Origin of the sequence: Novosphingobium pokkalii (assembly GCF_014652855.1) — a bacterium.
Classification (GTDB): domain Bacteria; phylum Pseudomonadota; class Alphaproteobacteria; order Sphingomonadales; family Sphingomonadaceae; genus Novosphingobium; species Novosphingobium pokkalii.
Genome location: NZ_BMZP01000002.1, coordinates 57672 through 169991, shown reverse-complemented (window position 1 = coordinate 169991; position 112320 = coordinate 57672). Strand labels below are relative to the sequence as shown.

Below are 112320 nucleotides of genomic sequence, written 5' to 3'. Positions count from 1 at the left end.
CCGGCGAGCTGCCCCGCGCGGCCCATGGTGATTCGCTCGCGAAAGTGCGGCTGATCGGCACGCTGGTGCTGACCTGGCTGTTCGCCAACACGGTCTATGGCCTGCACTACGCCCATCTTTACTATACCCGCGACAGTGCCAGTGGCCTCGATCACGGCGGGCTGGACTTTCCCGATACCCAGACCCCGGACTATTTCGATTTCGCCTATTTTTCCTTTACCTTGGGCATGACGTTCCAGACCTCGGACGTGGAGATCGGCTCGGGCCGGATCCGCCGGATCGTGACGCTGCATTCGTTTGCCGCGTTCGTTTTCAACATCGGGGTCATCGCTTTCACGATCAATGCGCTCGGGGCCGGTTAACCAAAGGTAGGTGAATCGTTCACAAGTATTGTTGCGGCGCAAAAGCCGGGGCGCTAGAGCCGGCAGCACTGCGAACGACAACCGGCCCCCAGGGGCCAGAACCAAGGCAAGACAGAACCGATGCGCATCGATCTTATCCCCACTGGGGACAATCCGCCCGAAAGCCTCAACGTCGTCATCGAAGTGCCCGTTGGCGGGGAACCGGTGAAGTACGAATTCGACAAGGAATCGGGCGCGCTGTTCGTCGATCGCATCCTGCACACGCCGATGCGCTATCCCGCCAACTACGGCTTCGTGCCGCACACCCTCTCGCCCGATGGTGACCCGCTCGATGCGCTGGTGATCGCCCGCTCGCCGTTCATCCCCGGCTGCGTGGTGCGCGCGCGCCCGATCGCCGTGCTGAACCTGGAAGACGAACAGGGCGGTGACGAGAAGCTGGTCTGCGTGCCGGTGGATTCGACCTTCCCGTACTACACCGAAGTGCTGGAAAAGGATCACCTGCCCGAGATCGTGCTCAAGCAGATCGAGCACTTCTTCACCCACTACAAGGACCTGGAAAAGGAAAAGTGGGTGCGCGTGGGCACCTGGGGTGGCGCCGACGATGCGCGCCGCATCACCGTGGAAGCGATCGAGCGCTACAAGGAAGCCAAGGCGGCCAAGGAAGCGGCGGAGTAATCCGCTCCTACCAAGGTGCTTTCAAAAAAGGGGGCCGGGGTCACAGGACTCCGGCCCCCTTTTTGTGGCCTGGATTTACAGCCCGTTTGGAAAATGCGCCAAAACGCATTTTCAGCGCGGCACCGGCCCGCTCCCGTCCCGACCTCCCAACGATAGTACCCTATGGGAGGTCGGCCCCCTCAGCGAAAACGTCCCTCGGACGTTTTCGGTGCCTTCGGGACGGGAGCGGGCTGGTGCCGCACATCCGGCGGAGCCGGATTCTTAAAGCATGTCCTTGAGCGGCACGGTGGCATCGGCCAGCCGCTCGGGCGCGATCGGCGCGCGGGCTTCGACCAGCTTCTTGCCCTGGACATAGTCCTTGACCATGTTCACGCAGTCGAGCGCGATCACCCTGCCCTGCTTGCAATAGACCACCGAGAAGCTGCGCGTGGCGGGATCGCCGCGCAGCACCGCGAGGTCGTGGCCGGTCGAAAGCCCCACGGTTTGCAGGCGCAGGTCATACTGGTTGGACCAGAACCACGGTGTCGCCTTGTAGGGCACCGGGGCGCCGCAGATCGCCTTGGCCGCCGTTGTCGCCTGGTCATTGGCGTTCTGTACCGATTCCAGGCGGATCACCGCACCCTCGGCAAAGTCGTTGGCATGGGCCGCGCAATCGCCGATCGCATAGACATGGGGCAGCGAGGTGCGGCAGAATTCATCCACGTCCACGCCGTTGCCACCGGCGGCGCCAGCGGCGAGCAGCGGGCCGACCTGGGGAATGATGCCGATGCCCACGATCACCAGGTCGGCGGGCAGCACGCTGCCATCGGCCAGGCGCACGCCGGTCACCTTGGTGCCGTCGCCTTCCAGGCAATCGACCGCAACCTCGGTGCGCAAGTCCACGCCATGGGCGCGGTGCTCGTCCTGGTAGAAGGTGGAGAGCGCTTCCCCGGCCACGCGCGCCAGCACGCGCGGCAGCGCTTCGAGCAGAGTGACGTGGCAGCCGAACTTGGTCAGCACCGCGGCTGCTTCCAGCCCGATATAGCCGCCGCCGATCACCACGGCGCGGCGTGCCCCGGCGTCCAGCTCGGCCATCAGGCGATCGGCGTCGGCACGGGTGCGTACGCCGTGAACCCCGGCCAGGTCGTGACCGGCGCAGGACAGGCGCCGCGCATCGCCGCCGGTGGCCCAGATCAGATCGCCATAGCTGAGCGTCGCGCCATCGGCGGTGCGCAGGCTGCGCGCTTGCGGATCGACCGCGACCACTTCGTGGCCCAGCGCCATTTCGACGCCCTTGTCGTCCCAGAAGCTGGCCGGGCGGATCATGATCCGCTCGAACGTCTTGTCGCGCGCCAGGTATTCCTTGGACAGCGGCGGACGCTCATAGGGCAGTTCGGGCTCGCGTCCGATCACCAGGATCGAGCCGCCAAAGCCGTTCTGGCGCAGCGCGATGGCCGCTTGCGCGCCGCCGTGCCCTGCGCCGACGATCACCGCGTCGGCAAAACCCGCCTCGAATGCACCCATGGAACTTTCCTCCTCTCACGCGGGAGGAGGGTTGTGGGCAAATGGCGCGGCGCGTCAAGCGCGCACGCGCCATAATTTTTGCTCATCGGGGTATTGCGACGCAGTTGCAGTGCTGCGCCGCGCTACCATCCAGGCCCGCCGATCAGCGCAGCAGCAGGCTGCGCGCCTGGCTGGCGATCTGCGCCAGCATCGCCGGGGTGACCGTGGCCGTGGCCTGGGCACGGGCGATCAGGCTGCGCAACTGGCGCACCGGATCGGCCTTGGCCTTGAGCCACTGATGCGCGCTGGCATCGGGATTGCTGCCCCCCATGCGGCGCAGGAATTCCATGCGCATCTGCTGGAAATCGCGGGCGAGGCCCGCCACCAGCAGCCGTTCCCACGGATCGGAGGGGTTCATCCGCGCGGCGGTCTGCTGCGCCCAGTCGATGCCGAGCTGGGCGCCCAGATCGGCAAAGGCGCCGGTCAGCACCACCGCGTCCACGTCCAGCTCGTCGGCCAGGTGGGCGAGGCCGATCGCGCCATCCAGATCGAACAGGTGGACCACCCGCTCCGCCACGCTGGCCGGGGTGCCGGCATCGGTCAGTTCCTGGCCCAGGCGGCGCGCCTGCGCCTGCGCTTCGCCGCGCAGCAGTTCGGCCGTGGTGTGCGACAGGCGGCCCACCCCGCCGCACAGATCCTCGATCAGGGCATCGGGCTTGAGCGTGCCGTGGCACGAGCGCAGCACGTCGGCGATATGGCCGCGCAGGGCCTGCGCGGTGCGCTCGAACAGCGACAGGCGCAGGGCCTCGGGCATGGCGGCAGTATCGAGCATGGCCCAGGTTTCCGCCAGGCCGAGCAGGCGTTCGGCCGCGACGAAGGCGGCCGCCACTTGCGCCAGCGTCATGCCTTCTTCCTCGGCCAGCTCGAACGGATGGACCGGGCCAAGGCGGTTGACGATGCGGTTGGCCAGCTTGGTCGCGATGATCTCGCGGCGCAGGCGATGGTGCACGATGTCGCTTTCAAACGTCTCGCGCATCGCGGCGGGGAAGGCGGCCAGCAGCTCTTCCTCCAGCACCGGATCGTCCACCACCGGGCTGTCTTCCAGCGCGCGCTGCAAGACCAGCTTGGTGGACGAGACCAGCACGGCCAGTTCCGGCCGGGTCAGCCCGGTGCCGCCGGCGGCGCGGCGGGCATAGTCGTCAGACGGAGCGAGGCCTTCGGTCTTGCGGTCGAGATCGCCGCTTTCCTCCAGCACGTCGATCAGCCGGGTCAGCGCCGGCACGGCCTGCGCCCCGCCGCGTTCGGCGATCGACAGGCCCAGCGCCTGGAGGCGGTTGTCCTCCAGCACCAGGTGCGCCACGGCATCGGTCATGCTGGACAGCAGGGCGACGCGCGCGTCCTCGCTCAGGCGCCCGGCGCGCTTGGCGCTGGCCAGTGCGATCTTGATGTTGACCTCGTTGTCCGAACAATCGACGCCGGCCGAATTGTCGATGAAGTCGGTGTTCACGCGGCCGCCGTGCAGGGCATATTCGATGCGTCCGGCCTGGGTCATCCCCAGGTTGGCGCCTTCGCCGATCACCCGCGCCCGCACTTCGTTGGCGGAAATGCGGAAAGCATCGTTGGCCGGATCGCCGACATTGACGTTGGCCTCGCTCGACGCCTTCACATACGTGCCGATGCCGCCGAACCACAGCAGGTCCACCGGCGCCTGGAGGACCAGCGCGATCAGCGTGTCGGGATCGAGTTCGTCGATCGCCACGCCCAGCATGGCCTGGACCTGCGGGCTGAGCGGAATGGCCTTGAGGCTGCGCGGGAACACCCCGCCACCTTCCGAGATCAGGCTCTTGTCGTAATCGTCCCAGCTCGACCGGGGCAGCGCGAACAGGCGCGCGCGTTCGTCCCAGCTTGCCGCCGGATCGGGATCGGGATCGAGGAAGACGTGGCGATGGTCGAACGCGGCGACGATCTTGAGCGATTTCGACAGCAGCATGCCATTGCCGAACACGTCGCCCGACATGTCGCCCACGCCGATCACGCGCACCGGATCGGCCTGCACGTCCACGCCCAGTTCCAGGAAGTGGCGCTGCACCGAAAGCCAGGCACCCTTGGCGGTGATGCCCATGGCCTTGTGGTCATAGCCTTTCGATCCGCCGCTGGCGAAGGCATCGTCCAGCCAGAAATCGCGTTCGGCGGCGATGGCATTGGCCACGTCGGAGAAAGTGGCCGTGCCCTTGTCGGCGGCGACCACGAAATAGGGGTCTTCGCCATCGCGGATCACCACGGCATCGGGGTGGACCACGGCGCCATCGACGATGTTGTCGGTGATCGACAGCAGCGTGCGGATGAACACCTGGTAGCTGGCCTTGCCCTCGGCCAGCCAGGCCTCGCGCTCGCGCACCGGATCGGGCAACTGCTTGGGATAGAACCCGCCCTTGGCGCCGGTCGGCACGATCACCGCGTTCTTCACGCGCTGCGCTTTCATCAGGCCGAGGATTTCGGTGCGGAAGTCGTCGCGCCGATCAGACCAGCGCAGGCCGCCGCGCGCCACCGGCCCGGCGCGCAGGTGGATGCCTTCCACGCGCGGGGAATAGACGAAGATCTCGCGCCACGGCACCGGCTTGGGCAGGCCGGGGACCAGCGCGGAATCGATCTTGAAGGCCAGCGCTTCGGCCGCGGCCGGGGCAAAGGCGTTGGTGCGCAGGATCGCCTCGACCAGCGCGCGGAAACTGCGCAGCAGGCGATCGTCGTTGATCGCCGCCACTTGCGCCAGGCCGGCGCGGATCTGCTCGGCCGCGGCATCCCCGGCGCGCTTGCGATCGCCCACGAAGGCGGGATCGTGGCGGGCGCGGAACACACCGATCAGGCCGCGCGCCACATCGGGCGCGTTCTTGAGTGCATCGACCACCGTGGCGATGCCGAAAGTCATCCCCGCCTGGCGCAGATAGCGATACCAGGCGCGCAGCCAGTTGGCCTCGGTCGCGGTCAGGCCCACGGCCACGATCAGGCGGTTGAAGGCATCATCCTCGGCCGCGCCGTTGAGCACGGCGGCGAGCGATTCCTCGATCGCGGTGGCGCGCGCCAGCAGCGCCTCGGGCGTGGTATCGGCGGGGTGGGCCACCAGGAAATCGTGGATGAAGCCCAGCTTGCCGTGGTCGAGCGCGGTGGGCACTTCCTCCAGCGCGCGGAAGCCGAAGTTTTCCAGCACGGGCACCGCGTCTGACAGCACGATCGCGCCTTCGCGCTGATAGAGCTTCAGGCGCAGCGCGGATTCGCCGGCCAGGCGATGCAGCCGCACCGCGCGGCGCGGCGCATCGTCGGCGGTCAGCGCGCGCAGCACGCGGATGTCACCGGCGGCTTCTGCCGCGCCATAGCTGGCGCGATAGCCCACCGGGAAGGCCGGCGCATAGCGCCCGGCAATCGCGGCGGCGCGAGTCGCGTCCTCGGTCTTGGCCAGTTCGGCTTCCACCGCCGCGTCCCAGCCGCGCACCAGGGTCTGGAACGCGCTGTCGAGCGCGGCTTCGTCCACCCCCTCGCCACCGTCGGTCAGCGTGTCGTCCTCGCCGCGCATGTCAATGGCAAAGCGGGTGAGCGCCAGCGTGCTGCCTTCCACCTGCAAGGCCCAGTCGATCACCTGGCCGCCGGTGGCCTGTTCCAGCAGGCGCGTGACCTGCTCGCGCACCTGGGTGGACTGGCTGTCGCGCGGCTGCCACACGAAGGCATAGAGGTGCCGCTCCAGCGGGGCGCGGACCAGCGCCAGGCGCGGACGGGGGCGATCGACCAGCACCATCATCGTCGTGGCGATGCGTTCCAGGTCGGCATCGGAAAAGCTGATCAGCAGGTCGTGCGGCAACGCGGTAAGCGCGTGGACCAGCGCCTTGCCGGCGTGGCCCGCCGGATCGAAGCCCAGCTTGGACATCAGCGCTTCAAGCTGGCTGCGCATGCGCGGCACGCGATCGGGCGTGGCGGCCAGCGCCGCGCTGGTCCAGACCCCGGCGTGGACCGACAGCGCGGTGATCTGCCCGCCTTCGACCACCGGCACCAGGAACAGGTCCAGCGGCACCCGGCGATGGACCTGGGCAATGCGGTTGGCCTTGACGATCAAGGGAATGCGCACGGCTTCCTCGCCGCGCGTGCCGATCTTGTCGAACCAGGCAAAGGCGCGGGCATAAGAGGCATCGGACAGCAGCGGCGCGTCGGTGGCGCGGCAGATGCCCAGCGCTTCGGTCACGCTGCCGTCGCGGTGGCGGGTCACGTGGCCCAGTTGCGTCAGCATGCCGTCGGCCAGCCAGCGCAGCAGGGCGGCGCCTTCCTGGTCGGGCAGGGCGCGCGCGTCATGCTGCATCAGGCCCTGCATCTGCGGCCAATCGGCCACGGCGGCGTGGACATCGGCCAGCGTCGCGGCCAGCGCGGCGGCCAGTTCGCGCCGCGCCTTGGCATCGGCGCGCTCGGTTTCGAGGTAGATGATCGATTCGCGCAACTCGCCGATCGCCTCGCCCGCCGGCAGATCGACCAGCGCACCCAGCGGATCGCGCCGCACCGCCACCACCGGGTGGAGCAGGCGCTCGATCGTCAGGCCCTGGGCAGTGATCGTGGCCGCGATGGAATCGACCAGGAACGGCATGTCGTCGTTGATCACGGCGATGCGCAGCGCGCGCTGGCCGCCCATCGACTCGATCGCCACGGCCGCATCCGGCCCCTGGCGCAGCGCGGCGGTGGCCAGCGTGAAGCGCGCCGCCTCGATCAGCCGCTCCCCGGAAAAGTCCGCCTTGTCGCCGGGCAGCAGCGCCCCGGCCAGGCGCGCGGCCAGGGCCGAAACGAGGTGCTCGGCATCCGGCCCGCCCGCTTCGGGCGCAACTGGGGCGTTGGGATCAATCGTGGTCGCCATGGCGTTCGCTTCCTGCATTCCCGGGCGGGTCGGCTTGTCATGCCCGCCGTTTCGTTATCTTTGGTTGGTTGGTAACGAATGAAACCTGAATTGCAAACCGCCACCCGCTGGGAAAGGCAACGGAAAGGCAATGGTGATGACACGAAAGCCTCACCATCCCGCTCCCGTCCCCCTTAGGTGTTCGCCGCAGCGGGGGTGAGTGCATCCATCGTGAGCGCGAGCGAGCGGCGGCGCAAGGCCGGATCGAACGTGGCGCCGGCCACGATCAGCTCGTCCGCGCCGGTGCGATGGGCAAAGGCTTCCAGGCCGGCGCGGACGGTGGCGGGGCTGCCGATCGCGCTGACCTGGCGGAAATGGTCGAGCGTGGCGCGTTGTGGCGCGGCCAGGGTGTCGCGATAGCCGGCGATCGGCGGCGGCAGGCGACCGGGATCGCCGCTGCGCAGGCGCACGAACGACTGGTCCTGGCTGCTCGCCAGGAACTGCGCTTCCTCGTCGCTCGGCGCGCAGAGCACGTTGATCGCGGCCATGGCATAGGGGGCCTCCAGCGTGGCGGAAGGCTGGAACCGCTCGCGATAGAGCGTGAGCGCGGCGTCGAGGTGATCGGGGGCGAAGTGGCTGGCAAAGGCATAGGGCAGGCCAAGCATCGCCGCCAGTTGCGCGCCGAACAGGCTGGAGCCCAGGATCCACAGGTCCACCGCCGCGCCATGGCCGGGCGTGGCTTTGAGCGGCAGGCGCGGATCGCCGGCAAACTGCGCCTGCAATTCCACCACGTCGGCCGGGAAATCCTCGGCCGCGCGGTTCACGTCCTTGCGCAGCGCGCGCACGATGCGCTGGTCGGCGCCGGGGGCGCGGCCCAGGCCCAGGTCGATGCGGCCGGGATAGAGCGCGTCGAGCGCGCCGAACTGTTCGGCGATCACCAGCGGATTGTGGTTGGGCAGCATGATCCCGCCCGCGCCCAGGCGGATCGCGCGGGTGTGCTGGCCGACATGGGCGAGCACGACCGAGACGGCCGCCCCGGCAATGCCGGGCATGCCGTGGTGCTCGGCCACCCAATAGCGGTTGTAGCCGGCTTCTTCGGCCGCCTTGGCCAGCAGCGCGGCGTCGGCCATGGCCTGGGGCAGGGTGCCGCCCTCGATCACCGGCACCAGATCGAGAACGGACAGTTTCATCGGGTGATTTCCTCATCCTGGCCCGGATTGGGCGGAACGGACTGGGATGTGGGGGCCGCGCCGATCTGTTCAAGATAGCCGCGCGCCACGCGCGCCTCGTCACTGGCCGGGGCCATCGCTACCACCGACTGCCACGATTGCCGCGCGGCGTCCTCGCGGTTGTCGAGCATGGCGATCACTCCGGCTTCCACCCCCACGGCGGGATCGCGCGGGGCCAGGCGCCCGGCTTCCTCGATATCGTGCTGGGCGGCGGCCAGGTTCTTGTCGCGGCGATAGAGCGTGGCCGAAAGCAGCCAGCTTTCCGCGTTCTGCGGCGCCAGCTCGTGCGCCTTGGCCAGCGCGGCCATGGCATCGGCATTGCGGCCCAGCGCCACCAGCGCACGGGCGCGGTCGTTGTGGATCGCGGCCAGGGCCATGTTGTCGGCAAAGCCGTGGACGATCAGCGCGCGGTCCAGCCAGGTCAGGGCGTCCTGCGGCTTGCCGGCGGCCAGCGCGGCATTGCCGGCCATGGCCATCAGCGGCACCGCGCCGACCGCCTGCGCTTCGGGGATCAGGCCCACGGCATCGCCGAAAGCTGTCAGGGCGCCGTCGAAATCGCCCTGCTGGCTCAGCATCATGCCCAGGCACTGGTTGGCGCGCACGCGCTCGGCGGGCAGCTTCACTTCCTCCAGCCAGTGGCGCGCGAGGCTTGCTGCCAGTTCGGGATTGCTGCGCCCCACGGTGAGGCAATCGGCCAGGCGATCGTGCTTTTCGGGCGGAGGCGTGTCGCCACCCTGCAAGGTCTTGCGCCGGCCCGGGGTGGGCAGGGTGCCGAATTCCATCGGCCGGGGATTGGGGCCGATCTGGTGCCAGGCTTGTGGCATCAGGGGCGAAAGGAGAAGGGCAGCGGCCAGCAGCATGGGGGCTCTATTCGGTCAGCAGGCGGGTCAGCGTGGCCAGCAGCACGGCAATGTCCTGCGGCCGCGACAGGCGGTGGTCGCCGTCCTTGATCAGGTGCACCTGCACATCGGCTGAACGCAGCGCCGCCGCGAGGCGTAGCGCAATGTCCCACGGCACGTCGGCATCGGCCTGGCCATGGATCAGCCGCACCGGACCATCGAATGGAACGGTGCCGTTCAATTGCAGCAGGGCCTGCCCGTCGGCCCAGAACGTGGCGTGGGTCGGCGTGGGATCGGGGCCATAGGGATTGTCTTCCCACACCGTTTCGCCCGCAGCCAGCGCGGCTTTCTGGCTGGCGCTGTAACCCCAGGTGGTGAAATCGGGCGCGGCGGCCAGGCCCACCAGCGCGCGGACCGTTTGCCCCAGCTCCTGGGCCACCAGCAGCATCAGCCAGCCGCCCATGCTCGATCCGATCAGCACCACCTCATCAAGGCCGTGCGCCGCGATCAGCGCCACGACGTCGTCGCGCCAGCGCGAAAGGGTGCCCTGGGCAAAATCGCCTTCGGACAGGCCGCAGCCGGAATAATCGAGCAGCAGGCAGGCGCGCCCCTGCGCCATGGCCCAATCGAACACGGCCTGCGCCTTGCTGCCGGCCATGTCTGACATGTAGCCCGGCAGGAACACCAGTGCCGGGCCCGCTCCGGGCACGAAGCGGGTGGCCAGGCGCAGGCCGTGGGGGCCGGAAACGAAGCGGTGGGTGGTGGTCATGCCCCGTGCTACCGGCAGGGGGCGGCCGGTGTCCACAGGCTCTTGAGTGTCCACAGGCTCTTGAGCAAGGGGGGCGGCGCGCCTATCTGCCATGGCATGAGCCAGCCCCCGATCATCCTCGCCCCCTCGGCCGCCGCGCGCGTGGCCACGATTGCCGCCAAGCAGGCCAAGCCTGCGATCCTGCGGCTGGCGGTGGAGGGCGGCGGCTGCTCCGGCTTCCAGTATCGCTTCGGCCTGGCGGAGGGCGTGGAAGCGGACGACGTGGTGGTGGAAACCGATGGCGTGCGCCTGGTGGTCGATACCGTGAGCCTCGATCTGGTGGGCGGGGCCATGGTCGAATACGTCGAGTCGCTGGGCGGCGCGGCGTTTCGCGTGACCAATCCCAACGCTGCCTCGGGCTGCGGCTGCGGCGCGAGTTTCTCGGTGTGAGCGGCGCGGCCATCCCGTCTTCGCTCAAGCTGGCCAGCTTCAACATCAACGGCATCAAGGCGCGCCTGCCGCGCCTGCTCGAATGGCTGGAGGAAACCCGGCCGTCGGTGGCCTGTCTCCAGGAAATCAAGACGCAGGACGAAGGCTTTCCCGCCGCCGAGTTCGAGAAGATCGGCTATCACGCGATCTGGCACGGGCAGAAGGGCTTCAACGGCGTGGCCATCCTGGCCGACGGGGAAAAGCCGGTCGAAGTGCAGCGCGGCCTCGCCGGCGAGCCGGAAGACGAGCATTCCCGCTATCTCGAAGCCGATGTCTTCGGTCTGCGCGTGGTGTGCATCTACCTGCCCAACGGCAATCCCCAGCCAGGCCCCAAGTTCGATTACAAGCTGCGCTGGATGGAGCGGCTGCGCGCCCGCATGGCCGAGATCTGGGCACAGGAAGTGCCCGCCGCCGTGCTTGGCGACTACAACGTGATCCCGCGCGACAACGATATCTGGGACACGCGGGCGATGGCCAGCGATGCGCTGATGCAGCCTGCATCGCGCGATGCCTATGCCCGCCTGCTGGGCGCGGGCTGGACCGACGCGATCGGCCTGCACCATCCCCAGGGCGGGGCCTGGACGTTCTGGGACTATCAGGCCGGGGCCTGGCAGCGCGACCATGGCTTCCGCATCGATCACGCCCTGCTTTCGCCCGAACTGGCCGATCGGCTGGTCGCCTCGGGCGTCGACAAGGCCCATCGTGGCCGGGAAAAGGCCAGCGACCACGCGCCGGTCTGGGTCAGCCTGCGTGCCTGATCGCGGCCGTTCATCGAATTCTCACCATGGTTGGCCGACCAGAGGCGTCCCAGCTCCAATGGGCACTTGGGTTTACGCCGATTCCGTGCTAGGTAGCGATTTGAAACTGATTATTGCCGGACTATCTTCATGGGTTTGTTTCAGAAAGACTTCTTCCGTTCGCTCCTGGTCGGCTTCGCGATCGGCGCCGTGGCCGTGGGCGTGACGATGTTCAACGCAGCCCATGTCTTTGCACCCGTGGCAGAAGCATCGGCCGCGCCCAGCGTGGGTGCCGATCAGTGATCGCTCGCCGCTCCCTGCGCTGGCCGGGGGCGGCCATTCCTGCCCTTGCCCTGCTGGCGCTGTCGGCCTGCCTGGCCCCGGCCCATGCCGATGCGCCGGTGCAGGCGCCGGCGGCGGTGATTCCCGCACACGAGGCGCCCGGCCTCAAGACCGCCGTGTTCGCCGGCGGCTGCTATTGGGGCATGGAGGCGGTGTTCAGCCATCTCAAGGGCGTGACCAGCGTGGTTTCCGGCTTCGAAGGCGGCCGTGCTGCCGATGCCGATTACGAGACGGTCAGCACCGGCACGACCGGCCATGCCGAATCGATCCGCGTCACTTACGATCCGGCGCGGATTCGCTATGACCAGTTGCTCCAGGTCTTTTTCGGCGTGGCCAGCGATCCCACCCAGCTCAACCGGCAGGAGCCGGACGAAGGCCCGCAATATCGCAACGCGCTGGTGCCGATCGGCCCCGAGCAGGCCCGCGTGGCCCGCGCCTATCTGGCGCAGCTCAAGGCGCTCAAGCTGTGGAAACGGCCGATCGTGACGCGGATCGAGCCGTGGCGCGGGTTCTATCCCGGCCCGGCCGAGCACCAGGACTTTGCCTTTCGCAATCCGCGCCATCCCTATATCCTGCGCTGGGACGTGGCGCGGGTGGAAGCGTTGCAGCGCACGTTCCCGCAGTGGTGGAAACCCGATTTCACGCGCAACTGATTTGCAACCGCGGCCGGCAATGCCTATCTCTAGGGCATGGGTGGCCACCATCATCATCATCACTATGCCGGCGAAGGGCTGGTTTCCGCCGCGCGCGAGGCGCTGACCGTTTCGGGCGAGCAGTGGACCGACATGCGCGCCGATGTCTTTGCCGCGCTTGCCGCGCAGGAGCGGCCGGCTTCGGCCTATGACATTGCCGAAAGCGTGGGGCAGCGTCGGGGCAAGCGGGTGGCCGCCAACAGCGTCTATCGCATCCTCGACCTGTTCGTGCGCACCAACCTGGCGCGGCGGGTGGAAAGCGCCAATGCCTATGTCGCCAACAGTCACCCCGGCTGCCGCCACGACTGCATCTTCCTGATCTGCGACGCCTGTGGCCAGGTGACCCACATCGACGACGACCGCCTGACCGGCCACTTGCGCGAAGCCGCGCGCGAAGCCGGCTTTGCCGACGTGCGCCCGGTGGTGGAAATTCGCGGCCGCTGCCAGGCCTGCGCGGCCTAGGGCCTGTGGGGATTTAGGCCATGGCGGGCTGCGAACGGCCGCTTTTCGCGCTTCCGGTGCTCACGTACCAAAAGTACGCTGCGCTCCGGGTCGCGAAAATCAGCCATTCTCGCTCCGCCCTGACCTAAATCCCCACAGGCCCTAGGACCTGTTCAACTTTGACTGCGGCAAAGCTGACGCTCCAGCCTTTTGATTTGCGGCATTTTGCGAGTCGGCAAGCGATTCCACCTGCCTTGAAAATGCCCTACCCCCGGATGTGCAGCACGCAGATCAGGGTGAACAGGCGGCGGGCGGTGGCAAAGTCGGTTTCCACTTTGCCATCCAGCCGCTCCAGCAGCATTTCGGCCGCTTCGTTGTGGATGCCGCGCCGGGCCATGTCGATCGTCTCGATCTCTTGCGCGGTGGCGCGGCGGATCGCCTGGTAATAGCTGTCGCAGATCGCGAAGTATTCGCGGATCGGGCGGCGGAAGCGCCCCAAACCGAGCACGATGCTTTCGAGCAGGGCCCCGGCTTCGTCGGCAACGTCAAGCGTGAGGCGCCCGTCCGTCACCGAGAGGCGCAGGCGATAGGGGCCTTCGTGGCCGGCGGCGCAGGCGCGCAAGGGGCGGAACGTGTTTTCCTCGATCAGGTCGAAGATCGCCACGCGGCGCTCCTGCTCCACATCGGCGTTGCGCCAGACGATGGTCGCTTCGTCCAGCTCGATATGCGAGATGCGCGGGTCCGCCATAAGGCCTCGAGTGTTGCAACATGGCGCGCCGCGCAGCAAGCGCCTTGCCGGGCCTGGCCCCTCCTACCTTGGTGCCAGAGCGGGGCAAACCGTCCACAGGCTGTGGAAAACGCTCCGCCCGGCAACGCGCGTCGCCGCCTTGCCACACCCCCGGGCTTGGTTCATTTTGACCGGATGTCTGCCAGCGAAGCCATTCTCGCGCGTCCGGCCAGCGAGGTCCGTGCGCTTCCCGCCAATGTCGAGGCAGAGGCCGCCTTCCTGGGCGCCGTGCTGATCGACAACCGCATCCTCGAAGAAATGACCGTGCCGCTGCGGTCCGACCATTTCTTTGCCGCGGTGCATGGCCGCGTGTTCGAGCGCATCCTGGCGCTGATCGATCGCAAGGCGGTGGTCACCCCGGTGACGCTCAAGCCCTATTTCGAAAGCGACGAGGAACTCAAGGAGCTGGGCGGCACGGCCTATCTCGCGCGGCTGACCGCCGACGGGCAGGGCCTGCTGGCGCCGCGCGAACTCGCCCAGCAGATCTATGACCTGGCCCTGCTGCGCGAGTTGATCAGCGTGGGGCGCAACCTGGTCGAAGGCGCGATGGACACCAGCGAGACGGTGGAACCGTTGAAGCAGGTCGAGCAGGCCGAAGCGGCGCTGTTTGCCGTGGCCGAAGGCGCGCAGACCGGCAACGAGGCGCAGACGTTCGGCCAGGCGACCCGCGCCAGCCTGGAAATGATCGAGAAGGCACTGCTTTCGGGCGGCCACATCTCGGGCACCACCACCGGCCTGACCTCGGTCAACGAGAAGATCGGTGGCCTGCACGATTCCGACTTGATCATCCTCGCCGGCCGCCCCGGCATGGGCAAGACCTCGCTGGTCACCAACATCGCGTTCAACTGCGCCGACCGGCTGCGCGACGACATGTCGCGCGGCATTTCGGCCAAGGATTCGGTGGGCGCGGCGGTAGCCTTCTTCAGCCTGGAAATGAGCGCCGACCAGCTTGCCACCCGCATCCTGGCCGAACAATCCGGGATCAGTTCCGAATCGCTGCGCATGGGCCGTATCAGCCGCGAGGATTTCCAGCAGCTTTCGTTCGCCAGCCAGCGCCTGGCCGAACTGCCGCTCTACATCGACGATACGCCCGGCCTTTCCATCGGCGCACTGCGCACCCGCGCCCGCCGGCTCAAGCGCCGGCACGACATCGGCCTGATCGTGGTCGACTATCTCCAGTTGCTGTCAGGCTCGGGCCGGTCGGACAACCGCGTCAACGAAATCTCGGAAATCTCGCGCGGATTGAAGACCCTGGCCAAGGAACTCTCGGTTCCGGTGATCGCGCTCTCGCAGCTTTCGCGTGCGGTGGAGCAGCGCGACGACAAGCGCCCGATGCTGTCGGACCTGCGCGAATCGGGCTCGATCGAGCAGGACGCCGACATGGTCTGGTTCGTGTTCCGCGAGGACTACTACGTCGCCTCGCGCGAGCCGAAGCGCCCGATCGAAAGCGACGATGCCAAAGTCCACGAGGCGCACGCCGCCTGGGCCGCGGAAATGGAGCGCGTGTTCGGCCTGGCCGAACTGATCGTGGCCAAGCAGCGCCACGGCTCCACCGGCAAGGTGCGCCTGCGCTTCGAAGCGCGGATCACGCGATTCAGCGATCTCGCGCCCGACCAGATGATGCACGACATGGACGATTGAGGCGCGCGGTTTTACACTTGCGACGAAATGCAGCCCGCGTGCGCCGGGTGGCGGCGAATCAGGGAACCCACTGCCTTTGCGCCGGAGTCACAATGGCTTATCGTGACGCAACGAAATTATAAGGCGGGTTGGGTTAATCCTTCATAATGGTCGGGCTTCCATCAAAGCGTAAATTGCGCATTCTCGCGGCCGCACTGGCCGTGCTTCCGGCCCTGGCGGCCACCTCTCCGGCGGTGCAGAGCCGCCCGCCGGCCGCCGTGCAGAGCGCGCGCGACCTGGCGATCCAGCAGCGCGTCGCCTCGATCGTGGCCGCTGCGCGCGGTCGCGTGGGCGTGGCCGCGATGGATCTCGATGGCGGCGGGCAGGTGCTGATCAATGGCGACATGCCGTTCCCCATGGCCAGCACGGCCAAAGTCGCCGTGGCCGCCACGTTCCTCCAGATGGTGGAGCAGGGCAAGTTCCGGCTGGACCAGCCCCTGCCGATGATGATGCCCGTGCCCGAGCCGGCCGGGCGCCGCAACCTGGTGGCGATGGTCCGCCCCGGCCCGGTCTATACTGCCCAGACCCTGATCGAACGCTCGATCACGCGCAGCGACAACCATGCCACCGACGGCCTGATCGCCGCCGTGGGCGGGATCGGCGCAGTGAACCGCTTCCTGGTGCAGACCGGCATTTCCGGCCAGCATCTCGACCACACCATGGCCACGCTGGTGCGCGATGACGGGCGAATCAACCCGGCCCGTGCGATCGACACCGGCACGTCGAGCACGCCGCGCGCGATGATCGCGCTGCTCTCGGCGATCGACCGCGGCGGCGCGCTCAGCCCCCAGGCCCGCGCCGTGCTGCTCGACACCATGACCCGCACCAGCACCGGCAAGAACCGCATCCGCGCCGGCTTGCCCGAAGGCGTGCTGCTGGCCCACAAGACCGGCACGCTGGCCGGCGTCACCGACGATGTCGGCATCGTGCGCATGCCCGATGGCCGCCACGTGGCCATGGCGATCTTCGTGGCGGGCCCGGAGAATCACACGGCGCAAGCCGGCATGATCTCGCGCATCGCCGCCGCGCTCTATGAAGGGTTCCTGACGCCCTCGGATGGCCCCAACCTGACGGGTGAGGTTTCGCGGCGGCGCTGAGGCTGTCGGAGCCTGGTTTCCCGCGTTCCCGTTCGGGCTGAGCTTGTGTCGAAGCCTGCTAGGGGTCAGGCGCCGCGCTTGCGTCCTTCGACGGGCTCAGGACGAACGGGGAACGCTGGAGAATTCGAGAACGACAGCCGTTCGGGCTGAGCTTGTCGAAGCCCCTTGGCGCCAGGCTCAGCACCACCCCCAACCCCCTCCTCTGAAGAGGAGGGGGGTTTTTGTGTCTTGCTCCCCATCCTCTTTAGAGGAGGGGGTTGGGGGGTGGTGGACGCACAGCGCAAGATCGCTGCACCGCACATCGCCATCCCCGCGAATCGCGCTGCATCTGCGAAAGCGGGGCATGCGAAAAAGGGCGCAGCCGCGAGGCTACGCCCTTTTCTATCTGTAACCTGCCCTTGCGGGCGGGGATTACATCTTCGCGGCAGCGCTCGCGTCAGCGGCGGCTTCCGAAGCCGAAGCGCTGGCGTCAGCAGCAGCAGCCGAAGCGTCGGCCGAAGCGTCAGCGGCTTCGCTGGCAGCTTCAGTGGCGGTGTCAGCCGGCTTTTCCGAGCAGCCGGCGAGGGCGAAGGCGGTGCCGGCGACGGCGGCGAGGATGAGCTTGCGCATGCGTTACAATCCCTGGATTGAAGTGAACCGCGCCGGGCAAAAACCCGCCGCAAAGCCTACTCCCACGGTAGACTTCGACGTCCCAATTAATCGGCAATTCATCGGCTTGCAAGCACAAGACGACAGCATTGCGACGGGCCGTCGCTATCGCCCTTAGCGGCAAGGGTTTTTTGCGCGAGCGCTGCTGCGCCCAAGCGCCCTGTTGCAGCGATGAAGCGTTAAATCCCCATCCGGTTTCTTACGCAGGTGCACACATCGGGGCCTTGCAGCGGCGCGCGGGCCGCTCTTGCCAAGCAGCCTTTTCCAAAACGGCACAGACGCGCTAGGAGCTTGGCCCATGGATTCCCGCAACCACCTCTATCTCGTCGATGGCTCGGCCTACATCTTCCGCGCCTATCACCGCCTGCCGCCGCTGACCAACCCGCAAGGCGTGCCGGTAGGCGCGGTCTATGGCTATACCACGATGCTGTGGCGCCTGGCCGAAGACCTGCACCAGGCCGATGGGCCCACGCACCTGGCGGTAATCCTCGACAAGGGCTCGATCACGTTCCGCAACGATCTCTATGATCAGTACAAGGCCAATCGGCCGCCGCCGCCCGAAGACCTGAAGCCGCAGTTCCCGCTGATCCGCGATGCCACGCGCGCGTTCAGCCTGGCCTGCATCGAGGAAGAAGGCCTGGAAGCCGACGACCTGATCGCCAGCTATGCCCGCGCCGCCACGGCGCAGGGCTGGGACGTGACGATCGTTTCGTCGGACAAGGACCTGATGCAACTGGTCGGCCAGTGCGCGCAGGGCGGCGCGGGCTGCGTCGACATGCTCGACACGATGAAGAACCAGCGCATCGGCATTCCCGAAGTGGTGGAAAAGTTTGGCGTGCCGCCCGAACTGGTGGGCGACGTGCTGGCCCTGATGGGCGACGCGGTGGACAACGTGCCGGGGATTCGCGGCATCGGCCCCAAGACCGCGACCAAGCTGATCCAGGAGCACGGCGGGCTGGAGCAGGCCCTGGCCGCTGCGCCGGGAATGAAGGCCAGCAAGCTGCGCGAAAGCCTGATCGAGCAGGCCGACATGGCCCGCCTGTCGCGCCAACTGGTGGCGCTGAAGGAAGATTGCCCGCTGCCCGTGCCGCTGGAAGACTTTGCCCTCGGCCCGATTCCGCCCGAGCCGCTGGCCGCGTTCCTGACCACCCATGGCTTTACCAGCCTGTTGCGCAAGCTGGGCGCGCCGGCCCCGGTCACGGCGAGCGCAGGGGCAGGCACGGGCGAATCGGCCGCCTCGGCGCCCGCACCGGTCGAATCGACGCGCCAGGCGCTACCGACCTGGCCGGCGATCGACCGCGATGCCTACCCTTGCGTGCAGACGATGGAGGCCTTGCAGGACTGGATCGCGCGCGCCTTTGCCGCGCGGACCGTGGCGATCGACACCGAAACCTCCGCGCTCGATTCGATGCGCGCCGATCTGGTGGGCGTGAGCCTGGCGACGGGGGCGGGCGAGGCCTGCTACATTCCGCTGGGCCATCGCGGCGCCGACATGTTTGCCGAGGCGCCGGTGCAGATCCCGCGCGAGGCCGCGCTGGCCGCGCTCAAGCCGCTGCTGGAAAGCGATGCGGTGCTCAAGGTGGGGCAGAACATCAAGTATGACCTCACCGTGCTGGCGCGGCACGGCATTGCCGTGGCGCCGATCGACGATACCATGGTGATGAGCTTCTGCCTCGATGCCGGGCGCGGCGAGACCGGCGTGGCCGGGCATGGCATGGACGAGCTGGCCAGTCGGCACCTTGGGCACACCACGATGCTGTTCAAGGACGTGTGCGGCACCGGCAAGAAGCAGATCTCGTTTGCCGAAGTGCCGCTGGCCGATGCCACGCGCTATGCCGCCGAAGATGCCGAAGTGACCTGGCGCCTGCACCAGCTTTTTGCCCCGCGCCTGTCCGACGAAGGCGGCACGCGCGTCTACCAGCGGGTCGACCGCCCGCTGGTGCCGGTGGTGGCGCAGATGGAACGCCACGGCATCCGCGTCGATCGCGAGGTGCTGGCCGGGCTTTCGAGCACTTTCGCCACCGAGATCGCCCGGCTGGAAGCGGTGATCCACGAGAAGGCGGGCGGCCCTTTCACCATCGGCAGCCCCAAGCAACTGGGCGACGTGCTGTTCGACAAGCTGGGCTACAAGGGCGGCAAGAAAGGCAAGAGCGGGCAGTATTCCACCGACCAGTCGGTGCTGGAAACCCTGGCCGGGCAGGGCGCGGAAGTGGCGACGCTGGTGCTGGAATGGCGCCAGTTGTCCAAGCTGAAAAGCACCTATACCGATGCGCTCCAGGCCGCGATCAACCCCGATACCGGGCGGGTGCACACCAGTTACAGCCTGGTCGGCGCGCAGACCGGGCGGCTTTCGTCCAACGATCCCAACTTGCAGAACATCCCGATCCGCACCGAGATCGGGCGCCAGATCCGCGAGGCTTTCGTGGCTGAGCCGGGGCATGTGCTGCTGAGCGCGGACTACTCGCAGATCGAGTTGCGCCTGGCCGCGCATATCGCCGACGTGGCCCCGCTGCGCGAGGCGTTCGAGCAGGGCGAGGACATTCACGCCCGCACCGCGCGCGAGTTGTTCGGCGAAGTGAACCGCGACACGCGCGGCCGCGCCAAGACGATCAACTTCGCGATTCTCTATGGCATCAGCCGCTGGGGCCTGGCGACGCGGCTGGGCACCAGCGCCGATGAAGCGCAGGCGATGATCGACCGCTATTTCGAGCGGTTCCCCGGCATCCAGCGCTATATCCACGAGACGCTGGAGAGCGTGCGGGCGCAGGGCTATTCCGAAACCCTGTTCGGCCGCAAGACGTGGTTCCCGCGCATCAATTCCAAGACCCAGGCCGAACGCCAGGGCAGTGAGCGCGCCGCGATCAATGCCCCGATCCAGGGCACCAGCGCCGATATCATCAAGCGCGCCATGGCCCGCATGGGCCCGGCGCTGGCAGAGGCCGGCCTGTCGCGGGTGAAGATGCTGTTGCAGGTGCACGACGAACTGGTGTTCGAACTGCCCGAGGACGACGTGGCGAAGGCCAGCGAGATCATCCACGCCGTGATGGCGGGGGCGGCGGCGCCAGCGGTGCACCTGACCGTGCCCTTGGGCGTGGAGATCGGCGTGGGGCCGAGCTGGGGCGCGGCCCACTAGGCGCGGGTTAACATGCCCTCCCCCCGACCCCCTCCCGCCAGCGGGAGGGGGAGCAGAAAAGCTCCTCCCGCCTGCCGGAGGGGTTGGGGAGGGCATGTTACCAGCCAACAACTGCCACCGATATGGCAGCACCCCGCCCCGGCCCCTTGTGACGCGGCAACACCAGCGGCAACCCTCGCGCCATGGTTTCGCTGGTATCGACGGTGGCTTACTTGGGCCTGGAGGCCCGCGCGGTGGAAGTGCAGTGCCAGGTGGCGCCGGGGCTGCCCTCGTTCCGCGTGGTCGGCCTGCCGGACAAGGCCGTGGGCGAAAGCCGCGAGCGGGTGCATTCGGCGCTGGCTGCGCTGGGGCTGAGCCTGCCGCCCAAGCGGATCACCATCAACCTTTCCCCGGCCGACCTGCCCAAGGAAGGTTCGCACTATGACCTGCCGATTGCGCTGGCGCTGCTGGCGGCGATGGGCGTGGTCGACCGCGAGACCATCGGCGAATACGTCGCGGTGGGGGAACTGGCGCTCGATGGGCGAATCATTCCCAGCCCCGGCGTGCTGCTGGCCGCGCTGCATGCCAGCGGGGCGGAGAAGGGCCTGGTCTGCCCTGCCGCGCAGGGCACCGAGGCGCGCTGGGCCAGCGGCATCGACGTGATCGCCGCACCCGACCTGATTTCGCTGCTCAACCACTTGAAAGGCACGCAGCGCCTGGCCCCGCCCGAAGTGGGCGAGGCCCTGCCGCCGGTGCGGCTGGCCGACCTGAAACAGGTGAAAGGGCAGGAAACCGCCAAGCGCGCGCTGGAGATCGCCGCGGCGGGTGGGCACAACCTGCTGCTGGTGGGGCCGCCGGGCGCGGGCAAATCGCTGATGGCGTCATGCCTGCCGGGCATCCTGCCCGAGCTGACGCCATCCGAAGCGCTGGAAACCTCGCTCGTCGCCTCGGTGGCGGGCACGCTGGAGGAAGGGCGCATCAGCCGGGCGCGGCCGTTCCGCTCTCCGCACCATTCCGCCTCGATGGCGGCACTCACCGGCGGGGGCCTGCGGGTGCGGCCGGGCGAAGTGAGCCTGGCGCATCTGGGCGTGCTGTTTCTGGACGAACTGCCCGAATTCCAGCGCGCCGTGCTCGATTCGCTGCGCCAGCCGCTGGAAACCGGGGAAGTGACCGTGGCGCGCGCCAACGCGCACGTGACCTTTCCGGCGCGGGTGCAACTGATCGCGGCGATGAACCCGTGCCGCTGCGGGCATCTGGGCGATCCGGCGCTGGGGTGCAGCCGCGCGCCCAAGTGCGCCGCCGATTATCAGTCCAAGGTGTCTGGCCCGTTGCTCGATCGCATCGACCTGCACGTGGAAGTCGATCCCGTCTCGGCCGCCGATCTTGCTCTGCCACCCCCGGCGGAAGGATCGGAGCAGGTTGCCGCGCGCGTGGCCGCCGCACGAGCGCGCCAGACCGCCCGGCTGGAAGGGACGCGGCGGCGCAACAATGCCGAACTGGACGGCGACCTGCTGGAGCGCTTTGCCACACCCGACGAGGCCGGACGGCAATTGCTGTTCAAGGCGGCCGAGGCGATGCGGCTTTCGGCGCGCGGCTATACCCGCATCCTGCGCGTGGCGCGCACCATTGCCGACCTGGCGGGGGCGGAAAGCGTCGGCCGCGTGCACGTGGCCGAGGCGCTGAGCTATCGCCGCGTGGCGCCGCGCGCTTGAGTGATCTTTAGGGGCTTTGGGAATTTAGGCCAGGGTGGAGCGAGAATGGCTGATTTTCGTGACCCGGAGCGCAGCGTACTTTTATGTACGTGAGCACCGGAAGCGCGAAAAGCGGCCGTTCGCAGCCCGCCATGGCCTAAATTCCCAAAGGCCCTAGCGCCCCGCCATGGCCTTGGCCTTGGCGAGATAAGTCCGGCCGATGCGCAGCATGGTGCCGTCGGCCAGTTCGGCCGACCACACCCCCAGGCCATCGTGGCGCAGGCCCAGGATGCGGCTGCGGCGCACGATGGTGGAGCGGTGCAGGCGGATGAAGTGGGCCGGATCGAGGCGGTCTTCCAGCCGCTGGATGGTGTGCAGCATCAGATAGCTGCGCTGCCCCACGTGCAGGCGCACATAGTCGCGCTCGGCATCGATGCGGTCGATATCGGCGGCGGCCACGCGCACCAGTTCGCTGCGATGGGGCACCCAGAATTCCTCGATCCACGACGAAGGTGCCGGAGCCGGCGTGGCCGGAGCCGAGGCGACGGGGGCCGACGCCGCTGCGACCTCGCCCAGGGTGGCCTGGCGGGCGAGCGCGCGTTCCACCGCGCGCTCCAGCCGATCCTGCGCCACGGGCTTGAGCACGTAGTCCACGGCCTCGCAATCGAAGGCTTCCACCGCGAAGTGATCGTGCGCGGTGACGAAGATCACCATCGGCTTGGGATCCTGCTGCACCAGCGCGCGGGCCACGCCCAGCCCGTCGAGTTCGGGCATGGTCATGTCGAGCAGCACGAGCTGGGGCGACAGCGCCTCCACCAGGCGCAGCGCGGCGGCACCATCGGCGGCGGTGCCGACGATCTGCAACGCGGGAATGCGCGCGCACAGGATCTGCATGCGTTCGATGGCCAAGGGTTCGTCGTCCACGATCAGGGTGCGCATGGGGCCTCTACAGGTTGGAAATGATGGGAAGAGTCAGCACGGTGGCATAGCCGCCGGCGGGCAGCGGCGCGCTTTCCACCCGCGCCTGGGCGCCAAAGCGCGCGGCCAGGCGGCTGCGCACGTTGGCAAGGCCGATGCCGGTGCCGCCCGCAGGCACTGTGGCATGATCCGCACCCGCGCCATGCAGGCCCGGCCCGTCATCGGCCACGGTCAGCACCAGCAGGTCGCCGGACATCCGCGCGCGGATGCTGATCGTCACCGGGCGGGTGGTGGCCGAAACGGCATATTTGATCGAATTTTCCACCAGCGGTTGCAGGATCATGCCCGGCACGCAGGCCTGGGCAACGTCTTCGGGCACGTCGAATTCCACGCGCAGCCGCTCGGGAAAGCGCACGCCTTCGATCGCCAGGTAATGGCGTTGCAGTGCGATCTCGTCGGCCAGCGGCACGTCGGCGGTGGGATCGGCGGCCAGGCTGTGGCGATAGAAGCTGGAAATGGTCTGGATCATCCGCTCCGCTTCCTCGCTGCGGCCGACCATCACCAGGGCCGAGAGCGAATTGAGCGTATTGAACAGGAAGTGCGGATTGACCTGATAGCGCAACGAACGCAGTTCGGCGGCCTTGGCCGCGCGGCGATATTCGCCCTCGCGCCATTCGGCGGCGCGGCGCTGCTCGGCATTGCCCAGCGCCAGATAGAGCGCGGCCCAGGCGATCAGCAGGAAATAGCGGCCGAGCGCGATGTCGGTCAGTTCCTGCCAGCCTTCGTCCTGGTTGATCTGCTTGGCGACGGCTCCCGGCGCCGTGTTTTCCGGCGTGGCCGGCTCGCGCGTGATGATGTGGACGCCGGGCGCGGTGATTTCGGTGGTGCCATCGGCGTGATGGCGCACGCTGACCTTTCCGCCAGCGCCCCCGCTTCCGCCTGTGCCCGGTGTGGCTGGCGCGCCCGGCGGGGCGGGCGGGGCGGGCGGCGCAGGGGGCTCGGCCGGTGCGGAAGGCGCGGGTGGGGCCACGTCGATCAGCATGTTGCCGCCGGTGTTGCGCTGTGCCGCGTCGGCGCGGGCGGCGGCCTGGTCCTGCTGCTGCGCTTCCTTGTCCCAATGCGCTTCGAGCGGGGCGAAGGCCTGCTGGTTGACCACGGCCAGCAGCAGCGCGGCAGGCAGCATGATCACCAGCGCAAAGGCGACGCGCAGGCCCAGCCGGCAATGGTCGCAGCGGCGCAGCACCGGCCAGACCAGCACGGTGACGGCAATCCCCGCGATGGTCACCAGCCCGCGCCGCCAGAGCAGCTCGATCCAGATCGACAGATCGGTCTCGGGCGGCCCGACCAGCGCCCAGCGGATCGAGACGAGCACGAAATAGCACAGCCACAGCGCTGCGGCGGACAGCACCACCTGCCGTGCGCCGACATGCGCGGTGCCGGTGCCCGGTGTGGTCTCGTGCGAAAAATCGGTCAGGGAAGAAGGCGGGTCGATCCGCGCGGGTGTGGCCATGCCGCTTGGTAGGGCAGGCGGCCGCCCGGCGCCAGTGCGGCAGTCGAGCGCCATGCGCGGTTGATCGAGGGGAGTGAACCGGGGCCGCGATCGGGACAAGCCCGATGCCTTATCCCTCGCCAGGTCCGCCTTGCACGGCCAGCGCCGGGCTTTCGCCGTTGGGGCCGGGGGCGAGCAGATCGGTCGCGCCCAGGCCGGCTTCGTCGACATGGCCTTCGGGATCGGGATGGATCAGCACTTCCACGCCGGGAAATTCGCTCATCAGCTTTTCCTCGATCTCGTCCATCACGCGGTGGGCCTGGGCCACGCTCATCGTGCCGTCCACCCAGACGTGGAACTGCACGAAATCGCGATTGCCGCTGGTGCGCGTGCGCAAGTCGTGCAGGCCCCTGAGTTCGGGATGCTGGGCCACGACTTCGAGAAAGCGTTCGCGCTTCTCGATCGGCCATTCGTGATCCATCAACTGGTCCACCGCTTCCTGCGAGGCGCCCCACGCGCCCCAGGCCAGCCACAGCGCGATGCCGAAGGCAAAGACCGCGTCGGTGCCGGGCAGGTGCAGATAGTGCTCGATCACCAGCGCCACGATCACCGCCAGGTTGAGCGCCAGGTCCGACTTGTAGTGCACGTTGTCGGTGCTGATCGCCAGGCTGCCGGTGCGGGCGATCACCATGCGCTGGTAGGCGAGCAGGGCCAGCGTGGCGGCCATGGCGATGGCGGAGACGACAATGCCCGATTCGGCCTCGATCGCCGGGGCGCCGGCCAGGAACTGGGTCACCGCGCGCCAGGCCAAACCGAGCGCGGAAAACGAGATCAGGATGACCTGGAACAGCGCGGCCAGCGCCTCGGCCTTGCCATGGCCGAAGCGGTGGTTGTGATCATCGGGCATGGCCGCGATCCACACCCCGAGCAGGGTGGCGAGGCTCGCCACCAGATCGAGCGCGGTATCGGCGAGGCTGCCGAGCATGGCCAGCGAGCCCGATTGCACCACGGCCCAGCCCTTGAGCCCCAGCAGCAGCAGCGCCACCGCGCTGCTGGCCATGGCCGCGCGGCGGTTGAGATCGGCGTGGCTGGTGGTGGCAACAGTGGGGGAGGGGGCGGCGGTCTGGGTCATCCCCGCCCTTTACGGATAAAGCAGCGTGCTGGTCCAGCCGCCGTTTCCATCGGCCACGAAGCGGCGGCGCTCGTGCAGGCGATAGTCGCGATCCTGCCAGAATTCGATGGCGCGCGGCACCACGCGATAGCCTGACCAATGCGCCGGGCGCGGCACGTTGCCATCGGGATGGTCAGCACGGATCGCGGCGACGCGATCGAGATAGACCTGGCGCGAAGGCAGCGGGCGGGACTGGTCGGACGCGGCCGAGCCAAGCCGCGATTCGGGATGGCGGCTGGCGAAATAGGCATCGGCCGCCGCCGCGCTCACTTCCACCACCGGGCCTTCGATGCGGATCTGGCGGCGCAGGCTTTTCCAGTGGAACAGCAGCGCCACTTGCGGGTTGGCGGCCAGTTCCCCGCCCTTGCGGCTGTGGAAATTGGTGTAGAACACAAAGCCGCCGGCGCCATCGAACGCGGGGCCAAGATCGGCGCCATGGCCCTTGAGCAGCACCATGCGCAGCGACGGCGCGCCATCGGGCGTGGCCGTGGCCAGGGCCATGGCGTTGGGATCGTTGGGCTCGCTCTGCTGCGCCTGGGCGAACCAATCGTCGAAGATGGCATAGGGATCGCCGTGGGGAATGGCGTCCTGGCTCTGTTCGGTCACGGGCGGATGTCCTGTTGATGCATGATGGCGGGCAGGATGCGCCGTTTGCTGGCCTGGCCGCGATGACTTCGATCAAGGCGCTGTAACGCGGGTTCTATCATCGTGAAAGCGAGCCTTGCGGGCAAGCGCCCCTGTCCCTAGCTAGAGTGCCATGGCAGCAGACCCCTATTCCATCCTCGGTGTGGCGCGCAGTGCGAGCGAAAAGGACGTGAAATCGGCCTATCGCAAGCTCGCCAAGGAACTGCACCCCGATCACAACAAGGACAATCCCAAGGCGGCCGAACGCTTTGCCGAAGTGACGCGGGCCTATGACCTGCTCTCGGACAAGGACAAGCGCGCCAAGTTCGACCGTGGCGAGATCGATGCCGACGGCAACCCGGCGATGCCGTTCGGTGGCGGATTTGGCGGCGGTGGCGGTGGTTTTCGCGGCGGCCAGGGCGGCTTTCGCCACGATGGCGGCTTTGAAACCGGCGATGGGCCCGACTTGTCCGACCTGTTCGAGGGCCTGTTCGGCGGGCGCGGCGGCATGGGCGGCGGCGGCGGCGGTGCCGGCGGTGGCTTTGGCGGGTTCGGCGGCGGGCGTCGTCCCCCGCCGCCCAAGGGCGCCAATGTCGGCTATCGGTTGCAGGTGCCTTTCGTGGAAGCGGCCACGCGCGCGGCGCAGCGCATCACCCTGGCATCGGGCAGCACGATCGAGCTGAAGCTGCCGGCCGGGGTCGAGCAGGGCCAGCAGATGCGCCTGGCCGGCAAGGGCGAGCCGGGGCCGGGTGGCCCGGGCGATGCGCTGGTGACGATCGAGATCGCGCCGCATCCGTTCTTCGTGCGCGAGGGCGACAACATCCGCCTCGATCTGCCGATCACGCTGGAAGAGGCGGTGGGCGGCGCCAAGGTGAAAGTGCCGACCGTGGACGGCGCGGTGATGCTCACCGTGGCGCCCGGCAGCAGCAGTGGTCGCACCCTGCGTCTCAAGGGTAAGGGCTTTACCCGCAAGGATGGCGAGCGGGGGGACCAGTTGGTGACCCTGCAAATCGATCTGCCCGCCGATGATGCCGATCTCAAGGCCCGGCTGGCCGGCTGGCACGACACGCGCAACCCTCGCGCTCGCTTGGGCATGTAAGCCCAGGTGCGGCCGGACAGGACCGAAAGGGCGGGAGCCATCCGGCGCTCTCGTGCATTGCCCTGCTGATGGATGATGCAAGCGATCCCGATCTGGCCGCCGGTGTGCCCGGCGTGCCGGACGGCGCCAAGGCACTGGTGCCCGATCTTTCCCCCGAAGCGCGCCGCCGGGCCGCGCTGCACCGCCGCCTGCGCGCCGAAGTGGGCGAAGTGCTGGGCGATGCCCGCGCCGAACTGCGCCCCGGCGCGCGGGTCTATGAATTGCTCAAGCGCATCTGGACCGGGGTGATCAACGACGGCTTCATCCATGCCGGCAACTTTGCCTACATGGTGCTGATCGCGCTGTTTCCCTTCTTCATCACCGGCGCCGCGCTGTTTTCGCTGATCGGCGAGACCAGCCAGCGCACCGCCGCGATCAACACCGTGCTGATGGCCCTGCCGCGCGTGGTGGCCACCACGATCGAGCCGGTGGCGCGTGCCGCGGTGGAGGCCCGCACCGGGCACCTGCTGTGGATCGGCGGGCTGGTCGGGCTGTGGACCGTGAGCAGCCTGGTCGAGACCATTCGCGATATCCTGCGCCGCGCCTATGGCACGCAGTGGGAACATGCCTTCTGGCGCTATCGCCTGATGTCCACCGGGCTGATCATCGCGTCGGTCGTGCTGATTCTGGTCTCGATCCTGGCACAAGTGGCGATCGGCGCGGCGCAGGAAGTGATCACCGCGTGGATGCCGCAGTTCGGCGTCTGGGTGGATGGCCTGGCGGCGGGGCGCTTCCTGCCCACGCTGGTGCTGTTCGGCGCGCTGTGGCTGCTGTTCCTCTCGCTCACGCCCAGCGCCTATCGCGCGAATCGCTATCCCAAGTGGCCAGGCGCGCTGTTCGTCTCGCTGTGGTGGCTCACCGTGTCGATCCTGTTGCCCAAACTCCTCGCCACGGTTTTCTCGTACGATCTGACCTATGGCAGCCTGGCCGGGGTGATGATCGCCCTTTTCTTTTTCTGGCTGGTCGGCATAGGGATGGTAATAGGTGCCGAACTCAATGCCGCGCTCGCCGAAACGCCGGAGGAGCACGACATGCTGGGCCAGGCAGACAATCGCGCGCGGGCCATTCGCCAGGCTGGCGTGCGCAAACCAGAATGACAACCCGGCTGGCCACTCTGCGTTCAGGTTCCTTCCGCAAGGACCGCCGCGACGCAGGGCGGCCACACGGTGCAGGAGCGTACGAGGGCGCATGACCGGATTGATGAAGGGAAAGCGCGGCCTGATCATGGGCCTCGCCAATGACAAGTCGCTGGCCTGGGGCATTGCCCGCCAGTTGCACGAACAGGGGGCGGAACTGGCCTTCTCCTACCAGGGCGAGGCGCTGGCCAAGCGCGTGCGGCCCCTGGCGGCCAGCCTGGGCAGCGATTTCCTGATCGATTGCGACGTGTCCGACATGGACGCGCTCGACGCCGCCTTTGCCGAACTGAAGGCGCGCTGGGACACGATCGACTTCGTCGTTCACGCCATCGGCTATTCCGACAAGACCCAGTTGCGCGGGCGCTATTACGACACCACGCTCGACAACTTCCTGATGACCATGAACATTTCGGCCTACAGCCTGGTCGCGGTGACCAAGCGCGCGGTGGAGATGATGCCCAACGGTGGCTCGATCCTGACGCTGACCTATTACGGCGCGGAAAAGGTCGTGCCGCATTACAACGTGATGGGCGTGGCCAAGGCGGCGCTGGAAGCCAGCGTGCGCTACCTCGCCAACGACTGCGGCCCGCAGGGCGTGCGCGTCAACGCCATCTCGGCCGGTCCGATCAAGACCCTGGCCGCCAGCGGCATCGGCGATTTCCGCTACATCCTCAAGTGGAACGAGCTGAACGCCCCGCTGCGCCGCAATTCCACGATCGAGGACGTGGGCGGCTCTGGCCTCTATTTCCTCTCCGATCTCTCCGCTGGCGTCACCGGCGAAGTGCATCACGTGGACGCGGGCTATCACCTCGTCGGGATGAAGCAGGAAGACGCACCGGACATCGCGTTGAGCTGACCGGCCGGTCATCACGATCGAAACGAAAACACCCCGGGGAATACCCGGGGTGTTTTCGTTTGGCGTGTCCTGGAACGTCCCGCTCAGTTCTGCGGCGCAGGTGCCGGCGCGGTTTCGGTCGTGGTGCCGGCGTCGCGTTCGCGCGCGAGGCGGGCTTCGTATTCCTTTTCGAGCTGTTCGACGCGGGCCTGCTCTTCGGCGGCGTCCTTGTCGATGGTCGAGAGCCGACGCTCGCGCTCGGCCTCGATCAGCTTGCCGAACTGTACGTCGCTGCTCTGCTTCTTTTCGGCATAGGCATCGTGGATCAGGCGGGTGGTACAGCCCGACGCCCCGCCCGAACCGACCGGCGAGCACGAATTGATCCCGGCGGCGCCCACGGTTTCATAGGCCTTGACCTTGTCGGTCCAGGATTCGTTGCGCGGATCGTTGGGGTTGTCGCGCAACGGGGCGGGAATGCGGAAGCGTTCGGCCTCGTCCTTGCGGGCGCAGACGGTGATCTGCTCGGCGGTGGAAACCGGGCACGGATCATCACCGTAGATGATGAGCTGGTTGACCTTTTCGTCCCCCTGCACCGGGCCATCGTCGGCCGGCTGCGCTTCGGGCACGGGCGTGCGGCTGCGGGCGGCCTCGGCGGGCGTGGACCCGAGCAGCGCGGCCGGCACCAGCAGCAGGGCCGGGGCGAGCAGGCGGAAGGGGTGGGCAGCAAGGCGCATCGTCGGTTCGTCTCCAGCGCGGAAAGGCGCAGCGCTTGCCGGCCCCCGGTTCGCCCCACCATAAGGCGGCAGGGCGGTGAATGATAGATGAAGGGGCAACGCGCGGCGCCGGCAATCGGCTCCGCGCCTGCCGCATTCAGATGCGTTCCGACAGCTTGATCGCGGCGCGGCAGCCCAGGCGGATGGCGTTGAACAGCAAGGGATAGGCCGGGGTCTCTTCCGCCCCCGCTGCCAGCGCGGCATCGCGATGGGCGCGTTCGTCGTCGCGGAAGCGGCGGATGGTGTCGGCCAGATCCGGTTCGCTGTCGCCCAGTTCCTCCAGTTGCTCGGTATAGTGGCGGTCGATCTCGGTCTCGATCGCGGCGGTGCAGGCCATGGCCGCCTTGGGGCCAAGCAGCGCGGTGGCCGCGCCCAGGGCGAAGCCGGCAACCGACCACACCGGATGCAGCGCGGTGGGGCGCACGCCATGCTCCGCGATCATCGCATCGAACGTGGCGCGGTGATCCTCTTCCTGCCGGGCCATTTCCACGATTTCGGCCGAATCCGGGCCGCGATCGCCCATCACCGCCAGTTGCCCGGCATAGATGCGCGTGGCGCCGAATTCGCCGGCCTGGTCCACCCGGATCATCCGGGCGATTTCGGGGCGCAGTGTCTTGGCGGTGCGGGTCATCGCATCAGGCTCCCTTGCCGCGGCTCTTGGCCAGCAATCCCAGGATCGCCAGCGCGGCCGGTGTGGAAAACAGGAAATTGAAGCCGGCCATGCTCACGCCCCACAGGGTCCAGGCCGGCACGTCGCAGCGCACCAGCGGCGCGGCCATGATCGCGGCCAGCGGATCGCCATCGATGTGGCTGGACGAGCAGGTGGTGACGCCTTCCCACCAGTGATATTCGACCCCGGCGTGAAACGCGCCGATCAATCCGCTGGACAGGATGCCGAGCGCGGCCAGCAGCACCAGCCAGCGCCCTTCGGGCCGGCCCGCGCGCAGCAGCGCCAGCACGCCCAACGCAATCGCGGCAAGGTGGCCATAGCGCTGCCACCAGCACATTTCGCACGGCGGCAGGCCAAAGCCGTATTGCGCCACGAGCGCGGTGCCCATGGCAATCAGCGGAACACCCAGGGCCAGCGTGCGGGCCAGGGCGAGATCGGAAGAAGGACGCAGAGTGGTCATTGATGAAGATCCGCTGTCGGCTCAGCGCTTGCGCAGCGCGGCGAGGGCACCGGGCGCGGTGCGCTTGAGCGTCTGCACGGCATAGTAGAGCTGGAAATCGTCGATGCCCTTGGCCTTGAGTTCCTCGGGCGTCATCTTGAAACGCGGATCGTCGACCTTGTCCTTTTCCAGGTCCTTGTCTTCCTTGATCTCGTTGATCAGGTGGCGGCGCAGGTCGCTTTCGCGATAGGAGCGCAGCGCGCGCTTGCGCAAGTCGGGGTCGGAAATCTGCGGCACGGCGATGTCGGGCTCGATCCCGCCTTCCTGCACTGAGCGGCCCGAGGGCGTGTAATAGCGCGCGGTAGTCAGTTTGAGCGCGGCGTCCTTGCCAAGCTGGATCAGCGTCTGCACGCTGCCCTTGCCGAAGCTGCGCTGGCCCATGATCAGGGCGCGGTGCTGGTCTTGCAGCGCGCCGGCGACGATTTCGGAGGCCGAGGCCGAGCCTTCGTCGATCAGCACGATCATCGGCAGCCCGCGCGCCACGTCGCCGGGGTGGGCGTAATAGATGTCGTTGTCCTGCGGATCGCGCCCGCGCTGCGACACGATGGTGCCCTTGTCGAGGAAATCGTCACCCAGCGAGACCGCCTCGTTGAGCAGGCCGCCGGGGTTGCCGCGCAGATCGAGCACGATGCCGGCCAGGTTGTTGCCCAGTTGCGCGCGGATCGCGGCCACGGCCTGGGCCACTTCGCTGCCGACGTTCTCGCTGAAGCTCGACACCGAGATCACCCCGATGTTGTCCTTCACTTTCCATTCCACCGGGCGCAGCTTGATCACCTGGCGGGTGAGGGTGAAGTCCAGCGGCTCGTCGCGGCCGGGGCGATAGACGGTCAGCTTGATCTTGGTGCCGGGCGCGCCGCGCATCTGGTCCACCGCATCATCGAGCGAGCCGCCATAGATCAGCTTGCCGTCGAGGTGGGTGATATAGTCACCGGCCTTGATCCCGCCGAGATCGCCGGGGGTGCCCTTCATCGGCGCGATCACCTTGACCGCGCCATCATCGAGCGTGACCGAAAGGCCAAGGCCGCCATAGGCGCCTTCGGTCTGGGTGCGCAGGTTCTCGAAATCGCGCGCTTCCAGATAGGCGCTGTGCGGATCGAGCGTGGCCAGCATGCCGTCGATCGCGCCCTTGATCAGGGTGTCGTCGTCGACCGGCTCGACATAGTTCTCCTTGATCTTCTCATAGACCAGTTCGAGCTTCTGGAACTGCGGCCCGGTGCGGGAATCGACCGCTGCCAGCCCGGCCGTGGCCAAGGGCAGAACCGCAACGGCCGAAACCAGCGCCGTTGCGCGCAGCAGGGAAGCAAGCCGTTGTGCCATGTGTGCAATCGAACCTTCGATGAAAGACCAGCCGGCACATCACGCGCCATTCTGGCCGCTTGTATAGCCCCCCAAGCCTGAATGCCAGATGGAGCGAAGCGGATTCCCGTTTGCCCTATGGGCCGCCCGCAGACCTTGCCCGCGATCAATTCCTGAGCGCGGCGAGCGGGTTGACCGGAACGCCGTCCTTGCGCAGTTCCACGCTGACCAGCGGGCTGGCCGGGGCGGCGATCCCCAGCGGTGAGCCCTGCACCACGCGATCGCCCACGGCCGCGTCGATCCGGCCAAGCCCGGTGACTAGGGAGGTCCAGCCGCCGGGATGTTCCACGATCACGATCTGGCCATAGCCGCGATAGGTGCCGGCAAAGGCCACGCGCCCGGCCGCCGGGGCGACGATCTGGGCCGAAGGCGCGGGCGCGATGGTCAGCCCCTGCGCCGGGCCAGTGGCGCCCGCTTCGCCAAAGCCGGTGACGACGCGGCCCGAGACCGGCAGGATCCACATCAACTGGGCGCTGGTGCGCAGCAGCGGATCAACATCTTCCACCATCAGCACCGCGCCGGGGCGATCGGGGCGTTGCAGCGGGCCGGGCAGCCCGGCAAGGGCATCGCGCATCTGCCCGTCGCGGCCAAGCTGCTGCATCAGCGTGGCCAGGTCGCGGGTCTGTTCGGCCAGGGCCAGGGCATGGTCGGCCTCGCGGCTGGCGGTGCCGCTGGCGGCGCGGCTGGCAATGCGCTGGCGGCTTTCCAGCGCGGCAAGCTGCTGGCGGCGCTCGCCCAGCCCCGATTGGCTGGCGCGCAACCGCGCCGCTTCGCCCCGCGCCTGTTCCTGCAACAGCCGGCCGCGCACGATGGCGCTGCGCAGGGTGGCGGTGCGGCGGCGCACTTCGGGCACCATGGTTTCCAGCACGGCGCGCAGATAGACCGTGTCACGCAGGGATTCGGCGCGCAGCAGGCTGAAGGCCAGCGGGCGCCGGGCAAAGAGCTGGAGCGCGGCGGTCAGGCGCACCAGCGGTTCCTGCCGCGCGGCCATGCGCAGGCGCAGGTCGGCGCGCTCCTTGTCGATCAGCGCGATCCTGGCTTCGCTGATGCGGATTTCGGCTTCGGATTGCTGGATGCGCGCGGCGATCGCGGCGGCTTCCTGCGCGGTGCGATCGGCAGCGGCGGTGGCGGCCTGGGCCTGCGCCTCCAGCTTTTCGCCACGTGCGCGGGCCTGGGCCAGCGCGCCCTGGGCCTGGGCGAGGGCGGCGGCGGCCTCTCCGGCGGTGCGATAGGCGGGGGCGGGATCGGCCCCGGCGATCTGCCACGCGGCCAGCGGCAGCAGCAGGGCGGCGGCAAGGGCGAGCGAGCGGCGCGCGTCCATGCCCCTCAGCCCTCGCGGTGATAGGGGTGGCCGGCGATGATGCTGGTCGCCCGCCAGAGCTGTTCGGCCAGCATGGCGCGGGCCAGCATGTGCGGCCAGGTCGCGGCGCCGAACGCGATCAGCAGGTCCGCGCTCTGGCGCAGGCCGTCGTCATGGCCATCGGCGGCGCCGATCAGGAAGCGCGCCTCGCGCACGCCATCGTCGCGCCAGCGGCCCAGCACTTTGGCGAATTCAGCCGACGTCAGGTGCTTGCCGCGCTCGTCCATGGCCACGGTGCGCACCGGGCTGGCGGCCACCGGCGGCATGGTGCCGCCGCGATCGGGCAGTTCGGTAACCTTGAACCCCCAGGTGATGCGCTTGCCATAGCGCTCGACCAGCTCCGCCTCGGGCGAGCGGCCGATCTTTCCCCGGGCGATGATGTGGAGGAGCATGGGGGTCCGGATCAGGCGTTGCTTGTGGCTTCCACCACCCCCCGACCCCCTCCTTACGAAGAGGAGGGGGAGCAGGCGGGGAACCGCCTCACGCCAAAGGGATGTCAGGCAGAGCCGGCGTCGCCGAAGCCCCACATGCGTTCCAGATTGTAGAAGCTGCGCACTTCCGGGCGGAACAGGTGGACGACCACGTCACCGGCGTCGATCAGCACCCAGTCGGCCGCGGGCAGGCCTTCGATGCGCACGTGGCCATAGCCGGCCTGCTTGATGCGCTCGGCCAGCTTCTGCGCCATGGCGGCAACCTGGCGGGTGGAGCGGCCCGAGGCGATCACCATGTGATCGGCGATCGAGCTTTTGCCTTCCAGGGCGATCGACACCACGTCCTGGGCCTGATCATCGTCCAGCGATTGCAGGACGAGCGCGAACAGGCTGGCAGGAGCGCCGGCAGAAGGGGCCTGGGGGACGGCGCCGGCATCTGCCGGCTGGGGTTGGGCACTGGTCATTGGCTTGGCGTAAACTCCGATTGGAACATGGCTGATATCGCAACGTCCGGAAAACTCTTTCGATCCAACGGCAAAGCCGCCTTGCGCCAAGGCGCGCGGCGGGCAGGCCAAAGGGCCGGAAAAGCGTGCCGGAAAGCAGGGATGGCGGCCAAGACGCTCAGCGTCCGCTCCTTCCGCAACACGCCGGAGCAAGGCGGCGGTGGGTCACACCATCGCGCAGTCCGGCAACGGAAAGACGGCCCGCCCAATCGGGCTCTGCCCGGCGCAAGGCCGTGGCGGAGCGGGGATCGGGATCGAACCGCAGAATGAAGAGCGCGGGTGCGCCCTGCATCGGATCATGCGGGAAACTGGCGTTCAGGGCGGCACCCCCTGCTGGCCCAGCATCGGGCCAAAGAGCGCCATCACATTCCTGCCTGCACCGCCGGCGCCATCGGCGCAGCCATACCATGGCGGGGCTCGCCATCGCAGCCGCATCATAGCCCGGACGCGCGACAACCGCAATCGGCATGGTGCGGGCGATTGCGCGCCAGTCTTTCCAGCGATGGAACTGTGCCAGATTATCGGCCCCCATCAACCAGATGAAGCGCCGGCGCGGATAGCGGCGGACCAGCGCGCGCAAGCTGTCGATGGTATAGCGGGTGCCCAGTTCGCGCTCGATCGCGGTCACTCGAATCGGTGCGCGGCGGGCTTGCCGGCGGGCCGAGGCGACCCGCGCGGGCAGCGGCGCCATGCCCTGCGCCGGCTTCAGCACGTTGCCCGGCGAGACCAGCCACCACACTTCGTCCAGCCCCAGCGCGGCCCGCGCGAACAGGCTCACCCGGCGGTGGCCGCCGTGCGCCGGGTTGAAGCTGCCGCCCAGAAGGCCGGTCAGCCGGGGCTGCCGCCGTGTCAGGACCGAACCTGCCCGCTGCCGTGGACCAGCCACTTGTAGGTGGTCAGCCCTTCCAGCGCGACCGGGCCGCGCGCGTGGAGGCGCCCGGTGGCAATGCCGATTTCCGCGCCCAGGCCGAATTCGCCGCCATCGGCAAACTGGCTGGAGGCATTGTGCATCACGATGGCGCTGTCCACTTCGGCCAGGAAGCGGGCGGCCGCCGTGGCATCGTCGGTGACGATCGCATCGGTATGGGCCGAGGAATGGCGCGCGATATGGGCCAGCGCGGCATCGAGGCCATCGACCACGGCCACCGACAGCACCGCGTCGAGATATTCGGTGTCCCAGTCGTTGTCCGCCGCCGGCACGATGCGCGGATCGATCGCGCGGGCCCGGGCGTCACCCCGCACTTCGCAGCCCGCCGCGATCAGCGGCGCCACCAGCGCCGCAGCGGCGGGATAAGTCGCGTCGATCAGCAGGGTTTCCATCGATCCGCAGATGCCGGTGCGGCGCATCTTGGCATTGAGCACGATGGCCTCGGCCATGGCAGGATCGGCGGCAGCATGGACGAAGGTGTGGCAGATGCCGTCGAGGTGGGCGAGCACCGGCACGCGGGCATCGGCCTGGACACGCGCGACCAGGCTCTTGCCGCCGCGCGGCACGATCATGTTGATCAGCCCGGCGGCAGTGAGCATGGCGCCCACGGCGGCACGGTCCTGCGTCGGCAGCAGTTGCACCGCCGCTGCGGGCACGCCGCCTTCGGCCAGGCCGGCGACCAGCGCGGCATGGATCGCGCGGTTGGAATGGACCGCCTCGCTACCCCCGCGCAGCAGCGCGGCATTGCCCGACCGCACGCAGAGCGCGGCGGCATCGGCGGTCACGTTGGGGCGGCTTTCATAGATGATGCCGATCAGCCCGATCGGCACGCGCACGCGGCGCAGCACCATGCCGTTGGGGCGCGTGGCGGCGTCGATTTCCTGGCCCACCGGATCGGCCAGGCCGGCAACCTGGTCCACCGCATCGGCCATGGCGGCCACGCGGCCTTCGTCCAGCCGCAGCCGGTCGAGCAGGGCCGGCGTCAAGCCGCGCGTGGCGCCGTTGGCCATGTCGATCGCATTGGCCGCCAGGATTTCGGGCGCGGCGCGGCGCAGGGCGGCGGCGGCCAGCTTGAGCGCGGCTTCCTTGGCCGGGGATGGCATGCGCGCCAGCTCTGCCTGGGCGGCGCGGCCGGCGCGGGCAAGGCGCTCCACCAGCGCGGCGGGAGATTCGGGGGCGATATCCTGGGGCTTGGTCGACATGATGGCGCGCGGCTTACCATCGGGGGCAGGCGCTGTCACGGGCGCGGAAGGCCTTGCAAACGATTCATCGCCGTTGCGGCACGGCTGGCCCCGCTCGGGAACCGCTGGATTCGACTCCCGGCGCCCGGGGCGATAAGCGCCGCGCGCCGCAGGCTGGTCGGGGGGCCAGTTCATCGGCCAGCAGCCTGTCTGCCGCAAACTTCGCCTTGGGATCACGCATCATCTTGCCGCCAGCCAAACCCGAACCCGTGCGCGTCACGGCTCCGCGCCCTGCCAGGGACGCAGCCTGGCGCCGTGCGCGGGCGGCATTGGCGCGGTGGCCTGATCAGGTGCAAGCGCGCCTTGCCGCGTGGTTTCCCGATCGCGAATTCTTCATGCGGGCACAGGGCGAAGTGCGCTTCATCCGCGTTTCGGGCCGGACGCAGCGGCGTGTGGCTGGCGCCCTGGCGCTGGCCGTGCTGGTCTGGCTGGGGGCGATGGCGACGATCCTGACCGGCCAGGTTCTGGCCGCGCGCCATGCCGCCGCGCTGCGCCAGCGCGAAGCGGCGGTGGACGCGGCCGAACGCAGTGCCGCCCGCACCCGCCACGGCGTGGCCGGCGCCTTGCAGGATCTGGAGCGGCGGCAGGACATGATCGAGACGCTGGTGAAGGGCCAGCTCGGCGATCTGCCGCCCGCCGATCCGGCCTCCGCTCCGGCGGTCAAGCCGCTGTCCTACAACATGCCGGTGGCTGGCAGCGTGGAGCGCCTGGCGATGCGCCAGGCCGCGTTCGTGGCGGCGCTGACGCGCTATGCCGATGCGCGCGCGGCGCAGGCCGATGCCGCGATCCGGCGCGTGGGCCTCAACCCCGTGCAAGTCGCGCCGCTGCGGGCGAGCGGTCGCGCGGCGATGGGCGGCCCGCTGATCGCGCTCGGCCAGAACGACCCCGCGCTGGCCCGGCTGGGCCAGAGCATGGCGCGCCTCACCGCGCTGGAACAGGGCCTGGCGCGCCTGCCCCATGCCCTGCCGGCCAGCGCCGATTTCATTTCCAGCGGCTTTGGCTATCGCGCCGATCCGTTCACCGGTGGCGGTGCATTCCACCCCGGGCTCGATTTCAAGGGGCCGATCGGCGCGCCGATCTATGCCGCCGCGCAGGGCGTGGTGCGCTTTGCCGGGGTCCGTTCCGGCTATGGCAATTGCGTGGAAGTGGACCATGGCCATGGCCTGGTCACGCGCTATGCCCACATGTCGCGGATCGAGGCGCGGGTCGGCCAGCGTGTCGCCCCCGGTGTCGAGATCGGCCGGATTGGCAGCACCGGCCGCTCCACCGGCCCGCACCTGCATTTTGAAGTGCGGATCGATGATCGCCCGGTCGATCCGCGCCCGTTCCTGGAGACCTTGCCCGATGTTTTCAAAGAAGCTGGCCACAGTGGGCACTGAACGCGCAGGCTCCGCCGGGACGACGACGTTCTCGGTGCTGGGTGCGGACATGGCGGTGCACGGCAACATCGTCGCCGGGGCAGACCTGCATGTCGATGGCCGGATCGAGGGCGATGTCACCTGCGCCGCGCTCGTCCAGGGCGAAGGCAGTGTGATCACCGGGGCGATCACCGCCCGCAGCGCGCGCCTTTCCGGAACGGTCAATGGCGCGGTCGACGTGGCCGACCTGGTGGTGGGCAAGACCGCGCGCGTGCTGGGCGACGTGACTTATGACACGCTGACCATCGAACAGGGCGCGCAAGTGGAAGGCCGCTTTGCCCCGCGCGGCGCCAATGCCGCCGCCGCCGTGCCCGACAGCCTGATCGCGGTGCGCACCACCGCCTGAAGCCTTTCCCGATTAGGGTCAGGCCGTCAAGCGGGACCCCGGATCAAGTCCGGGGTGACGTAAGGGGTTGGTTTATCTGTGATTATCGTCACCCCGGGCTTGACCCGGGGTCCCACGCCACCGCCTGAGCGGCGGACTTCACCGAAACAGCGCGACGATATCGCCCAGCTTGCCCATCAGCGCGGCATCGCCGCCGGGCTGGGTCAGGCCCAGGCGCACCACCACCAGCTTGCGCGCGGGCGAAACGAGCACGGCCTGGCCGCCATCGCCCAGCGCGGCCATGAGATCGCGCGGGCCGCGCTGGGGGAACAGGCGCGGCTCGCCCTCGGTCGGTTTGCGGTTGAGCCAGATGCCGGCGCCATACTGCTTCTCGCGCGGGGAGGGGCTGGCCATGAAATCGATCCATTGGCGTGGCACGAGCTGCGCGCCGTGCACCGCGCCCCGGTTGCGCAGGAATTCGCCAAAGCGGACCATGTCGCGCGCCGTGGCATCGATCATCGCGCCGCCGTTCATCGTGCCGTGGGCGTCATAGGAGGGCACCACGCCGCGCATCTGCACCGGCTCGAACAGGCGCGTGCGCAAGTAATCGGCCACTGCGCGGCGCCGTGCCTCCGCGTCTCCGGTGGGGGCGAGCACGCGCGCGGCCAGGTCTGCCAGGATGATCCCGCTGGCGGCATCGTCCTGGAACCGCGCACCCGGTTCGGCGGCCAGCGGCTGGTCCTCGGCTGCGCCGGCCATGTCGTCGCGCCCGGCACCGAACAGCATGCGCGCCTCGTCACCCGGTTCCTCGCGCAGGCCGGAGCGCATCTGCAACAGGTGGCGCAGCGTGATCTCGCCGCGCGGATCACCGGGGCGCTGCCAGGCGGGGACCGGCGCGGTCTCGTTGAGGCGCAGGCGCCCGTCGGACACCAGCATGCCGATCATCACCGCCGTGATCGAGCGGGCGATGCCGCCCCCGGCAAAGCGGGTATTTTCGTGATAGCCATCGCCATAGCGTTCGGCCACGATGCGCCCGGCGCGCATCACGATCACCGCGCGGGTCTCGCCCGCGCCGGGGTTGTCGCTGCTGCGGCCATCGGGCGTGAACAGCGCGTCGATCGCGCGGGCCAGGCCTTCGCGTTCCACGCCCGGATCGTCGACCACAGCGGCCAGGGCCTGCGGCGACAGTGGCTGCTGCGCGGGTTGGCTGGCCGCACAGGCGAACAAGGCTGGTGCAAGCGCAGCGGGCGCGATAAGGCGCCACCACCGGCGGACACACCAGCGGGCAAGGGGTAAACGGAATCGGGCGGCGCTGTGCATGATTGCCTGCGTCTTTCCACCAGATCGAATGCACATGGCAACCACCAAGCCGTCTTCTTCCCCGAATGATCCGCTCCATTTCGGCGGACCTGCGCCGCAGGGGCCGGCCAGGCGCCGCTGGATGCGCGGGCTCGGGCTTGTCGTGGGGCTGGCGCTCGGGCTGGGCGTGGCGTTCGTGGCGCTGGTCTGGCGCCCGGCGCACGACAGCGCGCGAATCGAGGCCGCCCGCGCCGCGCGCCAGGCCTGTTCGTGCCGCTACCTGGGCGGGCGGGCGCTGGGCGATTGCGAGAAGGACAATCCCAAGGGCCGCTTCCCCGTCTCGCTGGCCGAGGACGCGGGCGCACACACCGTCACCGCCACCGTGCCGCTGGCCGCCGCGCAGACCGCCACCTATCGCGAAGGCTGGGGCTGCCAGTTGCAGCCCTGGCGGGATTGAGGGTTAGGCTGCAATACCTTCCGCCGGTTCTGTGCTGTCGATCCAGCCGCCGCCGACCACCCGGTCTCCGGCATAGAGCACGGCCGCCTGGCCCGGCGCGACGCCGTATTCCGGCGTGGCAAAGCGCAGGACAGTGGCCGCGCCATCGCCGAACGGGCCATCGAGCGTAACCGGCACGGGCTTCGCCAGTGAGCGGACCTTGGCGGTGAGCGGCGTGCCATCTTCAGGCAGGGCGCCGATGCGGTTGGTTTCGACCACGCGCGCCGAGGCCACGCCGAGCAGGTGGCGCGGGCCGACCAGCACGCGCGCCTGGGCCGCGTCCAGCCCGACGACATAGAGCGGCTCGGGCTGGCCGCCGATTTCCAGGCCGCGCCGCTGGCCCACGGTATAGTGGATCACGCCGTGGTGCCGGCCCAGTTCGGCGCCAGTCTGGGCATGGACGATCGCGCCGGGGCGCCCGCCTTCCGGGCGCACGCTGCGCACGATCTTGGCATAGTCGCCATCGGGCACGAAGCAGATGTCCTGGCTGTCGGGCTTGGCCGCCACGGCCAGGCCCATTGCCTGGGCCAGCGCGCGCACCTGCGGCTTGGGCATGCCGCCGAGCGGGAAGCGCAGGAACTCGAGCTGTTCCTGCGTGGTGCCATAAAGAAAATAGCTCTGGTCGCGGGCGGGATCGGCCGCACGGTGGAGCTGCGCGCCCGCAGGCGTGGCCACGCGGCGCACGTAATGGCCTGTGGCCAGGCAATCGGCCCCCAGTTCGCGCGCCATGGCCAAAAGGTCGGTGAACTTTGGCCCCATGTTGCAACGGATGCAGGGAATCGGGGTGCGCCCGGCGAGGTAATCGTCGGCAAAGCGCTCGACCACGTCTTCGCGAAAGCGCGACTCGTGATCGAACACATAGTGGGCAATGCCCAGGCGATCGGCGACGGCGCGCGCATCGCGGATGTCGTCGCCCGCGCAGCAGGCGCCCTTGCGCCCGGTGGCGGCGCCATAATCGTAAAGTTGCAGCGTGATGCCAATCACTTCGGCTCCGCTCGCGGCGGCAAGGCCGGCCACCACCGAGCTGTCCACGCCGCCCGACATGGCCACCACGATGCGCCGCGCACTGGCCGGGGCGGCGAGGTCGAACAGCGGTGCCTCGATCAGCGCGGCGGGATCGGCCAGATCGCCGAAATCGATGGGAGCCTGGGGCAGGGAAGAGGGGGGGGTACAATGCGCCATGGCGCGCCCATAGGCGCTTTTCCCCCAGGTTTCAGCGCAAAAATGCCACGGGCAGGGGCAAGTGCGCTGGGCGAATGGTTAATTTTTTGTAAAGAGCGGCTTTACACTCCCTTATCCCTGTTTGGCGTATGCCAAGCGCATGGACTTGGGTTTTGACGATCTGCGCGGCTTGGCCGGCGCCGAATCGGCCGGGATGCTGCGCGAGCTGCACTGGCCCGAATTCTGCGCCCGGCTGGAAGCCGCACAAGACCTGCGGCGGGTGTCGCGGGATGCTGCGCTGGCTGTGCCAGGTGGCCAGAACCTGGGCAGCTTCCATCGGGTCGCAGCGTGGATGTTGCTCAGGGCGGACGAACGCAAGCCGGGAGATCGCCTAGGTGACCATGAAGATCTCGTTAACCCAAACTCTTCAGCGAATGGCAAAATGGAGGGAAGCACAACGGTGATGAAGCCAAACAGGCCGTCTCCCCTGCCGCAAGGCGTAGCTGACCGACGAGAAGTGCCATGATCGAAAACCAGAAAATCAGGCCGGCGCAGGTTATTGGCCCCTTGGGTGAACCGCTGACGCTGGACAACCTGCCCCCTGCCAACACCACACGCTGGGTGGTGCGGCGCAAGGCGGAAGTGGTCGCTGCGGTCAACGGTGGCTTGCTGACCATCGACGAGGCCTGCGAACGCTATGGCCTGACGCTGGAAGAATTCGCCTCGTGGCAGCGCGCGGTGGACCGTTCGGGCATGCAGGGCCTGCGGGTCACCCGTATCCAGCACTACCGCGACCTTTACGAGCGCCAGCTCAAGTATTGATCACGCGCAGGCGCGCCGCCCTGCCCCTTGAGGCTAGGCCGGCCGCTCGCGCCACACCGCCATCCACGGTGCGGCCGTTCGGAGCGATCCGGGCGGCCGTTTTGGCGTCTGGCGGCTGCTGCTCCTGAATTCGGCCTGCAAATGCTGCGAGCGTGGACGCTGTTCGTCGAGCCATGATTGCAACTGGTCGTTGCGGCAGCTAAGAACGGGTTAAATGCTGGCAAGGTAAGGAACCTTCGCAGGATGGCGCCCGGCGCGCCCTGTCTGGCGAAGGTGGGGGACCTGCTGGCGACCGGCGTTGCTGGCTGCTGGCACAGGCCCGCACCCAGCCGTGAGGGTAGGACGCCGGGGCACCGCCGTCCGGTTCGAAACGACGTTGGGAACACATCGCCTGGCTCAGGCCTCGCCCAGCGCGGAGGCATGGGGCAGGCATAGGGGATCGTGGCCCAGGCTGCGCGTGCCATTGCGGCGTTGCGTGTGCCGTTCGGGCCGGGGAGGCAATTCTGCTGGACAAGACGCAAGACATCAACAGCCTGGCCGATGCGCCGGCAACCGGTGGCAACCGCCTGCGCGGGCTGGCCATCGGCGTGGGGCTGGTTGTGCTGCTGGCGTTGGCCTGGTGGCTGATGCACCGCGACAGCGCGGGGGGCGACAAGCACGATGCCGCGGCGCAGGCGCAGACCGTGACCGTGGTGGCGCCCGGGCAACAGACGGTGGACGCCACGGTCGTGGCCAGCGGCGTGATCGCCGCCAAGCGCGAGATGCCGGTGGGCATCGCCGGCGAGGGTGGCCTGGTGCGCAGCGTACTGGTCGATGCCGGTACCTGGGTCCACGCCGGGCAAGTCCTGGCCGTGGTCGACCGTTCGGTGCAGGTGCAGCAGGTGGCCAGCCAGTCGGCCGGGGTGGAAGTGCAGGAAGCCAATGCCCGCATCGCCCAGAGCAATCTCGATCGCGCCCTCAAGCTGGTGGCCAAGGGCTTCATCTCCAAGGCCGATATCGATCAGTTGACCGCCACGCGCGATGCTGCCGTGGCACAAGTGCGCGTGGCCCGCGCCACGCTGGGCCAGTTGCGCGCCAGCACTGCCCGCCTCAACATCGTGGCGCCGGCCGATGGCCTGGTGCTGACGCGCGGGGTGGAGCCGGGGCAGATCGTCAGCTCGGGCAGCGGCACCCTGTTCCGCATGGCCAGGGATGGCGAGCTGGAAATGCAGGCGCGCCTGGCCGAAGTGGACCTGGCGCGGATGCACGTGGGCGTGACCGCGCAAGTGACGCCGGTCGGCACCACGCAGAGCTTCACCGGCACCGTCTGGCAAGTCGCGCCGACGATCGATCCGACCACGCGCGAGGGCATTGCCCGCATCGCGCTGCGCTATGATCCGGCGCTGCGCCCCGGCGGCTTTGCCAGCGCCACGATCCGCAGCGGCCTGCTGACTGCGCCGGTCCTGCCCGAAACCGCGATCCTGAGCGATGACAAGGGCAGCTATGTCTATGTCGTCGATGGTGCCAACAAGGTCTCGCGCCGCGCGGTCAAGATCGGCGAAGTGACCGGCCAGGGCATTGTCGTGCGCGAGGGGCTTTCGGGCAACGAGCGCGTCGTGCTGCGCGCCGGCGGCTTCCTCAACCCCGGTGACACGGTGCGGCCGGTAATGGCCGGCACCAGCGCCGCGGCTCACTGATCGCCAGGCGGGAACGGCCATGAACTTTCGCAATCTTTCGGCCTGGTCGATCCGCAATCCGGTCGTTCCCATCGTCCTGTTCCTGGGCCTGACCCTGGCCGGGCTGGTGTCCTTCGCGATGATGAAGGTGCAGAACCAGCCCGACATCGAATTCCCGCTGGTGATCGTGCAGATCAGCCAGCCCGGCGCCGCGCCGACCGAGATCGAGACGCAGATCACCCAGCGCGTGGAATCCGCCGTGCGCACCATCGCCGGGGTGGACACGATCACCTCGACCGCCTCGGAAGGCTCCAGCCAGACGATGGTGCAGTTCAAGATCGGCACCGACATCTATGGTGCGGTGGCCGAAGTGAAGAACGCGGTGGACCAGGTGCGCGGCGACTTGCCCGACGGCATCCTGGAACCGCAGGTGTTCAAGGCGGAAACCTCGTCCGACCCGATCGCCTATTGGGCGGTGTCGGCCGACGACATGACCATCGAGCAGCTTTCGTGGTTCGTTGACGACACGATTGCCAAGCGCCTTCTGGCCATTCCCGGCATGGCCGAAGTGCACCGCGCCGGCGGCGTGACCCGCGAGATCGCGGTCACGCTCGATCCGATGCGCATGAAGTCGTTCGGTGTCACCGCGATGCAGGTCAACAACGCCCTGCGCCAGGTCAACCTCAACGCCGCCGGGGGCAAGGCCGAAGTGGCCGGCGCGCGCCAATCGGTGCGCGTGCTGGGCAATGCGCGATCGGCGTTCGACCTGGGGCAGACGCAGATTTCGGTTGCCGCCGGCCGGGTCATCCGCCTTACCGACGTCGCCGACGTGCACGACAGCTTCAGCGAGATCACCTCGATCGCCAAGTTCAACGGCAAGCCGGTGGTGACGTTCAGCATCGCCCGCGCCCGCGGCGAATCCGACGTCAGCGTCTATGACGAGACGGTCAAGGAACTGAACAAGATCTCCGCCGAGCAAGGCCACAAGGTCCGCTTCACGCAACTGTTTACCAGCGTGAACTATACCAAGCAGCAGTACCACACCTCGATGTCCTCGATGGTGGAAGGCGCCGTGCTGGCGGTGATCGTGGTGTTCTTCTTCCTCCGCGATTGGCGCGCGACCTTCGTTTCCGCCATCGCCATTCCGCTTTCGGCCATTCCCACTTTTGCCGTGATGCATCTGATGGGCTTCACGCTCAACACGATGTCGCTGCTCGCGCTGGGGCTGGTCGCGGGGGTGCTGGTGGACGATGCGATCGTGGAGATCGAGAACATCGTGCGGCATATCCGCATGGGCAAATCGCCCTACCAGGCCTCGATCGACGCGGCCGACGAGATCGGCCTGGCGGTGGTGGCAACCACCTTCTCGATCGTCGCGGTGTTCCTGCCGGTGGGCCTGATGCCGGGCATTTCGGGCCAGTTCTTCAAGAACTTCGGCCTCACTGTCGTGGTTGCGGTGCTGTTCTCGCTGCTGGTCGCGCGCATGATCACGCCGATGGTCGCGGCCTATTTCCTCAAGCGGGACCAGCGCGACATTCCCCATGGCGAAGGCCCATGGATGGATCGCTACATGGCCGTGCTGCGCTGGTCGCTCGATACCAGCAAGGCGGCGGCCTATCGCGCACGGCACCCGCGCCGCCGGGTGCTGGCGCGGCTGCGCGACCATCGCCTGTGGATGATGGGCATTGGCCTTGGCGCGCTGCTGCTTACCGGGGTGATGTTCGTGGTCATCCCCACGCAGTTCTTCCCCGATACCGACAGCGATTTCTCGCAGATCAACGTGGAAATGGTGCCTGGCACCACGATCGACCAGACCGCCGCCAAGGTGGACGAGGTCTACAACCTCATCCGCAACGAGCCCGAGATCGACGTGGCGCTGGAGCGGATCACCGAAGGCAGCGGGCGCGTCATCATCACGCTGCGCAAGGACCGTCCGCGCACCAGCCTGCAATTCCAGCGCGAGTTGACCCCGCGCCTGCAACAGATTGCCGATGCCCGCGTCACGTTCCAGGACCAGAACGGCGGCGGCGGTGGTGGCGGTTCGGGCCGGCCGATCAGCGTGATGCTGTCGGGTTCCGACCCCGACTTGCTGCAACGCACGGCGCAGACCCTGGTGCAGCAGATGAGTGGCTTGAAGCAGGTGGTGGCGCCGCGCATCAGCGCCGACTTGCGCCGCCCGGAAATCGTGATCGTCCCGCATCTCGATCTGGCCGCCTCGCTCGGCGTGACCACTTCGGCGCTGAGCCAGACGATCCGCATCGCCACCCAGGGCGAGATCGACATGAACAGCGCCAAGTTCTCGCTGTCGGACCGCCAGGTGCCGATCCGCGTCAAGCTGCCGCTGGATTCGCGCCGTGATCTTTCCACGATCGAGAACCTGCCGGTGCAGACCGCCACTGGCCTGTCGGTGCCGCTCGCGCGCGTCGCCAGCATCACCTTCGGCTCTGGTCCAACCACGATCCAGCGCTACAACCAGAACCGCCGCATCTTCGTGGGCGCCGATCTGCCGCCCGGCGTGGTCAAGGGCACGGCGATGGACGCCATTGCCAAGCTGCCGATCATGCAGAACCTGCCGACCGGCGTTTCCAACGCCCCGGCGGGCGAGGATCGCTGGCAGGCCGAAATGCTGACCAACTTCTTCATCGCGCTGGCCACCGGCGTGCTGCTGGTGTTCTCGGTGCTGGTGCTGCTCTACCACCGCTTCGTTTCGCCGTTGGTCAACATGGGCTCGCTGTTCCTGGCACCGCTCGGCGGCTTGCTGCTGCTTGGCTTCGTCGGCCAGGCGCTCAGCCTGCCGGTGTTCATCGGCGTGCTGATGCTGTTCGGCATCGTGGCCAAGAACTCGATCCTGCTGATCGACTTCGCGATCGAGGAAATGGCAACCGGCAAGACCAAGCTGGAAGCGATCACCGAAGCCGGGCACAAGCGCGCGCAGCCGATCATCATGACCACCGTGGCGATGATCGCGGGCATGGTGCCCACCGCCATCTCGGTGGGTGGCGACGCTGGCTGGCGCGCGCCGATGGGCACGGTGGTGATCGGCGGGCTGACGCTGTCCACCCTGCTCACCCTGCTGATCGTGCCGGCCGGTTTCAGCCTGGCCGACGGGTTTGAAAAGCGCCTCGGCCCCTGGCTGGCGCGGCTGGTCCTGTCCACCGAACCGGCGGACAAGAGCAAGCGCGCGGCCAGCCCCGCCGTGCCCGCTACACCGGCTGTGCGCGGGAACCACACGGAGCATGAGGCATTCCCGGCGGAGTGACCACTGCTCCCCGCCGCCTGGCCCGCTCCGCAAGGCCCCTGTTCCAGCCTGTAGATCGGGCACGCACCACGCGCCTCGTGGCCACGGGCCTGCTAGTGGCGATGGCCGGCCTGTTCATCCTGGCGCGCACCATGTTGGCAGCGCCCGGTGCGGCCGCCGGCTGGGGCTATCTGCGCGCCTTTGCCGAAGCGGCGATGGTGGGCGGCCTGGCCGACTGGTTTGCCGTCACCGCGCTGTTTCGCCATCCGCTCGGGCTGCCGATCCCGCACACCGCGATCATCCCGGAAAACAAGGACCGCATCGCCGATTCGCTGGCGGGGTTCCTCCAGGCCAATTTCCTCACCCCCCAGGTCGTGGCCCGGCGCCTGGCTGGGCTCGACGTGGCAGCGGCGGCCGGATCGTTCCTCGCTGCGCCGCGCCAGGGTGGCGAGCAGGGGCGCCTTGCCGCCGGTGCAGCCAGCCTGGCGGCCGACATTCTCGAATCGCTCGACCGGGAAAAGCTGGGCGGCATGGCCAAGCAGGCGCTCCGCCAGCAGATCGCGCGGATCGATCTGGCGCCGCTGCTGGGCCAGATGCTCCACGCGATGATTGCCGATGGGCGCCACCTGCCGCTGATCGAGGCGCTGCTGGCCAAGACCGCGCAGACGCTGGAAGCCAACGAGGCCCTGCTGCGCACCCTGATCCATGATCGCGCCAATGCGCTGGTGCGCCTGGTCAAGCTGGACGAGCGCCTGGCCAACACGATCCTGGATGGCATCTACAAGCTGCTGGCCGAAGCGGTGGTCCATCCCGATCATCCGCTGCGGCTCAAGATCGTGGAAGGGCTGGAGCAACTGGCGCACGATCTGGTGGAAGACCCGGCCATGCGGGCGCGGGTGGAAGGGATGAAGGCCGAAGTCCTGGCCAATCCCGCGTTCACTGACTGGCTTGATGCACTGTGGGAGCGCGCGCGGGGCGGCTTGCTGGCGGCGGTGCGCGGCGGCACGGCCGGCGGCGCGCTTTCGGGGCAGATCGGTGTCGCATTGGCGGACCTCGGCCGGGCCTTGCAGACCGACCGGCGCCTGGCGCTGCTGGTCAACCGCTTTGCTCGGCGCACGCTGGTGGGCGTGGCCAGCCGCTATGGCAGCCAGATCGTGCGGCTGGTGTCGGAAACGATCCGCCGCTGGGACGCGCGCACCGTCACGGCGCGGATCGAGGGGGCGGTCGGCCGCGACCTGCAATTCATCCGCATCAACGGCACGCTGGTCGGCGGGCTGGTCGGCCTGGCGCTGCATGCGCTGGACCGGGCGCTATGACCGGCCAACAATTTGTTTCGACACCCCTTCGGGCGAACCATAGGGGTTTTCTCGACAGCGCGGGGCAAGGGGTGTAAGGCGCTAGGATGACCGCTACTCCGGCCACGCCTCTGCTCGACACTGTCGATACTCCCGCCGACCTGCGCCGCCTGGCGCCGTCCCAGTTGCGCCAACTGGCCGACGAACTGCGCGAAGAAATGATCTCTGCCGTGGGGCAGACCGGAGGCCACCTCGGCTCCGGCCTGGGCGTGGTGGAACTTACCACCGCGATCCACTATGTGTTCAACACGCCCGAAGACCGGCTGGTGTGGGACGTGGGCCACCAGGCCTATCCGCACAAGATCCTGACCGGGCGCCGCAGCCGCATCCGCACCTTGCGCCAGGGCGGTGGCCTGTCAGGCTTCACCAAGCGCAGCGAGAGCGAATACGATCCGTTCGGCACGGCGCACAGCTCCACCTCGATTTCCGCCGCACTGGGCTTTGCCGTGGCCAACAAGCTGGCCGGCAAGCCAGGCAAGGCGATCGCGGTGATCGGCGATGGCGCGATGAGCGCGGGCATGGCCTATGAGGCGATGAACAATGCCGAGGCCGCCGGCAACCGCCTGATCGTGATCCTCAACGACAACGACATGTCGATCGCGCCGCCGGTGGGCGGGCTGTCCGGCTATCTGGCGCGGCTGGTCTCGTCGCGTCCGTTCCTGGAACTGCGCGAGATCGCCAAGCGCCTGTCGCGCCGCCTGCCGCGCCCGCTGCACCAGGCCGCCAAGAAGACCGACGAGTTTGCCCGCGGCATGGCCATGGGCGGCACGCTGTTCGAGGAACTGGGCTTCTACTACGTCGGCCCGATCGACGGGCACAACCTGGAGCAGTTGATCCCGGTTCTCGAAAACGTGCGCGATGCCGCCGAGGGGCCATGCCTGGTCCACGTGGTGACGCAAAAGGGCAAGGGTTATGCCCCGGCCGAAGCGGCGGCGGACAAGTATCACGGCGTGCAGAAGTTCGACGTGATCACCGGCGAGCAGGCCAAGAGCGCGGGCGGCCCGCCCAGCTATACCAATGTCTTTGCCCAGGCCCTGATCGCCGAGGCGAAAGTCGATCCCACGGTCTGCGCGATCACGGCGGCGATGCCTTCGGGCACCGGGCTGGACAAGTTCGCCAAGGCGTTCCCCGATCGCCTGTTCGACGTGGGCATTGCCGAACAGCATGCCGTGACTTTTGCCGCCGGCCTCGCCGCGCAAGGCATGCGCCCGTTCTGCGCGATCTATTCCACGTTCCTGCAACGCGCCTATGACCAGGTGGTGCACGACGTGGCGATCCAGAACCTGCCGGTGCGCTTTGCCATCGATCGCGCCGGGCTGGTGGGCGCCGATGGCGCCACCCACGCCGGTTCGTTCGACGTGACCTACCTGGCCAGCCTGCCCAACCTGGTGGTGATGGCTGCGGCCGATGAGGCCGAGCTGGTCCACATGGTGCACACCGCCACCTGCCACGACAGCGGCCCGATCGCCTTCCGCTATCCGCGCGGCAACGGCGTGGGCGTGCCACTGCCCGAAGTTCCGCTCAAGCTGGACATCGGCAAGGGCCGGGTGGTGCGCGAGGGCAGCAAGGTGGCGATCCTTTCGCTCGGCACGCGCCTGGCCGAGGCACTCAAGGCCGCCGACCAGCTCGACGCGCGCGGGCTTTCCACCACGGTGGCCGACCTGCGCTTCGTCAAGCCGCTGGATGACGACCTGATCCGCCGCCTGATCGCCACGCACGAAGTGGTGATCACCATCGAGGAAGGCGCCATTGGCGGCCTGGGCGCCCATGTGCTGACCATGGCCAGCGATGAAGGGCTGACCGACAGCGGTCTCAAGATCCGCACCATGCGCCTGCCCGACGTGTTCCAGGATCACGATGCGCCGGAAAAGCAGTATGACGCGGCCGGCCTCAACGCCCCGCACATCGTCGACACGGTGCTCAAGGCGCTGCGTCACAACAGCGCGGGCGTTCAGGAAGCGCGCGCCTGATCCAGGGCGTTCGGAATGGGAGCGGGGCGACCTGTTCCCTTCCCCGCTCCATCGGCAGCGGCATTGCGCCATCCGGGCTGGTGCGGGCGGCCGGACTTGAACCGGCATGGGCAAAGCCCGACGGATTTTAAGTCCGTTGCGTCTGACCAATTTCGCCACGCCCGCACAGCACCCCGGCTATAGGCAGGTGCTGGCCGCGCGCCAAGGGGCGGTGGCCACCCAGCCCGCAAACCGTGCACAAAAAAGCCCGCAAGCCGATGGACCGGGCGCGGGCCTGTGTCTGTTGCCGTGGCAGCATCCGCGATGCAGCGGGCAGTATGAATGGCGGGCAGTATGAATGGCAGGCAGCGCCATTGTCTTGCGCAAGAACGCTGCCTGCCCCCCCTGTAACGGTGCTGCCGTGCCCCCATGGCAGCGCCGTTGCTGGTGCCATTGCCGCCTTCGTGCCGTTTCCGGCGAACGGCGCTGGCACCAGATCCCCGTCCAGGTGATCCCTTATTCGGCCCGCTTATTCGGCATTCAGCCGGATGCGCATTTCCTTGCCGGGCTTGAAATAGGGCACGCGCTTGCCCGGCACATCGACGGATTCGCCGGTGCGCGGGTTGCGGCCCTTGCGGGCATCGCGTTCGCGGGTGGAAAAGGCGCCGAAACCGCGCAGTTCGACGCGGCCGCCATCGGCCAGCCGACCGGCGATCTCGTCGAAGAACACGTCGACCACGCGCTCGATCTCCTCGGCGCGAAGGCCCGGGCTATCCTTGGCCAAGGCTTGCAGCAATTCGGAACGTATCATGTCACTCCCCTCCGGCAGTGCCCCCCGGCACCCTATGAAGTTCCTGTTGCGCCGTCAGACCCCCGTCATGGCGCAAAGTCCTTTGTGCCAGACGTCGGACAAGTGTTCAACTTAACGAAGGTTGATAAATTGCACGAATTTTGCGGGAATCCGGGGGCTTGCTCCTGCGCTGGGCAAAACGCCGGGTCGCCGGCCTGTCGTGGCGCTCCGGTACGGGCCAATTGGCGCCTGCCTATGCGTTGATGTCCATGCCTCGGCGCCTGGCGACAGGATGATGCGGCAGCATCTGCAACGTGCGCACGTTCCTTTCAAACCGGCTGCGGCATGCAATTTGCGCCTTTCCAAAGCCCGCAATCCGGGTAGTTTCCGCCGCAACTGAACAGGGACCGGCCCACCGGCACAACGCCGCCGGAGACGGCAATTCACGGAGCGCATCCACGCATGACCGAGGCGACCACGCCCCCCTCTTCCCCCCCGCCATCCGGCCACGCGCACAGCGATACCGGCTGGTTCGGCCATCCCCGCCAACTGGCCCGGCTGTTCACCACCGAAATGTGGGAACGCTTTGGCTTCTACGGCATGCGGGCACTGCTCACGCTCTATCTGACCAAGCATTTCCTGTTCAGCGACAGCACCACGAACGGGCTCTATGGTGGGTTTGCCGCGCTGGTCTATCTCACCCCGCTGGTCGGCGGCCTCATCGCCGACCGCGTGCTCGGTTCCAAGCGCTCGGTCAAATATGGCGCGATCATGATGTCGCTGGGCTATTTCGTGCTCTGCTTCGGCGGGGAAACCGCCAAGCCGCATGCCGAAATCGCCGGGCAGCGCTATGAAGTCGTGGCCGAAAACACGGTCGATCGGCCCACCGCGAGCGGCCAGGAAAAGCGCTATGTGGTGATCGGCGGCGACAAGTTGCAGATCAAGGGCAATGCCGATGGCAGCGTGGCCCTGCTGGCCGCCGATGGCCACGTGGCGCGCACCGTGCCGGGCGACCAGTTCGCCACGGGCGGCACGCGCTCTTCGTTCTATGTCCTGCTGATGCTGCTGGGCCTGTCGCTGGTGGCGGTGGGCAATGGCTTCTTCAAGCCCAACCTCGCCACTGTGGTGGGCGAACTCTATGCCCCCGGTGATCGCCGCCGCGATGCCGGTTTCACGATCTTCTACATGGGCATCAACCTGGGCTCGCTGTTCTCGCAGATCCTGTGCCCCTGGCTGGCCGATGCGGTGGGCTGGTGGGCCGGCTTTGCCCTGGCGGCGATCGGCATGGCGGTGGCCTGGATGCTGATCCAGTTCGATGGCGGCCGCCTGTCCGGCTATGGCGAGCCCCCGGCGCGCAGCGGGCGCGACCTGGCGCCGTTCATCTATATCGGCGGCGTGGTGGCCGTGGGCGCGGTGATCCTGCTGTTCCAGAACCTGCTCGATGCCCGGCCGGTGGCCGCCGGATCGAGCCTGCTGGCCTATGTCCTGGCGCTGCCGCTGCTGGGCAAGATCCTGTTCGCCAGCTTCCTGATCGGCGTTCCGGTGATCCTGGTCTATGCCTGGCGCACCGGCAACCGCATGGAATTCGAGATGATGGTGGCGGCCATGGTGCTGACCACGTTCAACACCGTGTTCTGGACCCTGTTCGAACAGGCCGGCTCCTCGCTCACCCTGTTTGCCGATCGCAACACCGATCTTTCGGTGTTCGGCCTGTTCAGCATTTCGGCGGGGCAGACCCAGTTCTTCAACGCGCTGTTCATCGTCACGCTTGCGCCGCTGATGACCATCTTGTGGACCAAGCTGGCCGCGCGCGGGCTGGAGCCGTCGATCCCGGTCAAGTTCGGCGTCGCCCTGGCGGGCGTGGGTGCGGGCTTCCTGTTCCTGGTCTGGGGCACGCGCTTTGCAGGGCCGGATTTCAAGGTTTCGGTGTGGTGGCTGGCCGGGCTTTACCTGATCCACTCGGTGGCCGAACTGTGCATCTCGCCGGTGGGGATGAGCATGATCACCAAGCTCTCGCTGGCCCGCATCGTCGGGCTGATGATGGGCGTGTGGTATTTGTCGATTGCGATGGCACAATATGTCGGCGGAATCGTTGCGCAGGTGGCAAGCGTGGAGACCGTGGGGGGCGAGGTTACCAACCTCAAGCTGAGTTTGGATACGTATACCAGTGTTTTCAACGTCATCGGCTGGTTCGCCGTGGGCATTGGGGTCATCCTCCTCCTGCTCTCGGGCGTGCTGCGCAAGTTGATGCACGGGGTGCGTTGAACCCTTGTGGCGCCAAAACGGCGCCACTTCGGACCTATCTGTCCCGCCAAAGGACAGGTTGACGGCAAGCTGACGGACTGCGCTGCAAGGAGGAACATGGTAAACAATTGTTAGGCTGTGTTGCAGGCGATGGGAGCGTCTGCGATGCAGGGGTACGGAGTGGACCTTGATAGAAGCAAACCTGTTCTTGGCGCTGGCAATGCTGTTTTTTGCCGGATCGCATTGGGTACTGTCGCATCCCTTGCGCAAGGCATTCATCAAATCATTGGGCCTGAATGGCTTTCTTGCGGTCTACTCGATGATTGCTCTGATTGCGCTCGCGCTCGTCGCGCTGGCGCACGATCGCGCGCCAGCCGGGCCGCTGCTGTGGGACAGCTATGCCGCGCTGCCCTGGCTGATCGGTTCGCTGCTCAGCTTCGTGGCCACCGCGCTGCTGCTGGCTTCGTTTTCGCGCAACCCTGCGCTGGCCCCGCGCCACATGAACGGGCTCTCCACCGCGCTGCCGCAGGGCGTGTTCAAGGTCACGCGCCATCCCATGATGTTTGCCATCGCGCTGTGGGGTGTGTCCCATGTGGTCATCGCGCCCAGCCTGCGCTCGCTGCTGCTCAATGGCGGGCTGGCGGCCATGGCCGTGGCCGGCGCCCGCGCGCAGGACGCCAAGTTCTACGCGCTGTACGGCAAGGAATGGCGCATCTGGGCGCGGCGTTCGCCGTTCTGGCCCAACCTGCGCCACTTGGGCGGACTGGGCTGGGCCTGGGGCGGAGCCTTGATCATCTGGGGGCTGGTGACGGCGCTGCACTGGCTGCTGGCGGGCATCCCCGCCGGCCCGTGGCGCTTTTTCGAGATGTGAGCCTTGCGCTGGTCGCGGCATGCGGCAGGATGGTATCCATGCCTTACCAACTGCCTGAACAAGCACCCGCACAACCGGCCCTGCTGACCCCGCGCCTGGCCTTGTGGCATCCTCACCCGCGCGATCATGCCGGGCTGGTGGCGCTGCTCGCGCCCGAAGCGGTGCGGCGTCATCTCGGCAATCGCCCGACCAGCGCCAGCGAGGAATTCCAGCGCCTGCTGCGCAATGCCGGATCGTGGGCGCTCTATGGCTATGGCATCTTCACCTGCCGCCGCCGTGGCGACGATGCCGTGATCGGCATCGCCGGGGTGTTCCATTCCTGGCGCGGCTTTGGCGAGGGGCTGGACGACGTGCCCGAGGCGGGCTGGATCTTTGCCGAGGCATGCTGGGGCCAGGGCCTGGCGCACGAAGCGATGACGGCGGTGCTCGACTGGTTCGACGCCACCCATGGACCGCGCCGGGTGGCCTGCATGATCGATGGCGACAATGCGACGTCGCAGCGCCTGGCGGCCCGACTGGGCTTCACGCCCTATGCCGAGCACCCCGATGAAGCGCGCGGCGTGCCGCTGGTGCTGCTGGAGCGCGGCCAGCAGGTGGCAGCCGTCACTGGCTGATCCGCCTGCTTCGCCACATCAGGATTTGCGCCGCCAGATCCGCAGCAGGCTGCCATCGTCGAGCCCCACGCCGTCGCAGGCCTTGGGATGGCCGGCGTTGTCGGCGCAAAGCTGCACTTCCTGCAACCAGCCGCCGGTGTTGGCGTTGATGCGGATCGATGCGGGCGTGAGGCGCGGGTTGCGGCTGATGAAGGCGCGGCGCAGATCGCCGGCGGTGAGCACGCGGCGGCGCGACAGGCTGTCCATGTCGGGCAGGTGCACGGCGGCGAAGGCCTTGGCTTCCTGCGCGAAATAGGCTTCGGGCGTCGGCGCCATGCAACTGCCATGCTTGGCCCATTCGTGCGCCAGCAGACGGGCCGAAGGCGTCATGCACATCGCACGGCGCAGGGTTTCCGCGCTGGGCACCGTGGCCGGGCACCATTGCGGCCATTGTCCGGGCAGGCCATCGGCCCACAGGCCGTGCAGCACGAAGCCGAAGTGACCCAGGCTGCCATCGCACTGCGTGCCGCCGATGCGATCGTTGGTGTGGTTGCGGCAGAACTGCGGCGACCAGGACAGCGCCAGGGTCGTGCCGGTGGTCGGCCCGGTGCGGCGCGGCCCGTCAGGCTGCGGCAAAGGTTCGGGATCGATCCGCGCCGGCAGGCGGCAGGAGGGCGCTTCTGCCGCCAGGACAGTGGCTGGCAGCGTCAGGACCAGCGTGGCGGCAGTGGCAAGCAAGCGTTTCATGGCAGCACCTCAGGCAGCGGGTGAAGCGATCAGAGCGGGGAGAAATCGAGGCCGATGTCCGCCGCCGGTGCGCTTTGCGTGAGCCGGCCGACCGACACGTAATCCACCCCCGATGCCGCGATGGCACCGATGGTGTCCAGCCGCACCCCGCCCGAGGCCTCGGTCGGCACGCGCCCGGCCACCATGGCCACGGCCTGGCGCAGCAGGTCGGGACCCATGTTGTCGAGCAGCAGGCGCGTGGCCCCGGCGGCCAGCGCCGGCTCGATCTGGTCCAGATGATCGACTTCGCAGATCACGTCGGCCACCCGGTCGGCTAGCGCGCGGCGCACCGCTTCGGCCACGCCGCCGGCCACCAGCACGTGGTTGTCCTTGATCATCGCCGCATCCCACAGGCCCATGCGGTGGTTGTGCCCACCGCCGGTCCGCACGGCATACTTTTCCAGATGGCGGAAGCCCGGGATGGTCTTGCGCGTATCGAGCAGCCGCGCGCGGGTCTCGCCCATGGCATCGACATAGGCACGGGTCAGCGTGGCCACGCCCGAAAGATGCTGCACGGTGTTGAGTGCGCTGCGTTCCGCCGTCAGCATCGCGCGGGCATTGCCGGCCAGCCGCATCAGCGCGGTGCCCGGCGCCACGCGGGCGCCTTCGTCCACCAGCAGCGTGATCTCCATGTCGGGATCGAGCGCACGGAAGAACGCAGCGGCGATCGGCAAGCCGCAGACGGTGATCGCGTCGCGGCTGTCCATCACGCCGGCAAAGCGCGCCGACGCCGGGATCACGCTTTCGCTGGTGACGTCGCGCCCGCCGCCCGGCAGGCCCTGGCCCAGATCCTCGTCCAGCGTGGCCCTGACGAATGCGGCGAGGTTGAACCCCGGAATGGTGAAATCGCTCATGGCGCGGCTTTACCGGCTGGGCAGGGGGGTGCCAATCGGAATTGGCAGGGGCGAGTAGAAACGAGGACACCGCGCCAGGTTTCGCACCACCCCCGGCCCCTCCTCTGAAGAGGAGGGGAGGCTAGAGCCTGGCCTGGTCAGTGGACGAAGCGGGCCACCACGTCGCGATAGGAGCGGCTCACTTTCACTTCCGCGCCCGATTCCAGCACCAGGAAGCATTCGCCGTTGGTGTGGGGGCGCACCTGGCGCACCTGGTCGAGGTTGACGATCTTGGAGCGGTGCACGCGCTGGAACACGCGCGGGTCCAGCCGGCGTTCCAGGTCCTTCATCGTCTCGCGCAGGATCAGCGAATTGTCGCCGGTGTAGATGCACATATAGTCGCCGGCCGCCTCGATCCGTTCGATCGTGTCCACGTCGACGCGGAAGATCTGGCCGCGATCCTTGATGTTGATCAGCTTTTCAAAGCGGCCGGCGGCCACTTCGCCATCGTCTTCCAGTTCCGGCATCGCCTCGGGCGCCACTTCGGCGAGCACGTTCTTGAGCTTTTCGACTTCTTCTAGCCCGCGCTTTTCGGCCAGGCGTGTGCGGGCGCGGTCGAGCGCATCGGCCAGGCGGTCTTCCTCCACCGGCTTGAGCAGGTAGTCCACCGCATTGGCCTCGAACGCCTTCAAGGCATGCTCGGAATAGGCGGTGACGAAGACGAACAGGGGCGGATCGATTTCCATCACGCCCTTGACCACGCTGAAGCCGTCAAAGCCGGGCATCTGGATATCGAGAAAGACCAGGTCGGGCTTTTCGGTCTTGATCTTGCGGATCGCTTCGCGCCCGTTGGAACAGGTGTCGATCACCTCGACATCGGGGAAGGCCTGAAGACGCAGTTGAAGGCCCTGGATGGCGAGTTTCTCGTCGTCGACGAGGATCGTGCGGATGGTCATTTGCTACCTTTGCCTGGAGCGTCTGCCCTGTTGTGGTTTTTTTGCCCCCGCGTGACAAATGCGACAAGCTCGAAAAGTTCCCGAAGCTCGCGTGGCGATCCGCTCATGCCCGGGCCAGCCGCTGGCCCGGCTGGGCGAGGGCGGCGGGTTCCTCCTTCGCCTCGAACGGCAGTTCGATGGTTACGGCAAAGCCACCCTCGGGCCGGTTGCCCACCTCGAAGCGCTGCTGCCGGCCATAGGCCTGGGCCAGGCGATCGCGGATGTTGGGCAGGCCCACGCCGGTGGAAACCGGGTAACCCGGCGCCGGGGCGCTATCGGCAGAGTCGCTGTTCACGCCGAACAGCGTCGATGGATCGGTGCCCGCTGGCAAGCCCGGCCCGGTGTCCGACACGGTGACCCGCAGCATGGGGCCGACGAGTTGCGCGGCAATGGTGATCTGGGCACCGTCTTCCAGCGCGCTGACCGCATACTTGATCGCGTTTTCCACCAGCGGCTGGAGCAGCAGCGAGGGCATCAGCGCGGCGCGGGCGGCATCGTCGATGCGGAATTCGGTGCGCAGCCGCTCTTCAAAGCGCATGCGCTCGATATCGAGGTAGAGCTTGAGCGTCTCCACTTCCTGCGCCACGGTCACGCGGCCGGTCGGCTCGTTGATCAGGGTATAGCGCAGGAACGAGGACAGCCGGCTGAGCATGGCGTTGGCCGGCTCGGTCTGCTTGAGCAGCACCAGCGTGGAGATCGAGTTCAGCGTGTTGAACAGGAAGTGCGGGTTGAGCTGGTAGCGCAGCATGGCCAGCTGGGCCGAGGTCGCCTGCGCTTCGAGATAGAGCAACTGGTCGTTCTGCTCTTCCACCTGGATGTAGAAATTGATCGCGTAATAGAGCGCTGACCAGGCGCCCAGCAGCGTCAGGTCGATATAGAACACGCCGAGGAACAACTGGGCAAAGCCCGCGTCGCTGCCGGGGCGATAGAGGCTGATCACCCAGGCGTCGATGAAGGCATAGAGCCCCACCGCCACGGCCAGGACCAGCGCCGTGGCGCCCCAGGTGATGATCGGGCGGCGGTTGATCAGCGCGCGATAGATCACCGAAAGGATCGACGAGATCGAAAACCCGGTGATCGAGGCGATCAGCACGATCAGCAGGAACGACCAGGGCTGGGCATTGGCCAGACTGGACATGGCACGCAGCAACATGGCGCCGCCCCAGCCTGCGAACTGGAGCCGCCAGAAAGCGCGGTTCTTGTTGCCGAAGAACGGCGTGGGGCGAAGCGGCAGCATGGCCATGGGAATGTCTTTAGCGCGGCTGGGCCGGCTGCGCCATGGGGGCCTTGTCCACAGCGGGCGCGGCGGGAACGGGCATCGGCGGGGCGCCCTCCTCGCGGCGGAACAGGCGGGGCCAGTCAGCCACGGTGCCATTCCCCATCGCCGCTTTCATCGTGGCGATCTCGGCGGCCATGTCGCGCACGCGGGTTTGCCAGCTTCCGTGATCGGGGGAGGCGATGAACAGCACCTGATACCGCGGCCCCATGCGCCGCATCCACGTCAGCGCCGCCGCCGGATCATAGCCGGCGTTCTGCAACAGCCAGACCGAGAGCCGATCGGCCTCGCGCTCGCTCTTGCGTGCGCTGCCGTGGTGTTCCAGCCAGGTCTGGTGGTCGAGCACCGCATGGGCCAGTTCATGCGCGGTCAGCGCGGCGATCTCGGCCTCGTCCCAGTTGGCGATTTCGGCCATGGGGCGGCCGATTCGCACCGTGTCTCGATTGGCGCCGGCATTGCCCGTGCTGTCGTCCATCAGGAAGCGCACGCGGCACACCGGCTGGCCCGCCAACGTCACGCGGTGCCCGCCGGCCAGCGTCAGGGTCACGCGGCCATCGCGCGCCACGGTCTGCTCCAGCGCGTCCTGCACGGCAAACAGGCGGTCCCACTTGCCCGGGCGCGGCGCCGGCACGCTCGCCACGCCGAGATCACCGACCGCCTCGACCGTGGCGTTGAGCGGCAGGCCAGCCCGGGCCGCCGGTCCATCTGCTGCCATCGCCGCCACGCCGATATCGCCGCTCAGGCCATAGACTTGCCGGGCGAGGGCGGGATCGTCGAACGTGCGCGCGTCTTGCAGCATCACGCCAACGCCAGGCGCGACCCGCGCGCAGAACCGCGCGTTGGCGTGGGCTAGCGTCCAGCCGACCGATTGCACAATGATGTCACCGCGCTGCACGTCGTCGGCCGGTTGCAGGGTGGGTTGTCCCAAGGCCACGGCAGGCATCGTCAGAGTGGGAACGGCCAGGGCCAGCAGCACGGCCAACCTGCCACGGCCTGGCCTGCGCGGCATGGTCAGGCCCCTTCTGTCCGCGCCGCGCTGCCGCGCGCGGCGTCGATCGCCTGTTGCAGGCGCTCCCGGCCCACCGCGCCGCTCAGCAACTGGTCGCCGGCGACCCAGGCCGGGGTGCCGCTCACGCCCAGTTGCCGCGCCAGATCGAGGTTGCGCTGCAATTCCTGCATCGTCTCGGGCCGGGCGGCAAAGGCGCTGGCGGCGCCGGTATCGAGCCCGGCCTTGCCGGCGGCGGCCGCGATGCTTTCGGGGCTGGGGCGTTCGCCGCCGAACATCGCCAGGTGGAATGCCCGATACTTGCCCTGCGCGGCAGCGGCCAGGCCCATGCGCGCGGCCGGCACGCTCTGCGCCGAAATGATCGGCAGCTCGCGCACCACGACTTTCAGATCCGGATTGGCGGCCACCAGGGCCTCCACATCGGCCACGCTGCCGCGGCAATAGGTGCAGGCGAAATCGGTGAATTCCACCAGCGTCACGCGGCCCTGCGGATTGCCCAGCACGGCACCGGGAAACGGCGTTTCCAGCGCGCCGCGCAAGGGGCCAAGGCGGCTGGCAGCTTCCCGCGCTTCCAGACGGCCGGCGGCATCGCTGAGAATCTCGGGATGATCGAGCAAGGTCTGGCGCACCAGCGCTTCCAGCGCCTTGCGCTGCTTGCCGTCGATCCCGGCGTCGGCCAGGGCCTTGGCCAGTTGCGCTTCATCGAGCTGCGGCGCGGCCGAAGCCGCAGCCTGGCCCAGCGGATCGGCGCGGCGGCTGGAGGCGACCCACCAGGCAAGCCCCGCTGCAACCACGGCGACGAGCACCAGCAGGATCATGAAGGGGCGACGCCGGCCGAATGCGGCAAGGTGGGGGGCAGGCGCGGTCATCGACTTACTTTTTCTTCCTTTGCCGTTCCATCATGGCCTGCGCCGACATGGCGATGTCTTGCGCGCGCAGCCAGTCCGGGGTGCCCTTGGGCAGCCCATCCTCGGCTGCCTGCGCGCTGCGCGCCGCTTCGGGCAACTGCATCTGCATCAATTGCTGTTCGGCGCTGGCCAGGCGAGCGCGGGGGGTATCCCCTTCGGCCTCGTAGACCACGCCAAGCTGATACCATGCAAACGGATTTTCGCGGTCCTTGGCCACCGCCGCCTTGAGCACGCGCTCGGCCTCGGCAAAGTTGGCCTTGTCCTCGGTGGCGAGCAGGGCGTGGCCGAAGGTGGTGGCGATCAGCGGGTTGTTGCCGGTCAGCATCGTGGCGCGGCGCAGCGGCGGGATGGCGTCCTGCGGCTGGCCGGATTCGAGCAGGACCTGACCTTTCAGCTCCAGCGCATAGGGATCGTCGGGCAACTCGCGCAGCATGGCGTCCACTTCGGCCAGCGCTTTGTCCATCAGCGCTTCCTTGTGATAGGCATAGGCGCGCGCATAGTGGGCGGGGGCATCCTGGAGGTAGTCGGGAAACGCGCGCAGCGTGTCCGCAGGCTCTGCCAGATAGCCATAGAGCTTGGCCTTCACGCGCAGGAAGCGGGCCTGCAATTGCGGGTCGATCGGCGTGTTCCAGGCTGGGTCGTGCTGGTACACGTCCTGAAGGTAGGTCAGGCGGTCGGCCGTCATCGGGTGGGTGGAATAGAACTCCGCATCGGCATTGCGGGTGAAGCCGTAGCGGAATTCCTGGTTCTGCAACTTCTTGAAGAAATCGAGCGAACCGCGCCCGGAAATCCCCGCCTTGGAGAGATATTGCGCCCCGGCTGCGTCGGCCTGGGATTCCTGCGCGCGGCTGAACGAGAGATAGCTGCCCAGCGCGGCCTGCTGCCCGGCCATGAACACGCCAAGGCCCGCATCGGCCGATCCGGCGGCAGCGGCCAGCCCGCCCAGCAGCAGCGAAAGCAGGGTGATGCCGGTGGCCGGCTTCGATCCCGCCGTGCTGATCACGTGGCCGCCGGTGATGTGGCCCAACTCGTGGGCGAACACGCCCTGCACTTCGTTGATGTTGTCGGCCGCGCCGATCAGGCCGGAATGGATATAGACCGCCTGCCCGCCGGCGACGAAAGCGTTGATCGAGCCATCGTTGAGCAGGATGACATCGACATTGCGCGGATCGAGCCCGGCCGCCTTGATGATCGGCGCCGACATGTCGCGAAACAGCGCTTCGGTTTCCGCATCGCGCAGCACCTCCTGCGCCAGCACCGGCTGCGCGGTGAGCGCCAGAGCCGCCACGGCGGAGCAGACTGTCGCCAGGGTGCGGCCCAGGCGGGAGAGGAGCAGGCGGGGCTGGGAAGTGGCGCGCATCACGATGCCAGTTATTGTGGCGCGGAATGAACCGATGGTGAAGCGCAAACCTTGGCGAGAAAGGCTGTTACCGCTGCGAGGGGCCGTTTTTCGTGCAGGAACGGCCGGGCAAAGGCCATGATCAGGCGTTCGTGATCGAGGCCGTCGAGCACCAGCGCTTCGGTCGGCTGGCCGGCGGCGGTCATCGCGGCGGCCAGGGCGCGGCTGTTGCGCGGCTCCACCCGGCTATCCTGCGCGCCATGCACCAGCAGCAGCGGCGGCGCCCCGGCGCGGGCATGGTGGATCGGCTGGGTCTGCGCCAGATCGGCGCAATGGCCGAACGTGGCGATCGAGGCGGGATCGTCCAGCGGCAGGAAATCGGCGGGTGTGGCCAGGCCGATGACACCGGCCAGCGCATCGGCATCCAGCCCTTCGTCGGCCAGCCAGCGCTTGTCGAGCGCCAGGGCCAGCGCGTTGTAGGCGCCGGCGGAATGGCCCATCAGCACCACCCGCGCCGGATCACCGCCCAGCGCGGCGGCATGGTCCTGCACCCAGCGCAGCGCGCGGGCGCCATCGGCCAGCATGACCGGCCAGCGCCCCTGCGGCAGCAGGCGATAGCCGGCCAGCACCACCAGGCAGCCCTGCGGTGCCATGGTGCCGATCAGGCTGCGCGCGATGAAGCGATAGTCCTGCGGGCGCCCGCTGTCCCACGCGCCGCCATGGATGAACACCACCACGGGCATGGGAGCGGCAGGGTGCGTCCCGGCGGGCGCGAAGACTTCCAGGCATTGCTGCGGATCGGGGCCATAGCGCGCCTGGGCCAGGCGGGTCACGCCGCTGCGGCCGCCGCGCAAGGCCAGATCGGCCGCGTCGAGCACGCCCACCGGATTGCGCGCCAGCGCGCGGCGGTACAGCGCATGGCCGGCCACGCCCATGGCGGCCAGCCCGATCAACCATCGAGTCACTTTCATCGCCCCGCCAACGCCGCCAAGACAGCGACGGTTCCCGTGCTCAGAGACAGTTTGGAAATCCGGCTTTGCCGGATTTGCGGCACCGGCCCGCTCCCCCACCCGACCTCCCATAGGGTACTATCGTTGGGAGGTCGGCCCCCTCAGCGAAAACGTCCCCCGGACGTTTTCGGTGCCTTCGGGACGGGAGCGGGCCGGTGCCGCCTCGAACATGCGCAATCGCGCATGTTCCAAACCAACTCTCACTGCATCAGGCGGCGCGCGGCGCGTTCGAGCAGGGGCTCGTCGTCCAGCACTTCGCCCAGCACGGCCAGGCGGCCATCGGGCATGCGCCGGACCATGACCAGCGAAAACTCGCGACCTTCGGCCGGAACGTCGTCCAGCGTGCCGGCGGGCAGCGTGCGCAGGCTGGCTTCCAGGGCCGCGCGCGGGTCGATCCGCGCCTGGCCTTCCTCGCTGCGGCGCAGCCGGCGTTCTGCCGCGACCACGCCCTTGAGGCCGCCGGGCGTTTCGCCCAGGAAGCCGGCGAGTTCGCCGCGCGAGAGGCCCAGGCGATGGGCATGGGCCAGCGCCGTGGCATATTCGGTCAGCCGCGTCTTGTCGTATTGCGCGCCGAACACCAGCTTGACCACCGGGATCAGTGGCGCGCGCGCTTGCAGCGCCAGGCCCGCTTCGGCCACGAGCTGCGCGAAATCGTCCGGTTCGGCTTCGGCGGCCAGGGCAAAGTCCCAGGCGCGGCCGATCGCGGCATAGAGCGCCTGGCGGGTGCGATCCTCGCTGCCGATGGCAAGGGCAGCCATGGCGCGGGCGCTGGCCAGCCAGTCGGCCAGGCTGTCCGGCTCGGGTTCGTGAAGCGCTTCGGCCAGGGTGCCGCCGGCAAACGGATCGAGCGGGGGCAGGCCGGGCAGGATGTCGAGCGCGGGGAGGATTTCCAGCGCGACTTCGGCCAGATCGAGCTCCCCCGCGTCCGCGCCGGTTGCGGCCGGATCGGCGGGTTGCGGCGCAAGATCGCGCGGATCGCGCGCGCGCACCGGGCCATCGGCCCATTGCCCCAGCGAATCGGCCAGCGCGCCCCAGGGCTGGCTATCCGCGGCGCCATCCGCGGCGGGCTCGGCAAAGGCGGGCAACGGCATCGGGACCGACGAGACCGGCGGTGTGCCGGCCGATGGGCCGGTTTCGTGCAGCACGGCCACGGCCTTGCGGCGCGGCTTCTTCTCGCCCAGCACCAGCCCGATTTCGGCGAGGAGTTCGCTGGTCGTTGCCGGGTCGGCCAATTCCTTCCAGTTGATCACGCCATAGATGTAGTCGAGGCTGGTGCCGGTGGAAGAGAACGGCAGCAGGATGCCGCGATAGAGAATCGTGCGCCCGCGCTGGTTGGCGAATTCCGCCTCGAAGCCGATCGGCGCCTCGTTGGCGACGATCTGCATGTAGTGATCGGTGATGCGCGACAGGATCGAGCGGCCGGGCACCTGGCTCAGCCGCGACAGCGGACCGTGGTCGTCGCAATCGGCCAGCAGCGCACTGCCGACATAGGCGATGGCCGGGTCTTCCAGCCCGGCATCGAAATGCAGCAGCACCGAATGATCGGCAAAATCGGGCAGGTGCCCGTCGAGCAGCGGGCCGACCAGCGGCAGACGGCTTTCGCCCAGCATGCTGGCCCAGAAATTGTAGGCGCGCACCTGCATGCGGCGCTCGTCCGCATCCATCAGCGGCGGCAGCGGCTGATCGTCGAGATCGCTTTCCGGCCAATCGTTTTCGGAATCGCCGCCGGGGAACAGGCCGGGCGGGCCTGGCTCATCGGCAAATCCGCGCATGCTGTCCATCACCAAGGCCCTTCGTCACGCTCCTTGCGGCCCATCCTGACGCAACATGGTGAAGAAGCGATTAAGCCGGCGCGGCGGATTTTCGCGGTCTTTTCGTGGGTTGCTGGCGCGAGGTCAGCCGCGCCCGGCAATCGCGCGGGCCTTGGCCAGAAGCCGCTCGGCCATCTCGGCATGCAGCCGCTCGGCCATCTTGCCGTTGACGCGCAGCGCGCCCTGACCGGCGTTGGCGGGATCGGCAAAGGCTGCCACGATCGCCTCGGCTTCGGCCACTTCGGCCTCGGTGGGGGCGAACAGGCGATTGGCCGGCGCCAGTTGCGCGGGGTGGATCAGGGTCTTGCCATCAAAGCCGAAAGCGCGCGCCTGGGCGCATTCGGCCTCCAGCAGGGCAAGGTCGTCGATCGCGTTGCACACCCCGTCAAGCGCGACCAGGCCATTGGCCCGCGCGGCCAGCACGGTCTGCGCCAGCAGCGGCACGAAAGCGGCACGGCCGGGCGCCTGGGCCATGCCGGTGTCCTTGGCCAGATCGTTGAGCCCCAGCACCAGCCCGGCAAGGCGCGTGGTGGTGGCGCAATCGGCGATCCGTTCCACGCCCAGCGCGGCGCGCGGCGTCTCGATCATCACCCACAGGCGCACGCCCGTGGCAAAGCCGGCGCGGTCCATTGCGCCCGACAGCGCGATCACGTCGGCCGCGTCCTGCACCTTGGGCGCCAGCACCGCTTCCACCGGGGCCTGGGCCAGCGCAGCGAGATCATCGTGGCCCCAAGGGCCATCCAGGCTGTTGATGCGCGCGACCAGGCGGCGATGGCCAAAGCCGCCGGCCTGCGCCTCGCGCACCAGCGCCGCGCGCGCCTCGGCCTTGGAACCGGGGGCGACGGCATCTTCCAGATCGAGCACCACCGCGTCGCAATCGAGGCCGCGCGCCTTGGCCAGCGCGCGGTCGTTGCTGGCGGGCATGTAGAGCGCGGAGCGCAGCGGGCGGGAATCGGTCATGGCGTCAACCTTTGGCAGCGGTGGGCTTGCGGGTGGAAGGGCGGGGTTCGGGTTCCCTGACGGCGTCGACGCGGCCTTCCTCGCGCGCGGGCATCGGCACGAAGAGGCGCAGCACCAGGTTGCCGGCCAGCCACACGGCGGCGGCGTTGAGCGCGAAGACCAGGCCGCGCTGGTCGGCCACCCAGCCCCAGGCCCAGGCGCCGATCGCCATCGAGCCGAAGGTGATCGCCTGGTAAAGCGAAAGGCAGCGGCCCAGGATCGCCTCGGGCGAGCGCAACTGCATCGCCACGTTGAGACTGGTCATCGCCGCGACCCAGCCCGATCCGGCGACGAAGCCGGCCGCCAGCGCGGCGGGCACGCTGCTGGCGTGGGCCAGCAACAGCAGCGCGCCGATGAACACCAGCGTCGCGCCCGAAACGATCACTTCGGCGCCAAAGCGGCGGCGCGCCCGCGTGACCCACAGCGCATTGACGATCGAGCCGACGCCGAACGAGCCGAGGATCAGGCCATAGTCCAGCTCCGTCCCCGCCAGGGTATCGTGGGCGACGGCAGGGATCAGCGCCTGGAACGCGCTGGCGCCAAAGCCGAACATCGCGCCGCGCAACAGCACTTTGCGGATCGGCACCGAACCGGCGCAGAACGCCACGCCCACCTTGATCGATTGCAGCATCGGCTGGCGCTGCGGCGCGCGCGCTTCCGGTCGCCAGCGCGCCAGCACCACCAGCATCCCGACATAGCTCAGCGCGTTGGCGGCAAAGGCGGCGCTGACGCTGAGGATCGAGATCAACACCCCGCCCAGCGCCGGACCGGCGCTGCGCGCCAGGTTGGCGGACATGGCGTTGAGCGCGATGGCCTGGGGCAGATCGGCCTTGCCCACCTGAAGCCGCACCGAAGCCTGCCAGGCCGGCTGGTTGATCGCCGTGCCCATGCCGACCATCAGCGTCAGCATCAGCAGCGAGACCGGCCCCAGCATGCCGCGATAGCCCATCACCGCGAGCACCGCCGAAACCACCAGCATCGCGCTCTGCGCCCAGAGCATCACCCGGCGACGGTCGAAATTGTCGGCAATTGCCCCGGCAAACAGGCCAAGCAGCAGGATCGGCAACGTGGACGAAGCCTGGACCAGCGCGATCAGCACATGGCTGCGGGTCAACTCGGTCATCAGCCAGGCGGCGGCGGCGGCCTGGATGGTGGAGCCGAGGTTGGACACCAGGTTGGCCGTCCAGATCGCGCGGAACGCGGGATAGCCGAAGGGCGCCAGCGCGCCGCCGGTCTTTGCGGGAAGGGGAGGGGCTGCGTTCAAAGCAGGTAGCGCATGCGGATCGAGGTGGTCAGTTGGGTTTCGCCCAGGGTAAAGGCGGCGGCGGAAAAGCGCGGCGGGCCAAAGCGGATCGGCGCATCGCGCGAAAAGCCGAAGCCCTCGCGCGGCATCATCAGCATCTTGTCCATCCGGCCATTGGCGTTTTCATCGTGGAACAGCGCCACGGCATAGCGGCCGGGCAGCACGTGCTGGAACGCGATCACGTCGTTGCTGGCGGCGGGCACGGTCTGGTGCAGGGCCTGGGGGTCTTTCTCGCAATCGGGAAAGGTCACCGGATCGGCGGTGAGGCATGCCTGGATCAGCCCCTTGTGCGAACGCAGCCCGACCACGTCGACCAGCACGGTGGTGCGCTGGGGCAGCACGGCGCCGCCCTGGGTGAGCGCCAGCGTGCCCAGCGCGGCCAGCCGAATCGCTGCTCGGTTCATGCCCGATGGCCGCTTCATGCCGATCGGCGCCGCTGCCATGCCGCCAAGCCCGCGTCCGTGCCGCAGAGTCGATCCCAAACGCGAAAATAGAGGCCGTAGTTGCACCGATACCGCTCGTGATGCTGATGATGATGGCTGGCTGTTATCAGCCAGTTCCCTGCCCGGGAATGAACCAGCCAGGCCGGAAAGATCTCCCAGCCCATGTGGTTGGTCACGCCCATCACGGTCATGATCATCAGCACCACGGCGAGCATGCCCGCCTGGATCGGCACCACGAAGACCAGCGCGGGAATGAACAGGCCGACCACGGCCGCTTCGATGGGGTGAAAGTTCATCGCTGCCCAGGCCGTGGGCGGGCGGCTGGCATGGTGGATGGCATGCACGGCGCGGAACACGCGCGGGCGATGCATCCAGCGATGCGTCCAGTAGAACCAGGTATCGTGCGCGAACAGGTAGACCAGCACCGAGGCCGGCATCCACCACAGCGGCCAGGCATGGGGATCGGCATAGATCCGCGTCCAGCCGTGTTGTTGCCAGCCCCAGGCGATGATCCCGGCGGGCACGCCATAGATCGCCGCCGAAGCCAGGCTCCAGCCGATCTCGCGGCGGATCTGCGCGTCCAGCCCGGCATAGTGGCCCGGCAGGCGCCGCTGCGTGAGCCAGGCGAACAGGCCGCTGGCCGCCACATAGCGCACCGCGACGATCGCGGTCATGGCAAGCGCCGACAGCAGCAGCGCGGCAAGCGTTGGACTGGTCATGCTTTTCCCGTTCGGCGCAACCCGGTGCGCCCCGTCGCGCCCTATGCCAAGCCGCGCCCCCTATGCCAAGCCGCGCCCGCAGCGGCCAGCTTTTTCCTGCCGCCAGCGCTGTCCAGCCCATGCCTTGCAACACCGGGGGACTGCGCCTAGATAACCGGAGCGATTCGGTCTGATTTGGCGTTCTGCCCGATCCGGCCGCCCCTTCCGGTTGCGAGCAGGTGCGATGCGATTGTCGAGCATGGCAGACTATGCCGTTGTCATGATGTGCGCCGCCGCGCGCCATTGCGGCTGCCATACGGCCGATCGCCCGCTGCTTTCGGCCCAGCAGCTCGCCGCCGAAACCGGCCTGCCCGCGCCTACGGTACAGAAGCTGGTCAGCAAGATGTCGGCCGCCGGGCTGCTCAAGGCCGTGCGCGGCGCGCGTGGCGGGCTCAAGCTGGCGCGCCCGGCCGCCGCGATCAGCCTGGCCGATATCATCGAGGCGGTGGAAGGGCCGATTGCCATGGCCGCGTGCAGCGGGCATGGGCGCGGCGATTGCACGCTCGAAGGGGCGTGCATGGTGCGCCCGCACTGGCCCGCCGTGGATGCCGCGCTGCGCGGCGCCCTGTCCGGCGTGTCGCTGGTACAGCTTGCCCGTCCCGCGCAATCCTTCCATGGGGCGCTTTCCGTCGCCCCTGCTCCCATTCCTGCCGAGTTGCCCGCATGACCGATGAAACCCTGAACGACACGCCGGTTAAGGACCAGGCGGCGCGCGACGCGGCCGCCCGCGTGGCCGAATACGAACACGGCTGGGTGGCCGATATCGAGCAGGAATATGGCCCCAAGGGCCTGTCCGAAGACACCGTGCGCTTCATTTCGGCCAAGAAGGACGAGCCGGAATGGATGCTGGAATGGCGGCTCAAGGCCTATCGCCTGTGGCAGACCATGCCGATGCCCGACTGGGCCAAGCTGAACATTCCGCCGATCGACTATCAGGAGGCCTATTACTGGGCCGCGCCCAAGAAGAAGGACGGCCCCAAGTCTCTGGACGAAGTCGATCCGGAGATCCTGCGCGTCTATGAAAAGCTGGGCATTCCCCTGGCCGAGCAGGAAGTGCTCGCCGGGGTGGAAGGCGCGCGCAAGGTGGCGGTCGACGCGGTGTTCGACAGCGTTTCGGTGGCCACCACGTTCCGCAAGGAACTGGAAGCGGCGGGCGTGATCTTCCGCTCGATCAGCGAGGCGATCCGCGAATACCCCGATCTGGTCAAGCGCTGGCTGGGCAAGGTCGTGCCGATGCACGACAACTTCTTTGCCGCGCTCAACTGCGCGGTCTTTTCCGACGGCACGTTTGTCTACATTCCCGAGGGCGTGCGCTGCCCGATGGAGCTGTCCACCTATTTCCGCATCAACGCGGAAAACACCGGGCAGTTCGAGCGCACTCTGATCGTGGCCGACAAGGGCGCTTACGTTTCGTATCTCGAAGGTTGCACCGCGCCGCAGCGCGACGAGAACCAGCTTCACGCCGCCGTGGTCGAACTGGTCGCGCTCGATGACGCGGAAATCAAGTATTCCACCGTGCAGAACTGGTATCCCGGCGATGCGCAGGGCAAGGGCGGCATCTACAACTTCGTCACCAAGCGCGCGCTGTGCCAGGGTGCGCGGTCCAAGGTTTCGTGGACGCAGGTGGAAACCGGCTCGGCCGTGACGTGGAAGTATCCCAGTTGCGTGCTGAACGGCGAGGATTCGGTGGGCGAATTCTATTCCGTGGCCGTCACCAACAATTACCAGCAGGCCGATACCGGCACCAAGATGATCCACAACGGCAAGCGCAGCCGCTCGACCATCGTGTCCAAGGGGATCAGCGCGGGCAAGTCCAACAACACCTATCGCGGGCTGGTGCGCGTGGCCCCGCAGGCCGAGGGCGTGCGCAATTTCACGCAGTGCGACAGCCTGCTGCTGGGCGGGGACTGTGGCGCCCATACTGTGCCCTATATCGAGGTGAAGAACCCTTCGGCCACGATCGAGCACGAGGCGACCACCAGCAAGATCAGCGATGACCAGTTGTTCTATGCCATGCAGCGCGGGCTGGACCAGGAGCAGGCCGTGGCCCTGATCGTCAACGGCTTTGCCAAGGAAGTCTTGCAGCAGTTGCCGATGGAATTCGCGGTGGAAGCGCAGAAGCTCTTGGGCATCAGCCTGGAAGGCAGCGTGGGATGATCGCGCTGATCGCCATGGCCCTGGCGACGGGGACCGCGCCCGACAGCGCCCCGGCGCTGGCTGCGGTCAAGGCCTGCGACAAGCAAGCGATGCGCGCCATGGCCACCGACGAGCCGCACCGCCGCACGCAGTTTGCCGCCGCCGTCTATGCCGAGCAGCGCGCGATCGCGCAGGAACGCGCCACGCTGCTCGATGCGCAGATTGCCGGTACGCCCAGTTCCAGCGGCGCGGCAACGACAGCCAATGCCCTGGCCCAGATCGACGCCCGGCAGAAGGAGCTGGACGACGTGAAGGCCATCGAAAAATCGTGGCGCGACCTGTTCGACGAGGTTCGCGCCGACTTCCTTGCCAATTGCTCGAGCGGAAAACGCAATGCTGACGATAAGTGACCTCTCCAACGAAATCGCCGGCAAGGCCATTCTCAAGGGGCTTTCGCTCACCATCAACGCGGGGGAAATCCACGCGATCATGGGGCCGAACGGCGCGGGCAAATCGACCCTGGCCTATACCCTGGGCGGCCGCCCCGGCTATGACGTGACCGGTGGCACTGTCGATTTCGACGGGGCAGACCTGCTTGCCATGGACCCGCACGAGCGCGCGGCGGCCGGGCTGTTCCTGGGCTTCCAGTATCCGGTGGAAATCCCCGGCGTGTCCAACGTGCAGTTCCTGCGCGAGGCGCTGAACGCCCAGCGCAAGCAGCGCGGCGAGGAACCGCTGTCGGGCGCTGCCTTCCTCAAGCTGGCGCGCGAGAAGGCGGACCTTTTGCGCATGGACATGGACATGCTCAAGCGCCCGGTGAACGTGGGCTTTTCCGGCGGCGAGAAGAAGCGTGCGGAAATGGTCCAGATGGGCATTCTCGATCCCAAGCTGGCGATCCTGGATGAAACCGATTCGGGCCTGGACATCGACGCGCTGCGCATTTGCGGCGAGGGGATCAACGCGATCATGCGCCGGCCCGACAAGGCCGTGCTGCTGATCACGCACTATCAGCGCCTGCTCGATTACGTGAAGCCCGATTTCGTCCACGTGCTGGCGGGCGGGCGCATCGTCCGCTCGGGCGGGCCGGAACTGGCGCTCGAACTCGAACAGCATGGTTACGAGGCGGTGGCGTGACCACCGCTGCGCTCCTTCCCACGAAGGCGGACGAGGCGTTCCGCTATGCGGACCTTGCCGCGCTCGCCATGCTCTGGCCCCTGCCGGCTGAAGCGGTGGACGTGGCGGCGGGCGAGAGCGGCAGCCTGTCGGTGGTGCTGGCGGGCGATGCTCCGGCGGCGCGCGACCTGGCGATCACGCTGGGCGAGGGCGCCAGCTATGACCTGCGCCTGCTCAACGCCGGTGGCGCCTATGGCCGCATCGCGGTGACCGTGCGGCTGGCCAAGGGGGCAAAGTTCCACCTGGGCGCGGCGCAGCTTGGCGGCGGCGACCAGACGCTGGAAATCGTCACGGAAGTGATCCACGCCGAGCCGGACGCGCAGTCCAGCCAGGTCGTCCGCTCCGTGCTCGCCGGCCATGCGACCGGCACGTACTTGGGCCGCGTGGTGGTGAACCGCGGCGCGATCGGCACCGATGGCGAACAGTCGATCCGCGCCATGCTGCTCGATCGCACCGCCACGGCCAACGCCCGGCCCGAGCTGGAAATCTATGCCGACGACGTGAAGTGCGCGCATGGCTGCGCCGTGGGCGAGCTGGACGCGCAGGGCCTGTTCTACCTGCAATCGCGCGGGCTGCCGCCGGCCGAGGCCAAGAAGCTGATGCTTCAGGCTTTCATCGCCGAAGCCTTTGTCGATGCGCCCGAGGAAGAGGTGCTCACCCAAGCCGCGCTCCAAGCGCTGGGAGGGCTGCTGTGAGTACGCTCGTTTCCGCTCCTTTGACCCAGGCGAGCGAATGGCCGGGGCTGGTCAACCCTGACGGCACGCGCTGGCATTACCTCGATACCGGCGCTACCGCGCAGAAGCCGCAAGTGGTGATCGATGCCGTGACCCGCGCCATCGGCACGGACTATGCCACCGTGCATCGCGGGGTCTACACCCGCTCGGCCGACATGACGCTGGGCTTTGAAGCCGCGCGGCGCAAGGTGGCCGGCCTGATCGGCGCCAGCGAAGGCGAGATCGTGTTCACGCGCGGCGCGACCGAGGCGATCAACCTGGTGGCGCAGACCTGGGGCCTGGCCAATCTCAAGGCCGGGGACCGCGTGTTGCTGTCGATGCTGGAGCACCATTCCAACATCGTGCCCTGGCAATTGCTGGCGCAGCGCACGGGCATCGCCATCGATGTCTGCCCGCTGACCGAGGACGGCCGGATCGATCTCGATGCCGCCGAAGCGATGCTGACCCCGGCGCACAAGCTGATGGCGCTCGCCCATGTTTCCAACGTGCTGGGCAGCGTGCTCGATGCGCGGCGCGCCGTGGCGCTGGCCCGCAGCGTCGGCGCCAAAGTGCTGCTCGATGGCTGCCAGGCCGTGGCCCGGCTGGCGGTAGACGTGAAAGCGCTCGACGTCGATTTCTATGCGTTCTCGGGCCACAAGCTCTATGGCCCGACCGGCATCGGCGCGCTCTATGCCAAGGCGGACCTGCTCGATGCCATGCCGCCTTGGCAGGGTGGCGGCGCGATGATCGATCGCGTCTCGTTCGCCGGCACGACCTTTGCCCCCGCGCCGCAGCGGTTCGAGGCCGGCACCCCCGCGATTGTCGAGGCGATCGGCCTGGGCGTGGCGGTGGACTATGTGCAGGGCCTGGGCCTGGCGGCGATCCACGCGCACGAGACCGCGCTGGTGCGCGCCACGCGCGAGGCGCTGCGCGGGTTCAATGCGGTGCGCCTGTTCGGGCCGGACGATGCCGTGGGCGCCGTCAGTTTCGTGATCGATGGGGTGCATCCGCACGACCTTGGCACCATATTGGACGAGGAAGGCGTGGCCATCCGCGCCGGGCACCACTGCGCCCAGCCGCTGATGGAGCATCTGGGCGTGCCAGCCACCGCCCGTGCCAGCTTTGGCGTCTATAGCGATGAAAGCGATGTTGCCGCCCTGGTGCGGGGCATCGAGCGAACCTTGAGGATTTTCGGATGAGCGCCGATACCCCCCGCTTCACGGTCGAAGAAGTCGATGCGGTCAACCCGCCGCGCCGCGCCCATGTGGACGACATTCCCGAGCCTCAGCCTGAGGCTCCGGCCGAGCGCAAGCGCGACTATCTTTCCGGCTTCCTGGCGGAAAAGCCGCAAGGGGTGAAGCCGGGCGAGCCGGGCGGCGAAATCTACGAAGGCGTGATCGCCGCGCTGCGCGATATCTTCGACCCTGAAATCCCGGTCAATATCTATGACCTCGGGCTGATCTACGGCGTCGACGTGGCCGAAGACGGGCACGTGGCCGTGACCATGACGCTGACCACGCCGCATTGCCCGGTGGCCGAATCGATGCCCGGCGAAGTGGAACTGCGCGTGGGCGCGGTGCCCGGCGTGCGCGATGCCGAAGTGAACCTGGTGTGGGATCCGCCGTGGGACCCGCAGAAGATGAGCGACGATGCCAAGCTCGAACTCGGGATGCTCTGAGCCATGACCGAAACCACCACCCGCACCCGCCAGCGCCCCGCTGCCGTCATCCTCACGCCGGCGGCCGAAGCGCGCATCGCCACGCTGATGGCCAGCGCTCCGGCCGATGCCGTGGGCGTCAAGCTCTCCACCCCGCGCCGGGGCTGCTCGGGCCTGGCCTATTCGGTCGATTACGTGAGCGAGGCCCATCCGCTGGACGAGCGCATCGAAACGCCGGGCGGCACGTTCTTCATCGACAGCGCCTCGGTGCTCTACCTCGTGGGCAGCACGATGGACTGGGTGGAAGACGATTTCCAGGCCGGCTTCGTCTTTGCCAACCCCAATGCCAAGGGCACCTGCGGCTGCGGCGAAAGCTTCACGATCTGATTGCGGCAAGGGTTGCTGAGGGCCCCGGGTCAAGCCCGGGGCGACGCTGCTTCCCACAAGTCCGTCGCCCCGGGCTCGACCCGGGGCCCCGCGCAACCCCTAGACCTTCACCAGCCGCGCCATAGCCCATTGCGCGGCATCGGCCACCACCGGATCGGGATCATCGAGCAAGGCGCACACCGGCGCCGCCAGCGCGGCATCGCCGCTGTTGCCGGCGGCATAGAGGCAGTTGCGCACCATGCGGTTGCGCCCGATCCGCTTGATCGGTGAGCCGGCAAAGACCTGGCGGAACGTGGCATCGTCCAGCGCGAGCAGTTCGGCAAGGCGCGGCGCGACCAGTTCGGCGCGGGGCAGGAACGCGCGGTTGTCGGCCGCAGCCTTGGCAAAGCGGTTCCACGGGCAGACCGCCAGGCAATCATCGCAGCCATAGATGCGATTGCCCAGCGCCGCGCGATAGCGTTCGTCGACCGGCCCCTTGTGCTCGATGGTGAGATAGGAAATGCACGCCCGCGCATCGAGCTGATAGGGCGCGGGAAAGGCGCCGGTGGGGCAGGCATCCTGGCAGGCCGTGCAGGTGCCGCAGCGATCGGCATGGGGCGCATCGGGCACCAGTGGCAGCGTGGTATAGATCGCGCCCAGGAACAGCCACGAACCGTGCCGCCGGCTGACCAGGTTGGTGTGCTTGCCCTGCCAGCCCAGGCCCGCCGCCTGGCCCAGGGGCTTTTCCATCACCGGCGCGGTATCGACGAAGACTTTCACGTCCGCCCCCGGCTCGGTGGCCACCAGCCAGCGCGCCAGCGCCTTGAGCGCGCGCTTGATCACGTCGTGGTAATCCACCCCTTGGGCATAGACCGAAATGCGCCCGCGATCGGCCACTTCGGCCAGGGCCAGCGGATCGTGCGCCGGGGCATAGCTCATGCCCAGGGCGATCACGCTCTGCGCCTGTGGCCACAGCGATTGCGGCCCCTGGCGCTGTTCGCTGCGGGTTTCCATCCACTCCATGCTGCCGTGGCGCCCGTCGGCCAGCCACTGGTGCAGCCGCGCCGCGCGGTCGGGATCGTCGGCCGCCGGGGCGATGCCGCAGGTGGCAAAGCCCAGCCGCAGCGCTTCTTCGCGCAGGCGCTGTTCCAGGGGCGCAGATGAAGTGGCTTTAACCAAGTATTCCGTCTCTTGTGTGCTATCAGCGGGGCCGTTCGGAAGGGGCATGGCGCGGCAATGGCATTTGGGCAAGACGGGGATTGGGCGATCGAGGCGCAGGGCCTGGTCAAGCGCTTCGACGGGTTTACCGCCGTGGACGGGGTGGACATCCGCGTACCGCGCGGGGCGATCTATGGCATTCTCGGCCCCAACGGCGCGGGCAAGACCACCACGCTGCGCATGCTGCTGGGCATCATCGATCCCGATTCGGGGGTGCGCCGCGTGCTGGGCCACGAACGCCCCACCGAAGTGGCGCGGCGCATCGGCTACCTGCCCGAAGAGCGCGGGCTCTATCCGGCGATGAAAGCGACCGAGGCGATCGCGTTCCTCGCCGCGCTGCGCGGCGTGCCGCTCAAGACCGGGCGCCGCCGCGCGCGCGAACTGCTGGAGGAAAACGGCCTGAGCTATGCCGCCGATCGCCAGATCCGCCAGCTTTCCAAGGGCATGGCGCAGCAGGTGCAATTGCTCGGCACGCTGGTCCACGAACCCGAGCTGGTGGTGTTCGACGAGCCGTTTTCCGGCCTCGATGCGCTCAACCAGGGCAAGCTGGAAAAGATGATCCGCACGCTCGCCGCGCGAGGCACCACGGTGATCTTTTCCACCCACGTCATCGCCCATGCCGAGCGGCTGTGCGACCAGGTGGCGATCATCGCCGGGGGCAAGGTGCCGTTCGCCGGGCTGGTGGACGAAGCGCGCGACCGGCTGCGCCCGCAAGTGCGTCTGGAAACCCGCGCCCGCGATGGCGCCTGGCGCGCGGCTCTGCCGCCCGACGCCCGCAGCGAAGGCGCATTCTGGCATTTCACCCTGCCCGAAAGCGGGGTGGAGCCACTGCTGCGCGCCCTGATCGAGGGCGAGGCCGGCATTCTCTCGCTGTCGATCGAGCGGCCCGGGCTGCACGATGCCTTCGTCGCGATTGCCGGCGAGGCAGCGGCCCGCGCCTTGCAGGAAACCGCGCAGGAAGCGGAGAAGGCGGCATGATCCCCGAAAAGCTGCGCGCCGCCTGGGTGATCGCCCGCCGCGATTTCGTCGCGGTGATCTTTTCCAAGAGCTTCGTTTTCTTCCTGCTCGGCCCGCTGTTCCCGATCATCGTGGGCGGCATGGCCGGCGCGATCGGCGCGAAGGTGCAGCAGGATCTGGACCAGCCGCAGATCGGCATCGCCCTGCCGCCCGACGAAGCCGACCGGATGATCGCGGCGCACCAGGCCCTGGCCGAGGCCATGCCCGGCGACGTGCCCGGCTTCGTCGTGCTCGATGCGCCGTGGGGCGGCCGCCATTATGACGCGCGCGCCGCGCTGGCCGGCCGCAACGGTGCCGGCCGCCTCGGCGCCGATGGCAAGCCGGTGGGGCAACTGGCGGCGGTGGTTTCGGGCAGCCTGGCCCATCCCGTGCTCACCGCCACGCCCGAACGGGTGCGGATGTGGCAGGGCATGGTCGCGCTGTTTGCCGCCCGCGCGCAAAGCGTGGCTCCTGCGCCGCTGCCCACCGTGGCGGTGGACGAAGTGGCCAGCAGCGTGGCCAAGGAGCAGAGCGGGCAGGTGACCACGGCGCAGGCCGGGCAGGTGGCGCTGTTCCTGCTCACGATGCTGCTGGCGGGCATGGTCCTGTCCAACCTGGTGGAGGAAAAGGCCAACAAGATCATAGAAGTGCTCGCCGCCTCGATTCCCATGGACGCTTTGTTCCTGGGCAAGCTGTTCGCGATGCTGGGGGTGAGCCTGGTGGGCGTGGGGGTGTGGGGCACGGCCTGGGGCGGGCTCTTGCTGCTCGGCATCAAGTCGCTGCCGCTGCTCGCCGCCCCGGCGGTGGGCTGGCCGCTGTTCCTGGCCTTGGGCTTTGCCTATTTCGCCATGGCCTATCTGCTGCTCGGCTCGCTGTTCCTTGCGATCGGCGGCATGGCCACGACCGTGCGCGAAGTGCAGACGCTGTCGATGCCGGTGACTATGCTGCAACTGATGGTGTTCTTCTTTGCCAGCTATGCCCTGGCCCGGCCCGGCACCTGGGTGGATTGGGCGGCGCGGGTCTTTCCGCTGTCCTCGCCCTTTGCCATGCTGGCGCGCGCGGCGCGCGAACCGGCGGTCTGGCCCCATCTGGCGGCGCTGGGCTGGCAGGGGCTGTGCGTGGTGGTGAGCGTGCGCGTGGGGGCGCAACTGTTCCGCCGCACGGTGATGAAGTCCGGCCCGGCCAAGGGGCGCAAGGCCCGTGGGCAGGGGCGTCGCGGGCGGCTTGCTGAACGCTGACCGCGGCGCTCAGGATCGGTTCAGGCGGGGGGCGGCAACCAGGTCTGGTCTCGCGGGCAGACTGCCATCATGGCGCGCCCCCCCGTCCTGCCCGCGAGGCCATCTTGCCCCGGTTGCCCGCCAGCTCCAGACAGGTGCACATGGTGACGATGAACGGCTCTTCCCCCATGCCTTCCCATCCGTCCCGCCGCCGTCTGCTCGGCTGGCTGGGCGCCGGGCTTGTCCTGCCCATGGCCAGCGCCTGTCGCGCCCGCCCGGCGCCGCCCAAAGAGGTGTTCCCGGTGCAGCACAGCGAGGCGGAATGGCGCCGCCTGCTCACCCCCGAACAGTTCTACATCCTGCGCGAGGCCGGCACCGAGCGGCCGTTCAGCTCCCCGCTGCTCAATGAGCACCGCAAGGGCACGTTCGCCTGCGCCGCCGACCGGCAGCCGCTGTTCGCCTCCACCACCAAGTTCGACAGCGGCACCGGCTGGCCCAGCTTCTGGAAGCCCCTGCCCGGCGCGGTCGGCCTGCGCAGCGACAGCTCGTTCGGCATGGACCGCACCGAAGTCTATTGCCGCCGCTGCGGCGGCCACCTGGGCCATGTGTTCGACGATGGCCCGCCGCCCACCGGCAAGCGCTATTGCATGAACGGCAAGGGGATGATTTTCCTGCCGGCTTGAGAGCCCGTTTTGAAAATGCGCCAGGGCGCATTTTCGTTGCGGCACCGGCCCGCGCCCCCACCCGACCTCCCATAGGGTACTATCGTTGGGAGGTCGGGTGGGGGCGCGGGCCGGTGCCGTAAATCCGGCAAAGCCGGATTTCCAAACAGTCTCTGATCGCGGCCCTTTCGCGGGGGCGGCATCCGTGCCAAAGCCGCTGGCGATGCGCCGTCTTGCCACTCTGCTGCTCGTGCTGGCCCTGGTGCCCACGATCTATGTGCGCCAGCCCTTTCCGCCGCCCAGCGACGACAACCGGGTGTTCTTCCACGATCTGCTGCCCGGCTTGCGCGATGCCCATGGCGCGGCGCCGTGCTATGGCGCGCTGACGCTGGCGGGGGCCTGGCAACTGACCAGCCCGAACCACGATTTCGGCAATTTCTCGGCGCTGGCGGTGCGCAATGCTCATGATCTGCTGGCGGTGAGCGATCGCAACGCGATCATGGTCTTCACCCGGCCCGACCAGCCCGGCCCCTGGCATACCTGGCAGCGCGAGACGATCCACCAGGCCTGGCGCGGGCAGGAGATCGACACCGACAGCGAATCGGTCTCGGTCGATCCGCGCAGCGGCGCGGTGCTGATCGGCTATGAAGGCGCGCCCCGCTTCCACCTGTTCAGCGCGGACTTTGCCCACGATCGCAAGATTCCCGCCCCGGTGCTGAGCGAATGGCCCAACAACCAGGGGCCAGAGGCGCTGCGCCAGTTGGCCGACGGGCGCACCGTGGTGATCGGGGAAGTCTTTGCCCCGTGGTGGTCGCGGCGCCGCCATACCGGCCTGATCTGGCCGGGCCTGCCGCGCGCCAACCAGGCCCCGGCCCGCTTCGAGCTGGTCATGCCCGAAGGCTATCGCCCGGTGGAACTGGCCCAGGCGCCCGACGGCCAGCTGCTGCTGCTGGGCCGCAAGTTCACGCTGGATGGCTTCCGCACCGTGGTGACGGTGGTGCCCGATCCGCGCGCGATCCATCCCGGCGCCACGGTCACGCCACAGCCGATCGCGTGGATCGACGATCCGCGCATCCGCGACAATTACGAGGGCATGGTCACCACACCCGAACCGGGCGGTGGCACCGCGATCTGGCTGATTTCCGACAGCAACCAGATGGTCTGGCTGCAACGCACATTGCTGCTCAAGCTCATGCTCCCCTGAACAGCACGAAAGTGATGCCCGTTCCGGGCCGGACCGCCAGCGCTCCCTTCGGCAGGAGCGGGCGCCTGGAGCGCTGGCGGGGGAGCCGGCCCGGAACGGGCACGCGATTACACGCTGCGTCCTGAAAGCAGCGCGGCCGCGTGTCGGGTGGAATGGTAGAGGCCGTCGTGGCGATCGGCGCGCACGAAGCCATCGAGCAGGTCGGCAAAGCCCTCGCTGTCTCCCGCCAGGGCATGGCGGACCATCGCGGCCAGCGTCGCCTCGTCGGGCGTCATCACCAGTTGGCAGGGGCGGTTGACCAGGAAGCGTTCGGGCCAGGTGCGGATCACCCGGCGGACCAGGGCATGGACTGCCGCAGCGGCCTCCACGCTGTGATAGCGCTGCGCCAGATCGGGCACGGGATCGCGGCCGACCCGCTCAAACATCGCGGAAAGGCGCATGGCCATGACCACGTGGAGCGCGGTGAGCGACAGGGCGCGCACGTCCTGAGGACGCGCCAGCGCCGCCAGGATGGCGTCGTGGCGGGCCGTGGCCGAAGCAATGTGCGGCGTAACCGGGCCGGGCTGGGCGTGGGGTGCGGACATGACAGCCTTTCTTGCGATCGATTCGCAAATGAGACTATGCTGCCCGCGCAGACCCGTCAATGATAATCATTCTCAATAACTCGGCGATGCGGCCAGCCGCGCTCCAGCCACGTTCAGGCGGTGCGGAAGCCCTGCGTGATCGGATAGCGCCGGTCGCGGCCGAAGTTGCGAATGCCCAGCTTGACCCCCGGCGGGGCCTGGCGCCGCTTGTATTCGGCCAGGTGCAGCAGGCGCTCGATGCGCTCCACCGTGGCGCGGTCGAAACCTTCGGCGGTAATCTGCGCCACGCTCTTCTCGTGCTCCACCAGGCCGAGCAGGATCGCATCGAGCACGTCATAGGGCGGCAGCGAATCCTCGTCCTTCTGGTCGGGGCGCAGTTCGGCGCTGGGCGGCTTGGTGATGATCCGCTCGGGCATGACCGGCCCCTGCGGACCCAGGCCGATGCGCGGGCGGTGTTCGTTGCGCCAGCGCGACAGGGCAAAGACCGTGGTCTTGTAGGCGTCTTTCAGCGGGTTGTAGCCGCCATTCATGTCGCCATAGATCGTGGCATAGCCCACGCTCATCTCGCTCTTGTTGCCAGTGGTCACCAGCATCGGCCCGAACTTGTTGGACAGGGCCATCAAGGTGGTGCCGCGAATGCGCGATTGCAGGTTTTCTTCCGTCAGGTCCGGCTCGCGCCCGGCAAACAGCGGGGCCAGCATGCCGGTAAAGCCATCGACCGCCGGGCCGATCGGCACGGTATCGAGCCGCACGCCCAGCATCTGTGCGCAGCCTGCCGCATCGTCGAGGCTTTCCTGGCTGGTATAGCGGCTGGGCAGCATCACGCACCACACCCGGTCGGCGCCCAGCGCATCGACCGCGATCGCGGCGCAGAGCGCGGAATCGATCCCGCCCGAAAGGCCCAGGATCACGCCGGGAAAGCGGTTCTTGTTCACATAGTCGCGCAGTGCCACGACCATGGCGCAATAGATGTCTTCGGGGTGTTTGGCCGGCTCGGCCACGTCGCCCGCCTCGCAGCGCCAGCGGTGGCCGCTGCCCGAAGGCACCCTGGTCCACACCGTGTCGACCACGGCCTCTTCCCATTCCGGCAGTTGCGCCCACAGCGCGCCTTCCGGGCCGACCACGAAGCTGGCGCCGTCGAACACCACTTCGTCCTGCCCGCCCACGCGGTTGACATAGGCCAGCGGGATTCCGGTATCGATCGAGCGACGCTTGGCCACGCCATCGATGCGCAGCACGTCCTTGTCGATCTCGTAAGGGCTGCCGTTGACGCAGAGGAAGATTTCCGCGCCCAGTTGCGCCAGGTGGCGGCACACATCGGGGTGCCAGATGTCTTCGCAGATCGGCAGGCCCAGCATGGCGCCGCGAAACGCCACCGGCTCGGGCAGGGGGCCGGGCAGGAACAGGCGCTTTTCGTCGAACGTGCCATAGTTGGGCAGTTCGTACTTGAAGCGCGTGGCCGCGATCCTGCCGCCATCGAGCAGCGCCACGCCGTTGTGCAGCGCGCCGTCGCGCACGAAGACCGAGCCGACCAGCATCGCCGGGCCGCCATCGGCAGTGGCCTTGGCCAGCTTTTCCAGTTCCACCGTGGCGCGCTCGATCAGCGCGGGATTGAGCACGAGATCCTCGTGCGGATAGCCGATCAACTGCATCTCGGGAAAGACGATCAGGTCGCTGCGCTGCGCGTTGCGGCGCACCTCGAGCATCGCGGCGGCGTTGGCGGCAAGATCGCCAACCCGTTGGTTGAGTTGCGCAAGCGTGATGATCAGTTTGTCGGCCATGGCCAATCCCTAGGCGGCTTGGCCCGTCAGGAGCAAGGGGCCTGTGCCATGGGGAGCCGCAAATCGGGCGCAAATGCGGCGGCAATGCGGCGCACGGGCGTTGCAAAACTGTCATCTTGGGCTAAGGGCGGCGCCAGGATCAGGACCACCACAAGGACTCGAGGGAATCGTCATGAAGATCATGTCCGGCAACGGCAACCTGCCGCTCGCCCGCGCGATTGCGGCCTATCTGGAACTGCCGCTGACCGATGCCTCGGTCCGTCGCTTTGCCGACGAGGAAGTCTTCGTCGAAATCCACGAGAACGTGCGTGGCGAGGATGTCTTCCTGGTGCAGTCCACCAGCTTCCCGGCCAATGACAACCTCATGGAACTGCTGATCTGCATCGATGCGCTGCGCCGCGCCTCGGCCAAGCGGATCACCGCCGTGGTGCCCTATTTCGGCTATGCCCGGCAGGACCGCAAGCCTGGCCCGCGCACGCCGATCTCGGCCAAGCTGGTGGCCAACCTGATCACCACGGCCGGTGCCGATCGCGTGCTCGCGGTTGATCTCCACGCCGGGCAGATCCAGGGCTTCTTCGACATCCCGACCGACAACCTGTTTGCCGCCCCGGTGATGGCGGCCGACATCCAGACCCGCTACGGCGGCCAGGAACTGATGGTCGTCTCGCCCGACGTGGGCGGCGTGGTGCGCGCACGCTCGCTGGCCAAGCGGCTCGACAACGCCCCGCTGGCGATCGTCGACAAGCGCCGCGATCGCCCCGGCCAGTCCGAAGTGATGAACATCATCGGCGACGTGAAGGGCCGCATGTGCATCCTGATCGACGATATCATCGATTCGGGTGGCACGCTGTGCAACGCGGCCCAGGCGCTGATGGACGCGGGCGCCGCCGGTGTGGCCGCCTATATCACCCATGGCGTGCTGTCGGGCGCCGCCGTGGCGCGCGTGGGCAATTCCGCGCTCAAGGAACTGGTCATCACCGATTCCATCCTGCCCACCGAAGCGACCAAGGATTGCGACCGCATCCGCATCCTGACCATCGCCCCGCTGATCGGCGAGGCGATCCGCCGCATCGCCGACGAAAGCTCGGTCTCCAGCCTGTTCGACTGAGGCCGCCCGGGCCCTATTGCCAGGGGCGAATGCCGCCCGGCGCGATCCGCTCGGTCATTTCCAGGCGGCGCGCCTGGCGCGTTTCGAGCGACAGCGTCATCAACGGCTGCGGCCGATCCATGAACTGGCGCGGCGACATGCCGAACAGCGCGGTGAACTCGCGGATCAGGTGGCTCTGGTCGTAATAGCGCAGGGCCAGCGTCTCGGCCTCGGCATCGTCGGCCACGCCGCGCAAGTGGCTGGCCATGTCGAGCGCGCGGGCGCGGCGCAGCACTTGCTTGGGTGTCATGCCGAAATCGCGGCGCACGATCCGCTCCAGGCGGCGCTGCTCGATCCCGCATTGCTGCGCGAATTCGCCCACCGCGATCGAAGGGTCGGCCAGCGCGGCCGATTCGAACCGCGCCGAGATCGCCTCGGGCTCGGGCGTGCCGCGCCAGGCGATCAGCGTGCGCAGCGCCTGCTCCATCGCCTGGCACCACTGCTCCGGCGTGTCCCCCGGATCGAACAGGCCGAGCCACTGCTCCGGGTCCAGGCCCAGCGCGTCCACGGTGGTAAAGCGGTCGGCCAGTTCCGCCTCGGGCAGGCGAGCGAGAGCGTGGCCCGCCCCGGGGCGCAGCACGGCACCCACGCTGGTAAAGCTGCCGGTCACGCCCACGGCCATGCGGCGGGTGTTGGGGCCAAAGACCAGCGCAGCGCGGCCCAGCGCGCAAAGCCCGTCGCGCGTCTGCGCCGTCCAGGCGCCGCGCAACTGCACGCGGATGCACGCGGTATCGGCCAGCAGCCCGCATTGCAGGGCATGGTCGGCCGGGGCATCGACCACGGTGACGTAGAACCGGCCGATCCACGGCGCCAGGTCTGGCGCGGGTGCACGGTTGTATGACAGGGGCTGCCCCTGGCGGGTTACCCCGGCGGCCGGCGCGATGGCGCGATCCACGCCCGGCCTGATCTGGCGGTTCATTCCTGCTTGCCCCCCCGAACGCCCTGATTGTCTTCCTGCCAGCCTTTCCCGAACCGCCGATGATCGACGGTTGCGCCGATCTTGCGATGCGGCGCCCCGTCTTGACCGGATCGGCGCGATGGGCAAAGCACCATGGCCATGAAGCTCGATGACGACATTGCCCTGGCCCACCGCCTGGCCGACGCTGCCGGCGCCGCGATCCGCCCCTATTTTCGCAGCGTGACCGCCGAACGCAAGGGGGATGCAACGCCGGTGACACTGGCCGATCGCGCCGCCGAAGAAGCGATGCGCGCGATCCTGGCCGCAGAGCGCCCCGACGACACCGTGATCGGCGAGGAATTCGGCACGACGCAGGGCACCTCCGGCCGCAGTTGGGTACTCGATCCGATCGACGGCACGGCCGGTTTCCTGGCCGGGCGCGCACTGTTCGGCACGCTGATCGCGCTGCTGGTGGATGGCTTTCCGGTGCTGGGCGTGATCGACCAGCCGATCGCGCGCGAACGCTGGGTCGGCGCGTCGGGCCGGGTCACCACGCTCAACGACCAGCCGGTCAAGACCCGCCCCTGCCGCGAACTGGCCGAAGCGACCATTGCCACCACCGGCCCGCACTATTTCAGCCAGCATGAAGGCGATCACTTCATGGCCCTTGCCAGCCAGACCGATTATCGCCGGATGGTGATGGGCGGCGATTGCTACAACTATGCCATGCTCGCCACCGGCCAGCTCGATATCGTCTGCGAAGCCGGGCTCAAGCTGCACGACTGGGCCGCCCTGGTGCCGGTGGTCGAAGGCGCCGGCGGCACCATGGCCGACTGGAACGGCGATCCGCTGCACATCGGCTCGGAAGGCCATGTCCTGGCGCTGGGCGATCCGGCCCGGCTGGACGACGCGATCGAGGCGCTTGCGGCCGGGCACAGCCACCGGCACTGATCGCGCCATGCCGCGTTGGATGCGGCATGACCGCTGCTGTTTCCACGATCGTGATCACCGGGGCGGGCGCCGGCATCGGCCGGGGCACCGCCCTTCATTTTGCCGCGCAGGGCTGGCGCGTGGTCGGTCTCGATCGCGATGGCGCCGCGCTCAAGGAACTGGGCGCGATGCTGCCGCGCGGCCAGGCGCTGACACTGCGCTGTGACGTGGGGCGCGAAGCGGCGGTGCAGCGCGCCTTTGCCCGCATTGCCGCCTGGGCGCCCGACGGCATTGCCTGCCTGGTCAACAACGCCGGGATCGCCGATCCGCACAGCGGCCCGCTGGAGGATCTTTCGCTGAAGGCCTGGCAGGGCTGGATCGACAGCTCGCTGACTGCGGCCTTTCTGTGCAGCCGCGCCGCGCTCCCCTTGCTGCGGCGTGTCGCCGGGGCCAGCGTGGTCAACGTCGCGTCCACCCGCGCCCTGCAATCCGAGCCCGATACATATGCCTATGCCGCCGCCAAGGGCGGGCTCTGCGCGCTGACCCATGCGATGGCGGTGGGGCTGGGACCGGCCGTGCGGGTCAACGCGGTGCTACCCGGCTGGATCGAAACCGGGCCCTGGCAGCGCGCCGACCGCGCGCACGAGGCCGATCACCGCCCCATCGACGAAGCCCAGCATCCCGCCGGGCGCGTCGGCACGGTGCAGGATATCGCCACGACCATCGCCTGGCTGGTCAGCCCGGAGGCCGGCTTTGTCACCGGGCAGCAGATCGTGGTGGACGGTGGCATGACCCGCCGGATGATCTACGCCGAATGAGTGGAGCCGATTAGACACTTGTTCAATATCGTTGCCCATGCAACTTTGCCGCCATCCCCCGAAGAAGAGGATGGTTCATGACAACGATGAAGAGCGTGGCGCTGGGAGCGGCCGCGCTGGTCGCCCTGATGGCGGGCGCGGCCCAGGCCGAGGCCAAGACCGTGGTGGTGCGCGCGGCGCACATGATCGACGTGCTCGCCGGCAAGCGCGTGGATGGCGCGCAAGTGGTGATCACCGATGGCCGTATCACGGCCGTGGGCAAGGCCGGCGATGCCGTGCCGGCCGATGCGCAAGTGATCGACCTTGGCCAGCGCACGCTGCTGCCCGGCCTGATCGACATGCATGTGCACCTGACCGGCGATCCCACGCTCAGCGGCTATCGCGGGTTGGAGTTTACCGACAACCTCTCCACCGTGATCGGCGTGGCCAATGCCCGCAAGACGGTTGAGGCGGGCTTCACCACGGTGCGCAATGTCGGTTCCGCCAATTACGATGACGTAGCGCTCAAGCAGGGTATCGAGTTGGGCTATGTTCCGGGCCCGCGCATCGTGCCGGCGACCTATGCCCTTGGCGCGACCGGCGGCCATTGCGATTCCACGGAATTCCCGCCTTCGATCACCGTGCCTTCGCCCCAGATCGCCAACACGCCCGACGAATTTCGCGCGCTGGTGCGCAAGGTACGCAAGTATGGCGCCGAAGTGATCAAGATCTGCGCCACCGGCGGGGTGTTTTCCAAGACCGATTCGGTCGGCGCCCAGCAGATGAGCTATGAAGAGCTCAAGGCCGTGGCCGACGAGGCGCACATGCTGGGCATGCGCGTGGCGGCCCATGCCCATGGCACGGCCGGGATCAACGACGCCCTGCGCGCCGGGATCGACACGATCGAGCATGCCAGCCTGGCCGACGAGGAAAGCTTCAAGCTGGCCAAGGCCAAGGGCGCCTGGCTCGACATGGATATCTACAACGACGACTACATCCTGGCCGAAGGCGAGAAGAACGGCGTCTTTGCCGAAAGCCTGGCCAAGGAAAAGATGATCGGCCGCAAGCAGCGCGAGACGTTCCGCGCTGCTCATGCCGCCGGGGTCAAGCTGCTGTTCGGCACAGACGGCGGCGTCTATCCCAACGGCTACAACGCGCGCCAGTTCGCCAAGATGGTGGAATGGGGCATGACCCCGATCGAGGCGATCCAGGCCGCGACCAAGAGCGCCGCCGAAGCGCTCGACCGCACCGGCGATCTGGGCGCGATCGCCACCGGACGCTATGGCGATCTCATTGCCGTCGATGGCGATCCGCTGGCCGACGTGCGCACGCTGGAACACGTCGCTTTCGTCATGAAGGGCGGCGAGGTGGTGAAGCCGGCGTCGTAAGCAACATTCCCTCCCCTAACCCCTCCCGCACGCGGGAGGGGGACTTTCCATACGCCGTCCCGCTTGCGGGAGGGCGACTTCCTTAAACTCCCCTCCCGCGTGCGGGAGGGGCTGGGGGAGGGCATGTTCCCCCGAAAGCTCACTCTTCCGGCGGCTGGCTGTTCAACTGGATATAGTTGTGGATGCCCATCTGCTTGATCAGGTCGAGCTGGGTTTCGAGCGTATCGATGTGCTCTTCCTCGCTTTCGAGGATCTTCTGCAACAGATCGCGGCTGACATAGTCGCGCACCGTCTCGCAGTGGGCGATGCCATCCTTGAGCAGCGGCACGGCCTCGTATTCCAGGGCGAGATCGGCCTTGAGCACTTCCTCCACCGATTCGCCCACTTTCAGGCGGCCGAGCGCCTGGAAATTGGGCAGCCCATCCAGGAACAGGATGCGATCGGCCAGCATGTCGGCATGCTTCATCTCGTCGATCGATTCGTGCCGCTCGAAATCCGCGAGCTTCTTGACGCCCCAGTGCGAGAGCAGGCGATAATGCAGCCAGTACTGGTTGATCGCGGTCAGTTCGTTGAACAGCGCCTTGTTCAGAAACTCGATGACCTTGGCATCGCCCTTCATCGCCGGAATGTCCTATCTCGTTGAACCGGCATGCAGGCTATGCCGCGCGGGCGCGCAGGGCAATCGGCAGTTTGCCTGAGACGGGGCCCGTGCGGGGCGAATTCAGGCCAGGGCGCAGGCGCGCTCGTCGGCCACCACGTCGTCGGCATCGTCCAGGCATTGGCGGCACTGCGCCTGGCACCCCATGGTGCGGTACAGCGTCTCGGCATCGCCCCGCGCGTGGCAGCGGGCGGCCTGGCGCAGGTCCTTTTCGCGGATGGCATTGCAGATGCAGATATACATGGCGCGTCCGGGCTTTCGCTCATGAGAATGATTCGCAAGGTAATGCGATTCATTCTCATGAGCAAGGGGTAAAGCGAGTCCTGACCGGCACCGCGTATCGTTGCGGGCCGCCTTGCAAAGCCTTCGGCCCGTCGCTACATGGGCGCCAGCATCGAGAGTTGGGGGCGACGCCCCAACGCCAACCTGCCGGTTTCCGGGCAAGGTGGCGCTCCCCGTGGGAGGATGTGGCCGATCCGGCAACCAAACGGAGCAAGCCCCAGGCGTCCCTTTTCCCGCTCGCGCTGCGCAGGATTTGAAGGAAGACACGCCGTGCCGATCAGGATTGCCGACAACCTCCCCGCCCGCCGGACGCTCGAAGCCGAAAGCGTGATCGTGATGGGCGAGACCGAGGCCGCGCGGCAGGACATCCGCCCCTTACGCATTGCCCTGCTCAACCTGATGCCCGACAAGATCACCACCGAAACGCAGATCGCGCGCCTGCTCGGCGCTACGCCGTTGCAGATCGAGCTGGAGCTGGTGCGCCTTTCGGGCCACGTCAGCAAGACCACGTCGGCCGGGCATATCGCCGAATTCTATCGCCCGTTCCGCGATGTGCGTGCCGAACGCTTCGACGGGTTGATCGTCACCGGCGCGCCGGTCGAGACGATGGACTATGGCGAAGTGACCTATTGGGACGAGCTGCGCCAGATCTTCGACTGGAGCCAGACCCTTTGCCACCGCCTGTTCACCATCTGCTGGGGGGCAATGGCGGCGCTGGCCCATTTCCACGGGGTGCCCAAGCATGCCCTGGGCGCCAAGGCCCACGGCGTGTTCCCGCACCTGAACCGCGCCCCGGCCAGCCCGTGGCTGCGCGGCATGTCCGATATCGTTCCGGTGCCGGTCTCGCGCTGGAGCGAAGTGCGCCGCGACGACCTGCCCGAAACGGTCAAGGTGCTGCTCGACAGCGACGAGGTCGGCCCCTGCCTGGTGGATGACCCGGCCCATCGCGCCATCCACATGTTCAACCACCTGGAATACGACACGCTCACGCTCGATACCGAATACCGCCGCGACGGCGAGCGCATCGTGCCTCGGCACTATTATCCCGACGACGATCCGGCGCAGTTGCCGCGCAACACCTGGCGCACCTATGGCCACCAGTTGTTCGGCAACTGGATCAACGAAGTCTATCAGACCACGCCGTTCGATCTGAACGCCATCGCCTAAGATCCTCCCTCGCGAAGCGGGGGAGGGGGACCGCCCGCGCAGCGGGTGGTGGAGGGGGCAGGCTCCAACGCCCCCGAATCAGGTTGCCAAACCGGGGCGGCCTCGTTAAGGGCCGCGCCTTCAATCCGCGCGGAATCACGATCCGGCCTGGCCACGTAGGGCTGCCACGGCAGGAACACCGCGCAGAACAAGGAGACGAAAATGCCCAAGCTCAAGACCAAGAGCGGCGTGAAGAAGCGCTTCAAGCTCACCGCGACCGGCAAGGTCAAGCACGGCGTGGCCGGCAAGCGCCACCGCCTGATCAGCCACAACGCCAAGTACATCCGCCAGAACCGCGGCACCGACGTGATCTCCGACGCTGACGCGAAGGTGATCAAGAAGTGGGCGCCCTACGGGCTGAACTGAGGAGGCTGATCCATGTCCCGTATCAAGCGCGGCACGACCACGCGTGCCAAGCACAAGCGCATTCTCGACCAGGCCAAGGGTTACCGCGGCCGTCGCAAGAATACGATCCGCGTTGCCCGCCAAGCCGTTGAAAAGGCTGGCCAGTACGCTTACCGCGACCGCAAGGTCAAGAAGCGCACTTTCCGCGCCCTTTGGATCCAGCGCATCAACGCCGCGGTTCGCGCCGAAGGCCTGACCTATTCGCAGTTCATCCACGGCACCAAGCTGGCCGGCATCGAACTCGATCGCAAGGCCATGGCGGACCTCGCCATGAACGAAGGTGGCGTGTTCGCGGCCGTGATCGCCCAGGCCAAGGCTGCCCTCCCGGCCGCCTGATCGCCCGAACGCGATACAGTTCAAAAAGGCGCTCGCCCTCACCGGGGCGGGCGCCTTTTCTGTTGGGGGTTGTCTTTGACATGCCCTCCCCCCGACCCCCTCCCGCATACGGGAGGGGGAGCCAAAACAAAGCCCCTCCCGTATGCGGGAGGGGTTGGGGGAGGGCATGTTGCGTTGCTGCACCATCTTCCCTTCCGCCCCGCAAAGCGCTAGCGGCAGGCGCGATGGAACAGCTAGATCAACAGCAGGCCGAAACCCTCGGCGCCATTGCGGCGGCCACCACGCTCGAAGCCGTGGAGGCGATCCGCGTGTCCGCGCTGGGCAAGCAGGGCTGGGTTTCCGCCCTGCTCAAGACCATGGGCCAGATGAGCCCGGACGAGCGCCAGGTCAAAGGCCCGCAGATCCACAGCCTTCGCGAGGCGGTGACCACGGCGCTGGCCGATCGCAAGGCCGCGCTGGAAAGCGCTGCCCTCGAAGCGCGCCTTGCGGCCGAAGCGGTGGACTTGTCGCTGCCTGCGCCCGAAGCGCCGCGCGGATCGGTCCACCCGGTCAGCCAGGTGATGGACGAGCTGGCCGAAATCTTTGCCGACATGGGCTTTGCCGTGGCCAGTGGCCCGGAAATCGAAGACGACTGGCACAATTTCACCGCGCTCAACATGCCCGAAACGCATCCGGCGCGCGCCATGCACGACACGTTCTATTTCCCGGACAAGGATGCGGAAGGGCGCGACATGCTGCTGCGCACGCATACCTCGCCGGTGCAGATCCGCGCGATGTTGAAGCAGGGCGCGCCCTTGCGCATCATCGCCCCGGGCCGCGTCTACCGCTCTGACAGCGACGCCACGCACACCCCGATGTTCCACCAGATCGAAGGCCTGGTGATCGACAAGGGCATTCACCTGGGCCACCTCAAGTGGACGCTGGAAACCTTCCTCAAGGCGTTCTTCGAGCGCGACGATATCGTCCTGCGCCTGCGCCCCAGCTATTTCCCGTTCACCGAACCCTCGGTGGAAGTGGACGTGGGCTATACCCTGGTGAACGGCAAGCGCGTGGTCGGCGGCAGCGGCGATGCGCCGGGCGGCGGCTGGATGGAAGTGCTCGGCTCGGGCATGGTCAACCGCAAGGTGATCGAATTCGGTGGGCTCGATCCTGATGAATGGCAGGGCTTTGCCTTTGGCACCGGCGTCGATCGCCTGGCCATGCTCAAGTATGGCCTGGATGACTTGCGCGCGTTCTTCGATGGCGATGCCCGCTGGCTGGGCCATTATGGTTTCGGGGCGCTCGACGTGCCCACCCTTTCCGGCGGTGTTGGAGTGAAGCCGTGAAGTTTTCCCTTTCGTGGCTCAAGGCCCTGCTCGATACGCAAGCGAGCGCCACCGAGATTGCCGAAAAGCTCACCAGCCTGGGCCTGGAAATCGAAAGCGTGACCGATGCTTCGGCCGCGCTCAAGCAGTTCCGTGTCGCGCGCGTGCTCACGGCGGACAAGCATCCGCAGGCAGACAAGCTCCAGGTGCTCAGCGTCGATCTGGGTGACGGTCAGCCGCTCCAGGTGGTCTGCGGCGCGCCCAATGCGCGCGCAGGCCTGGTCGGCGTGCTCGGGCTGCCGGGCGCGGTGGTGCCGGCCAATGGCATGGAACTGCGCAAGAGCGCGATCCGTGGCGTCGAATCCAACGGCATGATGTGCTCCACCCGCGAACTCGGCCTGGGTGAAGAGCACGATGGCATCATCGAACTGCCCGAAGACACCGCGCTGGGCCAGTCGTTTGCCGACTATATCGGCTCCGACCCGGTGTTCGACGTGGCGATCACCCCCAACCGCCCCGATTGCATGGGCGTTTATGGCATTGCCCGCGATCTCGCGGCGGCCGGTATCGGCACCCTGCGCGCGCTCGACGTGGCGCCGGTGGCGGGCGAAGGCCGGTGCCCGGTGGACATCCGCATCGAGGACGCGGAAGGCTGCCCGGCCTTTTACGGCCGCGTGATCAAGGGCGTGCAGAACGGCCCCTCGCCGCAATGGCTGCAAGACCGGCTCAAGGCCGCTGGCCAGCGCCCGATCTCGGCGCTGGTGGACATCACCAACTATGTCATGCTCGGCTATGGCCGCCCGGCCCATGCCTATGACCTCGCCCGCCTGACCGGCGCGGTCACCGCGCGAAAGGCCCGCGAGGGCGAAACCGTCCTGGCGCTCAACGGCAAGGAATACGCGCTCGCGCCGTTCATGACCGTGATTGCCGACGACGCCGGCGTGCACGACATCGGCGGGATCATGGGCGGCGAGCATTCCGGCTGCACCGACCAGACCACCGACGTGCTGCTCGAAGTCGCCTATTTCGATCCGGCGCATATCGCCCGCACCGGCCAGGCCCTGGCGCTGGCCAGCGACGCGCGCGGGCGGTTCGAGCGCGGGGTGGACCCTGCGTTCCTCGACACCGGCATGGATCTCCTGACCGCGCTGGTGCTGGAGATCTGCGGCGGCACGGCGAGCGAAGTGGTGCGCGTGGGCACGCCGCCGCTGGCGCAGCGCGCGATCGCCTATGACCCGGCGCTGGCCGGGCGGCTCGGCGGCATTGCCGTGGCGCAGAGCGAGCAGAAGCGCATCCTCACCGCGCTGGGCTTTGCCGTGGATGAAGACTGGACCGTCACTGTGCCGACCTGGCGCCCGGACATTGCCGGCGCGCCCGATCTGGTGGAGGAAGTGATCCGCGTGCATGGCCTCGATGCCGTGCCCTCCACGCCGCTGCCCCGCGCCGATGGCGTGGCGCGGCCCACGGCTACCCCGGTGCAACTGCTCGAACGCCGCCTGCGCCGCGCGGCTGCTGCGCGCGGGCTGCACGAGGCGGTGACCTGGTCGTTCCTGCCCACCGCCCAGGCCGAACACTTTGCCGATGGGCAGTTCGTGTGGACCCTGGCCAATCCGATTTCGGAAGACCTCAAGGCCATGCGCCCGTCGCTCCTGCCCGGCCTGCTGGCGGCCGTGCGCCGCAACCTCGATCGCGGCGCAACCGCCGTGCGCCTGTTCGAGATCGGCCGCCGCTATCTGCGCGCCGATGATGGCAGCAGCGACGAACGCTTGAGCCTTGCCGTGGTGCTGGCCGGCGAGCGCACCCCGCGCGGCTGGGCCAGCGGCAAGGCGCAAGCCTTCGACGCTTTCGATGCCAAGGCCGAGGCGCTCGCGCTGCTGGGTGAGGCCGGTGCGCCGGTGGACAACCTGCAAGTGATGGGCGAGGCGGGCAGCCAGTTCCATCCCGGCCAGTCGGCCATGCTGCGCCTCGGGCCCAAGCAGGTGCTGGCGCGCTTCGGCATGGTCCATCCTGCCACGGCCAAGGCCTTTGGCCTCGAAGGCCCGGTGGCGGTGGTCGAGCTGTTCCTTGACCGTATCCCGGCCAGGAAGGCCGCGCCAGGCTTTGCCCGCCCGCACTTCGCGCCGCCCGCGCTCCAGGCGGTGACGCGCGATTTCGCGTTCCTGGTCGATGCCAAGGTGCCGGCCGGCGACCTGCTGCGCGCGGTCAAGGGCGCCGACAAGGCCAGCATCGTGGCCGCCCGCGTGTTCGACGATTTCCGTGGCCAGGGCGTGCCGGAAGGGCACAAGAGCCTCGCCATCGAAGTGACGCTGCAACCGGGCGACAAGAGCTTCGACGAAGCCGCGCTCAAGGCGATCTCCGACAAGATCGTCGCGGCGGCGGCCAAGCAGGGCGGCACCCTGCGCGGCTGAGCGCAGCGCAGGCGCTTCTTCGGCAGGCTCGGCCCGAACGGCGCGTGGGGGGATCGTCCGCTCACGCCGTTCGGGCCGTGCCCGGCAAAAGCTGACGTCATGCCGCGCGCATTTTGACGTCATCCCACCCATGCCCTATGGGCCGCGCTTGATCCAAGGCGCGGGGCGAATCTCTTTCATGGCTAGACGCAGGAATACGGCGCTGCGGCGCGCTCTGGCGGCGTTGCTGCTGGCGGCGCTGGTGGGCGCGGGCCTGCTGTGGTGGCAATCGCGGGTGTGGCGGCCAGATCACCAGCGCTTCCCGGTCCAGGGGGCCTGGGCCGACGTGCACGATGCCCCGGTCGACTGGCGCCTGCTCAAGGGCGATGGCGCCGATTTCGTCTATCTGACGGCCAGCGAAGGCCCGCAGCGCCGCGACGATGCCTTTACCGATAGCCTCGACCAGGCGCGCACTGCCGGGCTCCAGGTCGGCGCGGTCCATGTCTATGACCTGTGCGCGCCAGGCGATGCCCAGGCGGCCAATTTCGTCACCATGGTCCCGCGCGAGGACAGCCTGCTGCCGCCCGCCGTCGCGCTCGATATCGATTCGCGGTCCTGCCCCACGCCGCCGACCGAAGCCGCGCTGCAAAGCGAGCTGACCACGTTCCTCAACCAGGTAGAGATGCACGCCGGGAAGCCTGCCATCCTGATGCTCTCGCGCGGGATCGAAAGCCGCTATCACCTGGCGGCGGTGATCGACCGCAACATCTGGGTGCGGCAGGACTATATCGAGCCTGGCTATGCCGGGCGCCCCTTCGTGATGTGGACCGCCACCGACCGCTACCACGGCAAGGCCGCGCCCGGCCCGCTGCGCTGGGTGGTGGTGCAACCTTGATGGACAAGAAGATGATGCCCGATTCTGCGCCCGACGAAGCCACCCGCACCGCGCTGATCGCCAAGGCCCGCGCCGCGCGCGACACCGCCTATGCCCCTTATTCGCGCTTCACCGTCGGCGCGGCGCTGCTGTTCGGCGATGGCAGCGTGGTCACCGGCTGCAACGTGGAAAACGCCAGCTATGGCCTTTCGCTCTGTGCCGAAACCGTGGCTTGCGCCAATGCCGCCCATGCCGGGCAGCGCGGCGGGCTGATTGCCGTGGCAGTGGCCGGCGGCCCGGAAGGGGTGGACGGCGATCCGATCACCCCGTGCGGCCGCTGCCGCCAGGTGCTGCACGAGCAGGCCGCGCTGGGCGGCACCGATCCGCTGGTGCTGAGCGCCGGGGGCGATGGCGTGGTTATTGAAGAACGCCTGTCATTCCTGCTACCGCGCGCGTTCGGGCCGGCCCACCTGGGCTGATCGGCCTGCCTTTCCGCCAAACAAAAGGACCGGCCTTGGCCATTCTCTCCGACAAGTGGATCCGCAACAAGGCGCTCACCGAAGGCATGATCGAGCCTTTCGTGGAGACCCAGCGCCGCGAAGGCTGCATCAGCTATGGCCTCTCGTCCTATGGCTATGACGCGCGCGTGGCCGACGAGTTCAAGATCTTCACCAATGTCGATTCGGCCGTGGTCGATCCCAAGGATTTCGCCAGCAACTCGTTCGTCGATCGCCAGACCGACGTCTGCGTGATCCCGCCCAACTCGTTCGCCCTGGCGCGCACGGTGGAATATTTCCGCGTCCCGCGCGATGTGCTGGTGATCTGCCTCGGCAAGTCCACCTATGCCCGCTGCGGCATCATCGTGAACGTCACGCCGCTCGAACCCGGCTGGGAAGGGCACGTGACGCTGGAATTCTCCAACACCACGCCGCTGCCCGCGCGCATCTATGCCAACGAGGGCGCGTGCCAGTTCCTGTTCCTGCAAGGCAACGAACCGTGCGAGACCAGCTATGCCGATCGCGCCGGCAAGTACATGGGCCAGCGCGGCGTGACCCTGCCGCGCCTGTAACGGCTCTGCCGCAAGGAACCTAACCGGGCCTGCCGCCATTGTTGCCGCATGACCTCTTGCGAGGACGGGGGCTGGACAATGGCATGGAAAGGTATGCCCATGAACACCATCGCGGCCTTGGCAGGGCGTATCCTGCTGTCGCTTCTCTTCATCATCTCGGGCTTGGGCAAGCTGTTCGACGTGAGCAGCGCGCAAGCGGCGCTGGCTGGCGTCGGCCTCTCGCCCGATCTGGCGCTGCCGACCGGCCTGTTCGAACTGATTGGCGGCCTGGCGCTGATGTTCGGCGTGGCCACGCGCATCTTCGCGGTGCTGCTGGCCGGCTTCACGCTGCTGACCATCCTGTTCTTCCACCACAACCTGCTCGATCACACCCAGGTGGTGGAAGCGCTCAAGAACCTCGCCATTGCCGGTGGCCTGCTGGCGCTGTTCGCCCATCGCCAGGTGGCGTGGAGCTATGACGGTCTGCGCGCCCGCCGCGATCGCGAAAGCGCCGCGCGCGACGCGGAAATGCGCGCCGCCCGCGCCGAAGGCCGGGCGGAGGCACTGGCCGAAACGCCCGCCACGCGCGTGGAAACCGTCACCGACGTGGACGGCAATCCGACCGGCACGGTCGCCGTCGCCCGCCGCCGCTGGTGGCAGGTATAAGGGCGGATCAGGGCCGCTGCCGCAGCGCCGCCACGCAGGCGGCGCGGTCCACCTCGCGCCCGTCGCCCCGCCGCGCATCGACATAAGTTGCGGTGGGGCGCCCGCCGGCTTGCGGCGGGTAGAGGTAGACATCGAGAATGCACGCGGTGCCGCTCCATTGCAGCTTGCGCGCATCCTCTTCCTTGATGTCGAGCCGGGGCGCGCCGAACTGGCGCACCAGCGCATCGCCATCCGCACCGATCACGCCTTCGAGCCCTGGCGCCACCTGGATGGTCGGCGCCGGGCGTGGTTGCGGGGCGGGCAGGCGGGACGGGGGCCGTGTGGCAGGCGGTCGGCTCGCAGGAGGTCGGCGTGGCGCCGGCAAGCGCCCTGGCCCCTTGCCGCTCGGCACTGCGCCATTGCATCCCGCCAGCAGGGCCGCGCCCAGCATCGCTGCCATTAGCCCGCGCCAGCCGCCAGGCAGCGACACGGCGCAAGACGGCAATCGGTCGGGCATCGGGCGGGCGGGCATCAAGGCGGGGCGCAGCATCGCGCGGTGATGGCGTGCCCGCGCCCGCGATGCAAGCGGGCGTATGCGGCCTTGCGGCGGGCCGACGCTGCGGGTAGGCGGCAAGGTCATTGCCTTCCCCATTCGTTGCGAAAGAGACCATGGCCGAAATCTCCGCCACCCCTGCGCCTGCCGCGCGCCGTTATGATGTGATTGCCATCGGCAACGCGATTGTCGACGTCATGGCCCCTGCCGCCGATGACGCCATCGCTGCCCTGGGCCTGGCCAAGGGCGGGATGACGCTGGTGGACGCCGATCGCGCCGCCGCGCTCTATGCCGCGATGGGGCCGGCGCGCGAAATCTCCGGCGGGTCTGCCGCCAACACGCTGGCGGGCCTGGCCGCGCTCGGCGCATCCTGCGCTTTCATCGGCCAGGTGGCGGATGACCAGTTCGGCCGCGTCTTTGCCCACGATATCCGCGCCGGTGGCATTGCCTTCGATACCGCCGCCCGCGCCGGCGATCCGCCCACGGCGCAGTGCCTGATCTTCGTGACCCCCGATGGCCAGCGCACGATGAACACGTTCCTCGGCGCCTCGCAGTTCCTGCCGGCTGCCGCGCTCGACGAAACCGTGATCGCGGCTTCGCGCGTGCTCTACCTGGAAGGCTATCTCTGGGATCCCGAAGAGCCCCGCGCCGCCATGCGCAAGGCGATCACCGCCGCCCGCGCCGCCGGCACGCAAGTGGCCTTCACCCTGTCCGACGCTTTCGTGATTGCGCGCCATGGCGACGATTTCCGCGCACTGATCGCCGACGGGCTGATCGACATCCTCTTTGCCAACGAGCATGAACTGGCCGCGCTGACCGGCCAGGCCGATTTCCACGACGGCATGGCGGCACTGCGCGGCAAGGTGCCGACGCTGGTGGTCACGCGCGGCGAACACGGTGCCCACGCCTGCCACGCGGGCGAGGAAGCCCATGTCAGCGCCCAGCCCATCGCCAAGGTGGTGGACACCACCGGCGCCGGTGACCTGTTTGCCGCCGGCTTCCTCTATGGCCACGTGCGCGGCCTGCCGCTGGCCGAAAGCCTGCGCCTGGGCGCGGTCTGCGCCGCAGAAGTGATCGCCCACTATGGCGCCCGCCCGGAAGCCGATCTCAAGGCGCTGACCGGTATCGCCTGACGCGCAAGCGATCGACGAAAAGGGGGCGCCACCGCTGGGTGTGCGCCCCTTTTTTTGCGCCTGCGCGGCGCGCAGCACAACCCCACCAAGACCAACGGCCCTGTGCAACCTGACGCTGTCGATGTCTGAAAGTGCCCCGCTTGGGCAAACTGGAGCGGGCGAAGGGATTCGAACCACGCCCGCAGCGCTGCTGCGCGGAGGGCCAACACAAGACTCGAGGGTTCCCCTCGGCCTGGCGCCGCCGTGGATTGATAAAGCAATGGGAGAGGCAAACTGGAGCGGGCGAAGGGATTCGAACCCTCGACCCCAACCTTGGCAAGGTTGTGCTCTACCCCTGAGCTACGCCCGCTCGGCGTTTGCGCGGGCCGGATGCCGGCCGTGCAAGGGTCTGAAAACTGGAGCGGGCGAAGGGATTCGAACCCTCGACCCCAACCTTGGCAAGGTTGTGCTCTACCCCTGAGCTACGCCCGCTCTGGCGTTTTCAGTGGGAAGCCACAAGGGCCATCCCGCTGGGGTGAGGCGGGCCAATAACGGGGGTTGGGGAACGGCGCAACAGCAAAGTTGCATTTTTCCCGACATTCCCGCCCCGGCCTGTGGATGCCGCTGTGGATGGCGGGGAAACCGGGCGCGGATTTGCCACCATGGCCTTGCTGCCCCTTGCCGAACCGCCAGGCTTTCCCACATGGTGGCGGCAAGAGGCGCCCGCGCGGCGCCGGGACCGATACGGAAGTGGAGACGCATAGTGGCAAGCCTGGGCCTCAATCTCGACGAACAGAAGGCGGTGGACCGCTTCCGCAAGACTGTCGTCGAACCTTCGATGACCAAGCTCGTCATCCTCGATTTCTGGGCGGAATGGTGCGGCCCGTGCAAGGCGCTGACCCCGGTGCTGGAAAAGGTCGCCGCCGAGTATGCCGACAAGGGCGTGATCCTGGCCAAGGTGAACGTGGACGAGGAACAGTTCATCGCCGCCCAGTTCCAGGTGCGTTCGATCCCCACGGTCTATGCGATGTTCCAGGGCCAGCCGGTGGCAGACCTCACCCCGGCACGCAGCGAATCGCAGTTGAAGCAGTATCTCGACCAGATTCTGGCCCAATTGCCGGTGCAGCCCGGCGCCCTGGGCGAGGAAGCGCCGCAGGACGTGGCGCCGCTGCTGGCCATGGGCGAGGAAATCCTGGCCGAAGGCGATGGCGAGCGCGCGGCCAGCGTGTTTGCCCAGATCGTGGAAATCGCGCCCGACAATGCCGCCGCCCATGCCGGCCTCGTCCGCGCGCTGCTGCTTGCCGGGCGCCGCGAGGAAGCTGCCGCCGTGCTCGACGCGCTCGATCCCAAGCTGGCCGCCGATCATGCGCTGGACCAGGCCCGCGCCGCGCTGGCCCTGGCCGAGGATGCGCCCGAGGAAGGCGAACTGGCCGAGCTGCGTGCCGCCGTCGCCGCCGCGCCGGACGACATGGACGCCCGCCTGGCCCTGGCCAATGGCCTGTTCGCCGCGGGGGACCGCGATGGCGCCGCCGACACGCTGCTGGCCATGGTGGCCACAGACCGCGCATGGAACGAAGGCGCGGCCCGCGCCCGCCTGCTCCAGATCTTCGAGGCGATCGGCCTGGAAGATCCTTGGGTGGCGCGCACCCGCCGCAAGCTTTCCACCGTGCTGTTCGGTTGATCGCGATGGGTGGCGCGATCGGCACGGTCAGGCTTTCGCTCTTTCCGCTTTCGGGCGCGCTGCTCTTTCCCGGCCTGCAACTGCCGCTGCATATCTTCGAGCCGCGCTATCGGGCCATGGTGTCAGACGCGCTGGCGCGTGACCGGCGCATCGCGATGATCCAGCCCCAGGCGCCCAGCGAAGGCGCGCCGCTGTTCCAGGTGGGCTGCGTGGGCAAGATCGAGGATGTCGAGGCGCTGGAAGACGGGCGCTACAACATCGTGCTCTCGGGCATCGCCCGCTTTCGCGTGCTGCGCGAGCTGGACGCCAAGACCCCGTTCCGCCAGGTCGAGGCCGAACTGCTGCACGACGATCTGGACGAAGCCCTGAGCGCCGTGGAGCGCGCCGGCTTCGAGCGCGAGGCCCGCAGCTTTGCCGATGCCCAGGGCTATGCCGTGGATTGGGACTCGGTAGCGCGGCTGGACGACCAGTCGCTGATCAACGGCGTTTCGCAGATCGCCCCGTTCGACGTGGCGGCCAAGCAGGCCTTGCTGGAAGCGCCCAACCTCGCCGCGCGCTGTGAATTGCTGATCCAGTTGATGCAGTTCTTCGGCCGCCGCGATTCCGACGATGGCGCGGTCACTCTGCAATAGGCCGATGGACGAGAGCGCCACGCCACATCATGCCGCACTTGCGAAGAGTGCGCGCTCTGGCCATACCCTGCGGGCATGACCCAGCCTGATCTTGTCACCATCGCCTCCGAAACCTTGACCGCGGCGATCAATCCGCACGGCGCGGAGCTGTGGTCGCTGACCGATCGGGCCGGGCAGCAATGGATGACCGATGCCGATCCGGCGTTCTGGAGCGGCCACGCCCCGCTGCTGTTTCCCGTGGTGGGCTCGCTGGCGGGTGATACGCTGCGCCATGATGGCCAGGCCTATGCCCTGCCGCGCCATGGCTTTGCCCGTCGCCTGGATTTCGCGCTGGTGGCCCACGATGGCGCCACGGCGCATTTCCGGCTGTGCGATTCGGAGCAGACCCGCGCGGTCTATCCCTTTGCCTTCGTGCTCGACATGGCCTTTGCCGTGGAAGGCGCGACCTTGGCGATGACCGCGACGGTGACCAACCCGGGCAATGAAACGCTGCCGTTCAGTTTCGGCTATCATCCCGCCTTTGCCTGGCCCTTGCCGGGCAGCACGGACAAGCACGCGCATCGGTTGGTCTTCACCAAGGACGAGCCGGGCGCCATCGCGCGGGTCGACAAGCAGACCGGGCTCGTGCTCGAACGCCGCTATGCCACGCCGGTGCGCGGGCGCATCCTGCCGCTGCGCGAACAGCTTTTCACCAATGATGCGGTGATCTGGACCGATCTGGCCAGCCGCGCACTGACTTATGGCGTGGAAGGCGGCCCGGCGCTGGACGTGGCGTTCCCCGACACCGCGATGCTGGGCCTGTGGCAAGTGCCGGGCGCCAACTATATCTGCATCGAGCCGTGGGCGGGCCATGCCGATCCGCAAGGGTTTGCCGGCGACATTGCCGAGAAGCCGGGCATCGTGCTGCTGGCACCGGGGCAGAGCCGCAGCTTCCGCATGGACGTGACCGTTCGCGGCGGCTAGAGGCGGCGGCCATGTCCAATCGCCGCACCTTTGCCATCATTTCCCACCCCGACGCGGGCAAGACCACGCTGACCGAAAAGCTCCTGCTGCAAGGCGGGGCGATCCATCTCGCCGGCGAAGTGAAAGCGCGCGGCGCGGCCCGGCGCGCGCGGTCGGACTGGATGAAGATCGAGCAGCAGCGCGGCATCTCGGTCACTTCGTCGGTGATGACGTTCCAGAAGGACGGCACGGTCTTCAACCTGCTCGACACGCCGGGCCACGAGGACTTTTCCGAAGACACCTATCGCACGCTGACCGCGGTCGATTCGGCGATCATGGTGATCGACGCGGCCAAGGGCATCGAGCCGCAGACGCGCAAGCTGTTCGAGGTTTGCCGCATGCGCTCGGTGCCGATCATCACCTTCGTCAACAAGGTGGACCGCGAAGGCCGCCCGGTGTTCGAGACGCTGGACGAAGTGGCCGATGCCCTCGCGCTCGATGTTGCGCCGATGAGCTGGCCGGTGGGCATGGGCGGCATTTTCGAAGGCGTCTATGACTTCGCCAGCGAGACGATTGCCCGGCCCGAAGGCGACAGCCGCGAGTTCCTGGGCAAGCGCGACCCGGCCGCCGGCGCCATTCCCGACGAATTCCTCGAGGAAATCGAACTGGGCCGCGAAGGCTATCCGCAGTTCGATCTGGCTGCCTATCGCCATGGCGACCTGACGCCGGTCTATTTCGGATCGGCGCTCAAGAACTTTGGCGTGGCCGAACTGATCGCCGCGATCGATCGCTATGCCCCGCCGCCGCGCCCGCAGGCCAGCGACCAGGGCACGATCGACCCGAGCCGCGCCGACGTGACCGGCTTCGTGTTCAAGGTGCAGGCCAACATGGACCCGCAGCACCGCGACCGCATCGCGTTCATGCGCATGGTCTCGGGCACGTTCAAGCGCGGCATGAAGCTGACGCCTTCGGGCCTGGGCAAGCCGATCGCGGTGCATTCGCCGATCCTGTTCTTTGCCCAGGACCGCGAGATTGCCGATAGCGCCGAGGCGGGCGACATCATCGGCATTCCCAACCACGGCACCCTGCGCGTGGGCGATACGCTGTCGGAGCGCAACGACGTGCGCTTTACCGGCCTGCCCAACTTCGCCCCGGAAATCCTGCGCCGCGTGGTGCTGAAAGATCCGACCAAGACCAAGCAGTTGCGCAAGGCGCTGGACGACCTTTCCGAGGAAGGCGTGATCCAGGTGTTCTACCCGGAAATCGGTTCGCAATGGATCGTGGGGGTGGTCGGCCAGCTCCAGCTCGACGTGCTGATCAGCCGGCTGGAAGCGGAATACAAGGTGGAGGCCGTGCTCGAACCTTCGCCGTTCGACACCGCGCGCTGGCTCAAGGGCACCAGTGAGGCGCTGCGCAGCTTTGCCGATTTCAACCTGTCGAACCTCGCCAAGGATCGCGACGGCGATCCGGTGTTCATGGCCCGCTCGGCCTGGGACGTGAGCTATCAGCAGGAACGCAATCCCGAGCTCACGTTCAGCGCCACCAAGGAAAGGTAATTTCGGGCTACCCCATGACATGGTGTGCCACGCTCTTGCCAGCGCAGTGCAGCATGGGCAGGGTGGAGCCATGAATCTGCTCGGACCGACCTCGAACACCTTCATCTCGCAACGCCTGCGCCTCCATTACGTGGATTGGGGCAATGCGGAAAAGCCGCCGTTGCTGCTGATTCACGGCGGGCGCGACCATTGCCGGAGCTGGGACTGGACGGCCGAGGCGCTGCGCGAGGATTGGCACGTGATCGCGCTCGATCATCGCGGCCATGGTGACAGCGAGTGGGCATCGGACGGCAACTATCGCATCATGGACATGGTCTATGACGTGGCGCAACTGATCCACCAGCTTGCGCTGGCACCGGTGACGATCGTGGCCCATTCGATGGGCGCGGCCGTGGCGCTGCGCTATGCCGGGCTGTTTCCCGAAGACGTGCGCAAGCTGGTGGCGATCGAGGGCATCTTCCCCACGCCCGATTGGGAAGCGCGCATGCGCGCCGTGCCCTTTGCCCGCCGCATCCGCGACTATATCGCCGAAAAGCGCAAGGCGGCCGGCCGCCTGCCGCGCCGCTACCCCACGATCGACGCGGCGATCGCCCGCATGAAGGCGCAGAACCCCTATATCAACGATGCCCAGGCCCGCCATCTGACGATCCACGGCATCAACCGCAACGAAGACGGCACGTTCACCTGGAAGTTCGATCCCTACGTGCACATCGAACATCCCTATGACATCGGGCAGGATCGCAAGCACGAGCTGTGGGAGGCGATCACCAGCCCAACGCTGCTGCTCAACGGCGCGGATTCGTGGGCCGGCAACCCGGTGCGCGACGGGCGCATCCAGCATTTCCGCAGTGCCGAGGCGATGGAGTTCGAAAACGCCGGCCATTGGCTGCACCACGACCAGTTCGAACGCTTCGTCGCCACCTTGCGGGATTTCCTCTGAACGCGCGGGCTCTGAACGCGCGGGCGCCGGGCATGCCGGGGGCGGAGTCGCTGGTCTTTGCCAGCTACAACATCCACAAGGGGGTCGGCGCCGACCGTCGCTGCGATCCCGAGCGCATCCTGATGGTGCTGCATGAAGTGGGCGCCGACGTGATCGCCTTGCAGGAAGCAGACCGCCGCTTCGGCACGCGCGACGCCGTGATCCCGCCTGCCCTGCTGGCCCATGGCAGCCCGTGGCGCGCGGTGGCGCCGGGGGTGATCGACCGCGCCCGGCGGCCCGGCAGCCTGGGCTGGCATGGCAATGTCCTGCTGGTGCGCCGCGACCTGGAAGTGACCGCCTGCCACGCCGTGGCGCTGCCCACGCTGGAGCCGCGCGGGGCCGTGGCGGCCGATATCGCCTGGGGCGGGCACAGCCTGCGGGTGATCGGCATGCATCTCGATCTTTCCGGCCTCCGCCGCCGCCAGCAGGTGCGCGTGGCCTGCGCCGCTGCCGGGCAGGGGCCGCGCGTGCTGATGGGCGATTTCAACGAATGGGCGCCGCGCGGCGGTGCCTTCCAGGCTTTCCCGGCCGACCTGAGCGTGCTCGCGCCGGGGCGCAGCTTTCCCGCCCGCCGCCCGCTCGGTCAGCTCGACCGCATCGTGGTGAGCGCGCACTGGGCGGTGGAAGCGACCGGCGTTCACCACAGCGCCCTGGCGCAGCAGGCGTCGGATCACCTGCCGGTTTGGGCGCGGTTGCGGCTGGCGGCGGGTTGAGACCAACGGTCTGGCGTCCCTGCCTCGGATTCTTGCCTAAAAATTGAGCACCATTCCCGCGCTGCACAAGAATCGAGCGCGTGCCAAACGCTCGACAATGGATATGGTTTCCACGAATCGCTGATTCCGTAAGAAAACGGATTTGGCACGCCCTTTGCTTTAACAATTCGTGCCGGTGCGAAGCCGGCTGGTTGAGGCCGTGAAAGGGGGCATGAATGAAATTCATCATCGCCATCATCAAGCCGTTCAAGCTCGACGAAGTGCGTGAAGCGCTGTCGGGCCTGGGCGTTGCTGGGATGACGGTGTCGGAAGTGAAGGGTTTTGGCCGTCAGAAAGGCCAGACCGAGATCTACCGCGGCGCCGAATACTCCACGAACATGCTGCCCAAGGTGAAGCTCGAAATCGCCGCCAGCGATGACCTGGCAGCCCAGATTGTCGAGACCATCCAGCAAACCGCCAGCACCGAGGCGATCGGCGACGGCAAGATCTTCGTGCTCGATCTCGCTTCGGCGGTGCGCATTCGCACCGGCGAAAGCGGCGACATGGCGCTGTGACTTCCGAGAAGAGGGGAAACCATATGATCCGCAAGATGATCAGTGGCATGACGGCAGCCGGGCTTTCGCTCGGCATGGCCTCTGCCGCCTTTGCGCAAGCCGGGCCGATCAAGGCCCCCACGGCCGAACAGATGGCCACCATGGTCAACAAGGGTGACGTCGCCTGGATGCTGGTCTCGGCCGCTCTGGTGCTGATGATGAGCATCCCGGCCCTGGCGCTGTTCTACGGCGGCCTGGTGCGCACCAAGAACATGCTCTCGGTGCTGATGCAGGTGCTGATGATCGTCTCGGTCGCGGCGCTGTGCTGGGTCTCGTGGGGCTATTCGATGGCCTTCACCGGCGGCTCGCCCTATGTCGGTGGCCTTTCCAAGATGTTCCTTGCGGGCGTTTCCACCTCGACTTACGCGGCGACGTTCTCGAACAACGTCTACCTGCCCGAATATGTCTACGTCATCTTCCAGATGACCTTCGCCTGCATCACGCCGGCGCTGATCGTGGGCGCCTTTGCCGAGCGCGTGAAGTTCACCCCGCTGATGATCTTCACCGTGCTGTGGCTCACGCTCGTCTATTTCCCGATGGCCCACATGGTGTGGTACTTCGCCGGTCCCGACTTCCTGTCGGACAACACCTCCGACGCCGGCCTGATCTATGGCTGGGGCGGCCTGGACTTTGCTGGCGGCACCGTGGTGCACATCAACGCGGGTATCGCCGGCCTCGTCGGCTGCCTCGTGATCGGCAAGCGCCTGGGCTTTGGCAAGGAAGCCACCCCGCCGCACTCGCTGACCATGACCATGATCGGCGCCTCGCTGCTGTGGGTGGGCTGGTTCGGCTTCAACGCCGGCTCGGGCCTGGAATCGAACGCCGCGACCGCTCTCGCCTTCATCAACACGTTCGTCGCCACTGCTGCTGCCGCCGTGTCGTGGTCGGTCGTGGAGCAGATCAAGCACGGCAAGCCCTCGATGCTGGGCGCTGCCTCGGGTGCCGTCGCCGGCCTCGTCGCGATCACCCCGGCCGCTGGCTATGCCGGCCCGATGGGCGCGATCATCCTCGGCCTGGTCGTCTCGCCGATCTGCTTCTTCTTCGTCACCACCGTCAAGAATGCCCTCAAGTATGACGACACGCTCGACGTGTTCGGCGTGCACTGCATCGGCGGGATCGTCGGCGCCATCGGCACTGCCATCGTCGCCGACCCCTCGCTGGGTGGCCAGGGCTGGATCGACTACACCGTGTTCCCCGCGAAGGCCGGCACCTATGACATGGTCGCCCAGATCATCACCCAGGTGAAGGCCGTGGTCCTCACCCTGGTGCTCTCGGGTGGTGTCTCGGCGATCCTGTTCATCGCTCTCGACAAGACCATCGGCCTGCGTCCGACCGAAGAAGCCGAGCGCGAAGGCCTCGACATCACCGAACACGGCGAACGCGCCTACAACATGTAAGTTTTCACCAGCTTGGCGGGGTGGGGGGCCTGATCCTCTCCCTCTCTCCCCCTCCTCCGCCAAACCATGTTCCTCCTGCGAACGACCTGGGCCGGAAGCCACGCGCTTCCGGCCTTCTTTTTGGTTCGGGCTGCCTGATGCGGGGGCGGCGGCTTTGCAAAGTTAACGTTCGCGAAATTGTCCCACCGTAGAACACCATAGGTAAAACCTCCCCCAGGGCGGAGATTCGAATGGTGATCCGGCGCATGGCCTGGGGCAGGCCAGGCAACAGTGGCAGCAATGAAACCAGGGGCCTGGCCAGTGAGGGCCTGTCCGGCCTCGTGCCCGATCATGCCGCCGCGCTGTGCCATGCCTATGAGTCGCTGGGCCTGGGCGCGTTCTGGTCGAGCGATGCCGAAGGCCGGCTGACCTACCTTTCCCCCGCTGCGCGCGCGCTGCTGGCCACCGATGGCGATCCGGTCGGGCGCACGCTGCTCGATCTGTTCCACAACGAGGATGGCGCCAGCGAGGCCGGCAGCGAACGGTCGCTGCGCTTCGTGCTGGCCCGGCGCACCCGGTTCGAGCGGCTGATCGTGCGCAGCGGCGCCGCGGCGCGGCCACGCTGGTGGTCGCTGTCGGGCGAGGCGGTGCATCATCGCGGCCAGTTCGCGGGGTTCCACGGCCATTGCGCCGATATCAGCGACCAGCGCCGCGATGCCGAGGAAACCTCGCGCTTGGCGCTGCACGATCCGCTGACCGGCCTCGCGAACCGGCGCCACATGCACCAGACCCTGGCGCGTACGCTGGCCGCGCTGGCCCCCGCCAGGCGGGCCTGCGCCACGATGTTGATCGATCTCGACCGCTTCAAGCAGGTCAACGACACGCTGGGCCACGCGGCGGGTGATGCCCTGCTCAAGCAGGTGGCAGACCGCCTGGTGCGCCTGGTCGGCGATGCCAGCCGGGTGTGTCGCCTGGGCGGCGACGAGTTCCAGATCATCCTGCCCGAAGTGGAGGATCGCGGCCGCCTGGGCGAATTGGCCGAGGCGCTGATCGAGGATCTCTCGCAGCCCTATTTCATCGATGGCAGCCGCTGCCTGATCGGCGCCTCGATCGGCGTGGCGATTGCCCCGTTCGACGGCGGGGCGGCCGACGATCTGGTGCGCAGTGCCGATCTGGCGCTCTATGCCGCCAAGGGCAGCGGGCGCGGGCGCTTCCGCTTCTTTTCCAGCGATCTGCTCAAGGCCGCCGAAGAGCGCAAGGCGCTGGAGGAAGACCTCCACGATGCCCTGGCCCAGGGGCAGTTCGCCGTGCATTACCAGCCGATCGTCAAGGCGCAGACCAACCAGGTGATCGGGGTGGAGGCGCTGCTACGCTGGAATCATCCCGAGCATGGGGCGATTTCCCCGGCGCGGTTCATTCCGATTGCCGAGGAATCGAACCTGATCCGCAGCATTGGCGAATGGGTGTTGCGCAAGGCCTGTTCCGACGCGGCCGGCTGGGGCGTGCCGCTGCGCGTGGCGGTCAATGTCTCGCCGGTGCAGTTTGCCGACCAGGCCTTTCCCATGCTCGTCGCGTCTGCCCTGGCGCAGTCCGGGCTCGATCCCGCGCGGCTGGAGCTGGAAATCACCGAAGGGGTGTTCCTTGAGGAGGGCGGGCTGACCGATGCGCGGTTCAAGGCGCTCAAGAACCTGGGCGTGCGCCTGGCGCTCGATGACTTCGGCACCGGTTATTCCTCGCTCGGCTATCTCAAGAGCGCGCCGTTCGACAAGATCAAGATCGACCAGTCCTTCGTGCAGGGTGCCACCCAGCCCGCCAGCCGCAACCGCGCGATCATCACCGCGATTGTCGCCCTGGCCCAGGCGTTGGACATGGAAACCACCGCCGAGGGCGTGGAAAGCTTCGACCAGTTCGACCTGATGAAAGCGCTGTGCGTCAGCCACGTCCAGGGCTTCATCTATAGCGAGCCATTGGCCAACGAGGCCTTCGTGGCCGCGCTTGGCGGTGGGGACTGGATCATCGAGCCTTCCGGCCCCGCCCGCCAGCGCCACCAGCGCCAGGCGATGTTCCGGCGCGTGGGCGTGGTGCACGAGGATCACTATTACCCCGTGGTGCTGCGCAACTTGTCGAAATCGGGGGCCTTGATCGAGGGGCTGATCGAAGTGCCGCTGGATACGCCGTTCGTGCTCGACCTGGGCGACGGGCAGCTCGTGGTGGCGCGCGTGCGCCGCAGCCAGGGGCACCAGCAGGGGCTGGAGTTTGAACAGGAGCTGGTCAGCGACGGCAATGGCGGCCTGTGCACGCGCTACCGCGTCTCACCCTACCAGCTTTCCGCCGCCGGGCTGACGCTGGGCGCCGGGCCGAATGGGCCGATGCAGATCAACCGTGGTCCCAACGCCAAAGTGACGATGCCGGCCTTTGCCATGGCCACCGACTGGAACGGCGCCGCGCTGGGCTGGACCGAAGCGGCCTGATCCGGCGCTTTTGCGACCATCGGGCAACAAAAAAGGCCGGGGACTTGCCCCGGCCTCTTTTTTGGCATCGCTGTGCCGCAGCCAATCAGGCGGCGGTGGCGACGGCCTTGACCAGCTCACGCTTCACCTTGAGGGCGCGCGTGCTGAGCTTGGCGTTGTCCTGCTTGAGCAGCCAGTTGTCGAGACCACCGTTGTGCTCCACCGAGCGCAGGCCGTGGGTCGAGACGCGGAACTTGAAGCTGCGATCCAGCTTTTCCGACATCAGGGTGACGTTCTGGAGATTGGGGAGGAACACGCGCTTGGTCTTGTTGTTGGCGTGGCTCACGTTGTGACCGATCTGGCGGCCCTTACCGGTCAGTTCGCAAATGCGCGACATGGCTAAAACTCGCTTCGTGTTCTGGTGATCTATCTGGAAGGTGGCGCCATTATCGAATCCACAGGCGAAGTCAAGGATTCGCTGCCTCGAATGGCTTGTCGCACGCCGATTTCGTGATACGGCCTGCGCAAATGACCCGCTGGCCCCTGCCCGAACCGATGAAACTGGCGCTGGAACAGGCCCATGCCGCCGCACGTGCGGGCGAAGTGCCGATCGGCGCGGTGATCGTCAAGGGGGGACAGGTGATTGCCGCCGCGCACAATCGCCCGCGCGCGCTGCACGATCCCACGGCCCATGCCGAAATGCTGGTGATTCGCGCCGCCGCCGCTGCCCTGGGGCAGGAGCGGCTGGACGATTGCGACCTGTGGGTGACGCTGGAGCCCTGCCCGATGTGCGCCGGGGCGATCGCCCACGCGCGCCTCGCCCGCGTCTATTACGCCGCGCCAGACCCCAAGGGCGGCGCCGTGGAGCACGGGGCGCGCCTGTTCGAGCAGCCGACCTGCCTGCACCTCCCAGAGGTCTATGCCGGCCTGGGCGAGGCCGAGAGCGCCGAACTGTTGCGCGACTTTTTTCGCGCGCGGCGGAGGTAGCGACTGCGAGGTTGGCGGAGGGCCCCGGATCAAGTCCGGGGCGACGAATTCTGGTACAACCGCTCGTGCCATTCCCCGTCGCCCCGGGCTTGACCCGGGGCCCTCCGCAACGCCGATGCCATGTAACGCCGATCCCACGCCGCAACAGAAAAGGGCCGCCCGGTTTCCCGAGCGGCCCTTCCTGTTCGTGCAAGCCGGTTGGCGTGGACTTAGAAGTCCATGCCGCCCATGCCGCCCATGCCGCCGGGCATGCCGGCCGGGGCGGGCTTGTCTTCCGGCTTTTCGCTGATCGCCGCTTCGGTGGTGATCAGCAGGCCGGCGACCGAGGCCGCGTCCTGAAGGGCGGTGCGCACGACCTTGGTCGGGTCGATCACGCCGGCAGCCTTGAGGTTTTCATAGGTGTCGGTCGCGGCGTTGAAGCCGATGCCTTCGTCGCTCTGGTCGAGCAGCTTGCCCGCCACGACGGCGCCATCGCTGCCGGCGTTTTCGGCGATCTGCTTGACCGGCGCGGTGATCGCGCGGCGCACGATGTCGATGCCGCGGGTCTGGTCTTCGTTGGCACCGGTGAGGCCTTCGAGCGCGCGGGTGGCATAGAGCAGAGCCGTGCCGCCGCCGGTCACGATGCCTTCTTCCACCGCAGCGCGGGTGGCGTGGAGGGCGTCGTCAACGCGGTCCTTGCGTTCCTTCACTTCGACTTCGGTGGCACCGCCAACCTTGATCACGGCCACGCCGCCAGCCAGCTTGGCCAGGCGTTCCTGAAGCTTTTCGCGGTCGTAGTCCGAAGTGGTGACTTCGATCTGCGCACGGATCTGCTCGACGCGGGCCTTGATGTCTTCGGCCGAACCGGCACCGTCGACGATCGTGGTGTTGTCCTTGTCGATGGTGACCTTCTTGGCCTGGCCCAGCATGCCCAGCGTGACGCTTTCGAGCTTGATGCCCAGGTCTTCCGAGATCATTTCGCCGGCGGTCAGCGTGGCGATGTCGCCCAGCATGGCCTTGCGACGGTCACCGAAGCCCGGCGCCTTGACAGCGGCGATCTTGAGGCCACCGCGCAGCTTGTTGACCACCAGGGTGGCCAGCGCTTCGCCTTCGATGTCTTCGGCGATGATCAGCAGCGGACGGCCCGACTGCACCACCGCTTCCAGGATCGGCAGCAGCGACTGGAGCGACGAGAGCTTCTTCTCGTGGATCAGGATGTAGGGGTTTTCGAGTTCCACCACCATCTTTTCGGGATTGGTGATGAAGTAGGGCGAGAGGTAGCCGCGGTCGAACTGCATGCCTTCGACGACATCGAGTTCGAATTCGAGGCCCTTGGCCTCTTCCACGGTGATCACGCCTTCCTTGCCGACCTTTTCCATGGCTTCGGCGATCTTTTCGCCGACTTCCACGTCACCGTTGGCCGAGATGATGCCGACCTGGGCGATTTCCGACGAACCGGCAACCGGGGTCGAGCGCGACTTGAGGTTTTCGACGACCTTGGTCACGGCGATGTCGATGCCGCGCTTGAGGTCCATCGGGTTGATGCCGGCGGCAACCGACTTCATGCCTTCGCGCACGATGGCCTGGGCCAGCACGGTGGCGGTGGTGGTGCCGTCACCGGCCTTGTCGTTGGCCTTCGATGCCACTTCGCGCAGCATCTGGGCGCCCATGTTCTCGAACTTGTCCTTGAGTTCGATTTCCTTGGCGACCGAAACACCGTCCTTGGTGATGCGGGGGGCGCCGAAGCTCTTGTCGATCACGACGTTGCGGCCCTTGGGGCCGAGCGTGACCTTCACTGCGTCGGCGAGGATGTCCACGCCCTTGAGGATGCGTTCGCGCGCGTCACGCGAAAAGCGTACGTCCTTGGCAGCCATGTTCTATTCCTTTGAATTCGGGTTGAAAAGGCAAGGAAATCCGGGTGATCAGCCGATCACGCCAAGGATGTCCGATTCCTTCATGATGAGCAGGTCTTCGCCCGACACCTTCACTTCGGTGCCCGACCACTTGCCGAACAGCACGCGATCGCCCACCTTCACGTCGAGCGGGGTGATCGTGCCGTTTTCGGCGCGGGCGCCAGTGCCAACG

Annotated in this window: 109 protein-coding genes, 3 tRNA genes and 1 riboswitch (2 of these 113 running past the window's edge); of the genes, 62 read left to right on the top strand and 50 right to left on the bottom strand. The window is 67.8% G+C overall.

Annotation, left to right across the window (positions count from 1 at the left end; genetic code table 11):
- Window positions 1-362, top strand: the 3' portion of a protein-coding gene (locus IE191_RS02755) for a DUF1345 domain-containing protein (RefSeq protein ID WP_191322988.1). 310 nt of this gene lie to the left of the window's left edge; only the last 362 of its 672 coding nucleotides appear in the window; its start codon lies off the left edge, out of view; its stop codon occupies window positions 360-362.
- Window positions 363-482: 120 nt separating this feature from the next.
- Complete coding sequence (gene ppa / locus IE191_RS02750; protein ID WP_191322817.1) at window positions 483-1037, top strand: inorganic diphosphatase; 555 nt, start codon at window positions 483-485, stop codon at window positions 1035-1037.
- A gap of 261 nt (window positions 1038-1298) precedes the next feature.
- Here the strand turns inward: ppa and IE191_RS02745 are convergent, their stop codons facing one another.
- The 5 genes from IE191_RS02745 to IE191_RS02725 form a co-directional block, all read right to left on the bottom strand.
- Window positions 1299-2540: an NAD(P)/FAD-dependent oxidoreductase gene (locus tag IE191_RS02745; protein WP_191322816.1), complete on the bottom strand. Its 1242-nt coding sequence runs from the start codon at window positions 2538-2540 to the stop codon at window positions 1299-1301.
- 142 nt (window positions 2541-2682) lie between these two features.
- Window positions 2683-7404 carry an NAD-glutamate dehydrogenase domain-containing protein gene (locus IE191_RS02740; protein WP_191322815.1) on the bottom strand — a complete coding sequence of 1574 codons (4722 nt, stop codon included), beginning with the start codon at window positions 7402-7404 and terminating at the stop codon, window positions 2683-2685.
- A gap of 173 nt (window positions 7405-7577) precedes the next feature.
- Window positions 7578-8573: an LLM class flavin-dependent oxidoreductase gene (locus tag IE191_RS02735; protein WP_191322814.1), complete on the bottom strand. Its 996-nt coding sequence runs from the start codon at window positions 8571-8573 to the stop codon at window positions 7578-7580.
- Window positions 8570-9472 carry a tetratricopeptide repeat protein gene (locus tag IE191_RS02730; protein ID WP_191322813.1) on the bottom strand — a complete coding sequence of 301 codons (903 nt, stop codon included), beginning with the start codon at window positions 9470-9472 and terminating at the stop codon, window positions 8570-8572. The genes IE191_RS02735 and IE191_RS02730 overlap by 4 nt, the downstream gene beginning before the upstream one ends.
- A gap of 7 nt (window positions 9473-9479) precedes the next feature.
- Window positions 9480-10220: an alpha/beta fold hydrolase gene (locus IE191_RS02725; protein ID WP_191322812.1), complete on the bottom strand. Its 741-nt coding sequence runs from the start codon at window positions 10218-10220 to the stop codon at window positions 9480-9482.
- A gap of 96 nt (window positions 10221-10316) precedes the next feature.
- On the opposite strand from IE191_RS02725, the gene erpA reads away from it, so the two are divergent.
- From erpA to IE191_RS02700, 5 genes are all read left to right on the top strand, one after another.
- Window positions 10317-10649, top strand: coding sequence for an iron-sulfur cluster insertion protein ErpA (gene erpA, locus IE191_RS02720; protein WP_191322811.1), 333 nt, complete (start codon window positions 10317-10319; stop codon window positions 10647-10649).
- The gene (gene xth / locus IE191_RS02715; protein WP_229815062.1) at window positions 10646-11446 is read left to right on the top strand and encodes an exodeoxyribonuclease III; all 801 of its coding nucleotides are present in this window, start codon (window positions 10646-10648) and stop codon (window positions 11444-11446) included. The genes erpA and xth overlap by 4 nt, the downstream gene beginning before the upstream one ends.
- Window positions 11447-11575: 129 nt before the next feature.
- Complete coding sequence (locus IE191_RS02710) at window positions 11576-11728, top strand: hypothetical protein (RefSeq protein WP_191322810.1); 153 nt, start codon at window positions 11576-11578, stop codon at window positions 11726-11728.
- On the top strand, window positions 11725-12420 hold the full coding sequence (gene msrA / locus IE191_RS02705; protein ID WP_229815061.1) for a peptide-methionine (S)-S-oxide reductase MsrA: 696 nt from the start codon (window positions 11725-11727) through the stop codon (window positions 12418-12420). Before IE191_RS02710 ends, msrA begins: the two co-directional genes overlap by 4 nt.
- Before the next feature lie 36 nt (window positions 12421-12456).
- Window positions 12457-12921, top strand: coding sequence for a Fur family transcriptional regulator (locus IE191_RS02700; protein ID WP_191322809.1), 465 nt, complete (start codon window positions 12457-12459; stop codon window positions 12919-12921).
- 244 nt (window positions 12922-13165) lie between these two features.
- Here the strand turns inward: IE191_RS02700 and IE191_RS02695 are convergent, their stop codons facing one another.
- Window positions 13166-13648: a UPF0262 family protein gene (locus IE191_RS02695; RefSeq protein WP_191322808.1), complete on the bottom strand. Its 483-nt coding sequence runs from the start codon at window positions 13646-13648 to the stop codon at window positions 13166-13168.
- Window positions 13649-13822: 174 nt separating this feature from the next.
- Between IE191_RS02695 and IE191_RS02690 the strand changes: the two genes are divergently transcribed.
- Both IE191_RS02690 and IE191_RS02685 read left to right on the top strand, forming a co-directional pair.
- Window positions 13823-15328 carry a replicative DNA helicase gene (locus IE191_RS02690; protein WP_191322807.1) on the top strand — a complete coding sequence of 502 codons (1506 nt, stop codon included), beginning with the start codon at window positions 13823-13825 and terminating at the stop codon, window positions 15326-15328.
- Window positions 15329-15501: 173 nt separating this feature from the next.
- On the top strand, window positions 15502-16464 hold the full coding sequence (locus IE191_RS02685; RefSeq protein WP_229815060.1) for a serine hydrolase: 963 nt from the start codon (window positions 15502-15504) through the stop codon (window positions 16462-16464).
- A gap of 411 nt (window positions 16465-16875) precedes the next feature.
- Here the strand turns inward: IE191_RS02685 and IE191_RS02680 are convergent, their stop codons facing one another.
- Window positions 16876-17073 carry a hypothetical protein gene (locus IE191_RS02680; RefSeq protein ID WP_022677666.1) on the bottom strand — a complete coding sequence of 66 codons (198 nt, stop codon included), beginning with the start codon at window positions 17071-17073 and terminating at the stop codon, window positions 16876-16878.
- A 337-nt stretch (window positions 17074-17410) separates the two neighbouring features.
- Here IE191_RS02680 and polA point away from each other — a divergent pair, with 337 nt between their 5' ends.
- Both polA and IE191_RS02670 read left to right on the top strand, forming a co-directional pair.
- Window positions 17411-20245 carry a DNA polymerase I gene (gene polA / locus IE191_RS02675; protein ID WP_191322805.1) on the top strand — a complete coding sequence of 945 codons (2835 nt, stop codon included), beginning with the start codon at window positions 17411-17413 and terminating at the stop codon, window positions 20243-20245.
- Window positions 20246-20427: 182 nt separating this feature from the next.
- Window positions 20428-21936: a YifB family Mg chelatase-like AAA ATPase gene (locus tag IE191_RS02670; protein ID WP_191322804.1), complete on the top strand. Its 1509-nt coding sequence runs from the start codon at window positions 20428-20430 to the stop codon at window positions 21934-21936.
- A gap of 153 nt (window positions 21937-22089) precedes the next feature.
- Here the strand turns inward: IE191_RS02670 and IE191_RS02665 are convergent, their stop codons facing one another.
- From IE191_RS02665 to pdxH, 4 genes are all read right to left on the bottom strand, one after another.
- The gene (locus IE191_RS02665) at window positions 22090-22854 is read right to left on the bottom strand and encodes a LytR/AlgR family response regulator transcription factor (RefSeq protein WP_191322803.1); all 765 of its coding nucleotides are present in this window, start codon (window positions 22852-22854) and stop codon (window positions 22090-22092) included.
- A 7-nt stretch (window positions 22855-22861) separates the two neighbouring features.
- A complete protein-coding gene (locus IE191_RS02660) occupies window positions 22862-24343 on the bottom strand; it encodes a sensor histidine kinase (protein ID WP_191322802.1) in 1482 nt (493 codons plus the stop codon).
- Window positions 24344-24452: 109 nt separating this feature from the next.
- Window positions 24453-25454, bottom strand: a complete 1002-nt coding sequence (locus IE191_RS02655; RefSeq protein WP_191322801.1) for a cation diffusion facilitator family transporter — start codon at window positions 25452-25454, stop codon at window positions 24453-24455.
- Window positions 25455-25463: 9 nt separating this feature from the next.
- A complete protein-coding gene (gene pdxH / locus IE191_RS02650; protein ID WP_191322800.1) occupies window positions 25464-26099 on the bottom strand; it encodes a pyridoxamine 5'-phosphate oxidase in 636 nt (211 codons plus the stop codon).
- A gap of 151 nt (window positions 26100-26250) precedes the next feature.
- Here pdxH and IE191_RS02645 point away from each other — a divergent pair, with 151 nt between their 5' ends.
- The 3 genes from IE191_RS02645 to fabI all read left to right on the top strand — a co-directional run bounded on the left by IE191_RS02645 (window position 26251) and on the right by fabI (window position 29247).
- A complete protein-coding gene (locus tag IE191_RS02645; protein ID WP_191322799.1) occupies window positions 26251-27216 on the top strand; it encodes a DnaJ C-terminal domain-containing protein in 966 nt (321 codons plus the stop codon).
- Between the two features lie 68 nt (window positions 27217-27284).
- Window positions 27285-28352 (top strand): YihY/virulence factor BrkB family protein, encoded by a 1068-nt coding sequence (locus tag IE191_RS02640; protein WP_191322798.1) that lies wholly within the window; start codon window positions 27285-27287, stop codon window positions 28350-28352.
- 91 nt (window positions 28353-28443) lie between these two features.
- Window positions 28444-29247 (top strand): enoyl-ACP reductase FabI, encoded by an 804-nt coding sequence (gene fabI / locus IE191_RS02635; protein WP_191322797.1) that lies wholly within the window; start codon window positions 28444-28446, stop codon window positions 29245-29247.
- An 83-nt stretch (window positions 29248-29330) separates the two neighbouring features.
- Here fabI and IE191_RS02630 read toward each other — a convergent pair whose 3' ends face one another.
- The 9 genes from IE191_RS02630 to IE191_RS02590 form a co-directional block, all read right to left on the bottom strand.
- Window positions 29331-29960 carry a hypothetical protein gene (locus IE191_RS02630; protein WP_191322796.1) on the bottom strand — a complete coding sequence of 210 codons (630 nt, stop codon included), beginning with the start codon at window positions 29958-29960 and terminating at the stop codon, window positions 29331-29333.
- A 136-nt stretch (window positions 29961-30096) separates the two neighbouring features.
- Window positions 30097-30630 (bottom strand): demethoxyubiquinone hydroxylase family protein, encoded by a 534-nt coding sequence (locus tag IE191_RS02625; protein ID WP_191322795.1) that lies wholly within the window; start codon window positions 30628-30630, stop codon window positions 30097-30099.
- Window positions 30631-30634: 4 nt separating this feature from the next.
- Window positions 30635-31129: a disulfide bond formation protein B gene (locus IE191_RS02620; protein ID WP_191322794.1), complete on the bottom strand. Its 495-nt coding sequence runs from the start codon at window positions 31127-31129 to the stop codon at window positions 30635-30637.
- Window positions 31130-31150: 21 nt separating this feature from the next.
- Window positions 31151-32485 carry a S41 family peptidase gene (locus IE191_RS02615; RefSeq protein WP_191322793.1) on the bottom strand — a complete coding sequence of 445 codons (1335 nt, stop codon included), beginning with the start codon at window positions 32483-32485 and terminating at the stop codon, window positions 31151-31153.
- Between the two features lie 145 nt (window positions 32486-32630).
- Entirely contained in the window at window positions 32631-33845 is a 1215-nt protein-coding gene (locus IE191_RS02610; RefSeq protein WP_191322792.1) for a murein hydrolase activator EnvC family protein, read from the bottom strand.
- Window positions 33846-33850: 5 nt separating this feature from the next.
- A complete protein-coding gene (locus tag IE191_RS02605; protein WP_191322791.1) occupies window positions 33851-34276 on the bottom strand; it encodes a 23S rRNA (pseudouridine(1915)-N(3))-methyltransferase RlmH in 426 nt (141 codons plus the stop codon).
- 104 nt (window positions 34277-34380) lie between these two features.
- The gene (gene rsfS, locus IE191_RS02600; protein ID WP_191322790.1) at window positions 34381-34779 is read right to left on the bottom strand and encodes a ribosome silencing factor; all 399 of its coding nucleotides are present in this window, start codon (window positions 34777-34779) and stop codon (window positions 34381-34383) included.
- Between the two features lie 157 nt (window positions 34780-34936).
- The gene (locus IE191_RS02595; protein WP_229815059.1) at window positions 34937-35704 is read right to left on the bottom strand and encodes a nicotinate-nucleotide adenylyltransferase; all 768 of its coding nucleotides are present in this window, start codon (window positions 35702-35704) and stop codon (window positions 34937-34939) included.
- Window positions 35668-36948: a glutamate-5-semialdehyde dehydrogenase gene (locus tag IE191_RS02590; RefSeq protein WP_191322984.1), complete on the bottom strand. Its 1281-nt coding sequence runs from the start codon at window positions 36946-36948 to the stop codon at window positions 35668-35670. The genes IE191_RS02595 and IE191_RS02590 overlap by 37 nt, the downstream gene beginning before the upstream one ends.
- Window positions 36949-37277: 329 nt before the next feature.
- Here IE191_RS02590 and IE191_RS02585 point away from each other — a divergent pair, with 329 nt between their 5' ends.
- Together IE191_RS02585 and IE191_RS02580 are read left to right on the top strand one after the other, a co-directional pair.
- Window positions 37278-38366, top strand: coding sequence for a M23 family metallopeptidase (locus IE191_RS02585; RefSeq protein ID WP_229815058.1), 1089 nt, complete (start codon window positions 37278-37280; stop codon window positions 38364-38366).
- Window positions 38356-38751 carry a bactofilin family protein gene (locus IE191_RS02580; RefSeq protein WP_308432866.1) on the top strand — a complete coding sequence of 132 codons (396 nt, stop codon included), beginning with the start codon at window positions 38356-38358 and terminating at the stop codon, window positions 38749-38751. Before IE191_RS02585 ends, IE191_RS02580 begins: the two co-directional genes overlap by 11 nt.
- A gap of 138 nt (window positions 38752-38889) precedes the next feature.
- Here the strand turns inward: IE191_RS02580 and IE191_RS02575 are convergent, their stop codons facing one another.
- Window positions 38890-39957, bottom strand: a complete 1068-nt coding sequence (locus IE191_RS02575; protein ID WP_229815057.1) for a serine hydrolase domain-containing protein — start codon at window positions 39955-39957, stop codon at window positions 38890-38892.
- 127 nt (window positions 39958-40084) lie between these two features.
- Between IE191_RS02575 and IE191_RS02570 the strand changes: the two genes are divergently transcribed.
- Window positions 40085-40486, top strand: coding sequence for a hypothetical protein (locus tag IE191_RS02570; protein ID WP_229815056.1), 402 nt, complete (start codon window positions 40085-40087; stop codon window positions 40484-40486).
- A 3-nt stretch (window positions 40487-40489) separates the two neighbouring features.
- On the opposite strand, the gene mnmA is transcribed toward IE191_RS02570, so the two are convergent.
- Window positions 40490-41707, bottom strand: a complete 1218-nt coding sequence (gene mnmA / locus IE191_RS02565; RefSeq protein WP_191322787.1) for a tRNA 2-thiouridine(34) synthase MnmA — start codon at window positions 41705-41707, stop codon at window positions 40490-40492.
- A 121-nt stretch (window positions 41708-41828) separates the two neighbouring features.
- On the opposite strand from mnmA, the gene IE191_RS02560 reads away from it, so the two are divergent.
- From IE191_RS02560 to dxs, 6 genes are all read left to right on the top strand, one after another.
- Window positions 41829-42212, top strand: coding sequence for a hypothetical protein (locus IE191_RS02560; RefSeq protein WP_191322786.1), 384 nt, complete (start codon window positions 41829-41831; stop codon window positions 42210-42212).
- Window positions 42209-42508 (top strand): CtrA inhibitor SciP, encoded by a 300-nt coding sequence (gene sciP / locus IE191_RS02555; RefSeq protein WP_022677617.1) that lies wholly within the window; start codon window positions 42209-42211, stop codon window positions 42506-42508. The genes IE191_RS02560 and sciP overlap by 4 nt, the downstream gene beginning before the upstream one ends.
- 587 nt (window positions 42509-43095) lie before the next feature.
- On the top strand, window positions 43096-44184 hold the full coding sequence (locus IE191_RS02550; RefSeq protein ID WP_373299222.1) for an efflux RND transporter periplasmic adaptor subunit: 1089 nt from the start codon (window positions 43096-43098) through the stop codon (window positions 44182-44184).
- 19 nt (window positions 44185-44203) lie between these two features.
- Window positions 44204-47422 (top strand): efflux RND transporter permease subunit, encoded by a 3219-nt coding sequence (locus IE191_RS02545; protein ID WP_191322785.1) that lies wholly within the window; start codon window positions 44204-44206, stop codon window positions 47420-47422.
- Entirely contained in the window at window positions 47419-48717 is a 1299-nt protein-coding gene (locus IE191_RS02540) for a DUF445 domain-containing protein (RefSeq protein WP_373299221.1), read from the top strand. Before IE191_RS02545 ends, IE191_RS02540 begins: the two co-directional genes overlap by 4 nt.
- A gap of 86 nt (window positions 48718-48803) precedes the next feature.
- A complete protein-coding gene (gene dxs, locus IE191_RS02535; RefSeq protein WP_191322784.1) occupies window positions 48804-50726 on the top strand; it encodes a 1-deoxy-D-xylulose-5-phosphate synthase in 1923 nt (640 codons plus the stop codon).
- Between the two features lie 78 nt (window positions 50727-50804).
- On the opposite strand, the gene IE191_RS02530 is transcribed toward dxs, so the two are convergent.
- Together IE191_RS02530 and IE191_RS02525 are read right to left on the bottom strand one after the other, a co-directional pair.
- A tRNA-Leu gene (locus tag IE191_RS02530) sits at window positions 50805-50891 on the bottom strand.
- A gap of 343 nt (window positions 50892-51234) precedes the next feature.
- Window positions 51235-51516, bottom strand: a complete 282-nt coding sequence (locus tag IE191_RS02525) for an integration host factor subunit beta (protein ID WP_022677879.1) — start codon at window positions 51514-51516, stop codon at window positions 51235-51237.
- 441 nt (window positions 51517-51957) lie between these two features.
- On the opposite strand from IE191_RS02525, the gene IE191_RS02520 reads away from it, so the two are divergent.
- The 3 genes from IE191_RS02520 to IE191_RS02510 all read left to right on the top strand — a co-directional run bounded on the left by IE191_RS02520 (window position 51958) and on the right by IE191_RS02510 (window position 55224).
- A complete protein-coding gene (locus IE191_RS02520) occupies window positions 51958-53760 on the top strand; it encodes a peptide MFS transporter (RefSeq protein ID WP_191322783.1) in 1803 nt (600 codons plus the stop codon).
- A gap of 199 nt (window positions 53761-53959) precedes the next feature.
- A complete protein-coding gene (locus IE191_RS02515; protein WP_229815087.1) occupies window positions 53960-54610 on the top strand; it encodes an NnrU family protein in 651 nt (216 codons plus the stop codon).
- Between the two features lie 38 nt (window positions 54611-54648).
- Entirely contained in the window at window positions 54649-55224 is a 576-nt protein-coding gene (locus IE191_RS02510) for a GNAT family N-acetyltransferase (RefSeq protein ID WP_191322781.1), read from the top strand.
- 18 nt (window positions 55225-55242) lie between these two features.
- On the opposite strand, the gene IE191_RS02505 is transcribed toward IE191_RS02510, so the two are convergent.
- From IE191_RS02505 to IE191_RS02445, 13 genes are all read right to left on the bottom strand, one after another.
- Window positions 55243-55950 (bottom strand): ribonuclease T2 family protein, encoded by a 708-nt coding sequence (locus IE191_RS02505; protein ID WP_191322780.1) that lies wholly within the window; start codon window positions 55948-55950, stop codon window positions 55243-55245.
- A gap of 29 nt (window positions 55951-55979) precedes the next feature.
- Window positions 55980-56843 carry a carboxylating nicotinate-nucleotide diphosphorylase gene (nadC, locus tag IE191_RS02500; protein WP_191322779.1) on the bottom strand — a complete coding sequence of 288 codons (864 nt, stop codon included), beginning with the start codon at window positions 56841-56843 and terminating at the stop codon, window positions 55980-55982.
- A gap of 137 nt (window positions 56844-56980) precedes the next feature.
- Window positions 56981-57778: a LytR/AlgR family response regulator transcription factor gene (locus IE191_RS02495; protein WP_191322778.1), complete on the bottom strand. Its 798-nt coding sequence runs from the start codon at window positions 57776-57778 to the stop codon at window positions 56981-56983.
- A gap of 103 nt (window positions 57779-57881) precedes the next feature.
- A complete protein-coding gene (locus IE191_RS02490) occupies window positions 57882-59060 on the bottom strand; it encodes a sensor histidine kinase (RefSeq protein WP_191322777.1) in 1179 nt (392 codons plus the stop codon).
- 10 nt (window positions 59061-59070) lie between these two features.
- Window positions 59071-60102 carry a M48 family metalloprotease gene (locus tag IE191_RS02485; protein ID WP_191322776.1) on the bottom strand — a complete coding sequence of 344 codons (1032 nt, stop codon included), beginning with the start codon at window positions 60100-60102 and terminating at the stop codon, window positions 59071-59073.
- 2 nt (window positions 60103-60104) lie between these two features.
- A complete protein-coding gene (locus IE191_RS02480; RefSeq protein WP_191322775.1) occupies window positions 60105-60968 on the bottom strand; it encodes a DsbA family protein in 864 nt (287 codons plus the stop codon).
- 4 nt (window positions 60969-60972) lie between these two features.
- Window positions 60973-62367 (bottom strand): M48 family metalloprotease, encoded by a 1395-nt coding sequence (locus IE191_RS02475; RefSeq protein ID WP_191322774.1) that lies wholly within the window; start codon window positions 62365-62367, stop codon window positions 60973-60975.
- 11 nt (window positions 62368-62378) lie between these two features.
- Complete coding sequence (locus tag IE191_RS02470) at window positions 62379-63317, bottom strand: alpha/beta hydrolase (protein ID WP_191322773.1); 939 nt, start codon at window positions 63315-63317, stop codon at window positions 62379-62381.
- 239 nt (window positions 63318-63556) lie between these two features.
- Complete coding sequence (locus IE191_RS02465; RefSeq protein WP_191322772.1) at window positions 63557-65137, bottom strand: hypothetical protein; 1581 nt, start codon at window positions 65135-65137, stop codon at window positions 63557-63559.
- A gap of 114 nt (window positions 65138-65251) precedes the next feature.
- Window positions 65252-66127 (bottom strand): HpcH/HpaI aldolase/citrate lyase family protein, encoded by an 876-nt coding sequence (locus IE191_RS02460; RefSeq protein ID WP_191322771.1) that lies wholly within the window; start codon window positions 66125-66127, stop codon window positions 65252-65254.
- Window positions 66128-66131: 4 nt separating this feature from the next.
- Window positions 66132-67430, bottom strand: coding sequence for an MFS transporter (locus IE191_RS02455; RefSeq protein ID WP_191322770.1), 1299 nt, complete (start codon window positions 67428-67430; stop codon window positions 66132-66134).
- On the bottom strand, window positions 67427-67912 hold the full coding sequence (locus IE191_RS02450) for a DUF2141 domain-containing protein (protein WP_229815055.1): 486 nt from the start codon (window positions 67910-67912) through the stop codon (window positions 67427-67429). The genes IE191_RS02455 and IE191_RS02450 overlap by 4 nt, the downstream gene beginning before the upstream one ends.
- Window positions 67888-68631 (bottom strand): sterol desaturase family protein, encoded by a 744-nt coding sequence (locus IE191_RS02445; RefSeq protein WP_191322769.1) that lies wholly within the window; start codon window positions 68629-68631, stop codon window positions 67888-67890. Before IE191_RS02445 ends, IE191_RS02450 begins: the two co-directional genes overlap by 25 nt.
- 223 nt (window positions 68632-68854) lie before the next feature.
- On the opposite strand from IE191_RS02445, the gene IE191_RS02440 reads away from it, so the two are divergent.
- From IE191_RS02440 to IE191_RS02405, 8 genes are read left to right on the top strand one after another with little or no spacing between them, the layout of a single operon-like run.
- Window positions 68855-69337: an RrF2 family transcriptional regulator gene (locus IE191_RS02440; RefSeq protein WP_191322768.1), complete on the top strand. Its 483-nt coding sequence runs from the start codon at window positions 68855-68857 to the stop codon at window positions 69335-69337.
- A complete protein-coding gene (sufB, locus tag IE191_RS02435; RefSeq protein ID WP_229815054.1) occupies window positions 69334-70827 on the top strand; it encodes a Fe-S cluster assembly protein SufB in 1494 nt (497 codons plus the stop codon). Before IE191_RS02440 ends, sufB begins: the two co-directional genes overlap by 4 nt.
- Window positions 70824-71216 carry a hypothetical protein gene (locus IE191_RS02430; RefSeq protein WP_191322767.1) on the top strand — a complete coding sequence of 131 codons (393 nt, stop codon included), beginning with the start codon at window positions 70824-70826 and terminating at the stop codon, window positions 71214-71216. Before sufB ends, IE191_RS02430 begins: the two co-directional genes overlap by 4 nt.
- The gene (gene sufC / locus IE191_RS02425) at window positions 71200-71940 is read left to right on the top strand and encodes a Fe-S cluster assembly ATPase SufC (RefSeq protein WP_191322766.1); all 741 of its coding nucleotides are present in this window, start codon (window positions 71200-71202) and stop codon (window positions 71938-71940) included. Before IE191_RS02430 ends, sufC begins: the two co-directional genes overlap by 17 nt.
- Entirely contained in the window at window positions 71937-72674 is a 738-nt protein-coding gene (locus IE191_RS02420; RefSeq protein ID WP_191322765.1) for a SufD family Fe-S cluster assembly protein, read from the top strand. The genes sufC and IE191_RS02420 overlap by 4 nt, the downstream gene beginning before the upstream one ends.
- On the top strand, window positions 72671-73891 hold the full coding sequence (locus IE191_RS02415; RefSeq protein ID WP_191322764.1) for a cysteine desulfurase: 1221 nt from the start codon (window positions 72671-72673) through the stop codon (window positions 73889-73891). Before IE191_RS02420 ends, IE191_RS02415 begins: the two co-directional genes overlap by 4 nt.
- Complete coding sequence (locus IE191_RS02410) at window positions 73888-74370, top strand: SUF system Fe-S cluster assembly protein (RefSeq protein ID WP_191322763.1); 483 nt, start codon at window positions 73888-73890, stop codon at window positions 74368-74370. The genes IE191_RS02415 and IE191_RS02410 overlap by 4 nt, the downstream gene beginning before the upstream one ends.
- A 3-nt stretch (window positions 74371-74373) precedes the next feature.
- Entirely contained in the window at window positions 74374-74736 is a 363-nt protein-coding gene (locus tag IE191_RS02405) for a HesB/IscA family protein (protein WP_191322762.1), read from the top strand.
- A 99-nt stretch (window positions 74737-74835) separates the two neighbouring features.
- Here IE191_RS02405 and queG read toward each other — a convergent pair whose 3' ends face one another.
- Window positions 74836-75867 (bottom strand): tRNA epoxyqueuosine(34) reductase QueG, encoded by a 1032-nt coding sequence (gene queG, locus IE191_RS02400; protein ID WP_229815086.1) that lies wholly within the window; start codon window positions 75865-75867, stop codon window positions 74836-74838.
- An 84-nt stretch (window positions 75868-75951) separates the two neighbouring features.
- Here queG and IE191_RS02395 point away from each other — a divergent pair, with 84 nt between their 5' ends.
- From IE191_RS02395 to IE191_RS02380, 4 genes are all read left to right on the top strand, one after another.
- Window positions 75952-76911 carry an ABC transporter ATP-binding protein gene (locus IE191_RS02395; protein ID WP_191322760.1) on the top strand — a complete coding sequence of 320 codons (960 nt, stop codon included), beginning with the start codon at window positions 75952-75954 and terminating at the stop codon, window positions 76909-76911.
- Window positions 76908-78167 (top strand): ABC transporter permease, encoded by a 1260-nt coding sequence (locus IE191_RS02390; RefSeq protein ID WP_191322759.1) that lies wholly within the window; start codon window positions 76908-76910, stop codon window positions 78165-78167. The genes IE191_RS02395 and IE191_RS02390 overlap by 4 nt, the downstream gene beginning before the upstream one ends.
- Before the next feature lie 149 nt (window positions 78168-78316).
- Window positions 78317-78829 (top strand): peptide-methionine (R)-S-oxide reductase MsrB, encoded by a 513-nt coding sequence (gene msrB, locus IE191_RS02385; protein ID WP_229815053.1) that lies wholly within the window; start codon window positions 78317-78319, stop codon window positions 78827-78829.
- 202 nt (window positions 78830-79031) lie between these two features.
- A complete protein-coding gene (locus IE191_RS02380) occupies window positions 79032-80012 on the top strand; it encodes an esterase-like activity of phytase family protein (RefSeq protein WP_191322758.1) in 981 nt (326 codons plus the stop codon).
- 107 nt (window positions 80013-80119) lie between these two features.
- Here the strand turns inward: IE191_RS02380 and IE191_RS02375 are convergent, their stop codons facing one another.
- Both IE191_RS02375 and IE191_RS02370 read right to left on the bottom strand, forming a co-directional pair.
- The gene (locus tag IE191_RS02375) at window positions 80120-80596 is read right to left on the bottom strand and encodes a hypothetical protein (RefSeq protein ID WP_191322757.1); all 477 of its coding nucleotides are present in this window, start codon (window positions 80594-80596) and stop codon (window positions 80120-80122) included.
- Between the two features lie 113 nt (window positions 80597-80709).
- Entirely contained in the window at window positions 80710-82377 is a 1668-nt protein-coding gene (locus IE191_RS02370) for an NAD+ synthase (protein ID WP_191322756.1), read from the bottom strand.
- A gap of 172 nt (window positions 82378-82549) precedes the next feature.
- Here IE191_RS02370 and IE191_RS02365 point away from each other — a divergent pair, with 172 nt between their 5' ends.
- A complete protein-coding gene (locus tag IE191_RS02365) occupies window positions 82550-83485 on the top strand; it encodes a ribose-phosphate pyrophosphokinase (protein WP_191322755.1) in 936 nt (311 codons plus the stop codon).
- A 13-nt stretch (window positions 83486-83498) separates the two neighbouring features.
- Here the strand turns inward: IE191_RS02365 and IE191_RS02360 are convergent, their stop codons facing one another.
- On the bottom strand, window positions 83499-84443 hold the full coding sequence (locus tag IE191_RS02360; RefSeq protein ID WP_191322754.1) for a helix-turn-helix domain-containing protein: 945 nt from the start codon (window positions 84441-84443) through the stop codon (window positions 83499-83501).
- Complete coding sequence (locus IE191_RS20975; RefSeq protein ID WP_229815052.1) at window positions 84440-84583, bottom strand: hypothetical protein; 144 nt, start codon at window positions 84581-84583, stop codon at window positions 84440-84442. Before IE191_RS20975 ends, IE191_RS02360 begins: the two co-directional genes overlap by 4 nt.
- Here IE191_RS20975 and IE191_RS02355 point away from each other — a divergent pair.
- The 3 genes from IE191_RS02355 (at window position 84582) to IE191_RS02345 (ending at window position 87537) form a co-directional block, all read left to right on the top strand.
- Window positions 84582-85373 (top strand): inositol monophosphatase family protein, encoded by a 792-nt coding sequence (locus IE191_RS02355; protein WP_191322753.1) that lies wholly within the window; start codon window positions 84582-84584, stop codon window positions 85371-85373. The genes IE191_RS20975 and IE191_RS02355 overlap by 2 nt on opposite strands.
- A gap of 26 nt (window positions 85374-85399) precedes the next feature.
- A complete protein-coding gene (locus IE191_RS02350) occupies window positions 85400-86170 on the top strand; it encodes an SDR family NAD(P)-dependent oxidoreductase (RefSeq protein ID WP_191322752.1) in 771 nt (256 codons plus the stop codon).
- Between the two features lie 86 nt (window positions 86171-86256).
- Entirely contained in the window at window positions 86257-87537 is a 1281-nt protein-coding gene (locus IE191_RS02345; protein WP_191322976.1) for a Xaa-Pro dipeptidase, read from the top strand.
- Window positions 87538-87676: 139 nt separating this feature from the next.
- Here IE191_RS02345 and bfr read toward each other — a convergent pair whose 3' ends face one another.
- Window positions 87677-88156: a bacterioferritin gene (bfr, locus tag IE191_RS02340; protein ID WP_191322751.1), complete on the bottom strand. Its 480-nt coding sequence runs from the start codon at window positions 88154-88156 to the stop codon at window positions 87677-87679.
- A gap of 102 nt (window positions 88157-88258) precedes the next feature.
- Window positions 88259-88438 (bottom strand): (2Fe-2S)-binding protein, encoded by a 180-nt coding sequence (locus IE191_RS02335; RefSeq protein WP_191322750.1) that lies wholly within the window; start codon window positions 88436-88438, stop codon window positions 88259-88261.
- Window positions 88439-88581: 143 nt separating this feature from the next.
- Window positions 88582-88692, top strand: a riboswitch (SAM-I-IV-variant riboswitch).
- A 55-nt stretch (window positions 88693-88747) separates the two neighbouring features.
- On the opposite strand from IE191_RS02335, the gene IE191_RS02330 reads away from it, so the two are divergent.
- The 9 genes from IE191_RS02330 to IE191_RS02290 all read left to right on the top strand — a co-directional run bounded on the left by IE191_RS02330 (window position 88748) and on the right by IE191_RS02290 (window position 96703).
- Entirely contained in the window at window positions 88748-89644 is an 897-nt protein-coding gene (locus IE191_RS02330; protein ID WP_191322749.1) for a homoserine O-succinyltransferase, read from the top strand.
- Window positions 89645-89845: 201 nt separating this feature from the next.
- Window positions 89846-90049 (top strand): 50S ribosomal protein L35, encoded by a 204-nt coding sequence (gene rpmI, locus IE191_RS02325; RefSeq protein ID WP_022676503.1) that lies wholly within the window; start codon window positions 89846-89848, stop codon window positions 90047-90049.
- A 12-nt stretch (window positions 90050-90061) separates the two neighbouring features.
- The gene (gene rplT, locus IE191_RS02320) at window positions 90062-90424 is read left to right on the top strand and encodes a 50S ribosomal protein L20 (protein ID WP_022676504.1); all 363 of its coding nucleotides are present in this window, start codon (window positions 90062-90064) and stop codon (window positions 90422-90424) included.
- Between the two features lie 224 nt (window positions 90425-90648).
- On the top strand, window positions 90649-91749 hold the full coding sequence (pheS, locus tag IE191_RS02315; protein WP_191322748.1) for a phenylalanine--tRNA ligase subunit alpha: 1101 nt from the start codon (window positions 90649-90651) through the stop codon (window positions 91747-91749).
- A complete protein-coding gene (gene pheT, locus IE191_RS02310; protein WP_191322747.1) occupies window positions 91746-94136 on the top strand; it encodes a phenylalanine--tRNA ligase subunit beta in 2391 nt (796 codons plus the stop codon). Before pheS ends, pheT begins: the two co-directional genes overlap by 4 nt.
- Before the next feature lie 178 nt (window positions 94137-94314).
- On the top strand, window positions 94315-95010 hold the full coding sequence (locus tag IE191_RS02305) for a glycoside hydrolase family 25 protein (protein ID WP_191322746.1): 696 nt from the start codon (window positions 94315-94317) through the stop codon (window positions 95008-95010).
- 11 nt (window positions 95011-95021) lie between these two features.
- Window positions 95022-95468: a cytidine deaminase gene (locus tag IE191_RS02300; RefSeq protein WP_229815051.1), complete on the top strand. Its 447-nt coding sequence runs from the start codon at window positions 95022-95024 to the stop codon at window positions 95466-95468.
- A gap of 35 nt (window positions 95469-95503) precedes the next feature.
- Window positions 95504-96058, top strand: a complete 555-nt coding sequence (dcd, locus tag IE191_RS02295) for a dCTP deaminase (protein ID WP_191322745.1) — start codon at window positions 95504-95506, stop codon at window positions 96056-96058.
- Window positions 96059-96157: 99 nt separating this feature from the next.
- Entirely contained in the window at window positions 96158-96703 is a 546-nt protein-coding gene (locus IE191_RS02290) for a DoxX family protein (protein WP_191322744.1), read from the top strand.
- Between the two features lie 7 nt (window positions 96704-96710).
- Here the strand turns inward: IE191_RS02290 and IE191_RS21330 are convergent, their stop codons facing one another.
- Window positions 96711-96968: a hypothetical protein gene (locus tag IE191_RS21330; RefSeq protein ID WP_373299216.1), complete on the bottom strand. Its 258-nt coding sequence runs from the start codon at window positions 96966-96968 to the stop codon at window positions 96711-96713.
- 383 nt (window positions 96969-97351) lie between these two features.
- On the opposite strand from IE191_RS21330, the gene IE191_RS02280 reads away from it, so the two are divergent.
- On the top strand, window positions 97352-98368 hold the full coding sequence (locus IE191_RS02280; RefSeq protein WP_191322743.1) for an adenosine kinase: 1017 nt from the start codon (window positions 97352-97354) through the stop codon (window positions 98366-98368).
- A gap of 274 nt (window positions 98369-98642) precedes the next feature.
- On the opposite strand, the gene IE191_RS02275 is transcribed toward IE191_RS02280, so the two are convergent.
- Both IE191_RS02275 and IE191_RS02270 read right to left on the bottom strand, forming a co-directional pair.
- Window positions 98643-98717: transfer RNA gene (locus IE191_RS02275), tRNA-Gly, on the bottom strand.
- A gap of 47 nt (window positions 98718-98764) precedes the next feature.
- Window positions 98765-98839 (bottom strand) — tRNA-Gly (locus IE191_RS02270).
- Between the two features lie 280 nt (window positions 98840-99119).
- Between IE191_RS02270 and IE191_RS02265 the strand changes: the two genes are divergently transcribed.
- The 9 genes from IE191_RS02265 to IE191_RS02225 all read left to right on the top strand — a co-directional run bounded on the left by IE191_RS02265 (window position 99120) and on the right by IE191_RS02225 (window position 109290).
- Window positions 99120-100028 (top strand): tetratricopeptide repeat protein, encoded by a 909-nt coding sequence (locus IE191_RS02265; RefSeq protein ID WP_229815084.1) that lies wholly within the window; start codon window positions 99120-99122, stop codon window positions 100026-100028.
- Between the two features lie 5 nt (window positions 100029-100033).
- Window positions 100034-100660 carry an LON peptidase substrate-binding domain-containing protein gene (locus IE191_RS02260; RefSeq protein ID WP_191322973.1) on the top strand — a complete coding sequence of 209 codons (627 nt, stop codon included), beginning with the start codon at window positions 100034-100036 and terminating at the stop codon, window positions 100658-100660.
- A gap of 75 nt (window positions 100661-100735) precedes the next feature.
- Window positions 100736-101623, top strand: coding sequence for an aldose 1-epimerase family protein (locus IE191_RS02255; RefSeq protein WP_191322741.1), 888 nt, complete (start codon window positions 100736-100738; stop codon window positions 101621-101623).
- 11 nt (window positions 101624-101634) lie between these two features.
- Complete coding sequence (locus IE191_RS02250; RefSeq protein ID WP_191322740.1) at window positions 101635-103158, top strand: peptide chain release factor 3; 1524 nt, start codon at window positions 101635-101637, stop codon at window positions 103156-103158.
- A 70-nt stretch (window positions 103159-103228) separates the two neighbouring features.
- The gene (locus tag IE191_RS02245) at window positions 103229-104098 is read left to right on the top strand and encodes an alpha/beta fold hydrolase (RefSeq protein ID WP_191322739.1); all 870 of its coding nucleotides are present in this window, start codon (window positions 103229-103231) and stop codon (window positions 104096-104098) included.
- 32 nt (window positions 104099-104130) lie between these two features.
- Complete coding sequence (locus tag IE191_RS02240) at window positions 104131-104850, top strand: endonuclease/exonuclease/phosphatase family protein (protein WP_191322738.1); 720 nt, start codon at window positions 104131-104133, stop codon at window positions 104848-104850.
- Window positions 104851-105065: 215 nt separating this feature from the next.
- Complete coding sequence (locus IE191_RS02235; RefSeq protein WP_022674711.1) at window positions 105066-105404, top strand: P-II family nitrogen regulator; 339 nt, start codon at window positions 105066-105068, stop codon at window positions 105402-105404.
- A 23-nt stretch (window positions 105405-105427) separates the two neighbouring features.
- The gene (locus IE191_RS02230; RefSeq protein WP_191322737.1) at window positions 105428-106840 is read left to right on the top strand and encodes an ammonium transporter; all 1413 of its coding nucleotides are present in this window, start codon (window positions 105428-105430) and stop codon (window positions 106838-106840) included.
- A 230-nt stretch (window positions 106841-107070) separates the two neighbouring features.
- On the top strand, window positions 107071-109290 hold the full coding sequence (locus tag IE191_RS02225; protein ID WP_191322736.1) for a putative bifunctional diguanylate cyclase/phosphodiesterase: 2220 nt from the start codon (window positions 107071-107073) through the stop codon (window positions 109288-109290).
- 85 nt (window positions 109291-109375) lie between these two features.
- On the opposite strand, the gene rpmB is transcribed toward IE191_RS02225, so the two are convergent.
- Window positions 109376-109666, bottom strand: coding sequence for a 50S ribosomal protein L28 (rpmB, locus tag IE191_RS02220; RefSeq protein WP_191322735.1), 291 nt, complete (start codon window positions 109664-109666; stop codon window positions 109376-109378).
- Between the two features lie 131 nt (window positions 109667-109797).
- Here rpmB and IE191_RS02215 point away from each other — a divergent pair, with 131 nt between their 5' ends.
- Window positions 109798-110256: a nucleoside deaminase gene (locus IE191_RS02215; protein ID WP_191322734.1), complete on the top strand. Its 459-nt coding sequence runs from the start codon at window positions 109798-109800 to the stop codon at window positions 110254-110256.
- Window positions 110257-110465: 209 nt separating this feature from the next.
- Here the strand turns inward: IE191_RS02215 and groL are convergent, their stop codons facing one another.
- A complete protein-coding gene (gene groL / locus IE191_RS02210) occupies window positions 110466-112109 on the bottom strand; it encodes a chaperonin GroEL (protein WP_191322733.1) in 1644 nt (547 codons plus the stop codon).
- Between the two features lie 48 nt (window positions 112110-112157).
- Window positions 112158-112320, bottom strand: the 3' portion of a protein-coding gene (gene groES / locus IE191_RS02205; RefSeq protein ID WP_110763794.1) for a co-chaperone GroES. Its footprint extends 125 nt past the window's final position; 163 of the gene's 288 nt are visible here — the last part of the coding sequence; its start codon lies beyond the right edge, outside the window; the stop codon is at window positions 112158-112160.

Excerpts from the sequence above, each read along its gene's own strand:
- groL (WP_191322733.1), bottom strand. The coding sequence starts at position 112,109 with ATGGCTGCCAAGGACGTACGCTTTTCGCGTGACGCGCGCGAACGCATC.
- IE191_RS02620 (WP_191322794.1), bottom strand. The coding sequence starts at position 31,129 with ATGACCACTCTGCGTCCTTCTTCCGATCTCGCCCTGGCCCGCACGCTG.
- IE191_RS02695 (WP_191322808.1), bottom strand. The coding sequence starts at position 13,648 with ATGGCGGACCCGCGCATCTCGCATATCGAGCTGGACGAAGCGACCATC.
- IE191_RS02460 (WP_191322771.1), bottom strand. The coding sequence starts at position 66,127 with ATGACCGATTCCCGCCCGCTGCGCTCCGCGCTCTACATGCCCGCCAGC.
- IE191_RS02445 (WP_191322769.1), bottom strand. The coding sequence starts at position 68,631 with ATGACCAGTCCAACGCTTGCCGCGCTGCTGCTGTCGGCGCTTGCCATG.
- IE191_RS02735 (WP_191322814.1), bottom strand. The coding sequence starts at position 8,573 with ATGAAACTGTCCGTTCTCGATCTGGTGCCGGTGATCGAGGGCGGCACC.
- IE191_RS02630 (WP_191322796.1), bottom strand. The coding sequence starts at position 29,960 with ATGCGCCTTGCTGCCCACCCCTTCCGCCTGCTCGCCCCGGCCCTGCTG.
- IE191_RS02395 (WP_191322760.1), top strand. The coding sequence starts at position 75,952 with ATGGCATTTGGGCAAGACGGGGATTGGGCGATCGAGGCGCAGGGCCTG.
- IE191_RS02570 (WP_229815056.1), top strand. The coding sequence starts at position 40,085 with ATGGCAACCACCAAGCCGTCTTCTTCCCCGAATGATCCGCTCCATTTC.
- IE191_RS02430 (WP_191322767.1), top strand. The coding sequence starts at position 70,824 with ATGATCGCGCTGATCGCCATGGCCCTGGCGACGGGGACCGCGCCCGAC.
- IE191_RS02375 (WP_191322757.1), bottom strand. The coding sequence starts at position 80,596 with ATGTCCGCACCCCACGCCCAGCCCGGCCCGGTTACGCCGCACATTGCT.
- IE191_RS02405 (WP_191322762.1), top strand. The coding sequence starts at position 74,374 with ATGACCGAAACCACCACCCGCACCCGCCAGCGCCCCGCTGCCGTCATC.
- IE191_RS02355 (WP_191322753.1), top strand. The coding sequence starts at position 84,582 with ATGAAGCTCGATGACGACATTGCCCTGGCCCACCGCCTGGCCGACGCT.
- IE191_RS02645 (WP_191322799.1), top strand. The coding sequence starts at position 26,251 with ATGGCAGCAGACCCCTATTCCATCCTCGGTGTGGCGCGCAGTGCGAGC.
- sciP (WP_022677617.1), top strand. The coding sequence starts at position 42,209 with ATGATCGAAAACCAGAAAATCAGGCCGGCGCAGGTTATTGGCCCCTTG.
- IE191_RS02410 (WP_191322763.1), top strand. The coding sequence starts at position 73,888 with ATGAGCGCCGATACCCCCCGCTTCACGGTCGAAGAAGTCGATGCGGTC.
- ppa (WP_191322817.1), top strand. The coding sequence starts at position 483 with ATGCGCATCGATCTTATCCCCACTGGGGACAATCCGCCCGAAAGCCTC.
- IE191_RS02480 (WP_191322775.1), bottom strand. The coding sequence starts at position 60,968 with ATGACCGCGCCTGCCCCCCACCTTGCCGCATTCGGCCGGCGTCGCCCC.
- IE191_RS02590 (WP_191322984.1), bottom strand. The coding sequence starts at position 36,948 with ATGTCGACCAAGCCCCAGGATATCGCCCCCGAATCTCCCGCCGCGCTG.
- IE191_RS02510 (WP_191322781.1), top strand. The coding sequence starts at position 54,649 with ATGCCTTACCAACTGCCTGAACAAGCACCCGCACAACCGGCCCTGCTG.
- IE191_RS02745 (WP_191322816.1), bottom strand. The coding sequence starts at position 2,540 with ATGGGTGCATTCGAGGCGGGTTTTGCCGACGCGGTGATCGTCGGCGCA.
- IE191_RS02525 (WP_022677879.1), bottom strand. The coding sequence starts at position 51,516 with ATGATACGTTCCGAATTGCTGCAAGCCTTGGCCAAGGATAGCCCGGGC.
- IE191_RS02245 (WP_191322739.1), top strand. The coding sequence starts at position 103,229 with ATGAATCTGCTCGGACCGACCTCGAACACCTTCATCTCGCAACGCCTG.
- dxs (WP_191322784.1), top strand. The coding sequence starts at position 48,804 with ATGACCGCTACTCCGGCCACGCCTCTGCTCGACACTGTCGATACTCCC.
- IE191_RS02440 (WP_191322768.1), top strand. The coding sequence starts at position 68,855 with ATGCGATTGTCGAGCATGGCAGACTATGCCGTTGTCATGATGTGCGCC.
- IE191_RS02225 (WP_191322736.1), top strand. The coding sequence starts at position 107,071 with ATGGTGATCCGGCGCATGGCCTGGGGCAGGCCAGGCAACAGTGGCAGC.
- IE191_RS02680 (WP_022677666.1), bottom strand. The coding sequence starts at position 17,073 with ATGCGCAAGCTCATCCTCGCCGCCGTCGCCGGCACCGCCTTCGCCCTC.
- IE191_RS02740 (WP_191322815.1), bottom strand. The coding sequence starts at position 7,404 with ATGGCGACCACGATTGATCCCAACGCCCCAGTTGCGCCCGAAGCGGGC.
- sufC (WP_191322766.1), top strand. The coding sequence starts at position 71,200 with ATGCTGACGATAAGTGACCTCTCCAACGAAATCGCCGGCAAGGCCATT.
- IE191_RS02665 (WP_191322803.1), bottom strand. The coding sequence starts at position 22,854 with ATGCGCACCCTGATCGTGGACGACGAACCCTTGGCCATCGAACGCATG.
- IE191_RS02250 (WP_191322740.1), top strand. The coding sequence starts at position 101,635 with ATGTCCAATCGCCGCACCTTTGCCATCATTTCCCACCCCGACGCGGGC.
- mnmA (WP_191322787.1), bottom strand. The coding sequence starts at position 41,707 with ATGGCGCATTGTACCCCCCCCTCTTCCCTGCCCCAGGCTCCCATCGAT.
- IE191_RS02655 (WP_191322801.1), bottom strand. The coding sequence starts at position 25,454 with ATGACCCAGACCGCCGCCCCCTCCCCCACTGTTGCCACCACCAGCCAC.
- IE191_RS02690 (WP_191322807.1), top strand. The coding sequence starts at position 13,823 with ATGTCTGCCAGCGAAGCCATTCTCGCGCGTCCGGCCAGCGAGGTCCGT.
- IE191_RS02215 (WP_191322734.1), top strand. The coding sequence starts at position 109,798 with ATGACCCGCTGGCCCCTGCCCGAACCGATGAAACTGGCGCTGGAACAG.
- IE191_RS02505 (WP_191322780.1), bottom strand. The coding sequence starts at position 55,950 with ATGAAACGCTTGCTTGCCACTGCCGCCACGCTGGTCCTGACGCTGCCA.
- polA (WP_191322805.1), top strand. The coding sequence starts at position 17,411 with ATGGATTCCCGCAACCACCTCTATCTCGTCGATGGCTCGGCCTACATC.
- IE191_RS02255 (WP_191322741.1), top strand. The coding sequence starts at position 100,736 with ATGACCCAGCCTGATCTTGTCACCATCGCCTCCGAAACCTTGACCGCG.
- IE191_RS02360 (WP_191322754.1), bottom strand. The coding sequence starts at position 84,443 with ATGAACCGCCAGATCAGGCCGGGCGTGGATCGCGCCATCGCGCCGGCC.
- IE191_RS02485 (WP_191322776.1), bottom strand. The coding sequence starts at position 60,102 with ATGCCGCGCAGGCCAGGCCGTGGCAGGTTGGCCGTGCTGCTGGCCCTG.
- IE191_RS02520 (WP_191322783.1), top strand. The coding sequence starts at position 51,958 with ATGACCGAGGCGACCACGCCCCCCTCTTCCCCCCCGCCATCCGGCCAC.
- rpmB (WP_191322735.1), bottom strand. The coding sequence starts at position 109,666 with ATGTCGCGCATTTGCGAACTGACCGGTAAGGGCCGCCAGATCGGTCAC.
- IE191_RS02280 (WP_191322743.1), top strand. The coding sequence starts at position 97,352 with ATGGCCGAAATCTCCGCCACCCCTGCGCCTGCCGCGCGCCGTTATGAT.
- sufB (WP_229815054.1), top strand. The coding sequence starts at position 69,334 with ATGACCGATGAAACCCTGAACGACACGCCGGTTAAGGACCAGGCGGCG.
- IE191_RS02640 (WP_191322798.1), top strand. The coding sequence starts at position 27,285 with ATGGATGATGCAAGCGATCCCGATCTGGCCGCCGGTGTGCCCGGCGTG.
- IE191_RS02305 (WP_191322746.1), top strand. The coding sequence starts at position 94,315 with ATGGCTAGACGCAGGAATACGGCGCTGCGGCGCGCTCTGGCGGCGTTG.
- IE191_RS02625 (WP_191322795.1), bottom strand. The coding sequence starts at position 30,630 with ATGACCCGCACCGCCAAGACACTGCGCCCCGAAATCGCCCGGATGATC.
- IE191_RS02380 (WP_191322758.1), top strand. The coding sequence starts at position 79,032 with ATGCGCCGTCTTGCCACTCTGCTGCTCGTGCTGGCCCTGGTGCCCACG.
- IE191_RS02475 (WP_191322774.1), bottom strand. The coding sequence starts at position 62,367 with ATGCGCGCCACTTCCCAGCCCCGCCTGCTCCTCTCCCGCCTGGGCCGC.
- IE191_RS02235 (WP_022674711.1), top strand. The coding sequence starts at position 105,066 with ATGAAATTCATCATCGCCATCATCAAGCCGTTCAAGCTCGACGAAGTG.
- IE191_RS02450 (WP_229815055.1), bottom strand. The coding sequence starts at position 67,912 with ATGGCAGCGGCGCCGATCGGCATGAAGCGGCCATCGGGCATGAACCGA.
- IE191_RS02465 (WP_191322772.1), bottom strand. The coding sequence starts at position 65,137 with ATGGACAGCATGCGCGGATTTGCCGATGAGCCAGGCCCGCCCGGCCTG.
- IE191_RS02470 (WP_191322773.1), bottom strand. The coding sequence starts at position 63,317 with ATGAAAGTGACTCGATGGTTGATCGGGCTGGCCGCCATGGGCGTGGCC.
- IE191_RS02495 (WP_191322778.1), bottom strand. The coding sequence starts at position 57,778 with ATGACCATCCGCACGATCCTCGTCGACGACGAGAAACTCGCCATCCAG.
- rplT (WP_022676504.1), top strand. The coding sequence starts at position 90,062 with ATGTCCCGTATCAAGCGCGGCACGACCACGCGTGCCAAGCACAAGCGC.
- nadC (WP_191322779.1), bottom strand. The coding sequence starts at position 56,843 with ATGAGCGATTTCACCATTCCGGGGTTCAACCTCGCCGCATTCGTCAGG.
- IE191_RS02370 (WP_191322756.1), bottom strand. The coding sequence starts at position 82,377 with ATGGCCGACAAACTGATCATCACGCTTGCGCAACTCAACCAACGGGTT.
- IE191_RS02670 (WP_191322804.1), top strand. The coding sequence starts at position 20,428 with ATGGTTTCGCTGGTATCGACGGTGGCTTACTTGGGCCTGGAGGCCCGC.
- msrB (WP_229815053.1), top strand. The coding sequence starts at position 78,317 with ATGAACGGCTCTTCCCCCATGCCTTCCCATCCGTCCCGCCGCCGTCTG.
- IE191_RS02710 (WP_191322810.1), top strand. The coding sequence starts at position 11,576 with ATGGGTTTGTTTCAGAAAGACTTCTTCCGTTCGCTCCTGGTCGGCTTC.
- IE191_RS02610 (WP_191322792.1), bottom strand. The coding sequence starts at position 33,845 with ATGGACGCGCGCCGCTCGCTCGCCCTTGCCGCCGCCCTGCTGCTGCCG.
- rpmI (WP_022676503.1), top strand. The coding sequence starts at position 89,846 with ATGCCCAAGCTCAAGACCAAGAGCGGCGTGAAGAAGCGCTTCAAGCTC.
- IE191_RS02300 (WP_229815051.1), top strand. The coding sequence starts at position 95,022 with ATGATGCCCGATTCTGCGCCCGACGAAGCCACCCGCACCGCGCTGATC.
- fabI (WP_191322797.1), top strand. The coding sequence starts at position 28,444 with ATGACCGGATTGATGAAGGGAAAGCGCGGCCTGATCATGGGCCTCGCC.
- IE191_RS02515 (WP_229815087.1), top strand. The coding sequence starts at position 53,960 with ATGCTGTTTTTTGCCGGATCGCATTGGGTACTGTCGCATCCCTTGCGC.
- IE191_RS02605 (WP_191322791.1), bottom strand. The coding sequence starts at position 34,276 with ATGCTCCTCCACATCATCGCCCGGGGAAAGATCGGCCGCTCGCCCGAG.
- erpA (WP_191322811.1), top strand. The coding sequence starts at position 10,317 with ATGAGCCAGCCCCCGATCATCCTCGCCCCCTCGGCCGCCGCGCGCGTG.
- IE191_RS02390 (WP_191322759.1), top strand. The coding sequence starts at position 76,908 with ATGATCCCCGAAAAGCTGCGCGCCGCCTGGGTGATCGCCCGCCGCGAT.
- rsfS (WP_191322790.1), bottom strand. The coding sequence starts at position 34,779 with ATGACCAGTGCCCAACCCCAGCCGGCAGATGCCGGCGCCGTCCCCCAG.
- IE191_RS02545 (WP_191322785.1), top strand. The coding sequence starts at position 44,204 with ATGAACTTTCGCAATCTTTCGGCCTGGTCGATCCGCAATCCGGTCGTT.
- IE191_RS02335 (WP_191322750.1), bottom strand. The coding sequence starts at position 88,438 with ATGTATATCTGCATCTGCAATGCCATCCGCGAAAAGGACCTGCGCCAG.
- IE191_RS02700 (WP_191322809.1), top strand. The coding sequence starts at position 12,457 with ATGGGTGGCCACCATCATCATCATCACTATGCCGGCGAAGGGCTGGTT.
- pheS (WP_191322748.1), top strand. The coding sequence starts at position 90,649 with ATGGAACAGCTAGATCAACAGCAGGCCGAAACCCTCGGCGCCATTGCG.
- IE191_RS02230 (WP_191322737.1), top strand. The coding sequence starts at position 105,428 with ATGATCCGCAAGATGATCAGTGGCATGACGGCAGCCGGGCTTTCGCTC.
- IE191_RS20975 (WP_229815052.1), bottom strand. The coding sequence starts at position 84,583 with ATGGCCATGGTGCTTTGCCCATCGCGCCGATCCGGTCAAGACGGGGCG.
- IE191_RS02490 (WP_191322777.1), bottom strand. The coding sequence starts at position 59,060 with ATGGCCATGCTGCCGCTTCGCCCCACGCCGTTCTTCGGCAACAAGAAC.
- IE191_RS02615 (WP_191322793.1), bottom strand. The coding sequence starts at position 32,485 with ATGGCACAACGGCTTGCTTCCCTGCTGCGCGCAACGGCGCTGGTTTCG.
- IE191_RS02350 (WP_191322752.1), top strand. The coding sequence starts at position 85,400 with ATGACCGCTGCTGTTTCCACGATCGTGATCACCGGGGCGGGCGCCGGC.
- IE191_RS02730 (WP_191322813.1), bottom strand. The coding sequence starts at position 9,472 with ATGCTGCTGGCCGCTGCCCTTCTCCTTTCGCCCCTGATGCCACAAGCC.
- IE191_RS02240 (WP_191322738.1), top strand. The coding sequence starts at position 104,131 with ATGCCGGGGGCGGAGTCGCTGGTCTTTGCCAGCTACAACATCCACAAG.
- IE191_RS02725 (WP_191322812.1), bottom strand. The coding sequence starts at position 10,220 with ATGACCACCACCCACCGCTTCGTTTCCGGCCCCCACGGCCTGCGCCTG.
- IE191_RS02260 (WP_191322973.1), top strand. The coding sequence starts at position 100,034 with ATGGGTGGCGCGATCGGCACGGTCAGGCTTTCGCTCTTTCCGCTTTCG.
- bfr (WP_191322751.1), bottom strand. The coding sequence starts at position 88,156 with ATGAAGGGCGATGCCAAGGTCATCGAGTTTCTGAACAAGGCGCTGTTC.
- IE191_RS02345 (WP_191322976.1), top strand. The coding sequence starts at position 86,257 with ATGAAGAGCGTGGCGCTGGGAGCGGCCGCGCTGGTCGCCCTGATGGCG.
- IE191_RS02290 (WP_191322744.1), top strand. The coding sequence starts at position 96,158 with ATGAACACCATCGCGGCCTTGGCAGGGCGTATCCTGCTGTCGCTTCTC.
- IE191_RS02365 (WP_191322755.1), top strand. The coding sequence starts at position 82,550 with ATGAAGATCATGTCCGGCAACGGCAACCTGCCGCTCGCCCGCGCGATT.
- IE191_RS02660 (WP_191322802.1), bottom strand. The coding sequence starts at position 24,343 with ATGGCCACACCCGCGCGGATCGACCCGCCTTCTTCCCTGACCGATTTT.